Origin of the sequence: Methylobacterium sp. Leaf111, assembly GCF_001423285.1 — a bacterium.
Taxonomy (GTDB): Bacteria; Pseudomonadota; Alphaproteobacteria; order Rhizobiales; family Beijerinckiaceae; genus Methylobacterium.
Genome location: NZ_LMNE01000034.1, coordinates 1 through 113,265 on the forward strand (window position 1 = coordinate 1; position 113,265 = coordinate 113,265).

Below are 113,265 nucleotides of genomic sequence, written 5' to 3' on the forward strand. Positions count from 1 at the left end.
TGGGATTGCCCCGTTTCTGTGGACGGTTAGGGGGCTTAGCTGAGCCGGGTCTCAGGTGACGGGTGCGGCCGGGTCTCCTGCTCGTATACGACGGGCGAGCGGTATCCGAGCGCCGAGTGCCGGCGCAGCGGGTTATAGAAGCCCTCGATGTAGCTGAAGCAGGCCATTCGTGCCTCGGCCTGCGAACGGAAGCGGCGGCGGGCGAGCAACTTGCATTCGAGGGTCGAGAAGAAGCTCTCGGCCATGGYGTTGTCGTAGGCGTCGCCGACCGAACCCATCGAGGGTCGCACGCCCGCCTCCTGGCAGCGGCTGCCGAAGGCCAGCGACGTGTACTGCGATCCTTGGTCCGAGTGATGGATCACGTCGCGGGGCCTGCGCTGTGTCACGGCCATCTCCAAAGCGTCCAGAACCAACTCCGAACGCAGGTGATTGGCCATGGCCCAGCCGACGATCCGGCGGCTGAAGGCGTCAAGCACGATGCTGAGGTAGAGGAAGCCCGCAGCAGTCGGCACGTAGGTGATATCCGCTACCCAGAGCCGGTTCGGGGCAGCGGCGGCAAAGTTACGGTCGACCAGGTCGGGAGCCGGGCGCGCCTCTCGATCTCGCCGCGTCGTGACAGGGCCACCACGCCGATGACTGGCTCCGACAAGGCCAGCCTCGCGCATCAACCGGGCTATGCGTTTGCGAGAGTGCCGCTCGCCCTGTTCGCGCAGGTCGGCGTGGACGCGTGGCGCGCCATAAGTCTCGTGCGAGCCGAGATGGACGGTGCGGATTCGCTTGAGCAGGGCTGCGTCCGCTGTCCGACGCGCCGAGGGCTGCCGGCCAGCCCAGGCATAGTATCCCGCCTTCGACACGCCGAGCATGCGTGCCATGGCAGCGATCGGGAAGTCGGCCTGGTTCGCGTTCATGAACCGGAAGACCCCGACGGCAGAACCCCGGTCTCCCGAGCAAACCAGGCCGTCGCGCGAGAGAGGATATCGCGCTCCAGCTTCAGCTGCCGGTTCTCGCGCCGTAGCCGGACGAGTTCATCGCGCTCAACCGCTGTCAGGCCGGGGTCGGCAGGTGGTGGCTTCGCATCACGCCGTCCTTCGCTGCGGTCGGCCTCGGCCACCCAGTTGCGGATGGCCTGTGCGGAGGGCTCGAACTCGCGAGCCAGATCGTTCGGATCACGGCCGGCGCGGACCAACTCGACCATCTGTCGGCGGAACTCGGCGGGGTATGGGGGACGGCTCTTGGGCATCGGATAAACACCTCACGCGAAAGCGTTGTCGGTGTCCACCAAACCGGGGCAATCCCANCGGCGGAACTCGGCGGGGTATGGGGGACGGCTCTTGGGCATCGGATAAACACCTCACGCGAAAGCGTTGTCGGTGTCCACCAAACCGGGGCAATCCCACTTCCGCTACCACGATCTGCGACATACGTTCGCGTCATGGTGGGTGCAGGATGGAGGCGATCTTTATCGGCTCAGCCGCATCCTTGGCCATACGACGCTCCAGATGACTGCGCGATACGGCCACCTTCGAACCGACGATCTTCACGATGAGCTTGAGCCTGTCCATCGTAAGCGGACACAGGAGTACCAGACTGGGGCCCCTCGCTTGTCACTCATCCCAGAGGAGAAGCATCCCTTGTGATCCTCAAAGCCGTTGTCTTGAAACGGTTTAGCATCATCCAAGATGCTTCAGAGGGTTGGTGCGGACGGCGGGACTCGAACCCGCACAGCCAAAGGCCGCAAGATTTTAAGTCTCGTGCGTCTACCGGTTTCGCCACGTCCGCATGCCGGCATCAGCGGTAGCGGGGCGGCCTCCGCAGATCAAGGCGTCCAGCCGTAGAGCCAGGCGTAGCGACGGTTCATTCCGTCCGGCCCGAGGCGGCCCATCACGACATTACGGATCGTGCCGACGAGAGCCCCCGCATGATAGGTCCGGCCATTGGCACGGGCGGCCCGGCGAACGCGGCGCACCCGCGCACGCCGCACCGCATCGTAGCGGGCCAGGGCGGCACCGAGATCGGCGCCGTCCGCGCCCAGTTCCCTGGCGAGGATCGCCGCATCCTCGATGGCGAGGGCGGCCCCCTGTGCGAGAAAGGGCAGGATCGGATGGGCGGCATCCCCGATCAGGGCCAGCCGTCCGCGTGCCATCGGACGGGCGGCACCCCGATCCTCCAGCGACCAGACCAGCCAGGAATCCGGTACGGCCAGGAGGGCCGCGAGGGGCGGCGCCGCGTCGCGAAAGCGGGCGCGCAGCACGGCGGGCTCACCGAGTTGGCCCCAGCCCTCGCTGCCCTTCCGCTCCGGAATCACGGCGACGACGTTGACGTGCTGGCCACCCCGGATCGGGTAATGCACCACGTGGCGCGCCGGCCCAAGCCACAGGCCCGTGGCCTCGCCCGAAAGTTCGTTTGGCAGGGCTTCCCGCGGAACGATGGCCCGCCACGCCGCGGCACGCCCGGACCTCAGGTCCTTGCCGTCGAGGTGGCCGCGCAGGCGGGAGCGTACACCGTCGGCCCCGATAACGAGGTCGGCGGAAAACCGCTCGGTCCGCGTGCCCGTGCCGCTTTCCAGGGTCAGGTCGACACCGTCCGGTCGCTCCGCCAGACCGGTCACGTCCCGTCCCATCAGGAGGCGGATACCCGGCCGGCCGCGCACAGCGTCGAGGAGCAGGGTCTGCAGGTCGGCCCGGTGGATGACGTAGTAGGGCGCGCCGAAGCGCTCGCGCAGATGGGCTCCTAGAGCGACGCCGCCTATGACCGTCCCACTCGTCAGGGCCCGCACCACCACTGCCGGCGGCTCGCTCGCCGCGCGTCGCAGGGCGGCGCCGAGGCCGAGGCCGATCAACACTCGACTGGCATTCGGCGAGAGCTGGATCCCGGCCCCGACTTCGCTGAATCCGGTGCGGCGCTCGACGAGGGTGACGGCATGGCCGGCGGAATCGAGGGTGAGCGCAGCCGTCAGGCCGCCGATGCCCGCGCCGACGATGGCGATGTTCAGGGCCGGCACGGAGCCGCCTCGCCTGATCAGGCGGCGGCCGAGGTCCGGTCGTCCCAGACGCAGATCGCCGGATCGGCGTTGCCAGCGGCCAGGGTCGGCCGGTAGCGGAACAGCGTCGAGCAGTACTGGCAGATGGTCTCGTCGTCCGTGCCCATGTCGAGGAAGATGTGCGGATGATCGAAGGGGGGCTTGGCCCCGATGCACATGAACTCCTTGGACCCGACGTGAATGACCGCCACGCCGGGCTCGTTGTGGAAATGCGGGACCGCCTTGTCAGCCATCGCCTCGTCCTGCCTGCCAGCCCGCCGAAGCCTCGTCCTCGAGGAAGGATCGTGCTCGTGCGGGCATCCGTGTTGTCGGGGTCTGCCGGGACCCGTCTCTAGCCTCTCCCTCGGCGCAATCCTAGTGCGCAGCGCGCGAAGGGTTGGCCTCGCGCGCGCGTCACCGTACATAGGGGCAGGCCCCGCCCCGGTTCCCCTCCGCGAAACGTCCCCATGACCCAGAACGAACAGGCCATGTCCGAGAGCGGACGCCGCGCGCCCCAGCCGCCGATTCATGGACCGGAGGCCTTCGAGGGCATGCGCAAGGCCGGCCGTCTGACCGCGGAAGCCCTGGATCTGCTGATGGAGGTCACCGCTCCCGGCATCACGACGGACCATCTCGACAAGCTCGCCTACACCTTCGCCATGGACCACGGCGCCTATCCGGCCTCGCTGCTCTACCGCGGCTATCCGAAATCGATCTGCACCTCGATCAACCATGTGGTCTGCCACGGCATCCCGAACGACAAGCCCCTGCGCGAGGGCGACATCGTCAACCTCGACATCTGCCTCATCGTCGACGGATGGCACGGCGACTCGAGCCGGATGGCCTATGTCGGAGAGGTGCCGCGCAAAGCCCAGCGCCTGTGCGAGATCACCCACGAGTGCCTGATGCGCGGCATCGCGGCGATCAAGCCGGGGGGCTCCACCACGGATATCGGCCGGGCGATCCAGGCTTATGCCGAGGCGGAGCGCTGCTCCGTCGTGCGGGATTTCTGCGGCCACGGCCTCGGGCGCACCTACCACGATGCCCCAACCATCCTGCACTACGTCGAGCCGAGCTACGACGTGAAGTTCCAGCCCGGCCAGTTCTTCACCGTCGAGCCCATGATCAATCTCGGCCGGCCAGCGGTGAAGGTTCTCTCTGACGGCTGGACCGCGGTCACCCGCGACCGCTCACTCTCGGCGCAGTTCGAGCACACCGTGGCGGTGACGGAGACGGGGGCGGAAATCTTCACCCTCTCGCTCAAGGGTCTGCACCAGCCCGCGCCGACCGCCGGTTGATTTCGGGCTCATGACCACCCGGCCGCCGGCCGCGCCCGACCCGTCGGACGGCGAGCCGCATTACCTCGGCCATCGCGACCGCCTGCGCGCCCGGTTCGCCCAGGGTGGGGCTGAGGCCCTTCCGGATTACGAGCTTCTCGAACTCGCCCTGTTCCGGGCCATTCCCCGCCGGGACGTGAAGCCCCTGGCCAAGGCCCTGATCCGACGCTTCGGCAGCTTTGCCGAGGTGGTGAGCGCTGAGCCGGCGCGACTTGCTGAAATTGAAGGCATCGGCCCCGGGGTCATCGCCGACCTGAAGCTCATCGAAGCGGCAGGGCATCGGCTGGCGCGCGGGGCGATCGCCGACCGCCCTCTGCTCTCGTCGTGGAGCGCCGTGCTGGAATATTGCCGCGCCACCATGGCTTTCGCGGCGCGCGAGCAGTTCCGCGTGCTGTTCCTCGACCGGCGCAACCACCTGATCGCCGACGAGGTCCAGGGGCGGGGAACCGTCGACCACACGCCAGTCTATCCGCGCGAGGTGGCGCGCCCTGCCCTCGAGCTCTCGGCCACCGCCATCATCCTGGCACATAACCATCCCTCGGGCGACCCCACTCCCTCGGCCGTCGACATCCGGATGACCCGCGAGCTCATCGGGGTGCTAGACCCCCTCGGCATCCTGATCCACGATCACATCATCCTGGGTCGGGAGGGTCACGCCAGCTTCAAGGGCTTGAAGTTGATCTGAACGTGCTACCCTACACGCAAGGGCGGTGGGCGCGGACTCCGATCCCAGGTTGCTGGCGCGCCTCTTGCCTAGACAAGAACGGTGTTCAAGGGGGAGACGCGAATGGCGCTCGCTGCATTCGACGAGATGACCGGGCTGCCCGATGGGGCGCTGAGCAACCCCGCCGTGCGCGAAGCCTACGACAGCCTGAAGCACTGGCTCGACACCACGCCGCCCGAGCATTTCAACACCCGCCGCAGCCAGGCCGAGATGCTGTTCCGGCGCATCGGCATCACTTTCGCGGTCTACGGCGCGAACGAGTCCACCGAACGGCTGATACCCTTCGACATAATCCCGCGGGTCATCACGAAGCCCGAATGGGGTTTCCTGGAGCGAGGCCTCAAGCAGCGCGTCACCGCCATCAACGCCTTCCTGAAGGACATCTACGGGGCGCAGGAATGCATCAAGGCCGGCGTGATCCCGGCCGACCTCGTCTACCGCAACCCGCATTACCGCATGGAAATGCGCGCTTTCCGGGTGCCGCACGACCTCTACGTCCACATCGCCGGCATCGACATCGTCCGCACCGGGGAGAACGACTTCTTCGTGCTGGAGGACAATGCCCGGACCCCGTCCGGCGTCTCCTACATGCTCGAGAACCGCGAGGTCATGCTGCGGCTGTTCCCGGAGCTGTTCTCCCGCCACCGCGTCGCACCGGTGGAGAACTATCCCGACGCCCTGCTGGCGACCCTGCGCAGCCTCGCGCCGTCCACGGCGACCCGCGACCCCACCGTCGCGCTGCTGACGCCGGGTCGTTACAACTCGGCCTTCTACGAACACTCGTTCCTGGCCGACAAGCTCGGCGTCGACCTCGTCGAGGCCTCCGACCTCTTCACCAAGGACGACGTCGTCTACATGCGGACGACCGAGGGGCCCCGCCGGGTCGACGTGCTGTACCGCCGTCTCGACGACGATTTCCTCGATCCGCTAGTCTTCCGCCCGGACTCGGTGCTTGGAGTCCCCGGCATCATGAACGCCTACGAGCGCGGGACCGTGACCCTGGCCAACGCCGTCGGCACCGGCATTGCCGACGACAAGGCGGTCTACAGCTACATGCCGGAGATCGTGAAGTTCTTCACCGGCGAGGAGCCGATCTTGCACAACGTGCCGACCTACCGCTGCCGCGAGAAAGAGGCTTTCGCCTATGTGATGGACAATCTCAGCGAGCTCGTGGTGAAGGAGGTCAACGGCTCCGGCGGCTACGGCATGCTGGTCGGCCCACACGCCACCAAGCGCGAGATCGAGGAGTTCGGACGCAAGCTGAAGCATGCGCCGGACGGCTTCATCGCCCAGCCGACCTTGGCCCTCTCCACCTGCCCGACGTTCGTCGCATCCGGGGTCGCACCCCGGCACGTGGATCTGCGCCCCTTCGTGCTGTGCGGCTCGGACGAGATCCGCATCGTCCCCGGCGGCCTCACCCGGGTCGCCCTGAAGGAGGGGTCGCTCGTCGTAAATTCAAGCCAGGGCGGCGGCACCAAGGACACCTGGGTCCTCGACGCCTGAGCCATCGCGCGGCATCCGGCGGGGCCTTCCGTCCCGGGTGCCTTTCCAAGTCCGTGCCGGCTCCGGCATAGTCCTTTTCGCCCTGCGGCCTGCGTTTCCGACGCCAGCCAACGTCCCGATGGAACCCCATGCTGTCCCGGACCGCCGACAACCTGTACTGGCTCTCGCGCTACGCCGAGCGAGCGGAGTTCGTCGCCCGCATCCTCGATGCCGCCCTGCGCCTGGCCGCCCTGCCGTCAAGCTACGGCGGCGGCGAGACCAACGAGTGGGCCTCCGCCCTGGCCTCGGCGGGTGATCCGGACGTGTTCAAGCCGCTCTACGCCAGCGTCACGGAAGCGACCGTCTGCGATTTTCTTGCCTTCAGCCCGCACAATCCTTCCTCGATCCGCTCCTGCATCGAGACCGCGCGCGAGAATGCCCGCAGCGTCCGCACGGCGCTGACCACCGAAATGTGGGACGCCATCAACGGCGCCTGGCTCGAACTGCGCAACTACGAGGGACGCGACCTCAACCGCGACGAGTTCACCCGCTTCCTGGACTGGGTGAAGAGCGTCTCCCTCGCCTTCGACGGTTCGGCCTACCGCACGATGCTGCGCAACGACGCCTACTGGTTTACACGCCTCGGAACGGCGATCGAACGGGCGGACAACACCGCCCGCATCCTGGACGTGAAGTACCGCATCCTGCTCCCCGCCACGGAGAAGATCGGCGGCAGCCTCGATTATTTCCAGTGGACCACGATCCTGCGCGAGGTCTCGGCCTTCAACGCCTATCACTGGGTCTACCGCGAGAGCGTGAAGCCACTCCTGGTGGCCGATCTTCTCATCCTGAACCGGCAGATGCCGCGCTCCTTCACCAACTGCTACGGCATGCTGGTGGAGCACCTCGACCTCATCGCCGACGCCTACGGGCGGCGCGGCGCGAGCCAGCGCCTGGCCAGCAATACCCTGGCACGCCTGGAAGGCGAGAACATCAACCGCATCTTCTCATCCGGCCTACATGAGTTCGTGACGGAGTTCATCGTCGAGAACAATCGCCTCGGCGCAGCGGTCATCGAGCAATATCTGGTATAGGGCCGGCCCCGGCCCGACGCCGCGCAAAGGTCGCCGCATGCGAATCCGCGTCTTCCACGAGACCAACTATACCTATGAGCAGCCCGCCCGCGGGCTGATTCAGGTCCTGCGTCTGCGTCCTCGCGACCATGACGGCCAGTATGTCCGGCGCTGGCGCATCGAGCCCTCCGTCGACGGCCGCGTGAGCGAGCGCGAGGATGGCTTCGGCAACGTGGTGCACTGGTTCACGGCGGACGAGCCGGCCGAGGCCCTGTCGATCCGGGTCACCGGAGAGGTCGACACCCTGGAGATGCACGGCATCGTGCGCGGCACCATCGAGCGCCTGCCGGACGTGTTCTACCTGCGGGATTCGGATCTCGCCCTGGCCAACGACGCCATTCAGGCCTTCGCCCAGGAGATCGCGGCGGCCGGCGACCCGGCCCCCCTACCGTGTCTGCACCGGCTGCTCGCCGCCGTGCACCAGCGGGTCACCTTCGTCCCCGGCCCGGCCAGCGCCAGCACGAACGCCGCGCAGGCCTTCGTCCAGGAGAAGGGCGTCTGCCAGGACATCACCCATCTCTTCATCGCGGCGGCCCGCCACCTCGAGATTCCCACCCGCTACGTCTCGGGCTACTACCATCACGCCGACCGGGATGCGGATCAAGGCTCGGGCCATGCCTGGGCCGAATCGCTGGTGCCGGGGCTCGGCTGGATCGGCTTCGACGCCGCCCACGGTATCGCCACCACCGAGGCGCATATCCGCGTGGCTGTCGCCCTCGACTATCTCGGGGCGGCTCCGATTCGCGGCAGCCGCATGGGCGGCGGGACAGAAACACTCGACGTGACGCTTCGCGTCGAGCAAGCACAGGCTTCCGTCCAGTCCTGATCGCGGATGGACGCGCGAGAAAGACCGCTCCATGACCTACTGCGTCGGTGTCCTCGTCGAGGAGGGGCTGGTGATGATCGCCGATACCCGGACCAATGCCGGGCTCGACGACATCTCGACCTACCGCAAGCTCCACCACTTCAACGTGCCGGGCGAGCGCGTGATGATGCTGGCCTCCGCCGGAAATCTCTCGATCACCCAGTCGGTCCTCAGCCTTCTGGCCGAGGGAGTCGAGGGCGATGCCGGCGAGCCGAAGATGAAGCTCGTCGAGGCGCCGACGATGTTCCAGGCAGCCCAGCTCGTGGGCCGCGCCATTCGGCGAGTCCGCGAGATCGAGAAGGCGGGGTTCGAGGCGGCCAACCTGCGCTTCTCGGTCTCGCTGTTGTTCGGCGGACAGATCGGCTCCGACCCGATGAAGCTCTACCTGATCTACTCGGCCGGCAACTTCATCGAGTGCAGCGGCGACGCGCCCTTTCTGCAGATCGGGGAACACAAGTACGGTAAGCCGATCCTGGACCGGGCGGTGAAGTACGAGACCGACCTCTACGACGCCCTCAAGGTCGGCCTCGTCTCGATGGATTCGACGATGCGCTCGAACCTTGGCGTCGGCCTGCCCATCGACATCGCGGTCGCCCGTCGCAACGCCCTCGACCTCGAGGTAAACCACCGGATCGAAGCCGGCGAGAGCTACTTCCACGATCTGCGGGAGCGCTGGTCGGCGGCGCTGCGTGCCGCCCATCGGGCGATCCCCCGGCCGCCCTACGGCCCGGCCACGGCGAAGTGATCACGCCCTCGCGCGGCCGAGGAGCCTGAGCGCGCCCTCCGCGAGCTCAACGGTCAGGCGACCCGCCTCAGTCTCGCGGGCAAGGGGCGCCCCCTGCCCGGCCCAGAGGGGCGAGAAGTCGCCGGAGCCGCGTCGCTCGGCCTCGATCCGCAGGGGCTGGAGCCCGATGGCGGCGGTGGGGAAGACCGGCACCTCCGCGTGCCAGGGCCCGAGTTCGCGCATGACGCGGTTCACGAGTCCCCGGGCCGGCTTGCCCGTCAGGACGTTGGTGATCGTGGTGTCCTCGTCGCGGGCGCGGCGCAGGGCCTCCTGGTGCGGCCCCGAGAGACCGGCCTCGGTGCAGCGCAGGTAGGCCGTTCCCAGCTGAACGGCGGAGGCGCCCAGCATGAAGGCGGCGGCGATCCCGCGGACATCGGCGATGCCCCCGGCCGCGATGACGGGCACGTCCACCGCGTCGACCACCTGGGGCACCAGAGCCATCGTGCCGACCTGCGTCGCGGGATCGCCGCCGAGGAACAGGCCGCGATGCCCGCCGGCCTCCGCTCCCTGCGCGATGATCGCATCGACCCCGCGCTCGGCGAGCCAGCGCGCTTCGCGCACCGTGGTTGCGGACGAGAGAATGATGCAGCCGAACGCCCGGACGCGGTCGAGGAGCGCCGCTTCCGGCAGGCCGAAATGGAAGCTGACCACCGCCGGCCGGACGTCGGCGACGGCCGCGAGCATCGCAGCGTCGAAGGGCGACCGCTGTGCCATGACGATCAGAGCCGACGGATCAAGGCCGAGTTCCGCATAGTAGGGCGCGAGCCGGCTGCGCCAGGCGGACTCGCGCGCTGCATCCGGCACGTCCGGCACGTGACAGAAGAAGTTCAGGTTGAACGGCGCGTCCGTTCGCGCCCGAATCGCCGCCGCCTCGTTGCGTACCGTGTCCGGGTTCATCGCCGCGCAGGCGAGGGAGCCGAGGCCCCCGGCCGCGCTGACGCTGGCGGCAAGGGCCGGCTTCGGTCCGATCATCGGCGCCTGGATGATCGGATGCTGCACCGTTACGCGCTCGAGAAAGCGGTTCTTTCCCCACATGCGCGGCCTCCTTGCCTGTCACCGCTCGTCGGATGTCGCGCCGAGGCGGGCGAGATAGGCGCGCGCCTCGGCCACCGGGTCCGCGCCGTGCATCAGCGCGCCCATCACCGCGACGCCGGCAGCGCCCGCAGCGCGGCACGCGTCCACGCTGTCGACCGTGATTCCCCCGAGGGCGATGACCGGTATGCCGAACCCGGCGGCGGTTTCCAGGGCCGCCGCTCCGAGGGCGGGACCGTAGCCGGGCTTGCTCTGCGTCGGAAAGATCGGGCTGAGGGTAGCGTAGTCGGCGCCGGACCGCGCGGCCACCGCGATCTCCTCCAGTGTGTGCGCCGAAACCCCGATGCGACCGCCGGATAGGCGCCGGCGGGCTTCGGCGATCTCGGCCGAGGTGGTTCCACCGGGCAGATGGACTCCGTCGGCCCCGAGCTCGGCGGCGAGCGCCACATCGGCGCCGATGGTCAGTGAACCGCCCTCGGCCTGAACCAGGCGCGCGATATCCCGGGCGAGCGCGCGCCGTGCATCTGGCGCCAGGTCGCGCTCCCGAAACCAGACCCAGCGGGCGCCGGCCCGCAGGAGGCGTTCGAGGGTGGCGCGGAGGTTCCGGACGGCGACCTCCGGTACGTCGGTCGCCGACCTGTCCGTCACCACCAGCAGCCGCGCGGGCAGGCCGCTCATCGCCGTGCGCCGGTAGCGGGCGCGTCGGACGCAACCCAGCTCACGAGCCCACGAGACCGAGTTGCGGGCTCGACGGCTCGGCCCGGCCCCGCTTCGGGATGCGGCCGGCAAGATACGCGTCGCGGCCGGCCTGGACGGCGTTGCGCATGGCACGAGCCATCCGCACGGGATCGTCGGCTTTGGCGACCGCGGTGTTGAGGAGGCAGCCGGCGGCGCCGAGCTCCATGGCGATGACCGCGTCGGAGGCGGTGCCAATGCCGGCATCGACGATCACCGGCACCGGCGAGCGCCGACAGATCAGCTCCAGGTTGGCCGGGTTGGCCACACCCATGCCGGAGCCGATCAGCGAGCCCATGGGCATCACGGCGGCGCAGCCGAGATCGGTGAGACGCTGGCAGACCACCGGATCGTCGTTGCAATAGGGCAGCACGGTGAAGCCGTCGTCGACGAGGTGGCGGCAGGCCTCCAGCAGCTCGGCCACGTCGGGATACAGCGTTTCGCGATCGCCGATGACCTCGACCTTGATCCAGTTCGTGTCGAGGGCCTCGCGGGCGAGTTCGGCGGTCATGATCGCGTCGCGCGCCGTCTCGCAGCCGGCGGTGTTGGGCAGGAAGCGGTGCCCCTTGAGCCGGCGCAGCGTATCCGAGCCGTGCCCCTGGAGCGAAACCCGCCGGATCGAGGCCGTGACCACCTCGGCGCCGGAGGCCGCCACCGCATCGAACAGAATGCTCTGGGTGGGGTAGCCGGCGGTACCGATGAAAAGACGCGAGCCCAGGCTCACACCGCCGATCACCAGCGAGTCAGTGTCGTTCGCGATCTCGGTCATTCCCACCTTCCTGTCATGATGTCTCCCCTTTCGATCATCCGCCCTGCATCGCGCGGACGATCTCGACGCGGTCGCCGTCGCTGAGGGCGGTGAGCGCCCAGTCCCGGCGGCGAACCACGGACCCGTTGAGCGCGATGGCGATGCCCTGAGGGCTCTCGATGCCGGTCTCCTCGGCCTCCTCCCGGAACAGGGCGTCGAGGTCGGCAGCCGTGCTCTCGCGGGCCTCTCCGTTGACCGTGAGCTTCATGCGAACACCCTCTGCGGTGCCGACGCGAAGCGGGCTCGACCAAAATCCCGGGCGTAATCCGGCAGCGTTCCCTCGGCGACCAGGGCCGCGACCGCATCGGCGGTGGCGGGGGCCAGCAGGTAGCCATTGCGGTGATGACCGGTGGCGACGACGAGGCCGGGCGCCAGGGCATCGATGATCGGCGCATCGTCGTCCGAGGTCGGCCGGAAGCCGCTCCAGATCGCCTCCACTGCCATCTCCTCGATGCCGGGCAGGACGCGGCGGGCGCCCTCCAGCAGGGCGTAGAGGCCGCCGGCCGTGACGCCGGGGACGAAGCCGCAATCCTCCACCGTCGCGCCGACGATGAGATGGCCGTCGCTCTTCGGCGCCATGTGAACCTGCTCGGTCCAGACCATGTGGGCGAGGGTGCCGGTGCGGGCGGTGGTCCGCAAGGCGAGGGACTGGCCGCGCAGGGGCCGGACCGGCAGGGCGAGATGATCGGGCAGGAGTCCCGTCTCCCCACTCCAGGCGCCGGAGGCGAGCACGACGGTGTCGGCCCGGCTGATGCCCTGGGCCGTACGGACGCCAGTGACCCGGTCGGCACTCCAATCCAGCGCCTCGACCGCGCAGCCCTCCACGATGGCGACTCCTGCGGCGAGGCAGGCCCGCACGAGGGCGGCCATTACCCGGCTCGGATCGACCTGATGGTCGTGCGGGCAGTACAGGCCGGCGGTGACGGCGGGGCGCAGGCGCGGCTCGCGGGCCCGGGCCTCGGGACCGGTCAGCCAGCGAGCGTCGAGGCCGGAGCGCTTCTGCAGATCGTGCCGGAAGCGCAGGCGCTCGACCTCGTCGCGGCCGATGGCCAGCACCAGGGTGCCCTCCTCTCGGTAGTCGATGTCGAGGCCGGCCGCGGCCTGAAGGGCATCGCGGAAACCCGGCCAGCGCGACAGGCTCTCCAGGGCCAGGGGCAGCAGCGGGTCGGAGCCGGGCTCGTGCTCGGCAGCGGGAGCCAGCATACCGGTGGCGGCGAGGCTCGCCCCGGCGCCGACGGTGTCGCGCTCCACCACGGTCACCGATCGCCCGGCCTGCGTCAGGCGCCAAGCGATCGACAGCCCGATCAGGCCGGCGCCGACGACGACCACGTCACTGCGTGCCGGGGCAACGGCGGCCGGCGGCGCAACGCCATGCGTCCGTCGCAGGTTGAGGAAGGCGTTCGGGGTCACGTCCAACACAATCTCCGCAACAGGCGTCGAGATTGGTGGGGCTGCAGCTTCGCGTCGTGAAGCGTGCCGGGCTCGAGGAGAAACCCGCGGTCCAATCCCTACGCCGGTATGAACCGGGTCAGGTTCGAAGGATTTCCGCGCCGCCATCCGCGAGCGGACGGCCATCGGTTTCTCAGCCCCTTGCCGGGGATCTCCCTGGAACACCCCTGATGTGGGCCGTCCGCGCATCGGGGTCAATCCCCGAGCGGGTCTCAGGCAGCGGGCGGGCGCGCCGGCCGATAGACACCCATGGGTTCGGCGAACCCATCGAGCGCATGTTCGCCGAGAGGCTCCGGCATGTCCCAGAGGAAGTCGACGAAGGGCTTCGTCATCAGGATCGGTTCGCCCAGCGTCCGGTTCAGCCGGGCGACGCGGCTCGCCAGGTTCACGTCGCGTCCAATCACAGTGAAGTCCAGTCGGGCGCCGGAGCCGACATTGCCGTAGGCAGCCTCGCCGTGATGTAGGGCGATGCCGGCGGCCACAGGATTGGCGAAGCGGCCGAGCGCATTAGCCTCCGCGAGGGCCGCCATGGCGCTCTGCGAGGCGGTGAGCGCCCCCTTGGCGGCACCGCCCAAATCGTCTCCGGGCTCACGAAAAATCGCCAGCAGGCCGTCGCCGAGATATTTCAGGACCTCGCCGCCCTCGCGCTCGATGGCCGGCACCAGGCAGTCGAAGAAGATGTTCAGGAGGTCGACAGCCTCTTCCGGCGTCATGTCGGCGGAGATGCGCGTGTAATCGCGCATGTCGGCAAACAGGATCGCCGAGCGGATGCGCTGGACGTGACCGCGACGGATGGAGCCGCCGAGGATCGCCTTGTGCGGCTCGTCGCCGACATAGATCCGCAGGACGTGATCCAGCTGCTTGTTGACGCTGCGCATCTCCATGACCGCCGCCAGTGTCGGCATGACGAAGCGGAGAATCGCCACGTCCTCGTCGCGGAACCCCGCTTCGGATCGGGTGGCGAAGGAGATGCCGTTGCGCGTGCCGTTGGTGAAGAACAGCGGCGCGACGATGTAGTGCCGGTAGCCCTCGGCCTTCAGGTCCGGAATGACAGCGAAGGCCTCATCCGGGGTCTCGGCGAGATCGAGGATCAGCCACGCGCCGGTTTCGTGAACACGGAAGAACGGGCTTGCCCGATAGGCCTTGTCCGACGCTTCCCCATGCGGGAACAGACGGACCGTGGAGCCCGTCTCGCGGGTCCAGAACCGCCCGACGCCGGAATACTCGGAATGCAGGGCGTCGATGGCCGTGGTGGCGCGGTCCACCGGCACATCCAGCGCGATCAGGCGTTCGGCGAGGCCGGAGAGCAGGTCTTCCGCTTTCGGCATGCGGGCCCCCTCGCTCAGCAGCCAGTCGCGCAGGGCCACGCATTGCTGGAGGGCGCCGAAGGGGACGTCGGCCGCCTCCGAGCCATCGGCTTCGGCGGTGGGGGAAGGCTGGGGCGGGCCTTGATCGAGCATATGGCCAAGGTGGGTTGGAAGATGGCTTCCGGCAACGGCCACCGCTCTGGTTTCGTGCGTATCGTGCCGGCGTCACCGCTTCAACAGTGCAGACTGGGCCGGACGCCGGAGCCGACGCCGTTCGGCGCGCTTCATGCGCATCGATGGCCGGGAAGTCGAAACGAAAGAGCCGACCCCGAGAGGAGCCGGCTCATTCGCAGGGGTCGTTGGCCGGGGCGAGCCGGCGCAAACGAAGATGTCAGTTGTCGAGGAAGCTGCGCAGCTTGCGCGAGCGGCTCGGGTGCTTGAGCTTGCGCAGAGCCTTCGCCTCGATCTGACGGATGCGCTCGCGGGTTACCGAGAACTGCTGGCCGACCTCCTCGAGGGTGTGGTCGGTGTTCATGCCGATGCCGAAACGCATGCGCAGCACCCGCTCCTCGCGGGGCGTGAGCGAGGCGAGCACGCGCGTCGTGGTCTCCCGCAAGTTGGATTGGATCGCCGCGTCGATGGGCAGGACGACGTTCTTGTCCTCGATGAAGTCGCCGAGGTGGCTGTCCTCCTCGTCGCCGATCGGAGTCTCGAGCGAGATCGGCTCCTTGGCGATCTTGAGAACCTTGCGCACCTTCTCCAGCGGCATGGCCAGCTTTTCAGCCAGTTCCTCCGGGGTCGGCTCGCGACCGATCTCGTGCAGCATCTGGCGCGAGGTCCGGACGATCTTATTGATCGTCTCGATCATGTGCACCGGGATGCGGATGGTGCGGGCCTGATCGGCGATCGAGCGGGTGATCGCCTGCCTGATCCACCAGGTGGCGTAAGTCGAGAACTTGTAGCCACGCCGGTACTCGAACTTGTCGACGGCCTTCATCAGGCCGATGTTGCCCTCCTGGATCAGATCCAGGAACTGCAGGCCGCGATTGGTGTACTTCTTGGCGATGGAGATCACCAGGCGCAGGTTGGCCTCGATCATCTCCTTCTTGGCCTGGCGGGCTTCGCGTTCGCCCTTCTGGACCATGTTAACGATCTTGCGATACTCGCCGATCTCGAGGCCCGTCTCCGACGCGAGGGTCAGGATCTGCTCGCGCAGCCGGGCGACCTCGCTCGATCCCTTTTCGACGAGGTTCTTCCAGCCACGGCCGCCGAGGCTGCCGACGCGCTCCATCCAGTTCGGGTCGAGCTCCCAGCCCTGGTAGTGGCGCAGGAACTCGTCGCGGGCGACGCCGTGGCTCTCGGCGTAGCGCATCAGGCGGCCCTCATGGGAGATGAGACGCTTGTTGATGTCGTAGAGCTGCTCGACCAGGGCCTCGATGCGGTTGGCATTGAGGGAGAGCGACTTCACGTCGGTGACGACGGCGTCCTTGAGCTCCTCCTGCTTGCGCTCCTGCGCATCGGTGCGGGTGCCGCCCGAGGCCTTGAGCTCGGCGTGCTCGATCTGCAGCTTGCGCAGCTTGCGATAATTGTTCGCTATGTTGTCGAACGTCTCGAGGACGCGCGGCTTGATCTCCGTCTCCATGGCCGCCAGGGAGACGTTGTTCTCCATGTCATCCTCGTCGTCGCCCTCGGGCGGCGTCGGCGCGTCGCCCTCGGCGTCCTCGCTCTCCTCCGTGCCGTCGGCGATCTGCATCGCGTTCTTGGCGTCGGGGCCCGCATAGGTCGCTTCGAGGTCGATGATCTCGCGCAGGAGCACCCGGCCGTCGACGAGTTCGTCGCGCCAGATGATGATGGCCTGGAAGGTCAGCGGGCTCTCGCAGAGCCCGGCGATCATCGCCTCACGACCGGCCTCGATGCGCTTGGCGATGGCGATCTCGCCCTCGCGGGACAGGAGCTCCACGGAGCCCATCTCGCGCAAGTACATGCGCACAGGATCGTCCGTGCGGTCGGTGGGCTCCTTGGTCGTCTCGGCGCGCAGGGCGACGGGCTTGGTGGGGGCGATCTCAGCGACCTCGGTCCCCTCCGCCCCGTCCTCGTCGTCGGCCTCGCCGTTGCCCTTGGCCTCCGTCGTCTCCTCGGTCTCCTCCGCCTCGACGACGTTGATGCCCATCTCCGAGAGCTGCGACAGCACGTCCTCGATCTGGTCGGGGTCGGACTGACCGTCGGGCAGAACCTCGTTGATCTCCTCGTAGGTGATGTAGCCGCGCTTCTTGGCGAGCTTCACCATCCGCTTGACGGAGGCATCCGTCAGATCGAGGAGCGGCCCGTCGGTCTGTTGCTCCGGAGCAGCATCCGTCTCGTCCCGTTCCGTTGCCTTCGTCGCCATGGTCCGCCTATGGTTGTCGTGTCAGCATCGCGCGGGAGCATGTCGCTCACTCCGCGTCGTCGACGCTGAAATGCATGTGATGTGCGGTCCGCCGAAGTGACAGCCGCGTCGAAGTCAGATCCCGGTATGCAAGCGAGACGCTTGACCGATTGTTAACCATGAGCCGCCAATGGCGGCCGAATTCGTTCGCGGTGCGCGTCTCAGGGTGTCGACGCCTCATCCGGCACCACCTCGTCCGCCTCCGCACCAGCGATGACGGCCATACGGGCCTTTACGTCGCACAGCCAAGCGAAGTTCGCCTCCGTCTCGTCCTCGACCAGGGCCCGCTCAGCCAAGCGGAGTTCGCTATTTAGCGCTCCAGACTTGCGGTGCAAGATCACGGCCTGACGCAATGCGTCTTCGAGACGCACAGGATCGGCATGCGCGTCAAGGGTCCATCGATCGCCCGGGCGCACATGACTGGCGAGCCGGGAGGCGGCTTCCGTGAGCCCCGCCCGCTTCAATCGGCTCTCCAGAACCTCGACGCCGGGCTGATCCGCGTCGGCGTGGCTGTCGAGCAGGAGGGAGCGCAACGCCTGCGCATCCGGGTCGCCCAGTTCGAGCTCGGCGAGATCCTCCGCCTCGATCCCGAGCAGTTCGGGGTGGACGAGGAGGCTGGAGACGATCATCGCCTCGCGGTCGCGAAACGCCACCGGGCCGGAGGCGCTGGTCTCGCCGGCATAGAGCGGATTGAACTTGGTGGTGATTCGCGGCGAGGGTGGCGGATCGCCCGGACGGGGCTGGCGCTGGAAGGCGGGTCGCGCGGAGGCCGCCCGCGGCTCCCAGGGGCCGCGGCGCCCGGAGGCGGCCTGCGGAGAGAGCGCGCGCAGGCGGCCCTCGATCTCGTCCCGGTAGAATCCCCGCACGGTCTCGTCGCGGATGGAGGCGACCATCTCGCGCAGCGATTTGGCGAGACCGGCTCGCCGCTCGGGCGTATCGAGCGGCGCCCCGTCGGTGGCGCGCGACCACAGCACTTCGACGAGGGGCCGGGCCGCGTCGAGCACCCGGTCGATGGCCGATTTTCCCTCGGCGCGCAGGAGGTCGTCGGGGTCCTGGCCCTCGGGCAGCATGGCGAAGCGCAGGGACTTGCCCGGCGTCAGGCCGGGCAGCGCCACATCGAGGGCCTTGAAGGCCGCACGCTGGCCGGCGCCATCGCCGTCGAAGCATAGGATCGGTTCGTCGGCGTTGCGCCAGAGAAGGCCGATCTGCTCCTCGGTGAGCGCCGTGCCAAGGCCCGCCACCGCGTTGGGATGGCCCGCCAGGGTCATGGCGATGACGTCGACGTAGCCCTCGACGGCGATGATGACGCCGCGATCGTGCGCAGGCTTGCGGGCCTGGTGCAGATTGTAGAGGAGCTGCCCCTTGTGGAAGAGCGGCGTCTCCGGCGAGTTCATGTACTTCGCCTTGGCGTCCTTCTGCATCGCCCGGCCGCCGAAGGCGATGACGCGCCCGCGCGAATCGGCGATCGGAAACATCACCCGGTCGCGAAATTTGTCATAGGGAACGCGGATGTCCTCGCCGGCCACGAGCAAACCGAGCTCGACCATCAGATCGCGGTCGACATCCTTGGCGGCGAGGTGGTCGCGCAGAGCGTAGCGGTCACCGGGCGCGTAGCCGAGACGGAAGCGGCTCCGGGTCTCCGGGCCGAGCTGGCGCCGGTCGAGATAGGCGCGTGCCTCCGCACCGGCGCGGCCGCGCAGCTGCTCCTCGAAGAACGCGGCGGCCATCTCCATGACGTCGAAGGCCCCGGCGCGCTTGGTCTCCTGCTCGCGGGCATCGGCGCTCGGCGCCGGCAGGGTCACGCCGGCCTCCGCCGCCAAACGCTCCACCGCCTCCGGAAAGCTCAAGCCCTCCGTCTCCATCAGGAAGGTGAAGACGTCTCCGTGCTTGCCCGAGGAAAAGCAGTGATAAAACTGCTTCTGGTCGTTCACGTAGAACGAGGGCGACTTCTCGGCATTGAACGGCGACAGACCGCGCCACTCGCGGCCCGCTTTCTTCAGCCGGACGCGCCGCCCCACGATATCGGATGCGGGCAGGCGCGCACGGATCTCTTCAAGGATGTGGGGCGGGTAACGCACGGCAAGAACCGGACCTCTGCGGCCGCTCATCTTAGCGACCCGGGCTTAAAGAGTCCCCAACGCCGATGCGGGGCGCTGGGACGCCCTCAGGCCTTTGCGTTCAGCGCCTCTTTCACGAGGCCGCTCGCCTTGGCGAAGTCCATGCGGCCGGCATAGGCGCCCTTCAGGGCGGCGATGACCTTGCCCATGTCCTTGGGCCCGGCGGCGCCCACTTCGGCCACGGCCTTGTCGATGGCCGCCCGGGTCTCGGCCTCGTCCATCTGCTGCGGCAGGAAGCCGGCGATGATCGCGACCTCGTTGCGCTCGTTCTCGGCGAGCTCGGGCCGGCCACCCTGGTCGTAGACCGCGGCCGATTCGTTGCGCTGCTTGATCATCTTCTGCAGGAGCGCGAGGATTTCCTCCTCGGAGGCCGGCTCCTTGCCGAGGCCGCGCGCCTCGATGTCCTTGTCCTTGAGGGCGGCCTGGATCATCCGGACGGTGGCGAGCTTCGCCTTGTCGCCGGCCTTCATGGCCTCCTTCATCTCGGTGGTGAGACGGGCGCGCAGCATGGTGTGACTCCTAGAAAATGCGGGACCCCGGAACGGCGGGATTCCGGACGGCGGATCGATGGCGTGGTCTGCGAATTGCTGCGCGAACCGGGGTTCTTGAGACGCGCCGACGCGAGGGCCACATTGACCCTAACGCGGCGCGCTCGCTATGAGCGCCGCACGACAAGCCGCCCGCATGCGCCGCTCACGGCGCCGGGATCGGCCGGACATAAGCGAGATCACGCCGATGCTGCAAGATGAAGGCGTCCACACGCCTGCCGTGCCCGCGCCCCCCGCTCCCTGGGCCGAGCCCCTGGCCACCGCGCTCCTGGTCCTGGCGGACGGGACCGTGCTGGAGGGATTCGGAATCGGCCAGACCGGACTCGCCGACGGCGAGGTCTGCTTCAACACCGCGATGACCGGTTACCAGGAAATCCTGACCGACCCGTCCTATGCTGGCCAGATCGTCACCTTCACCTTCCCGCATATCGGCAACACCGGTACCAACGACGAGGACTTGGAGAGCCTCGATGCGGCGCCGGCCTCCGGCGTGCGCGGCACCGTGATCGCGTCCGCCGTGACCAAGCCATCGAACTGGCGCTCGTCGAGCCACCTCGACGCTTGGCTCAAGGCCCGCGGCATCGTCGGCATCACCGGCGTCGACACCCGGGCGCTCACCGCCCTGATCCGCGACAACGGCATGCCGAACGCCGTCATCGCCAACGATCCGGAGGGCCGGTTCGACCGCGAGGCCCTGAAGGCCCGCGCCGCGGCTCTTGCGCCGATGGAAGGTCTCGACCTCGTGCCGCCGGTGACGAGCCGTGAGCGCTCGGAATGGTCGCAGACCATCTGGGACGTGAAGGCCGGCTACGGCGACCGCAAGCCCGGCACCGGCCTCAAGGTCGTGGCGATCGACTACGGCGTGAAGCGCAATATCCTGCGGCTTCTGGCCGAGGCCGGCTGCGACGTCACCGTGGTGCCCGCCACCACTACCGCCGACGAGATCATGGCGATGGAGCCCGATGGCGTGTTTCTCTCGAACGGCCCGGGCGATCCAGCCGCCACCGGCGAATACGCGGTCCCGGTGATCCGGGCACTGCTCGCCAAGAAGGTGCCGACCTTCGGCATCTGCCTCGGGCACCAGCTCATGGGGCTGGCGCTGGGCGGCCGCACCGTGAAGATGGCGCAGGGCCACCACGGGGCGAACCATCCGGTGAAGGACAAGACCACCGGAAAGGTCGAGATCGTCTCGATGAATCATGGCTTCGCGGTCGATCCGGCGAGCCTGCCCGAGACGGCGCTGGAGACCCACGTCTCCCTGTTCGACGGCTCCAATTGCGGCCTAACCCTCACCGACCGGCCGGCCTTCTCGGTTCAGCACCACCCGGAGGCCTCGCCCGGCCCACGGGACAGCCACTACCTGTTCGGGCGCTTCGTCGCCCTGATGAAGGCCGGCAAGCCCGAGACCCTGGTCACCACCGCCGACTGATTCGTATGGCCGGACGGAGGCGATGCCCCTTCCGGCCACCGCGGCGGCGGCAGGCCAGCCCTGCACGCAGGCGATACCAACCGCGAAAAGGTTCCCGCCGCGTCACAAAAAATCCGGCATTCCGGGGCATCCCGGCATCGTTAACGGCCCGCTAAGGACGGCGTTCGAAGATCGTCGCCGGGTCGGTTCCGACGCTTGCCGGGGATTTCCACATGACGTTCGACGACGCGCGCGACGACTTCTCGCGCCTGCATCGCCTCTTCACGTTCCATCTCGGCGTGGCCGTCAGCCTCGCGTGGATGACCGCCCTCTACTCGGCCTGCTATGCGCCGTGGGTCCGCAACATCCGCGCCTTGATCGACCCGGCCGCGAGCCTCGACCGCGTCGAGAGCACCTGGTCCTTCCTGTTCGCGCTACCGGTGGTGATGACGCTGGCCTGGATTGGCCTGTATTTCGGCCGCGAGATGCTCCGCCGGAGCCAGACCCTCTCCAATGCGGCACTCGAATTCGCCGCCGCCGCCGTGGTCGCCTTCGGGGTGTTCTACCTGTCCATCGACCGCGCCGTCTCGGCTCTCTACCTGGGCTTCTGAGACGCTTCAGCGCTTCACCTTCGGCCCGCGCCCTTCCAATGGCGGCGGGCTGCGTGTAAGTGCCAGGATCAACGACAATCAACGCCGCTAGCGCCCCCAGGCCCGTGCCGCTTCTCCGGCACCGCGCATGGCCGGGCGCGCGTGCCTGCAGCCAAGGCGCCCGATGCCGAAACGCACCGACATTTCCTCGATCCTGATCATCGGTGCGGGGCCGATCGTCATCGGTCAGGCCTGCGAGTTCGATTATTCCGGGACCCAGGCCTGCAAGGCCCTCCGCGAGGAGGGCTACCGGATCGTGCTGGTGAATTCGAACCCGGCCACGATCATGACCGACCCGGACATGGCGGACGCGACCTACGTCGAGCCGATCACGCCCGAGATTGTCGCCAAGATCATCGAGAAAGAACGCCACGCCATTCCGGGCGGCTTCGCCCTGCTCCCGACCATGGGCGGCCAGACGGCGCTGAATTGCGCCCTGTCCCTCAAGAAGATGGGCGTTCTGGAGAAGTTCGACGTCCAGATGATCGGCGCCACCACCGAGGCGATCGACAAGGCGGAGGACCGCCACCTCTTCCGCGACGCGATGACCAAGATCGGCCTGGAGACGCCGAAATCGGCCCTGGCCAACGCTTCGGCGGCCAAGAAGGCCGACCGCGAGAAGTACCTGGCCGAGGTCGCCCGCATCGAGGCGGCGAACGAGGGCGAGGCCCGCGCCGCCGCCCTCGCCGCCTTCGAGAAGACCTGGCACCGGGGCGAGTCCGAGCGGCGCAAGCGCTACGGCGAGCACGCCATCGGGCAGGCGCTGATCGCGCTGGCCGAAGTCGGCCTGCCGGCGATCATCCGCCCCTCCTTCACCATGGGCGGCACCGGCGGCGGCATCGCCTACAACCGCGAGGAATTCCTGGACATCGTCGAGCGCGGCATCGACGCCTCGCCGACGAACGAGGTCCTGATCGAGGAGAGCGTCCTCGGCTGGAAGGAATACGAGATGGAAGTCGTTCGCGATAAGAACGACAACTGCATCATCGTCTGCTCGATCGAGAACATCGACCCGATGGGCGTCCATACCGGCGATTCCATCACCGTCGCGCCGGCCCTCACGCTCACGGACAAGGAATACCAGGTGATGCGCGACGCATCCCTGGCGGTCCTGCGCGAGATCGGCGTCGAGACCGGCGGCTCGAACGTCCAGTTCGCGATCGACCCCGCCACCGGCCGGATGATCGTCATCGAGATGAATCCGCGCGTCTCGCGCTCCTCCGCCCTGGCCTCGAAGGCCACCGGCTTCCCGATCGCCAAGGTCGCGGCCAAGCTCGCCGTCGGCTATACCCTCGACGAGATCGCCAACGACATCACCGGCGGCGCGACACCGGCCTCGTTCGAGCCGTCGATCGACTACGTCGTCACGAAGATTCCCCGCTTCGCCTTCGAGAAGTTCCCCGGCGCCGAGCCGACGCTGACCACCGCCATGAAGTCGGTGGGCGAGGCCATGGCGATCGGCCGCTGCTTCGCGGAATCGCTCCAGAAGGCCCTGCGTTCCCTCGAGACCGGCCTCACCGGTCTCGACGAAATCGAGATCGAGGGACTCGGCAAGGGCGACGACCACAACGCCATCAAGGCCGCCCTGGGAACCCCGACGCCCGATCGCCTCCTGAAGGTCGGCCAAGCCCTGCGCCTCGGCGTCAGCCACGAGGAGGTCCATGCCTCCTGCAAAATTGATCCGTGGTTCTTGGAGCAACTCCAGGCGATCATCGACCTGGAGAACCGGGTCAAGGCGCACGGCATCCCGAACACCCCCGGGGCGCTGCGCCAGCTCAAGGCCGCCGGCTTCTCCGATGCCCGCCTGGCCGTACTCGCCAGGACCGACGAGGACAGCGTGCGGGCGGCGCGCCGGGCCCTGGGCGTGCGCCCGGTGTTCAAGCGCATCGACACCTGCGCGGCCGAGTTCCAGGCGCCCACCGCCTACATGTACTCGACCTACGTGGCGCCCTTCGCGGGCGCGGTGGTGGACGAGGCACGTCCGACAGACGCCAAGAAGGTGATCATCCTCGGCGGCGGCCCGAACCGGATCGGACAGGGCATCGAGTTCGACTACTGCTGCTGCCACGCCTGCTTCGCGCTCTCGGAAGCCGGCTACGAGACCATCATGGTCAACTGCAACCCGGAGACGGTTTCGACCGATTACGACACCTCCGACCGGCTCTACTTCGAGCCCCTGACCCAGGAGGACGTGCTCGAGATCATCGAGACCGAGCGCCAGGCCGGGACGCTCCACGGCGTCATCGTGCAGTTCGGCGGGCAGACCCCGCTGAAGCTGGCCCGCGCCCTGGAAGCCGCCGGCGTGCCGATCCTCGGCACCTCGCCGGATGCCATCGACCTCGCCGAGGACCGCGACCAGTTCAAGCGCCTCCTCGACAAGCTCGGCATGAAGCAGCCCAAGAACGGCATCGCCTACTCAGTGGAGCAGAGCCGGCTCGTCGCCTCGGATCTCGGCCTGCCCTTCGTGGTGCGTCCGAGCTACGTCCTGGGCGGCCGTGCCATGGCGATCATCCGCGACGAGGCGCAGTTCGCGGACTATCTCCTCGACACCCTGCCGAGCCTGATCCCGTCGGACGTCAAGGCGCGCTACCCCAACGACAAGACGGGGCAGATCAACACGGTGCTGGGCAAGAACCCGCTTCTATTCGACCGCTACCTGTCGGACGCCACCGAGATCGACGTCGACGCCATCTGCGACGGCAAGGACGTCTTCATCGCCGGCATCATGGAGCACATCGAGGAGGCGGGCATCCACTCGGGCGATTCCGCCTGCTCGCTGCCCTCCCGCTCGCTCTCGCCGGAGATCATCGCCGAGCTGGAGCGGCAGACCCGGGCCATGGCCCTGGCGCTGAAGGTCGGCGGCCTGATGAACGTCCAGTACGCCATCAAGGACGGCACGATCTACGTGCTCGAAGTGAACCCCCGCGCCTCGCGGACGGTGCCCTTCGTCGCCAAGGTGATCGGCGATCCGATCGCCAAGATCGCCGCCCGCGTGATGGCCGGCGAGTCGTTGGCGAGCTTCGACCTGAAGGCGAAGGTCCTCAATCACATCGCCGTCAAGGAAGCGGTGTTCCCGTTCGCCCGCTTCCCCGGCGTCGATGTGCTGCTCGGGCCGGAGATGCGCTCCACGGGCGAGGTCATCGGTCTCGATTCGAGCTTCGGCGTCGCCTTCGCCAAGAGCCAGCTCGGTTCGGGCACCCTGGTGCCCAAGGGCGGCGCGGTCTTCGTCTCGGTCCGCGACGCCGACAAGGAGCGCATCCTGCCGGCGATTCGGCTTTTGTCTGAGTTGGGCTTCTCGATCATCGCCACCGGCGGCACGCAGCGCTACCTGGCCGATCAGGGCGTGCCGACCGAGCGCGTGAACAAGGTCCTGGAGGGCCGGCCGCACGTCGTCGACTCGATCAAGAACGGCGACATCCAGCTCGTCTTCAACACCACCGAGGGGGCGGGCGCCCTGTCGGACTCGCGGTCCCTCCGGCGCGCGGCCCTCTTGCATAAAGTGCCGTACTACACCACTCTTGCAGGAGCGATGGCTGCGGCCGAGGGCATCAAGGCCTATCTCGGAGGCGATCTCAAGGTCCGCGCCTTGCAGGAATACTTCGCGGCCTGAAGTCTCGCGCGGCTTCCGTGTTGAACGGAAGCCGTGTTGTTGGCGGTTCAGGAGTAACTTACTCTGGCCCGGAAGGAGCGGCGTGCTCCTGGCCGGGCTTATTCATTGTGGCGCGAGACGATGACGATAGACAAGGTTCCGATGACGGTGCGCGGTTACGCAGCGCTGGAGGAGGAGTTGAAGCACCGCCAGCAGGTGGAGCGCCAGCGGATCATCCAGGCCATCGCCGAGGCCCGCGCCCTGGGCGACCTGTCGGAGAATGCCGAGTACCATGCCGCCAAGGAGGCGCAGTCCCACAATGAGGGCCGCGTCCTGGAGCTCGAAAGCATGATCTCGCGCGCCGAGGTGATCGACGTGTCGAAGCTTTCCGGGACGAAGATCAAGTTCGGGGCCACGGTGAAGCTCCTCGACGAGGACACCGAGGAAGAGAAGACTTATCAGCTCGTCGGCGAGCCCGAGGCGGACGTGCGCTCCGGCCTGGTCTCCATCACCTCCCCGATCGCCCGCGCGCTGATCGGCAAGGGCGTCGGCGACACCGTCGAAGTGACGACGCCGGGCGGCGGAAAGTCCTACGAGGTCGTCGCCGTCCAGTACGGCGGCTGAGCCGCCCATGCGGTTGGGCCCCTTCCGGGCAGCGGCTCCGCTGCTCGGTCTCGTCGCACTGCTCGGATCGGCCTGGGCCGAGGACCTGCCGAGCCTAGGCGGCGAGCGCCTGGCCGGCGTCGACGTCGATGTCCGACCACTGCTTGCCCTCGGCGGCGGCGTTCCGGCCCTGGCGCTGCGTGAGGATCTGCTTTCCGCCCTGAAAGCTGAATTCGCCGACCGGCTCGGCGGCCGCGGGCCCTTGCTACTGGTGCGGATCACGGGCCTCTCGATCAATCCCTATGCCGGTGGCGACGGCGGACGTGGCCGCCTCGGCGGTGGCACGCAGAGCGATTATCTTGATGGCGAGGCCCTGCTCATCGGGCGTCGGGGCGAGATCCTCGCGCGTCATCCCCAGCTCTCCGCGGTCCCGTCGAGTTCGGGCGGGGCCTGGTACGACCCGGCTTCCGAGCGCCGCCGGGTGACCGCCATCGCCCAGCACTATGCGGGCTGGCTCCGGCGCGCCCTGCCCCAGGATTGAGTGGACGGCATGGCGGATGACGCCGCTCGAGGATTGACCTGGATCACCTGATGTCGGCAGCGTCCGCGATGCCCTCCACCACCGGCGCCGCTGCGCCGCTTCCCGACCTCGCTCAGGCCAGGACCTGGATCGTCACCGACGGCAAGGCGGGCGACGAGAACCAATGCGTCGGCCTCGCCGAAACCCTCGGCCTGCCGTTCGAGATCCGTCGGATCGCGCCCCGCCCCCCCTTCGGCTGGATGGCACCCTGGGGACCGACCGACCCGCGGGACCGGCCGGGCAACGCACGCGGCGCCTTGTCCGGGCCCCTCCCCGATCTGCTGATCGCGTCCGGGCGCCGGTCCGTCCCGTACCTCCGCGCCGTGCGCACGGCGTCCGAGGGCCGCACCTTCACGGCCTTCCTGAAGGATCCCCGCATCGGCCACGACGCGGCGAACTTCGTCTGGGTGCCCGATTACGACGACCTGCGCGGCCCCAACGTCTTCACCACCCTGACACCGCCGCACCAGGTCACACCGGAGCGCCTCGCCGAGGCCCGCGCGCACCCGGACCCGCGCCTGTCCACCCTGCCCTGGCCCCGCATCGCGGTGCTGATCGGCGGCGACAGCCGACATTTGAGCTATCGCCCGGCGGATATGCGCAGGCTCCTGCGCGACCTCGACAAGCTCACCGAGGGCGGCTGTTCCCTCATGGTCACCGTGTCCCGGCGCACGCCGCAGAACCTGCGGGACGCTCTGCGGACCATGGTGGCGACGAAAGGCGGTTTCTTCTGGGACGGTGGCAGCCCGAATCCCTATGTTTCGATGCTGGCGATCGCCGATTCGATCGTCGTCACCTCAGATTCGGCCAACATGGTCGGGGAGGCTGTAAGCACCGGGGCTCCCGTCCTCCTGTTCGACCTGCCCAAGACCTATATCCGCCACAGGCGACTCTTCGCGGGACTCGCGATGGCCGGGGCCCTGAAGCCCTTCGTCGGCCGCCTGGAGGAATTGCACTACCAGCCCCTGGATGCGACCCCCGTCATCGCAGGCGCGATGGCCAAGGCCTATGCCGAGCACCGGGCGCGATGGGCCTGAAGGAGACGAGAGCGATGGCGCACACCCATTCCAAACTCATCATCATCGGCTCCGGCCCCGCCGGCTACTCCGCCGCAATCTACGCCGCCCGTGCCATGGTGGAGCCGCTGATGATCTCGGGCTTCCAGCCCGGCGGCCAGCTCATGATCACCACCGATGTCGAGAACTATCCGGGCTTTGCCGAGGCGATCCAAGGTCCCTGGCTGATGGAGCAGATGCGCTCCCAAGCCGAGCATGTCGGGACCAAGATCGTGTCCGAGTACATCACCAAGGTGGATTTCCAGGTCCGGCCGTTCCGGCTGGAGGCCGATTCCGGCGAAACCTACTCGGCCGACGCAGTCATCATCGCCACGGGGGCCCAGGCCAAGTGGCTCGGCCTGCCGTCGGAGGCCAAATACCAGGGCTTCGGCGTCTCGGCCTGCGCCACTTGCGACGGCTTTTTCTTCCGGGGCAAGGAGGTCGTGGTGGTCGGCGGCGGCAACACCGCCGTGGAGGAGGCGCTCTACCTCGCCAACCTCGCCGCCAAGGTCATCGTGGTCCACCGCCGGGGCGAGTTCCGCGCCGAGCGCATCCTGCAGGAGCGCCTGTCCAAGCACCCCAACGTCGAAGTGGTGTGGCACCACGCGGTCGAGGAGATCTGCGGGAGCGAGAAGCCGCCGTCGGTGACCCATGTCCGCCTCAAGGACACCCGCACCGGCGAAATCACGGAGCGCCGAACGGATGGCGTGTTCATCGCCATCGGCCACCAGCCGGCGACCGCGATCTTCGAGGGTCAACTGGCCATGCGCGACGGCGGCTACATCGAGACGGCGCCGGGCACGACGCATACGGCGATCCCCGGGATCTATGCCGCGGGCGACGTCACCGACGACGTCTACCGTCAGGCGATCACCGCCGCCGGCATGGGCTGCATGGCTGCCCTGGACGCCGAGAAGTACCTGGCCGCCCTCGAAGTCGGCGAAACACCCCAGCAAGCCGCCGCAGAATAGGAAGATTCTGGCGGACGACGGCGCCATGCGTCTTGCGCGCGACGTCAAGACAATCGCAAGGTCGACCCACTAACCTAAGCGCTGACGGCATGAGCCGTCGGCGTCACCCGCATGACTCGAACCTATCCGTCCACGTCCCGCGTGGGCCGGAGGGTCCGGGTCGCTCGGGCCAGGCACGGATAGCCGACTCGCACGCCGCGAGACGGGAAGCTTGGTCAGCCGGCGTCGGGTTGCGTACGGGAGTGGACGCCTTGGACTGGGACAAGATCCGCATCTTCCTCAACGTGGCGGAAGCCGGCAGCTTCACGCGCGCGGGCGACGACATCGGCCTGAGCCAGTCGGCCGTCAGCCGTCAGATCAGCGCCCTCGAACGCGAGTTGAAGGCGCCGCTGTTCCACCGCCACGCCCGCGGCCTGATCCTGACCGAACAGGGCGACCTCTTGTTCCGCGCGGCGCGGGACATGAAGCTGCGCCTGGAGAACACCAAGGCGCGCCTCGTCGAAACGAGCGAGCGGCCGACCGGCGACCTCAAGGTCACCACCACCGTCGGCCTCGGCACGGCCTGGCTGGCCCAGCGTGTCGCCGAATTCCTCGACCTCTACCCGGACGTGCGCGTCGAACTCATCCTCACCAACGAGGAACTCGACCTGGCCATGCGCGAGGCCGACGTGGCGATCCGGATGCGGCGCCCGGCCCAGCCGGACCTGATCCAGCGGCGCCTGTTCACGGTCCACTACCACGCCTTCGCCTCGCAGGATTACGTGAAGCGCTTCGGCGAGCCGAAATCCATCGCCGACCTCGACAATCACCGCCTGGTCTCGTTCGGCGGCAACGAGCCGTCCTACCTGCTGGCGACGCACTGGCTCTCCACCGTCGGCCGCGAGGGACAGGAGCGCCGGACAATCCACTTTACGGTGAACAACATCACGGCCCTGCAGCAGGCCATCGACACCGGCGCCGGCATCGGCATCCTCCCGGACTACGCGGCGGAGGGTCAGGCGGGCCTGGTTCAGGTCATGCGCGAGACCGAGATGCCGCACATGGAAAGCTATCTCGTCTATGCAGAGGAGATGCGGTCCGTCGCCCGTGTCCAAGCGTTCCGCGACTTCCTCGTGGCCAAGGCCCAGCGCTGGACGTACTAGAAGCGACACGGGACGCCTGAGCGGACGGGGCAGCGACCTGCCCCGCCGCAGGGCCCGTCAGACGAACAGGCGCTCCTTCTCCAGCCCCTTGTAGAGGCCGGCCACCTGTTCGCCGTAGCCGTTGTAGATCAGGGTCGGCACGCGCTGGTCGGTGCCCAGGACCCGTTCCGTGGCCTGGCTCCAGCGGGGATGCGACACCGCCGGATTGACGTTGGCCCAGAAGCCGTACTCGGCCGATTGCAGCCCTTCCCAGAAGGTCTTCGGACGCTCGGCCACGAAAGAGATCTTGGTGATCGATTTCACCGACTTGAAGCCGTATTTCCACGGTACAACGAGGCGGATCGGCGCGCCGAACTGGTTGGCGAGCGGCTTACCGTAGACGCCCGTGGCGACGAAGGCGAGGTCGTTGCCCGCCTCTTCCAGGGTCAGCCCCTCGGTGTAGGGCCAGGGATACAGGAACGACTTCTGGCCCGGTGCCATCGACCGGTCGAGGAAGGTCTGCATCTGGATGTACTTCGCGCCTGAGGTGGGCTTCGCCAGCGCCACGAGCTTCGCGAGGGGGAATCCGGTCCAGGGCACCGACATGGACCAGGCCTCGACGCAGCGGTGCCGGTAAAGGCGCTCCTCCAGCGGCATCTTGCGGATGAGGTCGTCGATTCCGAGGGTCATCGGCTTCTCGACGAGGCCGTCGATGGCCACCGTCCAGGGCCGCGTCTTCAGGGCGTTGGCGGCCGGCAGGACCGACTTCGAGGTGCCGTATTCGTAGAAATTGTTGTAGTCGGCGCTGAACTTCTCCGGGGTCAGCGGGCGGTCGAGGGTATAGGCCTCATTGCGCTTAGCCGGATAGAGATCGGCGGTCGGGTCGGACGCCGCCCGGGCGCTCTCCGTCCCGATCAGCGAGGCGGCCGCCAGGCCCGCGGCCCCTCCAAGCAGGCGCCGGCGATCGAGGAACACGCTCTCCGGCGTCGCGAGATGTTCGGGCATCTCCCATGCGTGGGTGCGTCTGATGTTCATGTCGTTCCCTCCGTTCAGCGCGAATCGCGGCGCGCCGGCCTGTTGTCCTGACATTGGCCGGACGCGGCGAGCGCGCAAGCCGTCTCGATGTCACCCTTCGCCAGCAGGTGGCCGCGGGTTACGGGCGGAACGCGATCACGGAGGGGGCGGATCGTCGCGAAGGGCCCGACGCAGCACCTTGCCAACGTTAGTCTTGGGCAGGGCGTCGTGGAAGACGACCCGGCGGGGAACCTTGTAACCGGTGAGCTGCGAGCGGGCGAAGGTCCGCAGTGCGTCGGTAGTCATCGCGTCGTCCTTGCGCACCACATGCGCGACGACCATCTCGCCGGTCTCGTCGTTGACCGCGCCGACCACGGCGCATTCGAGCACGCCCGGATGGCTCGCGAGCACGTCCTCGATCTCGTTCGGGTAGACGTTGAAGCCCGAGACCAGGATCATGTCCTTCATCCGATCGACGATGCGGACCTGTCCATCGGGGTTCAACACCGCCACGTCGCCGGTGCGGAAGTAGCCATCGGCGGTGGTGGCGTGGGCCGTCTCGTCCGGGCGCTTCCAGTAGCCGGCCATGACCTGGGGACCGCGCACGCAGAGTTCGCCGGGCTCGCCGATATCCACCTCGCGGCCGTCGAGCCCTCGGATCGAGACGTCGGTCGAGGGCAAGGGATACCCGATGGTGCCGCTCCACGCGGAGAGATCCGGCGGGTTGACGCAGACCACCGGGGAGGTCTCGGACAGGCCGTAGCCCTCCACGATGGCGCGACCGGTGATCGCCTTCCACTTCTCGGCGACCGCCGCCTGCACCGCCATCCCGCCCGCGATGACGAAATCCAACTTCGAGAAGTCGACCTCGCGGATCTTCGGATGGTTGATGAGCAGATTGAACAGGGTGTTCACCCCTGAGAAGTGGGTGAAGGGCGTCCCCTTGAGGGTCTTGATGAAGCCGTCGGCATCGCGCGGGTTGGCGATCAGCAGGCAACAGCCACCAACCTTCATGAAGAAGAAGAAGCAGCAGGTCAGGGCGAAGATATGATACAGTGGCAGCGCCGTGACCATGACGCGCGCTGCGCCGTCCTCGGCCGAGACGCGGAACCAGATCCGACTCTGCTCGACATTGGCCATGATGTTGCGATGAGTCAGCATCGCGGCCTTGGCGACCCCCGTGGTCCCGCCGGTATATTGCAGGAACGCCAAGTCGTCCGGCACGACGGGAACCCGGACCTTCGGCTTGCCGGTGCCCGCGCGGATCATCGCGTCGAAGCGGACCGCGAGTCCTTCGGGCAAGCGATAGGCCGGAACGGCTTTCTTCACATGGCGCGAGACCAGGGTGATCAGCCGCCCCTTCATGCCGAGGCCGTCGCCGGGACCGGCCAGGACCACGCGGTCGAGGGCGAGGTCCGGCAGGGCCTGCACCACGGTATGGGCGAAATTCTCCAGGACGAAGAGGATGCGCGCGCCCGAATCGTTCAGCTGCGCCGTCAACTCGCGCGGCGTGTAGAGGGGATTGACGTTGACGACGATACAGCCGGCGAGGAGCACGCCGAAGATCGTCGCCGGATAGGCGGCGACGTTCGGCATCATGATGGCGACGCGATCCCCCTTGGTCAGGCCCTGCGCCGCCAGCCACGCGGCGACGGCCTCCGCCGACGCCCCGAGGGCCGCGTAGGAGATGCGGGCTCCGAAGCTCTCCAGCGCGGGCCGCGCGGCCGAGCGCGCCGTGCACTCCTCGAACAGGTCGACCAGCGTTCCGAGGCCGTCGACATCGAGCTCAGCGGGAATGCCCGGCGGATACGCGGACAGCCACGGGCGCACAGCGCTCCGGGTTTCGGCCATGTCGATCCTCCCTGCGATGCGACCCGGCGGCTTCCTGCCTCCTTAGTTCACACCTAAACTATCCTCAGGCATTCCGGCGGCGGGATCAAGCGTCGGCGCGGGACAGGCGCAAACGATCCTGCCGCGTCGTCAGCCCGTTGCAACTCAGGTGCGGCAGAAACGCGATGCAGGCCAGGGTACCGGCTAACAGGGCATCCCCGATCGTCATCGATCGGCGCGGCCAGATGCCGAACCCCGCCGCGTGGGCGAAGCCCAGCATGGCCAGGGCGAACCAGAGGGCGAGGTACCGGAGCAGGACGTCGACCGCGGCCCGCATCCAGCGCCGGGGCTGGGATCGACCCGCAGGACCGTTGCCGATCAGCAGGGCGCCGACCCCCAGGACGCTTCCGAACACCGTCGCGGCGAGGGCTGATCCGAGGGCGTAGGCCGCCGGCATCGGCTGCTGCGTGATGAAGGCGGTGCCGCCGCTGGCGAAGGCGAGGCGCAGGGCCACGCCGCCGAAGGTGGGATAGAGGCAGGCTGCCAGGAACAGGGCCACGGCCAGCGCCCCGCCGATGAGGCGGCGGGGCCAGCCGGCCGATCCCGGCCGCAGGATCCGCAGGCCGAGGCAGGCGAGCCCGTAGACGATGGCCACCGCGAAGAGTGGGTAGCGATCGAGGAAGAAGCCGTAGAAGCGGGCGTCGAGCTCGGGCGGCATGGCCACCCGCTGGTCGAACCCCGTGGCGAAAGTAAGCGCGATCGCCAGGAGCGCTGCCGCTAGCGGAGTCACGGCCGGCAGCACGCGGTTCAGGCCTCGTAGTTGTCGCGCACCAAACGGTCGAGCAGGCGCACGCCCCAGCCCGCCCCCCAGCTCCTGTTGATCTCGCTCGCCGACGAGGACATCGCCACGCCGGCGATGTCGAGATGCGCCCAGGGCACGTCGTTGACGTAGCGCTTCAGGAAGGACGCCGCGGTCGCCGCGCCACCATGGCGGCCGCCGGAGTTCTTCATGTCGGCGAACTTCGAGTCGATCGCCTTGTCGTAAGCCGGAATCAGGGGCATCCGCCACACGGCCTCGCCCGTCGCCTCGCCGGCGGCCGTGATCTTGGCCGAGAGCGCGTCGTCGTTGGAGAACATCCCGGCAATGTCCTGGCCGAGGGCGACGATGATCGCCCCCGTCAGGGTCGCGAGGTCGATCATGAACTTCGGCTTGTAGGCGCTCTGGATGTGCCAGAGCACGTCGGCGAGGACGAGGCGGCCCTCGGCGTCGGTGTTGATGATCTCGATGGTCTGGCCCGACATCGAGGTGATGATGTCGCTCGGGCGCATGGCGTTGCCATCCGGCATGTTCTCAACGATGCCGATGGCGCCGACGACGTTCACCTTCGCCTTCCGACTGGCGAGCGCGTGCATCGTGCCGACGACGCAGGCGGCTCCGCCCATGTCACCCTTCATGTCCTCCATGCCGCCGGCAGACTTGATCGAGACGCCGCCGGAATCGAAACAGACGCCCTTGCCGATGAAGGCCAGGGGCGCCTCGGCCGGGTCGGCGGCGCCGTTCCAGCGCATCACCACGACGCGGGCCTCCTTCGTCGAGCCCTGCGCCACGGCGAGGAGGGCGCGCATGCCGAGCGCCTCCAGCTTGCCAGGGCCGAGAACCTCGACCTCGACGCCGAGCTGCGTCAGTGCCTCGGCCCGGCGGGCGAACTCCTCCGGATAGAGGACGTTCGGCGGCTCGTTGATCAGCTCGCGCGCCAGGATGACGCCGTCGGAGACCGCCTCCGAGACCTTCGCGGCCGCCTCGGCGGCGGCGCCATCGGCCACCATCAGGGTCAGCGCGGTGGCCCTGGCATCCTCGCCCTCGGGCTTCTTCTTGGTCTTGTAACGGTCGAAGCTGTAGTGGCGCAGGCGGGCCCCGAGGGCGAAATCGGCAGCGTTCTCGGCCGTGACATCGAGACCGGCGAGAATCAGGGCGGCCTGGGCGTTCCGGCCCGAGACCTTGCTGGCGGTGAAGCCACCGAGCGCAGGCCAGTCGATCTTGGCGCGGTCCTTCTCCGAGCCGAGGCCGATCACCACCAGGCGGTCGGCGTCGAGGCCGGCGGGTGCGGGCAGTGCCAGGGCCGACAGGGACTTGCCCTTGAAGCGCTCGCTGGCGGCGGCACGGGCGACGAGATCGGCCACGCCGCCGCCGATCGCCTGGGCCACGGCCGGAGCCAGGGCGAGATCGTCGCCGACGAAGAGGACGACCTCGCCCCGGCCCACCGGGCCGAGGGGCCCGAACGCGATCGTAATTCCGTCCGCCATGACGCTAGCTTTCCGAGGATTGGGCTCGAACGAACCGTGCGTTCGAAGTGGTGCGTGCAGGATGTGCGGAGCGGCACGGCATCGGACGTGCCACTCCCGGCGCTTCTGTGTACCTGTTGAGGCACAGAACGCAACGCGACCGGACGGCCGTGAAAGCGCCCGAATCGGCGCGCCCGGATCGGAGTCGACGGCCGGGGGGCGGGACGGATACAAACGGGTGGGGCCGAGGCCTCGCCGGGCGATGCGGGGGGCGATCCGCGAGACGCCGATCCACGAGAACCCATGACGCAGATCGAGCGCTACATCTTCAAAATCGCGCTCGGGGCCTTCTTCGCCTGCCTCGTCGGCCTGACCGGTACGATCTGGGTGACGCAGGCCCTGCGCGAGCTCGACCTCATCACCGCCAAGGGTCAGACCCTGGTCATCTTCTTCCTCATCACCGGTCTTTCGCTGCCGACCCTGATCACCGTGATCGCTCCAGTGGCGCTGTTCATCGCCGTCGTCTACGCGCTGAACAAGCTCAACGGTGATTCCGAGCTCATCGTCATGTCGGCGGCCGGGATGCGACCGCGGCAGATCCTGCGCCCCTTCCTCAGCCTCGGCCTCGCGGTCAGCCTCGCGGTGGCCTTCCTGACGATCCAGGTGATGCCATCGTCGTTCCAGGAACTGCGCGACGTGCTGACCCGGGTGCGCGGCGACTTTATTGCCAACGTGGTCAAGGAGGGGCAGTTCACCAGCCTCGACAGCGGCATCACCTTCCATTTCCGCGAGCGCGGCCCGGGGGGCGCCCTGCTCGGCCTGTTCATCCAGGACAAGCGCGAGGCGGGCAAGTCGGTGGTCTACCTCGCCGAGCGCGGACAGGCGTTGGACTATGGCGGCCAGAGCTATCTCGCCCTGGAGAAGGGCAGCATCCACCGCCAGCAGAAAGATTCCCGCGACGCCTCGATCATCACCTTCGAGCGCTACACCGTCGACCTCGCCGCGTTCACGCCGCCCGACGCCGAGCTGGTCTACAAGCCGCGCGAACGCGCCACGGCGCAGCTGCTGTTCCCCGACACCAGCGAGACCTACTACAAGCAGCAGAAGGGTCGTTTCCGGGCCGAGCTGCACGACCGGCTCTCGTCCTGGCTCTACCCGCTGGCCCTGACCTTCATCGCCTTCGCGGCTCTCGGCGACCCGCGCACCACCCGCCAGGGGCGCGGCCTCGCGGTGGCCGGCGCCGTCCTCGCGGTGGTGGTTGTGCGCATCGGCGGCTTCGCGGCTTCCAGCGCGGCGGCGCGCAGTCCGGGCGCGGTGGTGGCCGTCTACGCCGTGCCCCTCCTCGCCATCCTGATCTCGGCGGTGATCATCTTCAACGGCGCGGCGGTGCGGGACTGGAACGCCCGGGTGGGCCGGGCCGCGACCGGGCTCGTCGGCCGCTTCGGCCGGCGCCCGCGCCTCGGCGTGCAGTGAGGCGGAGCTGACGCCATGCTGATCGGCGCCACCCTTGGCCGCTACTTCGCGATGCGCTTCGTGCGCACGATCCTGGGGGTGTTCCTCACGGTCTTCACGCTGGTCTACACCCTCGATTTCGTCGAACTCCTGCGACGCGCCGGGGACGCCGAAGGCGCGTCCACAGGTTTGATGGCGCAGCTCTCGCTTTATCGAACCCCGGCAGTGGCCGAGGGCGTACTGCCCTTCGCCATCCTGTTCGGCTCGATGGCCGCCCTGCTCCAGCTCTCGCGCAAGCTCGAACTGGTGGTGGCCCGGGCCGCCGGCATCTCGGCCTGGCAGTTCCTGCAGCCGGGCGTGTTCGTGGCGCTGGCCATCGGGGCCTTCACGGTGGGGGTCTACAATCCGATTTCGGCGCTGATGAAGCAGCGCTCCACCGAGATCGAGGCGAAGATCTTCGCCCGCTCGACCAAGGCCAACTCGGGTAAGGATCTCTGGATCCGCCAGCGCAGCCTCGACGGGCAGGCCATCATCCGCGCCGACACCGCGGTGGAGGGCACCACCACGCTGGCCGGCGTCTCGGTCTTCGCCTTCGACGAGGCCGGCATCTTCACCGCGCAGATCGAGGCGGCCAAGGCCAGCCTGCACGACGGCTACTGGGAGCTGAGCCAGGCCCGGGTGATGGCCAAGGGCCAGCCGGCCGAGACCTTCGACACCTACCTGATCGCCTCGACCCTGGTGCCCTCGCAGGTGCGCCAGCGCTTCACGCCGCCCGAATCCGTGCCTTTCTGGCAACTGCCGGAGACCATCTCACGCTCCGAGCGGGCCGGCCTCGACGCCACGCGGTACCGCCTCCAGTACGACGTCCTGCTGGCGCGGCCCGTCCTGTTCCTGGCCATGGTGCTGGTGGCGGCCAGCGTTTCCTTAAGGTTCTTCCGCTTTGGTGGTGTCGGCAAACTGGTGCTGAGCGGCGTCGCGGCGGGGTTCGTGCTGTACGTCGCCCGACAGGTGCTGGAAGGCCTCGGTGCCTCGGGAATCGTGACGCCGGCTGTGGCGGCGTGGTTCCCGGCCGTGGTAGGGAGTCTCCTTGGTACGCTCACGCTTCTCTATCAGGAGGACGGCTGATGTCGGACTCGGTGGTGGCGAAGGGGCGCAGGCCTTGGCAGGAGTTGGGACTGGCGTTGCGTAAGGTCGCCGACATCACGTTGGCCACGGGGTTCGTGGCGCTGCTCACGGCCGTCGCCCCCGCGGCGACCGGCGGGCCGGCGCTCGCCCAGGGGGCCCCGCGGGCAAGTGCCCCGAAGGCGGACGCCGGCAAGCCGGACTCGGGAAAGCCGGCCGAGCGCCTTCTCGTGGAGGCCGCCGAGCTCGTCTACGACAACGACCGCAACACGGTGACGGCCCGCGGCAACGCCGAGCTGCATTACGGCCCACGTACCTTGCAGGCCGACCGGGTGATCTACGACCGCAAGGCGAGCCGGGTCTTCGCCGAGGGCAACGTGCGCCTGACGGAAGCGTCGGGCGCGGTGGTCACCGGCGCCAAGATGGAGCTCACCGACGACTTCAAGAACGGCTTCATCGACGCCCTCCGGGTGCAGCAGAGCGTCCAGCTCAACGGGCAGACCGTCCGCACCCGCTTCTCGGCGCCCCGCGCCGAGCGGATCGAGGGCGACAGCACCAGCTTCGACTACGGCACCTACACGGCCTGCGAACCCTGCAAGAACAATCCGGAGACGCCGCCGCTCTGGCAGATCCGCGCCACCAAGATCGTCCACAACAATCAGACCCACACCGTCGCGTTCGAGGAATCGACCCTTGAGATCGGCGGCATCCCGGTCGCCTACCTGCCGTATTTCGAGACCGCCGACCCGACGGTGAAGCGCAAGACTGGCTTCCTGACGCCGCGCTTCCTCACTTCGACGGCCCTGGGCTCCGGCCTTGCGACCCCGTTCTTCGTCAACCTGGCGCCGAACTACGACCTGACGCTGTCGCCGGCCTTCCTGAGCAACCAGGGCGTCCTCGGCCAGGCGGAGTTCCGGCACCGGCTGGAGACGGGCTCCTACAACCTGCGCCTCTCCGGCATCTTCCAGACCACGCCGAGCGCCTTCCTGCCCGGCCCCCTCGGGGCGGGAGACCGCGACTTCCGCGGCTCGGTGGAGTCCAAGGGCCAGTTCTACATCAACGACCGCTGGCGCACGGGCTGGGACGTCGTCGGCGTCACCGACAAGTGGTTCCTCGACAACTACCGCATCCGCAACCAGAGCATCACCACGGACTATTTCCGTGAGGCCGTGTCGACCGCCTACCTGATCGGTCAGGGCGATCGCTCGTGGTTCGAGGCGCGGGGCTACTACTTCAAGGGCCTGTCGAGCTTTGACTGGCAGAAGGAGCAGCCCTTCGTCGCGCCGGTGATCGACTACGACAAGCGCATCAACGGACCCGGCTTCCTGGGCGGCGAGGTGCGGTTCGAGGCCAACATCACCAGCCTGACCCGCCAGGCGACGGATTTCCAGGCCGTTCAGAGCCCGACGGCCTATCTCCAGACGCCGACCATCAACGGCCGGACCTACTACCTCTACGAGACCTGCACGTCCTTCTCGCGCGGCCAGTGCGTGATCCGGGGCCTCGCCGGCACGAACACCCGCGCCTCGGCCCAGCTGTCCTGGCGCCGCAGCTTCATCGACGACGTCGGCCAGGTCTTCACGCCCTTCGCCTACCTGCGCACGGACGCGTTCTTCGTCGACCCGCGCACCTCCGGCTACCAGAACGCCCTGTCCGCCAACATCGCGACGCAGGACGCGGATTTCTCGGGGCGCGTCCTGCCCGCCGTCGGCATCGACTACCGCTACCCGTTCGTCAGCAATTTCGGACCGCTGGGCGTGCACACGATCGAGCCGATCGCGCAGGTCATCGCGCGACCGAGCGAGACGCGGATCGGCCGGCTGCCGAACGAGGACGCACAGAGCCTGATCTTCGACGACACCTCGCTGTTCGAGTGGGACAAGTTCTCAGGCTACGACCGGGTCGAGGGCGGCATGCGCACCAATCTGGGCGCGCAGTACTCCGTCGTGACTCCCGCCGGTTGGTACGCGAACGTGATGTTCGGCGAATCGATCCAGATCGCCGGCGTGAACTCGTTCCGCCGCGGCGACATCGCCAATGTCGGCCTCGATTCCGGCCTCGACAGCCGGGCCTCGGACTTCGTCGGCCGGTTCCAGCTGTCGCCCAACCAGCACATCACCTTCATCACCCGCGGGCGCTTCGATCACGCCGATCTCGGCGTGAACCGGGTCGAGACCGGCGTGATTGCCCGCCTCGCTCCCTTCGCGCCGATCGATCTTTCGGCGTTCTACTCCTATTACAAGGCCCAGCCCGCCCTCGGCTTCGCCAACCGTCGCGAGGGCGTCACCGCCTCGGCCACCTATCACGTGACGCCGAACTGGTTCGTCACGGGCTCGGCCCTGGTGGACCTGTCGCACTACCTCGACGTGCGCGACAACTTCCAGACCGCCTACGCCTCCTACCTCGCGAACCCCGTCGGGGACGCGCCCGTCTACCGCAACCCGGGACGCGCCTATCTCTCGGGCATGAGCATCGGCGGGGGATACCAGGACGAGTGCACGACGGTGTCGGTCAACTACATCGTCTCGCCGGTGGCGGCGGCCCTCGGCACCAGCGAGCGCAACCGGACCGTCCTGCTCCGGCTTGAACTGAAGACCCTGGGCGAGGCGGACTTCCGCCAGAACCTGAACACGGCCATCACGGCCGACGGCATCTCGACGGTCCGCTGAGGCGGCTTGGCCCCTGGAACGACACGGAGTGTTGCGGTGAGCAGCCTGCACGGGCCGATCGCCCTCACCCTCGGAGATCCGGCCGGCATCGGACCGGAACTCGCCCTCATGGCCTGGCGCCTGCGAGACGCCGGGCCCGGGCTGCCGCCCTTCTTCCTGATCGGCGACCCCGCCTTCATCGAGCGGCGGGCAAGCGAACTGAACTTGCGAGTTCCCATCGCGGATGTCGGCCCGGATCTCGCCACCGAAGTCTTCGGGCGCGCCCTGCCGGTGATGGCCCTTCCCAGCGGCGCCGCCATTCATGCCGTGGCGGGCCGGCCGGATTCCGCCAATGCCGGTGCGACGCTGGAATCGATCACCACGGCGGTGACCCTCGTCCGTGCCGGGGCGGCGACCGCCCTCGTCACCAACCCGATCGCCAAGTACGTCCTGACGCAGGTCGGCTTCGCGCATCCGGGCCATACCGAGTTCCTGGCCGCCTGCGCGGTGGAGCCCGGCGAGATCCCGCCGCTTCCTGTGATGATGCTGTGGAGCGAAACCCTGGCGGTGGTGCCGGTGACCATTCACGTCGCCCTTCGGCTGGTGCCCGACCTTCTGACGCAGGATCTCGTCCTGCGCACCGCCCGCATCGTGGCGGAGGACCTGCGCCGGCGCTTCGGTCTCGCCCGGCCGCGCCTCGTCCTGTCCGGCCTCAACCCGCATGCGGGCGAGAACGGCACCATGGGCACGGAGGATCGTGACGTGTTGGAGCCGGCGGTGCTGCAATTGCAGAGCGAGGGCATCGACATCCGCGGGCCGTTACCCGCCGACACCCTGTTCCATGCGCGGGCCCGGGAGACCTACGACGTGGCCCTGACACCGACCCACGACCAGGCCTTGATCCCGATCAAGACCCTGGCCTTCGACGAGGGCGTGAACGTCACCCTCGGCCTGCCCTTCATCCGGACATCGCCGGATCACGGCACCGCCTTCGACATCGCCGGCAAGGGCATCGCCCGACCCGACAGCCTGATGGCGGCGCTCCGCCTCGCCGCCCGTCTCGTGAAGGCCGGCGCGTGAGCGAGGACGGAAGCACCAGCACCGATGGCCTACCGCCCCTGCGGGAGGTGGTGCGCCGGCACGGCCTGGAGCCCAAGAAGGCGCTCGGGCAGAACTTCCTGTTCGACCTCAACCTCACGGGACGGATCGCCCGCTCGGCCGGCCCGCTCGACGGCGTGACCGTGGTCGAGATCGGCCCCGGCCCCGGCGGCCTCACCCGTGCGCTCCTGGCGGAGGGCGCCGCCCGGGTCATCGCCATCGAGCGCGATCCCCGCGCGCTTCCGGCGCTGGCCGAGATCGCGGCGCACTATCCGGGGCGCCTCGACGTGGTCGATGCCGATGCCCTGAGCTTCGACCCGGTGCCGCTGATCGGCACGGGGCCGGTACGGATCGTCGCCAACCTGCCCTACAACATCGGCACGCCCCTGCTGGTGGGCTGGCTCGCCAGCGCAGCCTGGCCGCCCTGGTGGGATGGCCTGACACTGATGTTCCAGCGCGAGGTGGCCGAGCGCATCGTCGCCGACCAGGACGACCGCGCCAATTACGGCCGCCTCGGCGTCCTCTGCGGCTGGCGGACCGAGGCCCACATCCTCTTCGACGTGGCGCCCTCGGCCTTCGTGCCACCACCGAAGGTGACGTCCTCCATCGTGCGGCTGACGCCCCGGCGCGAGCCGCTGGCCTGTTCGGTTCAGGCCCTGGAGGCGATCACCCGGGCGGCCTTCGGGCAGCGGCGCAAGATGCTGCGTCAGAGCCTCAAGGCGGCAGTGCCCGATCCGGCCCGGCTTCTGGACGCGGCCGGCATCCCCGAGACGGCACGGGCGGAGGAAGTGCCGGTCTCGGCCTTCGTGGCGATGGCGCAGGCTTACAGGCCCGCCTGATCGCCGCCTCCTAAAACGCGGAAGGGCCCGCGCGGACATCTCCGCGCGGGCCCTTCGTTTTCAGCGGTTCATCGCCGATGTCGGTCGTTCAGCGACCCTGCTGGATCGCCGAGAGGATCCACCGGCCGCCGCGCTCGCGCACGAAGGTCCACAGTTCGACCGCCTCGGGCTCGCCGGTCTCGACGACCCGCTGGGTCTTACGGTCGAGAGTCACATCCTTGATGGCGTAGCGCATCGCCACCGTGGCGTACTCGGCGTTGCCCTCGCACCAGGACTCGGAGAGGTCGCCCTGCAGCAGCTTCACGTCCGAGATCCGATTGACGACACCGCGTGCCTCGTTGGCGCGCAACTCCTCGAGGAAGTAGCCGGCCATCTCCGGGGTGGCGAGGTTGCGGAGCGCGGCCGCATCCTCACGGCCATAGGCAGCTTGCACGTCGTTGAGGGCGATCTCGAAGCTCTCGAAGTCGCCCGGTCCGATCTGGACCGGACGCGCCTGTGCGGGCTGGACCGGTGCGGGACCGCGCTGGGCGTTGCCGTAGCCGCCGCCCGTCGGGGTGCCCCCCAGGGGTGCGCCACCCAATGGGCCCGGATTCGCGCCGGCGCCGTCGAGACTGGAGCGGGACAGGCCGGCCGCGGCCGGCTGGCCCTGACGCCGGCGGAACCAGCGCACGGCGAAGGAGACGAGCAGGACCACGAGGCCGACCTGGAGGATCAAGCCGAGGAACGAGGCGATGCCGCCGAGGCCGCCGAAGAAGCCGCCGCCCAGGAGCGCGCCGAGCAGGCCTGCGCCGAGCAGGCCGGCCATGAAGCCGCCGCCGAAGCGCCGTCCGGGCTGGGCTGCGGTGTTCATGCCGGGATTGCCCATGGCGGGGCCAGGCTGGGTCTGCGAGCGCTGGATCGGGGCCGGGGCGCCGGGCGCCGTGGTGGTGGCCGAAGGCGGCGCGTAGGTGCGCGAGCCGCGCGAGCCCATGCCACCGCTGCTGCCGCTACCGGGACGCGCCTCGACGACGGGCGCTGCGAGAACCAGCGTCGCAGCGAGCGCGAGGATGGATGCCGCGCGCTTCCGGCGAGTGGTGGAGGTGAGCATGAAAACGCCTCTGGTGAACAACTGGGAAGTCCGGCGATGACGCCGCTCCTGATATGGTGACGTTCGCGCCGGAGTTTTAGTCCGTTGTTCTTGCCAGAATCCTGTTGGATTCCCCTCAGAGCGCGGCAGGGAACACCATCCGGACCGTGGCGCCCTCACCGGGCTTCGAGTCGATCGAAACCGTGCCGTTCTGGCGCTTCACGAGGCCGTGGACGATGGCGAGCCCGGCACCCCGACCGGCCTCGCGGCTGGTGACGAAGGGCGCGAGGGCGCGGGCCGCCATCTCGGGGGACATGCCCTGGCCCTCGTCGGTCACAGTGATGCCGACGGCGCCGTCGCCGGGCCGCTGCAGGGCCCGGTCCCCCGGGGGCACCGCGAAGGTCGCGATCACGATGCGCCCGGGCGCCGGCATGGCCTCGCAGGCATTGGCCACGATGTGGTTGAGGGCGAGCTCGATCTGGGTCGGGTTGCTGAGGCCGCAGGCGAGCCCCGCCGTGGTCCGGGTCTCCAGGGTGATCCGGGCCGGCAGCGTCGGGCCGGTCCGGGCGCCGAACGCTTCGATCAGCCCGTTCAGGTCGACCGGGCGGACATCGGGCGCGATGCGGCGCGAGAAGGCCAGGAGCTGGCGGGTCAGAGTGGTGGCGCGCTCGGCCGCGTCCGTGGAGCGGACGATGGCGCGCTGAATGAAGGGCTCGTCGCGGTCCCCCAGACGACGCTTCAGCCCGTCGATGTAGCCGATGAGGATCTGGAGGAAGTTGTTGAATTCATGGGCCACGCTGTTGGTGAGCAGGCCCAGCGCCTCGCGCTGACGGGAGAGTGCGAGGGCTCCCTCGGCGTCGTGGCGGCGGGTGACGTCCACGACCTGCGCCAGCCGGTAGGGGGTTTCCGGAACCGGGACGAGGTAGACCTGCACCCAGAATGCCGCACCGCCGCCCGGGCGCGCCAGCACCTCGACGCCCTCGGGCGCCCCACCGGAGAGAGCCGCCGCGAAGGTGGCGCCGGAGTCCCGGTCACTGGCGAGCCCGAGCCAGTCGCGCAGGTCGCCGTCGGAGGACGCATCGGCGGGCCGGCGGACGAGGTCGCGGAGGGCGCGGTTGGCGAGGAGGATGCGGCCGCCGGGCGCGGCCGGCGCCAGCAGCGCGGCCGGCACGGCCGAGGCGGTCAGCAGTCGGGCGAGGCCGGCCTCCGGCGCGCTTTCCGCAGGGTGATCGTCCGTCCGGGGCGATGCCATGGCCTGTCCGCCGATCCGGGGCACGCGGCCCCTCCGGCCGCAAGGCATAGCCCCAACCGGGAGAACGGCAAAGCTGCGCCGGAGACGCTACTGGCGCACCCACATCACCCGGCCGATCCAAGCGATGTCGCTGACGTTGACGACCCGGTCCTCGTGGTCCGGGTTCAGCGAGGCGAGCTCGATGGTGCGTGCGGTCTTGCGCTTCAGTTCCTTGGCCAGCACCTCGCCGGCCGCGAGCCGCACCACCACCCGGTCGCCCTTGCGGACCCCGGCGGTCGGCGAGACGATGAGCACGTCGCCGTCGCGATAGAGGGGCGCCATCGAATCGCCCTGCACCTCCAGGGCGAAGGCGCGATCGTCGGCCAGGTCCGGAAACTCGATCTCCTCCCAGCCGGGACCGCCGGTGGGCATGCCCTCGTCGGTGAAGAGGCGCCCGGCGCCGGCCTGGGTCATGCCGATCAGCGGGATCATGGTGCGCGGCGGTCCATCGCGCGCTTCGATCAGACGGAGAAATTCGTCGAGGCTCGCCCCGGTGGCAGCCAGCACCTTCGAGACCGATTCGGTGGAGGGCCAGCGCTTGCGGCCATCGGGGCCGATGCGCTTCGAGCGATTGAAGCTCGTCGCGTCCAGTCCGGCCCGCCGAGCGAGACCGGACGCGGAGAATCCGTGACGTTCCGCTAGGCGGTCGATTGCGGTCCAAATCTGTTCATGAGACAGCATCGAAAGCTCAAAGCGTATTACGGGTAAGACGTCCAGCCTAGAGTTAGGAAAGTAGAACTATTCTACTCGGATGGCAATGGTGCGAAGGCTGCCGATTCAGCCGGTCGCTTCATCCTGGGGTCCTGGCAACTCATGATGTCAACTTAGTCCGTGAGGTTGCAGTTTCGGACGTCGCGGCGGCGTTTGATCGGCCCTGCGAAACCCGGTACGGAGCGGGCATGGCGCTCATCTACAAGATCTCCCCCCGGGCCCTCTGGCGCAGGGCCGAGGATATCGGCCGCTTCGAGGGCGCCCCGATCGACCGCACCGACGGCTACATCCATTTCTCCACCGCCGCTCAGGTGGGGGAGACCGCGGCCCGCCACTTCGCCGGCGTCGAGGACCTCGTTCTGGTCGCCGTGGAGGCCGAAGATCTCGGGCCGGCCCTGCGATACGAACCGTCGCGGGGGGGCGATCTGTTCCCGCACCTCTACGCCGTCCTGGACCTGAAGGCCGTCCGGTCCGTGACCGACCTGCCCCTCGGGGCCGACGGGCGCCACGTCTTCCCGCGCGATCTCGGCGCAGCCCCCCTCGCCGGCGCGGGCCCCCGTGCCGAAGGACGCCCGGCATGATCGGCGCCCTCTTCCCCCTGGCCAAGCCCCTGCTGCACCGCCTCGATGCCGAGACGGCGCACAATCTCACGCTGCGCGGCCTCGCCGCCCTGCCCCCGCGCCGGCCGCCGGCCGACGATGCACGCCTTGCCGTCGAGGCCCTGGGCCGCCGGTTTCCGAATCCGGTCGGTCTCGCGGCGGGCTTCGACAAGGGCGCCGAGGTGCCCGATGCCCTCCTCGGACTCGGCTTCGGCTTCGTCGAGGTCGGCGGCGTCGTTCCGAAGGCGCAGCCGGGCAATCCCCGCCCCCGGGTCTTCCGGCTGGCACAGGACCAAGCGGTCATCAACCGCTTCGGCCTGAACAGCGAGGGCCTCGAGGTGGTGCGAGGCCGCCTCGCCGCCCGCCAGGGCCGGCCGGGGCGCATCGGCGTCAATATCGGCGCCAACAAGGATTCGACCAACCGCCTCGCCGACTACGTGACCTGCACCCGCGCCCTGGCGCCGCTGGTGGATTTCGTCACCGTCAACGTCTCCTCGCCGAACACCCCCGGCCTGCGGGACCTCCAGGGCGAAGCCTTCCTGGACGAGTTGCTCGCCCGGGTGGTCGAGGCCCGCGACACGACCCATCCGGCCTCCGCCATCCTGCTGAAGATCGCGCCCGACATCACCCTCGACGCCCTCGACGCGATGACGGCCACCGCCCTGCGGCGCGGCGTCCAGGGTCTGGTCGTGTCCAACACCACCATCGCCCGGCCCGGGACCCTTCGCGAGGCGAGCCTCGCCCGCGAGACCGGCGGCCTCTCGGGCCGGCCGCTCTTCGCGGCGGCAACTCGTCTCCTCGCCGAGACCTATCTGCGGGTCGGCGGAAAGCTTCCCCTGGTCGGCGTCGGCGGCATCGACTCGGCGGAGGCCGCCTGGACCAAGATCCGGGCCGGCGCCAGCCTGCTCCAGCTCTATTCGAGCCTCGTCTATGCCGGTCCCGGGCTGATCCCGAAGATCAAGGTCGGGCTGGTGGAGCGCATGAAGGCCGAGGGCGTGCCCCAGCTCGCCCCCGTGGTCGGGCGCGACGCCGCCGCCCTGGCAAAGCTGCCGGGCTGACGCCGCAGCGCCGGGCCAGCGCCCTTACGCTCTCTTCACGTCACCGGATCGCGCGACGGAGTGCCCCGCTTCCAGGGAGAACCCGGACCAGAGCGCGTCCCTCGCAGCATGGTGCTCAGCCATATCACCACACCGCGGGATCAAACACCGAGGCGGCCAAGGTCGGGAATGCCCCTGGGCCTAACGATCCAACAGGCAACCGTTCCGGAGGTCGCTTGTTGAACAGCAATGTCGAGGAAACGCGATCCCGAAACATCGTTGGTGCTTGTGGTCGAGGACGATGACCTCGTCCGCATGATGGCGGTCGACATGCTGGAGGATGCCGGCTTCTCGGTGGTCGAGGCACGTCAAGCCGATGAAGCCTGGTTCATCCTTCACGAGCGTTCGGACATCGGCGTGCTCTTCACGGACGTCGATATGCCCGGGTCTATGTGCGGAGTGACCCTGGCCGAGCGCGTCCACCACGCCTGGCCCGACATCCGGCTCGTCGTGACCTCGGGACGCAACCGGTTCGTGAATCGGGATATGCCGGATCACGGGTTGTTCGTCGCCAAACCCTACAGCTCCTCCCAGGTCGTCGACGCCATCCACCACGCGGCCTGACGTCTGGATGGCGTTTACCAGAATGAGGATACCAGACCGAACGGCGCCCCTTCAGTCTCGGGTGATCTCCAGCAGCGGCGCCTCGGCCGTGAACACGACGCCGCGCGGGCGGTAATCGATCTCCGCCGTCCCTCCGATCTCCTGGGCCAGGGCGCGTTCGATCATGCGGGAGCCGAAGCCGGTCCGCGTCGGTCGCGAGACCCGGGGTCCACCGACCTCCTGCCACTGAAACCAGAGCCGGTCGGGACTGGACCCGTCCACGATATCCCAGCTCACGATCACCCGACCGTCGTCCCGCGAGAGGGAACCGTACTTGACGGAATTCGTCGCGAGTTCGTGGATGGCGAGCGCGAAGGCCAGGGCGACGCGCGGTGCGAGGCGCAGGATCGGTCCACCGATCTTGAAGCGATGACCCTGCTCGACGCCGAACGGGTGCAGCGCCGCAATGACGACCTCCGTCAGAGTCGCCCAATCGCCACTGCCCCGGGCCAGCATTTCCGTCGCGGCCGACAAGGAACGTAGGCGGGACTCCATCGCGACCTGCGCCTCCTCCAAGGAAGCGGCACCCCGCAGCGTCTGGCGGGAGATGGATTGGACGGTCGCCAGGGTGTTCTGGATGCGGTGGTTGAGCTCGCCCGCAAGGAGGTCGCGGTGCTCTTCGGCCCGCTTGCGGTCCGTGATGTCCAGGCTGATCCCGGCGATGCTCAGAGGTGTGCCATCCGCGCGGTACGAGGCCTGGCCGCGAAACTGCAGCCAGCGTGTCTCGCCTCGCGGAGTGATGATACGGATCTCGACGTCGTAGTCCGAGTGGCCGGCAATCGCAGCGTCCCGGGCCGCGAGCTTCCTGGGGAGATCCTCCGGATGGATGGCCTTGAGCATCTCCTCGTAGGTCAGCGGTTCGTTCTGCGGGCGACCAAGGTTCTCCTTGAACCCATCCGACGAGACCAGGCGCATGACGCCGAGATCGAGCGTCCAGGCTCCGAGGCGTCCGGCCTTCAGGGTAAATCGGAGGCGCTCCTCGCTCTCGATGAGTTCGAGGGAGCGGCGGGCCGACTCCGCCTCCAGGGCGTCGCGGTCCTTCTGGAGGACGACAAGCCGCTCCTTTTCGAGGGTCACGTCATACTGCGAGGCGAAGAAGTAAGTCAGTTCGCCGTCGGGCGCGAAGACAGGCGAGACGAGGAGGCGGTTCCAGAAAGCGATGCCGTCCTTGCGGTGGTTCTTCAGGTCGATCTCGATGGTGACGCGCCGGTCGATGGCGTCCCTGACCCGCTTGACGTCCTCGGGGTTCGTCTCGGGGCCCTGCAGGAAACGGCAGTTGCGTCCGATGATCTCCGAGCGTTCGTAGCCGGTGAGCTTCACGAACGCGTCGTTCACGTACACGATGGGATTGTCGGGCAACCGCGGATCGGTGATCACCATCGGCATGCGCGTCGCGCGCACGGCAGCGGCGAAGGGATCGGAGCCGACGACGGAGCTGGTGATCTCGGCGTCGATGCGCGCGCCGTCTTCGTAGTCGTTCAAGTGTCGGCCGTCCCGGTGATCAGAAGCGTTCTAGTGAACGATCCTGATCAGGCCAGGGGTGTGATTGTCACACCGCCCATCGCCGCTGCGCGTTCGGTCCCGACGCTCGTGAACATCGGGAAGCGCGAGCCCAGCCGCCGATCTCGAAGACCTTCGCGGGCATCAAGACCTGAACCTCGTCGGCGTTCGGTCTTCCGCTCCAACGACCGGCGAGATCTCGGGCTGCGCCTCAGCCGCTGAACAGCGACCGAGGCCTCCCACGGCGTTCGATTCAAGTAAGGCCAGAGTGGTGATCGGCGCCCCAAGAATGACGGTGGGATACCGTTAGCTGGCGAGACGCTGCGCCTGACGCTTGGCGGCATCGAAGGCCTGGAGGTCGAGCGCGAGGTTGATGATCTGCGTGCTCTTCAGGCGTGTGGGCTCGATGGCGCTGCCGATGCCATGCTGCAGGTAGACCTCTTCCACCTCCGGCGTCCGCATGGCGCCTCCCATGGTCCAGTTGGGAAAGGAGCGGCTCGGACTGTTGCGCGCATCCATGATGGTCGCCGTCGTGTGGCGCGGATCCCGTGCAATACGAGTATAAGTCGCGCTTACCTGCGCCTGCTCACCCTCCAGGATCTGGATGAACCAGGTCTTGTCGAAGATCAGGAACCCGGTGATCCCGTCTCGGCTGTTGTTGCGCTGTGAGGCTGTGACGATCTCCCGCAAATTCGTCAACATCGCCCGGTCGTTGCCGAGGACGACGTTGCGGCTGTAATAAACAAGCTGGTGGATCATCGCAGTTTTTCGCTTCTGCCATCAGGCGTTGTATGAGTAGATCTTTTTCTCTCTCGACCAGATGGATTGATAACGTAGCCCGGTGAAGATCGTCTTTAATCTGATTTGCTTGTTTGGCAGCTAAGTTAATCAAATGACAAGGTAGGAATTTGCGAAGCCGCTCGATTTTTCACTCTGCCGGATCCTTTCGAGATCCCGTCGCCACGATCCGCATCATCGCATCCGGCAGGGGACGCTGAAGCTTGAGCGCAATCTCGGTCGGGGCCGCGAGCCAGGTGCTCCACGCCTCCGGCGTCGTCAGCAGCACCGGCATGGCCTTCGGGTGGACCGGGCCGACGATACCGTTGGCCTCGCAGGTCAGGAAGGAGAACAGGTGGTGCTCCTCCTCGATGCGGTCGGGGTTCTCGGCCTTCGTGCCGCGCACCCCCGTCCAGGGGCGCCAGATGCCGGCGAACGCAAACAGCGGCCGGTCCTCGCCGAGAGCGAACCAGGTCGGTGTCTTTCGCGGCTTGGTGTCGGCGTACTCGCTGAACGAGGAGACCGGTACCAGGCAGCGGTACTCCGGCCTGAGCCAGGGCCGCCAGTGCGGGCTCTTCACGTTGCGCACGTTGGTCACAGGATGCTCGCCGAACGACTTCGGGCCCGGGATGCCCCAGCGCAACATCTCCAGGACGCGTTCGCCGTCCTCGGTCACGCGCACGATGGGCGCGCGCTGATCGGGGAAGATGCCCGGCAGCGGCGGCAGGTTGCCGGTGCGATCGACCGACACGCCGAAGGAAGCGCGGATCTCGGCCTGGGGCGTGACCAGGCTGTAGAGGTTGCACATGGCTCAGGTCCTCGACGGCAGCCCCGCGGGTTCAGGGCCACCCGTGGTGTCGAGCTTGGCCCGGCACGTGATGCCGTAGACGTTGGGGGTCCGGCTTCCAACCTCGCGCTGGAAGCGGCAGGTTTGCGTGAGAGCCAGGTACACGTCCAGCACCGAGGCATGCGCGCCGAAGCGCTGGCGCAGTCGCTCGATCACATAGGATCCGCGCCGTCCGCAGGGACTGTACAGGAGGACGATGCGTTCGGCGCGGACATCGCACAGGCGCTCCACGTCAGGTGCCCCGACCGGGTCCGGCACCGCGAACGTAGCCATAGGAGATCCGCCGTTCGGCCGTGGCCAGCTTCGCCTCCAAGCTCAGGATGTCCTCGATGGCCTGCAGCAGGGCCCGGCGGGCATCGCCACCGGCCGCTTCTGCGTAGGCCAGAGCGATCATCTCGGCCTCGCTCATGGACGCCATCTCGGCGATCTGCGTTGCGGTCATGGGTCTTGTCCCCCCTTCAGTACAAAGCAGGAACATTCTGGACGGGCGCGGGTCAAACGCTTTGTGGACGACCTGTGCAGACCGGGGACAGAGGGCAGAAACGCCTTGCCAAGGGGAGCGTCACGCTGCGCTTCGAAAAGCTGTCAAGCATAGCAAGAGACCCGCCGCGGCCAGGGCCAGGCGGGTCTCGAAGGCATATCCGTAGGGCTCGGCCTTTACAGGCTCAAGGAGGCGTTGGCGGAGCCGACGATGGTGCAGACGATGCCACCCGCGAAGGCAGCGATCATCGCGGTGGAGAAACCTTTCAGCAGCATGGGAGTCTCCGTCGCGAGCCCAATCAGCAGCGGTTTCCGCCCGAGGTCTGGCCATACTGCTGGGTGGGGAAGTTCTGCTGGTTGGCGTTGCCCTCGGCGGCCGAGCTCATCGGGCAACCGAGATAGGCCGGAGGACGGCGCACATCGGTGATCGAGCCCGTGGTCTCGTCGTCGTAGGGTGCGAACGACGTGTAGCGAGAGGGGCTGTCATAGGCCATGGCGGACGAGATCGGAGCAACGCCAAGGACAAGGGCGGTGGCGAGGGCGGCGATACGGGTCTTCATTAAAGCTTACGAGCTCCTTCACAGTACGAACCAATGTCCTGGTTCGTTTCTCTCTGTCTGAAACCAATATGGGGAGCTAATTTCATTCTTGACGTGCCAGGGGACACGCACTGCACCGGATTAAAACTGAGCGTCGCAAATCCGGCCTCGGCTGGTCAGGCACGGGGCACCGAAGAGACATCCCAAGGCGTTGCATTTGATAGAGGTATACCAGAGACATTGCCTGAGCGGACGTTTCCGATCCAGGATCCAGGCTGCCCCACTTGGCCACCTGTGATCCGATCCGGGCTACGATCTCGCAAATGCCAACCCCATATCCCGGTCGAGAGCGGAGACGATGTCGTGTTCACAGTGAAGGGGACTGATCCGAGTGGCAGGGTGATGACCTTCGCCTGCGGCACGGACGAACAGGCGATGGAGAAGACGTGGGAGCTGCGGCGGCGAGGCTTTCGGGACGTCGTGGTCGTCGATCCCAAAGGCAAGGAGCTCGGCGATGGGGCGTTCGAGCGCTCCCTGGAGATCGACTGGGAATGAGCCGCGTGGCAGGCGGGTTACCCGGTGCGTGGCTCTAGCGCGTGCAGTCAGGCGCGACGCCACCGCATCGCGGCGAGCGTGCCCTCGATCTGCCCTCGCATTCAAAGGTTCGCCGTCGAACGCTCCCCCCGGCTGCCGAGGGCATGAAGGGTTGCGATGGTCTCGTTCCGATGCGCCTCGCCCCGGGCGATCACGTCATCGCGTACCTCGACCGTCTCCGCGGGCAACCCGTTCGCATGCCCTCCCCGTTCAGGCATCTCGGCTTTGGCCGCCGTCGGCACGACATGGAACGCCTGGAAGGCCTTTTGGCTTGCGCGGGAACGATCGGCTTCACGAGCCTCGATCAGTCGAACCGGTGGTCGAATGGTGCGGTCCCCCCCGACAGTCAGCCCGTGCGCCGCCCCTGTTCGGCCTCTGCGCGCCAGGCATCGCACTCGCGCTCGGCCTGCGCCAGTCGGAGACGCAGGGCCTCGTTCGCGGCGTGCTGCTCACCCGCGTCGACCGCCAGCTCGACGCATTGGTCCTGAACCTCCGCGAGTTGCCGGCGCAGCTCCGCATTCTCGATGACCACGGCAAGGAAATCGGCGCTGCGCTGGTCGCTCATTCCGTCCCCTATCACACCCATCCTGGGGCGGCGGGTCTATCTCAGCTCGCTGAACGCCACCACCCGGGACAGCGCGGCCCCCGGCCGCGGATCCCTGCCGCGCGATGCACGATGGCCTTGTACCGATCCACGGACTCCCTCAGGAGATCGCCCAGGCGAGCACCAGCATGCCGCCGAGGAACATCTCATAGGTGGCCATCACGGCGACGACTTCGCGATGCTGCCGGAGGACGGAATGGGAAGCGAGGAGCATGACACGGGACCAGAAGCTGGAATGCCCCCTCTTCTGATCCAAGACCCCTCCTGAGGCGAGACCTTCGGCCTGCGGAACGAACGAGAAACATCGCTCGTGGTGCAGCGGTTACAGAGCCGCCGAACGACGGCCTTGCCCCTTGCTGAAGGGAGGCGCCAAGAGCTTTGCGGTCGAGGCCGGCATCAGAGCCGCGCTGGTGCTGCGAAGCGCTTCCCGAGATTGATCAAACGGATCCGGCAAGGGCTCGATATACGCCCAGCCCATGGCGTTGCGCCGCTCGATCAGATCCATCACCGCGTCGACGGCTCGACGAAGACGCACCCGGGTCATCGTGGCTTCGCTGTCCAGGGCTGGGTTGAGCGCTTCGAAGACGAGGTCTTCCTTGAACGCGGTCTCGATGAGGATTTCCTCTATTTCATGACGAACTGGATCAAGGAATTCGATGCCATAGCCGTCCGCTTCTCGCCGGGCGATGCGACACGCACGGGGTAGGCTGCTCAAGCCGATCGCAAGATCGAAATTTGCCGGGATGGGCGCGTTCTTCGGCGTACGCACGAAGCTTCCGTGAGTGGAGATATCTGTGATGAGGCAAGGAATAGGGTTACTTGAGAGCGGAACGAAGATCCTCGCCTCCAGATTGCATTGCTGTCTTTTGAATCGCCGCCGATCAGGCATCTACTATACCATTTTGTTGCATTAATACATCAAACTCGAGCCAATATCCCGATTGCCGGGTTAACAACCAATGAAATTACCCGGGAAAAGAATTTTGTGTCTCTGCGGAACTTCCTGTGAGACATTGGGTACATGCAAATCTAGTACGGGCCCTGAAGAGATCACCTAAAGCGTTGCGCCTGAACAAGGTATACCAGCGCCGGCGCTGGTGCTCGGGTCGATGGGGGTTCATGAGGCTGCGCTGGCCGAAGGCCGAAGGGTCCCGAGTCGCGTTGTTCGTCGTGTCGCGGTCGCCGGTGGCCAGGATCACGCGTGTGGTTCGTACGGTACCCAGAGCATCGTCGGCCCCACTCGCCGGACAGACGAAGCGCCCTGCCCCGTCACGCCAGGAGCCCTCCCCTCCGTCCCACCAGTGCCCATCCGTCAGATGGAAGACGCGCCGTCCATGCGGACGGGCGCAGACCTCGCAACGTCCCTTGGCTCGCTCGAAGCGGATCACGGCCGAGAGATGCGGCCAGTCGGTGGGGTAGACGAAGCGGTGCTCGCGCCGGATCCGCTACGTCTGCCTCGCTGCGGGGGCGGGCCTGGAGGAACTCGCTGAAGAGCGTGTCCCGGCTAACCCCGAGGCGCGTGGCAATGGCCGCGATCGAGAGAGTCGATGGTGCGCATCATCTGGACGAGCGAGCGTCCAGACGACGAGCACGTCGGTGGGGCGGAGTGAGGCGAGGGCCGCCTCGAACTCGGGGCCCTTGATCCCGGCCTTATCGAACGTCTTCTCCTCGAGCAGGCACTCGCAGCCGGCTCGTGTCAGCGCATCACGCTGCAGGTCGAGGGTCGAGACGAGGGCATATCGGAATAGTGATTCCGGTACGTTTCATCCGCAATGGAAATCCAATCCTATCTTTCCCGACAGAGATGGGGCGTCTCAAGGGTGCGTAGATCGGGCCCGGCAAGGGTAATCGGAAAACAATCGGATCTTCGACATCCCGGCCATTCAAGCGAATGTCTAGTGCTTTCTGGGGTTCATCATCGAGGTTCCATCGCAACCAATCACCCTGCGATCAGTTTCTTGTGATCAGCACCTCCGAACGCGTCTGCGCCGTTCCCGGCTGATCCAAGGACATCGACATGCGGGCTTTAAAGGCGATGACGATCGCCGCGCTGGTTCTGAACCCAGCCCTTGCACGCGCTCAAGGCGCATTGAGTCAGCCCACGCCCGATAGCAGCGGCGGAACCGGTAGGCCTGCGAACCTTTGCACGGAACTCGTTGCCTTCGTGAAACAGCCCGAGGCCGCGACAAAGGCCGCGGAGGCACCGCCACAGCTCGCTACGGCGGTGACGGCCAAGAAGAGTGACGATACGTCAGCGAAGCCCTCAGCTCCGGGCACGCCCCAGAACACCTCGGGTCAGAGCGGGCAGATCACGTCCTCCGGACCGGGTGCGGCTGGTCCCCAGGGTGAGGCGCAGAACAAGGCCGCTCCGGCAGGCTCCACGGCCACGGCATCGGGACCTGCGAAGGTCGCGTCTGCGACGGTCCCGGCTGCGCCCGCGGCTCCCAAACCTTCCGCCGAGAACGTGCAGCAGATCGAGAGCGCGGCGGGCACGAACGACATCCAGGGTTGCCGAGCCGCTGCTCAGACCATGCGGCGGGCCGGCGTCGTGATGCCAGGGCCACTCCTGGCTCTCGCCGCGATGGCACCCCGGCTCCTGGAAACCGCCCCTCGTCCCTGAGAACGCTCGACTCCCATCGCACGCGCACCGTCTCCTCGATCAGGGAGCCACTTTCACCACAGAGGATCACACTATGACGCGCCGCTCGACCACGCCCTGGCTGGTTCCCGCTCTCATCGGGTCTGCTGCTGCTCTTGGTGCATCCGCGCTGTTTGCGGTCGTGAGCGCCCGCGAAGCCGAGCGGCGCACGCGGCCCATCGGCGACTTCATGACCGTGGATGGTGTGCGCTTGCACTACATCGTCCGAGGCCACGGTCAGCCCTTGGTGCTGATCCACGGCAACGGCACGATGATCCAGGACTTCCTGGTCAGCGGAATCGTGGACGAACTTGCCAAGCGCTACCGGGTCATCATCTTCGACCGGCCGGGCTATGGCTACAGCAGCCGGCCCCGCGGGATCTGGACCCCGCGGGCTCATGCGACGTTGTACGAAAAGGCTCTGGAGCGGCTTGGCGTCTCGAACGCGGTGGTCCTTGGGCACTCCTGGGGCGGCCTTGTCGCCATCGCGCTGGCGCTGCAGGCGCCAAGCCTCGTGCGGAGCCTCGTCTTGGCTTCGGGCTACTACTACCCGACGCTGCGGGCCGATGTGATCCTGGCTTCACCCCCGGCGATCCCCGGCATTGGGGACGTCCTGCGCTACACCGTATCGCCACTCGTTGGTCGGGCTCTCATGCCGGGCATGATCAAGGGGATGTTCGCGCCGGCTCGCGTGCCGGAGCGGTTTGATCGGGAGTTCCCCAAGGAGATGATGCTGCGACCTCTGCAGCTCCGAGCATCCGCTGAGGATGCTGCGTTGATGACCCCGGTGACGGTCGAACTGCAGGCGCACTACCGCGAACTCAAATTGCCCGTCGTCATCATCGCCGGGGCCGACGATCAGATCGCAGATGTCGAACGTCAATCCGAGCGATTGCACCACGCCTTGCCTCAGAGCGAATTCATCGTCGTCCCGGGCATGGGCCACATGATCCATCATCTCGCGCCAAAGCAGGTCGTTCAGGCCATCGACCGCGCGTTCGAGATGGCACGCGGCGACCGTGTGTAATCGGAAAGGGCGGGACGAATTCGCATGGCACACTACATCGCAATCGAGAGAGCTACGGGCCGCGTCTACGGCGACACGGCACGCTTTGGTCAAGCCGGGAACGTAGCTTCCCCGGATGATGCGGTCTTTCTCTTTGACCGCCATCATGGCCGTGCGGCTCGCGGATTTGGTCACGTCGGGCCAACGAGCACGGCGGCAAGCTATGACGTCTATGAGATCCAGCCATCCGGCTCTCATGCTCCGACGGCCAGCGAGGCTGGAGCACAGGCCCTCGTGAAGGATCACGGATCGTGGGTGGTCGCGCTCGTCAGCTACAATTCCTGACGGGCCTGGGACCGCGCAATCGATCTCGTCACGGAAAAGGCCAGAAACGCACTGGCTCCGACGGAAAGAGCTGCGATCACCAACAAATCGACGTCCGGCTCAAGCCAATTCAAGCCGGCCCCGATGTGCCAGGCATGAAGCCAGAAGCCACTGATAGGAAGTGTAAGCACCGCTGTCGTCACAAGGTAGATGCGCCACCTGAACATCCGGCGAGCCTACGCCTGATCACGTGGAAGCGCTATTCCCGCAACATGTTACGTCTGTCCCACGCATGGCGAAGCCGGTCAGCGCGACAGGCGAGCAAGGCTCCCGCTCCCATCGGACCAACCGGCTTCAGTCGTACCGTATTGCGGCGGGCCGTGTCGGCCAGCAGCGTGATCGGCTCGGACCGAGGCAAACACCCCATCTCCGATCTGATAGATGCAGTTTCGGTCAAGGTGGTTAAAGCTTCCTTACCTGTCACCGGAAGACCGCGGACCGAAACGGTGGGCCTTCGCGTTTTAGGCCGGCCTGAAGGTCGGCTGACAGCCGCCTCGGCGACGTCTGATGTCGGAACGACCGCTGTTTCCCGACATCGTTGCCGTCCGGTGTGCGTATGACCCCATCGTGAAGCGGGCCATCCGCATTCGACCCACCCCTGCCCTTCCGCGTCCTTGAGGCGATGCTGGGAAGCAGGCGTTCGACACCCCATCCGGGATCGGAATCCTCGAACGCAGGAACCGCGTGGATGGCCGCCATCGGCCTTCCGACCATCGGGGAAGATAACGGGCATGCAGTTCGACGGCGTCTCATCTTGTCGCCTCCTGCCCCTCGCGACCGGGCCTGCGGAATTCCAGCGGGAAGTTGTTCAGGACGCGCCAGAGTTCGTAGCCGACCGTCACCGTCTCCATCTGGATCCAGCCGCGCACCTTGGCGCCCAGGGGAATGAACGCGACGTCCGGCCAGGCGATCTTGCCGGGTGCCGGCTCCACCAGGACCCGGAACAGGCCGTTCGGCTGAGCCGAGGGGTCGATCATCCGAACCTGCCCATCGAACAGGCCGTGGGCCACCGATGGCCAGCCGCTGAACTGAATGGCCGGCCAGCCCTCGAAGGCGAGGCGCACGGGCTGCCCGGGCCGGATCAGGGCCACGTCGCGGCCATCGACCATCAGTTCCACCACGCGCGTGGAGGCGTGCGGAGCCAGGGTGGCGAGGATGTCCCCGGCATTGACCAAGGTCGCTCCGGCCGCCGCGTTGATATGCAGGATCCGCCCATCGCGTGGTGCGCGCACCAGCTGCGCCGCCTGACGGTTCGCCGTCACATCCAGGCGACTCAGCTTCCCCCTGACCTCGGCCAGCCGCACGCGGCGCTCCGCGACACGGATCTGCGCAGCCTCGAAGTTGCGCCGCGTCACGAAGCCCTTGTCCGCGGCCTCCCGGGTCTGGCTGACCTCGCTCTCGGCCACCCGCACCGCTTGTTCGGCTGCCGCGATCTCGGCCTCGATCTGCTCCCGCTCGGCCCCGAGCCGCTGAAGCAGGAAGGGGTCGTTGTCGGCAAGCCGTGCGATCGGATCGCCCGCCCGGACCCTTTGGCCATCCTCCACGTACCAGTGCTCGACCCGCCCTTGGACGAGGGCCGTGATCGTCTGCACGCGGTCGGCCGGGTTGGGCGCGATCACGCGGCCCGTTCCGGCCGAGGTCTGGACCCAGGGCACGGTGAGGAGGATCAGCGCCGCCAGGACGAGGCCGATACCGAGCATCCAGGCGAGCGCGAAGGCGGCACGGGGCGGGCGGATCGCGGTCAGCGTCGGGAAGTGATGCAGGTGTTCAGGCCGCGACAGCACGGGACGTCTCCTTGTCGTTGGCGCGGGCGAGCAGGCCCGCGGGATCCGCGAACCGGACCTGGTCGCGCCTGCAGAGCCAGAGATAGCCGTCGTAGGTCTGTGTCTCGGGACGTTGGGTGAAGTGCAGAACCGTCGTGCCCGCCTGGCGCAGGGCCACCAGAGCCGCCGCGACGTGTTCGGGCGCCACGAGGTCGTAAAGGGTACTCAGGATCAGGAGCTTGGGGGGCCGCGCCACCGCCGCGGCCAGCTTCAGGGCCATGATCTCGCGGGTCGAGAGCGGCCAGCCCGAGGACGAGAGCGGCGTGTCGAGGCCCTGCGGCAGCTGCAGGATGCGCTCCGACAGACCGAGGCGGTCGAGGCAATCCTGGGTCGTGGCGCCCCCCTGGTCGTCCGCGAGGGCGAGGTAGGCGCGGATCGTGGTCTCGACGAGCGTCGGACGGTCGAGAACCAGGATCTCGGAGCGCAGGCGGTACATCTCGAAGGAGGCGATGTCGGCCCCGCCGATCATCACCAACCCGCGCCGCGGCCGCACCGAGCGCTTGAGCAGCGCGGCCACCGCTTGCTCGACCTGCGCCTCCGCGGTGACGGCGACCTGCTCGCCGCTGCCGACGGCGAAGTCCAGGCGCCCGCCCTCGACCTCGACGTCGCGTAGGCGAAGGGAGCCGGTCGCCGGCACCGCCCCCGTCCGCGCGAGGTCGTTCTCCTGCTCGATGTCGTAGAACAGCGACAGTTCGTGCAGCGCGGCCACGAGGTCGTAGAAGCTCTCCAAGTAGGAGCCGAGCTGCGAGATGCCGTAGAATACTCCCGACAGGACGAGTTCGGCCGCCACGAGCTGCCCGATCGAGAGCTGGCCCTGCAGGATCAGCCATCCGCCCAGCGCCAGCAGGGCCGCGCTGGCAACGGCGTAGACCGTAAGGCAGCCGAGGGTCTGCGCGAAGGTGTGGCCGAAGTGGCGGCGGTGCGCCCGCACATAGGCGGCCGTCACGGCTTCCGAGCGCTGCAGGGCGAAGCCGAGGTGGCGGCTGCTCTTGTAGAACCCGTTCGAGCCGCCCACGCTCTCCAGCCAGCGGGCGGTGTCGTGCTTGGCGTGGCTGAGCCGCACACCCGAGCGGATCGCCGGGCCGGCCCAGACCAGCCACAGGAACAGCAGCGCGCCGACGAGGACCCCGTTAAAGGCCAGGAAGAAAGGGTGGTAGAAGCTCGTCAGGATCAGGCCGAGGGTCGATTGGAGGACGATGGCAAAGCCGCCGATCAGAAGGTGCGGCACCGCCCTCTGGACCGTCATGAGGTCGAAGAACCGATTGAACAGGTCGCCCCGCTGGGCGTCGTCGAAGAACGGATTGCGGGCGTGGACCGCGCGCAGGGTGATCTCCGCCACGATGCGGCCGAAGACGCGCCGCTCGAACAGCGCCATGAGGTAGACCCGGGCGGCGCTAAGCGCCGCCGCGACCGCCAGCAGGAGCAGGAGAAGTCCGGACAGCACGAACAGGGGCGCCGGCAACGCGGTGTTCGCGACCGAATTGATCAGCAACTGGACCGAGATGGGCGTGGCAAGGCCCAGGAGGGCGATGGCGGCCCCGTAGACGACCGCCATCCAGACGTATCCGGCCTCCGGCTTCAGGAGGCGTCCGATCAGCTTGCGGGCCTTTGCCAAGGTCAGCGGTGTGTGCGGCGGCGCGATCATGGCTCACATCGTTCCAGGGTGGCGCACGCAGCCGCTCGCGATCCGCGACCGGCCAGTGCTCGGATTTCGGATGAGGACGGCGCAGCCTTTGCCCCGGCTGCGCGTCCGCGCGGACTCGACCGATCCGCTCTGCAACGGGCGGTCGGCTGGGCGCCTGACGGGCGCCTCGCACTCCAGGCAGCCGCGGGAAAAGCGGTCCTGCCGGATGCAGGGCTATGCGGGGGTCTTGGAACGCATGTGCGGCGGGCGCCCGCGTAGCGGTTCGCCAGAGCCTGTCGGCTTTGGCGAACCGAGGGGGTCTGGCCGGCGGCCCGCGGGGTCAGCGTCGTCCACCGGCCCATGGGCCGGTGGCAGGGGCGTCAGCAGCGATAACCACCCGAGACCTGGCCGTACTGCTGGACCGGAAAGTTCTGCTGATTGGCGTTCCCTTCCTGAGCCGAACTCCGCCGGCAACCGTATGCGCTGTAGCCCTGATCCGTCGGCAGCGTGATTGCGCCGGTGACCAGACCGTCCCAGGTGGTGGGGGGAAGGGGGCGCTGCTGCGGACCGACCCGGTAGTCGCCCATCGCCACCGAGGTCGCCCCGGCGACACCGAGGGCGACCACGAGCGTCGCAGCAAAGGTCTTCATCACGGCTTTCATGGCTCATCTCCATTGCTTGGGCTTGGGACACGCGAACCGGTGGGTTCGCGTGATTGGGCTGGGTCTCGAAGCGGCCTCTGTCCGCCGCATCGATCCCGTGCTGCCACAACAGAGATTTGGATAAGCCCAGGCAATCGACAATGTCTCCGTCACAATGCGAAGCATTGCGTTTTCAAATGGAGCGATCACCGCCGCTTACGATACGGTAGAAGTCATTGTATTCAAAATACCCACTAGCATACACTTCAGTCTTCATGTGCGATCCGTCACACGGGAGCCGAATTCGGTCAATCTGCTCAGCGAGACTTTGTCCCAGCTTCTTGTACGGCGAATGAAGGCCTCGACATCAAAGGGATGCCGATGCCATCGCTCCCCTTCGATCTCGATCTTCTGCGCACCTTCGTGGCCATCGTCGACAATGGCAGCTTCACCCGCGCCGCCCGGCGCATGGAGCTGACCCAGTCGACGGTCTCCCTGCAGATCAAGCGGCTGGAGGAGGGCCTTGGACAACGCCTGTTCGACCGGGATGGTCGGGAATTGCAGTTGACGCCCGAAGGCGAGGTTCTGCTGACGTATGCGCGGCAGATGCTGAAGCTCGGGAGCGAGGTCCTTTCTCGCATCGTCGAACCGGATGTGCGGGGCGTGGTTCGGCTGGGTACACCCGAGGATTTCGCCACCGTGCACCTATCGGACATCCTGGCCCGCTTCGCGCGCGCCCACCCGCAGGTCGCGCTGGAGGTGTGCTGCGACTTCACCGTGAACCTGCTCGACGATTTCTCGAAGGGCCGCTACGACCTGATGCTGTTCAAGCGCGAGCCTCAGGGGTCCGGCGGCGGCACGAAGGTCTGGCGGGAAATCCTCGACTGGGCCGCATCGCCCCGCCTCCTCACGGAAGCCAGCGATCCAGTGCCGCTCGTCCTTCCGCCTTCGCCCGACGTGTACCGCCGGCGCGCCTTGTCCGCGCTGGATGCGAGTGGACGCCCCTGGCGCGTGGTCTACACGAGTCAGAGCCTGGCGGGCCTTCAAGCGGCGGTTCAGGCGGGACTCGGTGTCACCGTGCTGCCGACCGAGATGATCCCGGCGGGACTGGTCTCGGTCGGCAATCGCCTACGATTGCCGAAGCTGCCGGACACCGAGATCGTCCTCTACCGGGCGCCCGGCCCCCTCTCACCGGCTGCAGAACTCCTGTCCTCCACGATCATCGCTGCGCTGGAGCGGCACGCGACCTGCCAGGAAACAGTCGCTTTGTAGCGTCGCCGTTCCGGCAACACTGTCGTCCTGCGAACACCGCAGGTGGTCCGAGACGTCCCGAAACAGGGCTGCACCGTCTCGTCGATGGGAACCACATCACCGTGTCCGGCGCTTTGCCGGCCATCTATGCCGCCCGCACCGTTGCGAGAAATTGACGGACCTGGGCGTTCAAGTGCTCGGACTGGCGTGACAGCTCGGAGGCGGCGCCCAGTACCTGGCTCGCAGCCGCGCCCGTCTCTTCGGCGGCGCCGGCTACCCCCGAAATGTTACTCGTGACTTCGCTCGTCCCCATCGCGGCCTGCGCGACGTTGCGCACGATCTCCTGGGTGGCCGCCCCCTGCTCCTCCACCGCCGCCGCGATCGTCGTTGCAACCCCGCTGATGTCCTGAATACGTGCGGTGATGCTGCCGATTGCCGAGACGGCGCGCGCTGTCGAGCCCTGGATCTGGGCGATGTGCCCGCCGATCTCCTGCGTGGCCCGCGCCGTCTGGTTGGCCAGCTCCTTGACCTCGGCGGCCACGACCGCGAAGCCCCGGCCCGCCTCCCCGGCCCGCGCCGCCTCGATGGTGGCGTTCAGCGCCAGCAGGTTGGTCTGGCCGGCGATCGAGGTGATCATCGTGACCACGTCGCCGATGCGCGCCACGGCCGTGTTGAGCTGCTGGACCAGCTCAGCCGTCTCGGCGGCCTCTCGAACCGCGCTCTGCGCCATCGTGGCGGACGTGCTGACCTGGCGACCGATCTCCTGCACCGAGGAGCCGAGCGCCTCGGCCGCGGCCGCCACGGTGTTGACGTTGGAAGCGGCTTCTTCCGCCGCGGCAGCGACACTGGTCGTCTGGTTGGCGGTCTGGGTGGCGGTGCCGGCCATGCTCTGGGCGGTGGCCTGCAGCTCGGTGGCCGAACTCGTCACCATGCCGATGATGCCGCCCACCGCCCCTTCGAAGCTGTCGGCCATCGCCCGCATCGCCGCCTGGCGCTGCGCCTCCGCCCCCGCCCGCGCCAGGACCGTCTCCGCCTCGAGGGCCCGCATCCTGATCAGACCGTCCTTGAACACCTGGACGGCGTCCGCGATGGTGCCGATCTCGGTCCGGGCGCCCTGGTGCGGGATAGTCACGGAGAGGTCGCCGCCTGCCAGCGCCTGCATGGGCCGGACCACGGCGCCGATGCCGTGCGTGACGCCGTGGATGATGAGCGTTGCAGAGACGGTGGAGATGAGGAGACACAGTGCTATGGCGATGAGCCCCCAGGTATGGGTCGTCTCGAAGACGGTCTTGCTCTCGGCCTGAGCTGCACTGGCGCCCTCGTTGTTCATGGCAACGAGCTTGTCGAGGGCTGCGGAGGCTGCACGGCGGGGGATGATGCCCTGACTCTCATAGAGCGCGTAGGCCTGAGCCTTCTGACCGGCACGCGAGAGCTGAAGAATGGACTGGCGCACGCCCTCGAAATTCCGGGCTTCACGCGTGAACGTCTCGTAGAGCGCACGCTCGTCAGACGTGTCGATCATCGGCTCGAAAGCGGACTTCTTCTCGTCGAGCTTTTTGCCAAAGCGCTCCATATCGGTCTCGATGCTTGCGACGAGTGCCGGGTCGACGGCTTGCGTGTGACGCAGGACGAGAGCGCTGGTCCGTGCAGTGAGCGTATCAATCTCGCCGAGGAGGCGCATGCTCGGCAGCCAGTTGGTTTCGATGTTGAGCGCCTGCTGCCGCATGCGGTGCGTGCCAATCACCCCCAGCAATCCTAACCCGACAGCAAGCAGTGTCAGCAGCGAGAAAGCGGCGATCAGCTTGGCGCGGATAGACAGGTTTCTGACAGACACGATGAGTTCCCGACGCTACCGAGCGGAGAAGTCCGATGCAGTGGCAGCGCAGCATCACGGGAAAGTGTTAAGCGGATACTCTCTGGTGTCCCAAATACCAGCCAGCGCCTTCAGCCTCGACACGCGGGAAGGCGCACTCTCGCTGGCCGATCTTGCTTTCGTCCGAATCCGGCGTCCGCCTGAGGACACCGCAGCGCATCGGGATAGGCACCGCAACTTGGGAGCGTAAGAGCTTTAGCCCATTGCCAATAACAAATGCACTGGCTGCAAATTATGTCATGGCGCGTATTCATAGTCTTAGATTTTCAATAAATTCATATCCGATTAGATTCCGTCATATTTTTCCGACGAAGTCTCCAAAGTTTATCAACTCGTGTCGATGGCGCGACCCTTCTCATGGAGGGCCATGACCGCTACTCTCAATCTGTTGGGCAAGATGTCGTGTAAATCCACCGGAAACACCCGATTCAGCGTTCCACAAAGACCGAATATTTTCAGTTCCGCCCGTGCCGGAACGCCCGCACGGGACTGGTTGCAGGACCACATATCCATCTGACTAAGAACCACTCCAACCAAGCACTGGAATAGTTGATTGAGAATAATTAAACGCAGACAAGCATGATCTGTAAAATTTAAGGATATCCCCAAAGGTCGACGCGGCGCCTGCTCCCCAATTCTAGGCTTGCTCGCTCGAAACGCTTCCAACGGCATTGCAATTCTTGCACGAGAAACCAGCGGATCGGCGACAACGCGGCCGATGGGACCCATGTCTTCATTCGGGCTGGGCCGGGGCGGGAACCGGTCGCTTTCCAAAGGACCCCGGTCGTGACACTCACACCCCATGAGCAGCTTGAACACACTGATCGGGACGGTCGCCCTCCGACGTCCATCAACAATCACCGACTACGGTGTCACGCTGCTGCTGGTGGGCGCCATGACGTTCATTCGGTTCCTGGCTCCAGCCTATGTCGCCCCGTTCCTCCTGTACATTCCGGTCCTCCTGGTCGTGAGCTTGGCTTTCGGCTGGCGCGCAGGAGCGTTGGCACTGTTCTTATCGACCCTGATTGCGACGTGGTTCTACACGCGGGATGGAGTCCTCGGAGGCGTGGATGTCGCCCTGCTGGGGCAATACCTCCTGGTCGGCGCGACCATGGTGTGGATCTGCCATGCCCTGCGCCGGTCCGTGGCGCAGAACGAAGCCACGCTGGAGCGGCTCAACACTGCGAACCACGTTCTCGTCGACAGAGAGGCGGCGTTGACCAGCGCCAATGCCGCCGCAGAAGCCGCCAAGGAGGCGGCCGAGCTGGCCAACACGGCGAAGAGCGATTTCCTGGCGAACATGAGCCATGAACTCCGCACCCCTCTGTCCGCCATCATCGGCTACAGCGAGATGATGGGAGAGGAGATCTCCGATGGCTGCGCGGCGTCGGACCTCGTGGCGGATATCGGCAAGGTCGAGCGCAACGCCCGTCACCTGCTTGGGCTCATCAACGACGTGCTGGACCTCTCCAAGGTCGAAAGCGGCAAGATGGAGGTCTACGCCGAGGATTTCGCGGTGGGGGACATGCTGCGCGACGTTGCGGGTTCGGTCGCGACGCTGGTCAACAAGAAGGGCAACGCCCTGGAGACGAAGCTCGCGCCTGGGCTGGGCCGAATGCATTCCGACCTGACCAAGACCCGGCAGGTGCTCTTCAACTTCCTGAGCAACGCGGCCAAGTTCACGGAAAGCGGGACCATCACCCTGGCGGCCTCCCGCATGACCGACGCCTCGGGGGTCGACCGGCTTTCGTTCTCGGTCTCGGATTCCGGGATCGGGATGACGGCCGAACAGGTGTCGCGCCTGTTTCGGCGTTTCGAGCAGGCCGATGCGTCCACGACTCGCAACTTCGGGGGGACCGGGCTTGGCCTCTCGCTGACCCGTGCCTTCGCCGACATGCTCGCGGGAACCATCACGGTGTCCAGCGTCCCCGGCCGGGGCAGCACCTTTACCTTCACCGTGCCGGCGACGTTCGTTCCTCCGGTCGACGCGCAAGCCTTACCCGATCCGGACGTCATCGCCGTCGACGTGGCGGAAGGCGATGTCATCCTCGTCATCGACGACGATAGCGACCAGCTCGCCCTCACCACGCGGTTCCTGCATCGCGAGGGGTTCAAGGTCCAGACGGCCACGAACGGCAGGAGCGGGCTCGAGATCGCCCGACGGTTGCGGCCACGGGCCATCCTGTTGGACGTGATGATGCCGGGCGTGGACGGTTGGTCGGTGCTGAGCCAGATCAAGGCGGACGAAATGCTGGCGCAGATCCCGGTCGTGATGGTGACGTCCGTCGACCAGCGCAATCTCGCGGCCTCCCTCGGCGCTTCGGACTACATGCTGAAGCCGGTCGACTGGACGCGGTTCGGCAAGATCGTGAACCAGTTCAGGCTGGCGGAGCCGGACCGGCGCGGCACCGTGCTCTTGGTCGAGGACGAGGCCGTCACGCGCCTGGCGATGCGCGCCAGCTTGGAGGACGAAGGCTGGTCGGTCTTGGAGGCCTCGAATGGTAAGGAGGGCCTGCAGCAGGCGACGGAGACCAGGCCGGACGTCGTGATCGTCGACCTGAACATGCCGATCATGGACGGCTTCGGCTTCCTGCAAGGCGTTCGCGCCATTCCCGGCTGCTCGGATATCCCGGTGATCGTCCTGACAGGGCGAGAATTCTCGGCGGATGACCGGAGCAAGCTTCGCGGCGCGAGTCAGATCCTCAATCGCGGCGACTTCGCCTCGGCAAGTTTGGCCGAAAGGCTGATCGGTCTCAGAACCTGAGAAGGGTTGGAGCCGGCTCGGCGTCCGCTCTGGAGCTTTGGTTCTGCGAGCCGGAACCGCGGGGTTAGAATGGCGGCGGCCATAGGCCGCCGGAAAGCGAGATCCGGAAGGTGCCGGGCGCGGGTGGGCGGTCACCCAAGGAGGCGTGCGGCTGGAGGTGGTTGGAGGCGCTCTGCCGGATCCCGATGAGGATCTGCGCCGCCTTCAGCGGTTAGACGATCTCTTGGCGGAGGCACTCGTCTCTGGGCTTGCCATCGAAGCTCGCACAGTCGGCGGCCTCCCGTGGCGAGCCTGGGCCAATGCTTAGCTCAGGCATACCAGCGCCGACGCTGATGCTCGGACTGAGCGTGGCTCCTGCGACTGCGTTCGTAGAGGGCCGTGAGGTTCTTCGTGGCGGTGTACGCCGTGTCCTGATTCGGTGCCCGGCGGCCAGGACGAGGCGGGGGGCAGAACCTGCCCGAGGATATCGTCCGCGTCGATTGTGAGGCTGATGAAGCGCCCTGCCCCACCGGGATCGAGGACGCGCTGTCGCATTTGGCAGTGGCAGACTGCCGGAGGCTGGACGACTTAAAATTGCTTTGTTTTCCTCACTCGAGGGCTAGCGTCACTTAAACCAGAAATTGCAGGACTGAATCACGCTACGGCCGACCTGACATTTTCGTATAGTGCCTGTATTTTACTATCTTGTATTGATCAATATTATTGGTTTTATCTTGACGTATCCGGATGCTCGGATGTCGTCATATAAAGGTCTCGTTAGGAAATCCGTGAAAACATAACATCGATCAATAACCGTTGTGCATGACGGATGCCTTCTCATGCGTTTTGAATACAATTTCCAGGCGTGGATTGGGCGTGCTTTGCGTGCTCAGGCAGGAAGCGCTGCTGTTGAATTCGCCCTGGTCGTCCCCGCCCTCTTGGCGCTCTTTGCGGGTATCGTGGCATTCGGGATCTATCTCGGGGCCTCGCACAACCTGAAGCATATCGCGTCGGAGGCGGCCCGGGCTTCGATCGCCGGCGTGAGCGATCAGGAGCGCGCCGCTCTCGCCCGGCAGAGAGTGGCGGCGGCCCTGACGGAGGGGGCCATGTTCAAGCCCGGCACCGTGATGGTGACGGTTGGCCCGAACCCCCAGGATGCTTCCCTCTTCACCGTCACCCTGACGTTCGATGCGAAGTCGCTCGGGTTCTCGGGGCTCTCCGGCTTGATCCCACTCCCGCCAGACCTCATCCAGAGCACGGTCAGCGTGCGCCGGGGCGGCCTGTGATCGGCCGTTTCGCGCCCGACGCGCGTGGGGCTGTCGCGGTCTTCACCGCGCTGGCCTTCACCACACTCCTCGCGGCGACGGCCGTTGGGGTGGATTACGGCTCCATGGTCGTCGCCCGGCGCAAGGCGCAAGGGGCGGTCGACCTGGCCGCCACCCTGGCGGCCTCCGATCCGCAGCGGGCCGACCTGCTGGCGCGCCAATCGCTCGCCGACAATGGCTTCGGGGCCGCTGCGGTGATCACGGTCCAGCCGGGTGTGTATGTGGGCGATTCCAAGGTTCCAGTGGCGGATCGCTTCGTCGCCAACGCCGCCTCGCCCAGTGCCGTCCGGGTCGATCTTCGGACGCAGACGCCGACCTTCTTCGCTCCGGCTCTCGGCTTCAAGCGCGACGTGCAGATCGATGTGCGTGGGACCGCCGCCTCGGCGCGGTTCGCCTCCTTCAGCATCGGCTCCGGGCTGCTTCGTCTGGATGCCGGGGTGCTCAACGGCGTTCTCGGCGCGTTGCTGGGGAAGCCGCTCAACCTGTCGGTCGGGGATTACGAGGCGCTGGCGGCGGCCCAGGTCGACGGCTTCCGCGTGCTCGATACCCTCCAGCCCGGCCTCAATCTCAAAGTCGACAACTACAACGACGTCGTCGCCGCGAATGCGACGCTGGGACAGGTGCTCTCGGCGCTCCAGTCGGTCGCGGCCACGACCGCAGGCAACGCTGCGGCAGCAGCCGCCCTCGGGCAGTTGAACAACGTCGTTCGAGGTGCCGGCGGATCCGTCCGCCTCGGGCGAATCATCGATCTCGGAGATGCCGCGAACCTCGCGCCGAGTACAGGGGTCAAGGGTCCATCGATCGGCCTGATGGATACCCTGTCGGCCGCCATCCTGGTGGCGAACGGCGATCGCCAGGTCTCCGCGGATCTCGGCGCGAGCATACCGGGCTTGCTGCGGACCCAGGTCACGCTGGGGATCGGCGAGAAGCGCCAGAGCTCCGGCTACGTCCAGCCCGGCAGTTCGAAGGCCACGGTGCAGACGGCGCAGACCCGCCTCCTCATCGAGGCCAGCCTGGCCCTGCCGCTCAATCTCGGCCTCCTCCAACTGCCTCTCTACGTGCAGGTCGCCAAGGCGCAGGGGCGGCTGCGCTCGGTGACCTGCCCCTGGTCGGACCGGCAGAGCCGACAGGTCGTCCTGGAAGCCCAGACCGGCGTCGCAGACCTCGCGGTGGCCGACATCCCCAAGGCGCTCCTCGACCCCAATGCGCGCGTGCCCGACCTCAATCAGACGGCGACGCTCCTGCGGGTCGCTCCCGCCCTGACGGTGACCGGCCAGAGCCGAGTCACGGTCGGAAACGCCTACACGCAGCTCGTAACGTTCAGTGACGACGACATCACCCGCCACACCGTCCGGACAGTGTCCTCAGGCGGGTCCTTCCAATCCCTCACCGGCCGTCTGATCAACGATCTCGACCTTCAGGTGAACGGTCTCGGCGTCCTGGCGCCCGGGGTGATCAAGAGCACGGTCGCCACGGGTCTCGCGGCGGTGACGCCCGCGCTGGACAAGGTCTTGGACAACACGCTCCGGGTCCTCGGCATCCGCCTGGGCTACGCCGACCTCACCGTGGAAGGCACACGCTGCGACCAGGCCGTGCTCGTCCAGTGAGTGTCCCGCTCGTCTTGGGATGTCAAAACCTGACGCAGAAGATCATGGATTACGACCTGTTGGAGACATACAGAGGCTCGGCGGATCTTCGTGATCGCTCGCTCGAATTCAGTGCGGAGATTTTTGCGGCCGAAATTCGGGGGGCTGTGCGCGCCAGCGATAGCCTTGGTGCTATCGAGCGTCCCAGGGGACTTGCTGAAGCCGCGGCATCGTTCTTCGCGCCTGAAAGAGCGGGCGACTCGTGGACCTCATCCTGCCCCCACGGGTGATCCACCCACTCGTCCGCGTCCGGACCGGTGTTCGCAACGGTCGGATCGCCGCCGCCGACGCTTGCCCCATTCGGCGTCGCACCGGTCCAGGGATGTCCGATGGTGAGGAAGCTGATCCTATCGATCAGGGGGCAAGCGCAGCGTTCGACGCCACGATCACGATGGTCGAGGCGGAGGACGCGTTTGCGGACAGGCCTGTTCGGCTCCCTTCCTCGATGAGAGAACGTTGCCGAACCTGCGGATCATCCGATGCCGGGCGGTCAGAACGCCAGCTTCATTCCCGCGATGATGGTACGGGGCGCTCCGGCGAACACCGACCCCGTGGTTCCTGCGAGGACGCTCGCACCGTTCTGCAGGCCCGTGGTCGCGCTGATGGAATTCGCGAGGTTCTGCGCCGAAGCGACGTAGACGGTATCGAAGACGTTGCGCACCTCGGCATAGGCGGTGAAGCGCTTGGCATAGCCGCTCGTGAGCTCCGTGGCGTAATGGATGTTGGCGTTGACGATCGTATAGCCCGGCGCCCTGAGCTGGTTGGCGTTGTCGATGAAGAAGTCGTCCTGGAACACGGTCTCGACGAACGCTCCGAGGCCGGCGAGCGGTCCGGCCGGGACATCGTATCCGATGCGGGCGAGCAATTGGTTGGCCGGGACACCGGGGATCGTTTTGCCGGAGCGGTCGAATTGGCGGCTGAGAGATCCGGCGCTCAGCCGTTCGACGTAGCGCGTGTAGATCTGGTCGTCGAACGTGTAGGCGGCGACCGCGCGCCACCCGGGTGCGAACGCCCAATCGGCCGCCACTTCGATGCCGCGATGCTCGGAGGCCGGCGCGTTGAAGGTGTAGCTCATCAGGCCGGCGCCGGGAGATTGCGACACGAGCTCGTTCCGGAAGAACTCGTAGAAGCCGGTCACGCTGAGGCGCAGGGTCTCGCTCGGGCTCCAGTCGACGCCAAGGTCGAAGCCGAGGTTTTCCTGCGTGCGAAGTTGGATGTTGTTGCCGGGGAGGCCGGCTGCGGTGATGAAGAGATTGCTCGCGGCCGGGGTCGTGTAGCCGGTCGCGACCCGGCCCCGAACCGCCCATTCCGGGGTCGGCCGATAGACCAGGGCGAGTTCGGGCGCGACGTTGAGGAAGCTGCGGTTGGCATCGGCGACGGTCGTGGTCACGCCTGAGGCCGAATAGGCGTAGGCGACGTTGCGTCCCGTGATCGCGGTGTTCTCCGCGCTGACGCCGACGACGCCGGTCCATTGGTCGGAGAGCGCCACCTCGGTACGGGCCCGCCCGCCGAGGTTGGATTGGACGGCCTCTTGGTTCCCAATGAGCGCACCGAGCAGCGGACCACCGCCGGGCGCGCGATTGAAGGTCGTGATGTGGTTGTCGATGGTGTTGTAGGCCAGCGCCACGTAGCCCACCGCGGGCAGCCCGAACAGATCGTAGCGCCGGGTCAGGTCCGTGAGGAAGTTCCAGGATGGATAGGAGCCGCGCGAGGAGGTCGTATAGAAGGGCTGGTTGAAGTTGCGCTCGTCGAAGCCGAGCTGGGTGCGCCAGGTCGTCTGCGCGTCGATGTCGTGCTCCCAGCGCAGGGCGACGATGGTGCGCCGGTCGTCGCGCCCGAACCCTGCCTCATCGGCGGTGACGCCCACCGTCCGGCCGAAGGCCCCATTCACGAAGAGGTTCGTCAGGGTACACCCCGGCGCCGCCAGCGCCGCCGTGCCGCAACCACGCTGGTAGGGATTGATCTGATACTGGTTCAGGGAGGACCGGGCCGGCAGATTCGCACTGAGCGTGTTGTTGATCACCTTCAGGGTGAAGCGGTTGTCCGGCGTCGGCGTGTAGCTGGCCAGCAGGTTGACCGTCTGCGTGTCGTAGGAACCGTGATCCTGGTAGCCGTTGGCACGGACATCGCTCGCGAACAGGCTGATCTCGACGGGGCCGCTGACGCCGCCGACCGTGAAGTAATTGCTGAGGTAGCCGAAGCTGCCCGCATCGGTGCCGATCTCGAAGCCGTCGATCTCGCGGCCCGTCCGGGTGCGGAAGGCGAGCGCGCCGCCGGTGGCGTAGTTGCCGAAGAGCGCCGATTGCGGACCGCGGAACACGTCGATGCGGCCGTAGGCGCGCGGATCGACGAGGTCGAAGCGTGAGGCGCCGTCCGGCTGGGTCAGGATGAAGCCGTCCTCCAGCACGACCGTATTCTTGATCACGCCGGTGGAGCGGGCATTGTTGCCCCGGATGGAGATCACCACGTCGCGCCCGCCATTGCCCTGGCGCACGGTCACGCCGGGGCTGTTGGCCAGAACCGACCCGATGCTGGTGGCCGGACGGTTCTCGATGATGCCGTCTCGCCCGAGGCTGGTGACGACCTCGCCGACGGGGCGGTCGATGGGTGTCGGTGCGGCGGCGGGCGAGAGGGCAGTCCGACCCCGCCCCTGTCCGGCGCCACCGCCCTGGCCCTCGACGGAGAGCTCTTCCAGGGTCACGGCCTGACCGGCGGTCTGGGCCTGCGCCATCGCGATCGCGAGCGGGCTTGCGCCGAGAAAGATCGCCAGGGCGCGCATGGGCCGGCGGGCGCTTGGGTACGGGAACATGGGGAAAGCTCGACGGATCGGGGAGGACGCTGCGCAGGCACGCTGCGATGAGGAAGGGTGGTTCGGCGATCAGACGAGGTGAGGCGGAGCCCGGGGCTGCCCCAGGCAACGGGACGGAGGCCGTGTGCGCGTGGGAGGGGGGATCGGCCACGATACCGGATGCCAGTGCACGCTCCGTATGGCGGCCGGGCCCGATGGCAGCGTGGGGAGGGCGACCCCTGCACAGCACAACTGGCACAGGGCGCATCCCGGGTGTGCCGGGGCGGGCACCCCCACGTTCGAACGGACCTCCTCGCCCCCATCGACCGCAGGGCCGCAGAGAATGGGATTGCGCAGCGGATCGGACATCGCCGCGAGCATGCGCAGGGCCGCCGCCGGCGCGAGCGCCTGTGTCCAGAGCGCGAGCGCGATCAGGACGACGCCGAGGATGCCGCGGCGGCCGATCAGCAGGGGAAGGATGGGGTGCACGGGAACGCCGCCCGTTTCGGCTGCCTCAGGTCCTCGCCTGGGTTCGCAGCGCCTGCAGGCCGAGGTCGAGCAGCAGCATGCCGAGGATGACGAGCCCGGTCAGGGGGAACAGGGCCCCGAGGACGAGGACGATCAGGGTCACGCCGGCCGCGACACGCCGGTCGCGTGGCCACGGTGGTACGCCGAGGCGACCGGCGGGGCGCCGCTTCCACCACATCGTCGCGGCGGTCACGGCGAGCAGGATGGTCGCCAGGCAGAAGGCCAGCATCGCGAACTGATTGGCTCGACCCCAGTGCTCGCCCTTGTGGAGGCCGATGCCGTACTGGATGGCGCGGGCGACCCCGCCAAGGTCCGCGAACCGGACGTCGACCAGCGGCGTGCCGGTGTACTGGTCGAGGGAGATCATCCGCTGCCCCGTCACGTCCTTCGGGTAGGCGGCCGCGGCGTAGACGCCGGTCTCCCCCGACGGCAGGGAGACCTCGAAGCCGCGCGGCATCCTGAGGGCTCGCAGGATGTCGACGGCGCGCGCGAGCCCGATGGTGGGGGTGGCGGCCGGCTGCGAGGTCGGAAGCGGAGCGTCCTCCATGGCCCATCCGGTGGTGGTGAGCATCTCCCGCATGGGCACGGTCGACACGGGCTTGTTGGCCCAGAGGGCGCTGGGCTGCCCGACGCCGGCCGCGTTGGACCAGGTGCGCAGATGCTGGCCCCACCAGGCCGACCAGGGCAGCCCGGTCAGGGCGAGGAAGAAGATTCCGGCCCCGGCGACCAAGCCGGTGACGGCGTGCAGGTCGCGCCACCACACGCGCCTGCGCGGCGTGCCGCGGAGGCGCACGACCCCGCCGCCCTGCTGGCGCGGCCACCAGAGATAGAAGCCCGTCAGAACCAGGATGATCGTGAACCCGGCCACGACCTCGATGAGTCCGTTGGCCACCGGTCCGAAGTAGGCGAGGCTGTGCAGGCCTCGCACCACCATCATGAACTCGTCGTCCCGGGCGACCCGGTCCAGCACCGAGCCGTCGTATGGGTTGAGATAGACCAGGATCCTGCGGGATCCCTCGGCCATCGTCACGACCGCGGAGGCGGACGGATCGGCGGGCTCGGTCAACGAGACCGGTACGGCGGTCGGCACGGCCTCGGAGGCGTTGAACAGCAGGACGTCCACACCCACGGGCGAGCTCGCCTGCACGGCGACCCTTGTCCGGTACGCGAACAGGGTCGCGTTGACCTCGTCCTTGAACAGGTAGAGCGAGCCGGTGACCGAGAGCAGGATCAGGACGGGCAGGCAGAGCAGGCCGGCGTAGAAGTGCCAGCGCCAGACGGCGCGATAGACGGCATCCTGCATCGGGCGGGCAGAAACGACGGCGCGGAAGGCCGTCGCGTCACCCTGGAGGGACTGAGACATGGTTGGGGGTCCGGCACGGAGCGATCTGGGACAAACGGATCGATCAGGCGGTCGGCGGACCTCGGGGACTGACGGATGGATCGGGCGGCGCCCGTGCGGTTCCCGGGTCTCCGGTCCGCCAGGCGCGGAGCACCGCATCGCCGGGCGACCAGCGCACGGCGACGAAGGCGAGAACCAGAACGGGCACCATGACGGCTTGCACCAGGGTGCAGCACGAATGACGACAGGGCAGTGCCGCGTCCGCCGGAGCGTCCGTTCCGGCGTGTTCGGCACAGATGATGGTGTTGAAGCTCAGCTGGGGCACGGGCGCCATGGAGCCCAGCAACGCCTGCAGGCAAAGCGCGTAGAGGACGGTCAGGGCGATGACCGCACGGCAGAATCCCCAATCTGGCCGCCAAGTACGCATGACAGCCGCGTAAGCTGTGGTTCCACGCTTCGTCAACATGGCAAAGTCATCTCACAGACTTTCACCCGGCATGTGATCTAGAACCGCCCCGCCAGGGTCAGGCGTACCGCCGTCGGCTCGACGGGGTGGAAGTGCCGGTCCGCGACGCCGTCCGCCGCCTCGCCGGGCAAACGGGAGGTGTAGAAGTAGGTGATCTGATCGGCCTGGGCGTTGGTCAGGTTCAACACGTCGAGGGACAGGCTGATTCCGTTGTCGAAGTTGTAGCCGACCCGCCCGTTGACCAGCGCCGTCGGGCGCGAGCGCACCGAATTGTCCTCGATCAGCGGCCGCGGCCCGAAGTAGCGCAGGCGCATCGCTCCGAACCAGCCCGGCCCCTCGCCGAAGGTGAAACCGGCCGAGGCAATGGTGGTGGGCGCCTCCGGGACCCGGTTGCCGACGGGGTCGTGATCCGCGAAGCGGGCATTCGTCACCGTCAGGTCCCCCTCCAGGGAAAGCCAGGGCGTCACTGCGTAGCGGTTGGTCCATTCGACGCCGAAGCGGCGGGTGGGACGGCTCGGCTCGGTGGTGCCGCTGTCGCCCTGGAACAGGTTCTCGGAGGCGAAGTCGAGCTGGAACAGCGTCACCGCCGTCTCCAGCCCGGCGAGGCTGCGGTTGCGCAGGCCGATCTCCGAGCCCGTCGAAGGCACGAGGAAGGGCGAGCGGCTGATGTTGAAGAGCGGGCTCGCCGGATCCACCGTCGCGGTGACGCCGCGGGCATCGTTCGAGTGGAAGCCGCCCCCGTAATTCACGAACACCTCGGTGTCGAACCAGGGTCCCAGCACGAGGCCGAGCTTCGGGTTGACGATCCCGTCCCGGGCCGTGCCGGAATTGGCCGGCGTGTCCGAGCGGACATCGGCGGAGAACCCGTCGGCGCGCACGCCGACGCTGGTGCGCAGCCAGTCGGTCCAGCGCATCCGGCTCTCGACGTAGAGGGCCGCGCTCGCCTCCAGCACCCGGTCATCGAGCACGGTCGAGCGGGTTTGCCGCGCCGTGGTGTTGAACAGGCCGACCCGGATGGCGTCGGTGCGGGTCTGGAGGCCGATCTCGTTCTCCACGGCCAAGCCGAACAGGGTGCCCTCGACGGTGTGGCTGACCTCGCCGCCGCCGAGCACCCGGCTGTCGCGCTGGCGGAACTGGTCGCCGTTCACCGGATCGTTGAGGAAGTAGGTGAAGTCGTTGAACAGGTTCATGCCGTAGCGGATGACGTAGCCGCTCGCCCGGGTGATGCCGGCGTCGCTCGTCCGGCTCCAGCGGCCCGAGAGGGAGAAGCGGCCGGTGTCGCCACCGTCCGTGGGATTCAGGGAGCCGAAGCGGCCGATGATCCCCTCCGCCACGGCGCGCTCCGGGATCTGGTTGGTGGCGTTCCACTTGGCCCAGTAGGCCATGCCGGTCAGCGCGAAGCCGTCGAGGGCCGTGCCCTGGCTGTAGCGGACGACGGCGTTCAGCTTGGCGAGGCGGTCGGGCACGTCCCAGGGGCCGTCATAGGTCTGGGCCTCGCCGGCCACGAGCAGGTGGCCTTCGCCGAGGGGCGCGGAGGCGATGCTGAGGGCGCGCTTGTAGCCGAAGCTGCCGAGCGACGTCAGCGCGAGGTTGCGCGCGACCGTGTCGAGATAGTCGATCCGCACCGAGCCGGCAGAGGCGAAGTCGCCGTCGCGGACGAAGTAGGGTCCCTTGTGGAATTCGACCGCGCCGACGAGTTCCGGGATCAGGAAATTCAGGTCGGCATAGCCCTGGCCGTGAGCGTGGGTGCGCATGTTCACCGGCATGCCGTCCACGTGAAGCGCGATGTCGGTGCCGTGGTCGAGGTTGAACCCGCGCAGGAAGAACTGGTTGGCCTTCCCCTCCCCGGAATGCTGGGTGACGATGAGGCCGGGCACGCTCTCGAGCGCCTCGCCGGGCCGGGTGATCGGCCGGCTGTTGAGTGCCGCCCCCGAGATCACGCCGGCGCTCGCCGCATCGACGCTGCGGAGGCCGCCGCCGATGCCGGTGACGCCGCCGACGAATCCCGCATGGGCGGCTGGCCCGCGGCCACCGCTGGCCGGGGCCTCGGCGGTCACGGACAATTCGGCGAGGTCCGCCTGCGCAGTCTCGGCGAACGCGTCCGGAATCCCGGCGCCGTAGGGCAGGAAACCGGCGCAGGCGCCGAGGAGCCAGGATCGGGCGGTGGGCCGTGAACGGGGAAACGATCGAGAACGGGAGGACGACATGGGACCTCGGGCGACGTCTGTGGCACGTCACCGCGAACGAGGCCGGCCCGGATGCCGCACGGCATCCGCCCCGACACCCACCAGGACACCCCGCCCGATGCGTTTCGCGTGTGACCACGACTGACGGCAGGTCTCCTGGCTCGCGGGTCACCGCCCTCTCATCGTCTTCCCAGATGTCGAGACACCCAGTGACGTGCTGATGAGGAACTCGCCGCTTACAGTTGCGGGGGCAGCCGCGGCGTTGGAGCAAAATTCCTCACCGCGTTCCCTTTTGATCCTCCGGGGAGGAACCGTCCGACGCCAGGAAGCCCGACACGCGGCGACGGCGTCAATGGCCACGCGGGGTTTTCGGGCGGGTGTGCCCGGCAGGCGACAGGCGTCGGGCGTCAGGGTCGGTCATCCGGTTTCCGCGCCGGCGCGCGCCGGCGGCCCGTGCCGGCCAGGACGGCGCCACCGGCCGCGAGGCCGAGGAGGATCCATTTCAGGGGAAGGCGCTCCGCGCCCTCGCTGCGCTGGGGCGCGGTCACCATGTGGCCCGGCGGAAGCTCCACGCCGGGCTTGCCGTAGGCCTGCGCGTCGGCGATCTGCTCGGCCGACACGGCCCATTCGGCGCCGATCTGCCGGTCATGCGCCATCAACGCGAGGCCGACCGCGAGGCCGACGGCCGCCGCCGCGAAGATCCTCACCGGCGTCCGCATCTCCCCCGCTCCCGTCTTCCCCGCTTTCCAGCGGCCGATCCGGCCCGAGGGTTAGGCGATCGACCCGCCGTCCGCCAGGGACCGGGGCCGGAGAGGAAGGTCCCGATTGTCCGCATTGCGGCCTTGAACGGTTTTAACCCGGTCTTCATCGGCTCTGCAAAAAACGCATGGGACCCCTAACGGCATGACTGGCCTGCGTTTTCGCGCGATTGAGCGCGCACTGTGCATCGCGATATCGCTGGGGCGAGACTGCTCCGCTTCGCGGCCGATCGTCGGCCATGCGAGCCCTGCCCCTCAGGACCCCGTCATGGATCATCCGGTCGCGACCCCGAAGCGCTCCTCCGCGGCTGGCGGCTGGGGGGCCCTGAAAAGTTGCGGCAAGCACCTGCTGGGAAGCCGGGCGCCCCTGTCGGGTGCGCGCGCGATGCTGAAAGCCAACCAGCCCGACGGCTTCGACTGTCCCGGCTGCGCCTGGGGCGATCCGGCGCACGGGTCCTCGTTCGAGTTCTGCGAGAACGGCGTGAAGGCGGTGTCCTGGGAGGCCACCGACAAGCGCACGCCGCCGAAGTTCTTCGCCAAGCACACCGTGAGCGCGCTGCGCGGCTGGACCGACTACGCCCTGGAGGGCGAGGGCCGCCTGACGCATCCGATGCGCTACGACGCGGCCAGCGACCGCTACGTCGCCACGACCTGGGACGCCGCCTTCGCGGAAATCGGCGCCACCCTGCGCGGGCTCGACCACCCGGACCAGGCCGAGTTCTACACCTCGGGCCGCGCCTCGAACGAAGCCGCCTACGTCTACCAGCTCTTCGCCCGGCACTACGGCACCAACAACTTCCCCGACTGCTCCAACATGTGCCACGAGGCCAGCGGCATCGCCCTCCAGGCGGCCATCGGCGTCGGCAAGGGCACCGTGCTGCTGGAGGATTTCGAGAAAGCCGACGCGATCTTCGTCGTTGGGCAGAACCCCGGCACCAACCATCCGCGCATGCTCGGCGACCTGCGGCGGGCGGCCCAGCGCGGCGCGAAGGTCGTGGTGTTCAATCCCGTGCGCGAGCGCGGGCTGGAGCGCTTCGCCGACCCGCAGAACACCGTGGAGATGCTGCGCGGCGCCAGCGCGCCGGTGGSGAGCCACTACTACCAGCCACGCCTCGGCGGCGACATGGCGGCGTTCCGGGGCATCGCCAAGGCGGTGTTCGCGGCCGACGATGCGGCCCTGGCCGCCGGCCAGCCGTCGCTGCTCGACCGGACCTTCCTGCGCAACCACACCGCGGACTACGAGGCCTACCGGGCCGCCGTGGACGCCACCCCCTGGGAATCCATCGAGGACCAGTCCGGCCTGGCCCGGGCCGACCTCGAGGTCGCGGCCGGGGTCTATCTCGCCGCCGACAAGGTGATCTGCACCTGGGCCATGGGCGTGACCCAGCACCGCCACTCGGTGGCCACCGTCCGGGAACTCGCCAACGTGATGCTGCTGCGCGGCCATGTCGGTCGCCCCGGCACCGGCCTGTGCCCGGTGCGCGGCCATTCCAACGTGCAGGGCGACCGCACCGTCGGCATCAACGAGAAGCCGCCGGCCGCCCTCCTCGACGCCCTGGAGCGGGAATTCGGCTTCACCGCCCCGCGCGCGCACGGCCACAACGTGCTCGCCGCCATCCGAGCCATGCTCGACGGCTCGTCGAAGGCCTTCATCGGCCTCGGGGGCAACTTCGCCCGCGCCACGCCGGACACCACCCTTGTGGCCAAGGCCCTGGCCTCCTGCGAACTCACCGTCCACATCGCGACGAAGCTCAACCACTCGCACCTCGTGCCGGGCCGCGTCGCCTACCTGCTGCCCTGCCTCGGCCGCACCGAGATCGACCGGAACGCGAAGGGCAAGACCCAGATCGTCACGGTCGAGGATTCCATGAGCATGGTCCACGGCTCGGGCGGCATCAACAAGCCGGCCTCGGCCGAGCTGCGCTCCGAGATCGGCATCATCGCCGGCATGGCGGCGGCGACGGTCGGCTCCGCGCGGGTCGACTGGGCGGCCCTCGCCGACGATTACGACCGCATCCGCGACCTGATCGAGCGTACGATCCCGGGCTTCACCGGCTACAACCTGCGCGTCCGGCGCCCGCGCGGCTTCATGCTGAAGAACCTCGCCGCCGAGCGCAGCTTCGAGACGCCGACCGGCCGGGCCAACTTCTCCGCCGATCCCCTGCCCGAGGCGACGGAGCACCAGCGGGCGAAGCGCGCGAGCGACACCTTCGTGCTCCAGACCTTCCGCAGCCACGACCAGTACAACACCACGATCTACGGCCTCGACGACCGCTACCGCGGCGTCTACGGCGAGCGCCGCGTGGTCTTTGCACACCCGGACGACCTGGCCGAGATCCGGGCCCGAACGGGCGACCGGGTCGACATCGTCGGCACCCATGACGACGGCGTGACCCGGGTGGCCGAGGATTTCCGCCTTGTGCCCTTCGACATGCCGCGCGGATCGCTCGCCGGCTACTACCCGGAGCTCAACGTCCTCGTGCCGCTCTCCACCTTCGGCGAGGGCAGCGACACGCCGACCTCGAAGTCGGTGCTGGTGCGCCTGCGCGCGCCGGCCGCCGCATGAGCGAACCGCCGGCCGACGCGGAGACCTTCCTGGCGGCCACCGACGCGGTGGTCGCCCTCCAGCCCGGACTCTCGACCCTGGAGGCCGGCATTCTCGCCGCCCTCCACCTCGACCTCGCCCGAGACAGCCGCAGCTTCGCCCGCGTCTTCGACCTGGAGCACGCCCTGGTGCTGCGCGCCGTCGAGACGCTGGCGAGCGAGGCGGGACTCCTCGCCCTGACCGACCGGAACGCGCGGACCCAGCGCACGCGCTACGTTGCCAGCCCGGCGGGGGATGCGGTGCTGGCGCAGCTGCATGGTTAAGTTGTTCGAGGGTCAGCGGACCGAGGGGGCGATCACCTCGGTGCAGTCACGGGTTTCCGTCCGGATACCCGTCTCGATGAACGGCGAGCGAAGAAGCTGCGCCTTCTCCTCATCGAGCAGAATCGCACGCGGATAGGTGATATAGCCCTGCATCATCAAGGCCTCGGCACGACACTGGGCAGTTTGGCAGACTGGTGACCGGTCCGGATGCATCAATCCGATCGTGTGCAGAAACTCATGCCCGATACCGCCGATCCAGCGGCACCTTCCCGCAATTTCAGCTCCATTCGCCCTGTCGCAGGCAGGAACAATACGCTCGCCAGACAAGCCGCGAAGGTCGTTGGCCGAGACAACGGCGACGCCACTGCCACCAGCGCCGGATTGTCCGCAGGCATGGTCAGCATCGACGTAGACCAAAAAGCGTGAGGCGGGATCGTTGAACCGGACAACGCCCATACGCAAGAGTTCATCCACCGTATTGCGATAGAATGCGCTGTAGCCGGTGTGTCGGTCGGTGGAGCGAAACCAAGCTGCGTTCTTCTCGGACCGGACGATGCGCACCGCCGGATCTGCAAGGCGAAAGGTCGGGCCCCTGAGCGCATCGCTCAGCCAAGCTTGAAAATGCCTGACTCCGAACTCGGCAGCACGCCGGTAACTCTCGGACTCCTGACGGTCGGCTGGCAGCAGATAGATGACCTGCACGCTCGGCGCCGCGCTCACGGCGCCGCCCGAGAGGGCGGCGCCAATGAGACCAAACACAACGAAGGCCACCTGGAATCCACGCATCGTCATGGCTCCGAGCGTGGCAGCCATTTCTTACGAAGTATCTCCACTCAACCCTAAACTGTGATTCTTGCCCGTTCAGCGCTTGATCGCCACCGGCCCGTTCATGCCGGGCCAGTCCGAGTAGCCGTTGGCGCCGCCGCCGTACCAGTATTGTTTCGGGGCCTCGGCGAGCGGCGCGCCGGCCTCCAGGCGCTGCACGAGGTCCGGGTTGGCGATGTAGGGGCGGCCGAAGCTGAACAGGTCGGCGCGGCCGTCCGCGAGGTCCTTCTCGGCCAGTTCCAGGGTGTACTGGTTGTTGCCGATATAGGCGCCCTTGAAGCGCTCGCGGATCTGGCCGAAGTTTACCGAGTCCGGCACGTCGCGGGTCTGCTGCGTCACGCCCTCGATGGTGTGGACGTAGAGCAGGCCGAAGGCGTTCAGGGCCTCCACGTAGGCGCCGAAGGTCGCCTTCGGGTCGCTGTCGAGGGGGGTCTTGCCGGGCTCGGTGGTGGCGGGCGACAGGCGGATGCCGACCCGGTGGCCCCCGCCCCAGACCTCGGTCACGGCCTTCACCACGGCCAGCGGGAAGCGCAGGCGGTTCTCGATCGAGCCGCCGTACTGGTCGGTGCGGTGGTTGGTGGAATCGCGCACGAACTGCTCGAGCAGGTAGTTGTTGGCCGAGTGGATCTCGACGCCGTCGAAGCCGGCGCGCTTGGCGTTCTCGGCGGCCCGGCGGTAATCCGCGACGATGCCCGGGATCTCGTCCGTCTCCAGCGCCCGCGGCGTCACGTGCGGCTGCATGCCGGATTCCGTGAAGGCCGTGCCCTCGGGCTTGAGCGCCGAGGGGGCCACCGGCAGCTGTCCGCCCGGCTGCACGTCGGGATGCGAGATCCGGCCCGTGTGCCAGAGCTGGAGGAAGATCAGGCCCCCATTGGCGTGCACGCCCGCGGTGACGGGCTTCCAGGCCTCGACCTGCGCGTCGCTCCAGATCCCCGGCGTGTAGGCGTAGCCCACCGCCTGGGGCGAGATGTTGGTGGCCTCGCTGATGATGAGGCCGGCATTGGCGCGCTGGGCGTAGTAATCCACCGCGAAGTCCGGCGGGACGCCCTCGGTGGAGGAGCGGCTGCGGGTGAGCGGCGCCATCACGACGCGGTTCTTCAGGGTGAGGTCGCCCAGGGTGAAGGGCTGAAGGATCGGGCTCATGCGGTCGGCTGTGTCCTGGATGGGACCGGGCGCGCAGGCGCGCCGGGCTTCAGGCGGGACAAGCAGCGGCGCTGGAGGGTGTTCCCGCGCAGGAGCTGGACGCAATCCTGCCCCGCTGCGTTGATCACTCCGACGCGATGCGCTCAGCGCTCCACCCTCCCGCCATTGGCGGCTACGAGCGCAAGCATCGTCTGGCCGAGAACGTGTTGGCGGACGTCGAGGTTGGTGATGTCGACGTTGTACAGATCCGGGGTTCGACGCCCAAGCAGGCCCGTACCGCCGCGATCGAACAGGCGCCGGGGCGGAAGGGGCGTATGCAGGCCCAGGCGAACCCAGCACCCATTCCTCCTCGGAACGATCCGCGCGGTCGCCACGTCCGTCCAGCGAAGGATCTGTCCCGAACGCCGATCGGTGACGCCATCGAAATCGAGAATCAGGGTCAGTCCGCCACGGGTAAGATCCTCCATCCCGAAGAGGGCCTTCGGCATGAAGCAAAGCAACAGGAACGCCAGGGCGCACAGGACCAGCACCGATCCGCCGGGATCGGCCGCGACCGTCAAGGCTTGCCAGAGCAGCATTACGAACAACGCCAGAGTGGGCATCATGAAGCACCACGCGATGGCCGTGATCGCGACCTGCGCGAACGTGCGGGCCCCGGCTGTCAGCGGAAGCGATACCGAAATCGGCGGGATGTTGTAGGTCCGCGAGAAGGTGATCTCACCCGGGATCTCGATGTTCAACGAAGTCCGCCCGTCGTTGGCCGCGCCAGAGACGGGCGATCCGCAAATGGATGATCGAGGATCATCGAGGCCGGACGCGGCTTCAATACCCCTTGGCGGCGATCGCTTCGCGCCAGTTCACCGCCCGGCGGGCCATGCCGATGTGCTGGCGCTCGTACATGCGGCCCTCGATCTTGATCGCGCCGCGCTTGGCGTTCTCCGCGCGGTCGAAGGCCTCGATGACGAGGCGGGCGCGGCGGACCTCCTCGTCGGAGGGGGCAAAGCAGGTGTTGGCCGGCTCGAGCTGGTTGGGGTGGATCAGGGTCTTGCCGTCGAAGCCGAGGTCGCGGGCCTGCTGGCACTCGGCCCGGCAGCCCGCCACGTCCTCGATGTCGTTCCAGACGCCGTCGAGGATGGTCAGGCCCTCGGCGCGGGCGGCCGCCAGGGTGAACATCATCCAGGGCAGCATCGGCACGCGGCCGGGCACGAGCTGGGCCCAGGTGTCCTTGGCGAGATCGTTGGTGCCCAGCACGAAGCAGGTCAGGCGGGTGCGCCGGTCGCGCTGCGCCTTGGCGATCTCCTGGATGTTGAGGATCGCCGCCGGGGTCTCGATCATCGCCCAGACGGCGATGCTCTCGGGGGCGTCGAGGGCTTCGAGGTGGTTGGCGATGCTCTCCAGCACGGCCGGTGAGGACACCTTCGGCATCAGGATCGCGTCGGGGCGGGCCTGGATCGCCGCCTTGAGGTCGGCCTCGCCCCAGGGGGTCTGGGGGGCGTTGACGCGGATGATGATCTCGCGCTCGCCGTAGCCGCCGCCCTTCACCGCAGCGCAGACCTGCTCGCGCGCGACGTCCTTGGCGTCGGGCGCCACCGCATCCTCCAGGTCGAGGATCAGCGAATCCGCCGACAGGGTCTTGGCCTTGTCGAGCGCCCTCTGGTTCGAACCGGGCATATACAGCACGCTGCGGCGCAAGCGGAGGTCGGACATCTGGCGTTCCCGTGATTTTCGCTGAAGCTTAGTGCAACACGTCAGGCGAGACACCCCGATACCGCCGGATTGACGTGGCATTCCAGCGATTTTGTTGCAACGCACGCGGCGAACGCGGTCCGCCCCTGTCCGGCGACACGGATTTCGGGCCGGGCCTTGGAGGGTCGGATACGGATGAGCGAGCCCTACCAAGTGACCCCGGACGGCCTGCGCCTCGCCCTGCGCCTGACACCGCGGGCGGGCCGCGACGGGCTGGACGGTCTGGTGGCGGATGCGGAAGGGCGCGTCGCCCTGCAGGTGCGCGTGGCCGCGCCGCCCGTCGCGGGCGCCGCCAACGCGGCGCTGCTCGCCTATCTGGCCAAGGCCCTGAAGCTCCGCCGGTCCGATATCCGGATCGTCTCCGGCGAAACCGCCCGCCTCAAGATCGTCGCCCTGTCCGGCGACGGCGCGGCGCTCGCCGCCCGGCTGGCCGCATGGACCGAAGGTGCCACCCTGCGCCGGTAGGGCGATGACGCCCTCAGTGGCGGAGCGGGGCGGTGAGGCTGAACACCACCGTATAGTCGGGATTCTCGACCACCGGGTCATCGGGGGAGAGTTGATACGAACCGGGATCGGCCGGCTCGATGGCTTCGAGGATCGGCACCATCGTGAAGGCCGCTGCGCCGTCGAAGGGCCGGATCGTGATTCCGGCCTCGGCATCCACGGTCTCGACCCGGCCGAAGACCTGCTCGCGGCGGATCAGGGTTCCGTCGTGATCCAGGTAAGTGATGCCGACGAAGAGCGTCGCGCCGATCAGCTGATCGGCGAACCCGTCGTCCCACTCGATGCCGGATTCGTCGTGTCCGTGGTCGCTCATGCGGACAGGGATGGCGAAAAACCGACCGTCCGGCAACCCGCCCCTCAGAACAGGCGGCTGCCGTTCGGCACGGCCTGGTCGGGGCGGACCAGCACCACGGCGCCGTTCGGATCGGCGAAGCCCAGGGTGAGCACCTCCGACAGGAACTTGCCGATCTGGCGCGGCGGGAAGTTCACCACGGCGGCGACCTGCCGGCCGGGCAGGTCCTCGGCCCGGTAATGCTCGGTGATCTGGGCGCTCGACCGCTTGGTGCCGATCGCCGGACCGAAATCGATGACGAGCTTCAGGGCCGGCTTGCGCGCCTCGGGGAACGGCTCGGCCGAGACGACGGTCCCGACGCGGATATCCTCCGCCAGGAAGGCGTCGAAGGGGATGGGCGGGGCGGCCGGTGCATCGGCGGGGTGGGTGACGTGCATGGACGCTCAGGCGGTGCGGAGCTGGCGGCGCTTGCCGGTGGACGACACCTGCATCAGCGCGACCATGACCAGGATGGTGCCGAGATAGACCAGGACCTGCATGCCGCTCGGGCGGTCCGTGTAGCCCACGAGGGCGTGGAGCACGCGTCCGACGAGGCTGTCCTCCCGCAGGACGGCGGAGGTGTTCCACAGGGGCCGGTCGAGCACGGTGATCAGGCCCGCATTGGTGAGGAACTGCGCCGCCTGCGCCGCGAGGCCCGCCGCCAGCAGGACGATGAGGCCGCTCGTCACCGAGAAGATGTAGCGGGTCGGGATCGCGGCGAGGCCGAAATAGCTCACCGAAGAGGTCGCGGCGCCGACGGCGACGCCGGCCAGGGCGCCGAACTGGATGTCCGGCCCGGAGGTGCCGGACGCCACGAGGCCGTAGAGGAACAGCACGAGCTCCGCACCCTCGCGCAGGATCGCGGCGCCGACCACTAGGGCGAGGCCGGCGGCCGTGCTCTGGCCGGTGCGCACCGCCTCGCCGGCGGCCCGCAGCTCGCCCGCGAGTTCGCGCCCGTGCTTGGCCATCCAGGTGTTGTGCCAGATCAGCATCAGCACCGCGACGATGAGGACGCCGGCGTTGAGAATTTCCTGTCCCGCGCCCTCGAAGGCGTCGGAGATGCGTTCGGCGAAGAGCGCCACCAAGCCCGCGCCCGCGAGGCCGCCGAGGACGCCCAAGGCGATCCAGCGTCCGCGCCCGGCGATGCCGCGGGTGGCGGCGAGCACGATGCCGATGATGAGGCCCGCCTCGATAACCTCGCGGAAGGCGATGACGAAGGCTCCGATCATGCGGAGGATTCCTTTTCGCGTGTTCGCAGGAGCGGCCGCGCCGGCCGCCCTACCAGATCCAGAACAGCAGCACCCAGCCGGAGACCGAGAGGGTGCAGGCGGCGGCGATGCCGAGGGTCGCGCCGATGCGGCGCAGGCCCCGCGCCGAGAGGCCGGCCACAGACCAGGCGAGCCAGACGCTCCACAGGCTGGTGCCCAGCAACAGCGCGGCGCGCATCTCCGAGACGTAGGGAATGAGGATGCCGTCGCCGCGCAGGAAGGTGACGGTCAGCGCCGAGAGGCCGAGGAACACGCCGCAGCCCGCCACCGGGATCAGCGCCTGGGTAAGGTGGTGGAAGCGGGCCCGCGACCAGCCGAGGGACAGGGTGGCCAGGGCCACGAGGCCCGAGAGGGAGACGCCGAGGACGATCGCGGCGGCGGCGATGTAGCCCAGCAGGAGCCCGCCATCGAGGAGGCTGAGCACGTCGTTGTGCTCGGGATAGTTCGTCAGGATGTACCACGGCAGCGTGGTCTCGAGGGGCCAGGTCGTGCCGCGCTCGATCAGCCAGGTGGCCAGCGCCTGCTTGACGTCGATGAACCAGGGACTCGACGACCACTGGAAGGCGCCGACGGCCAGGCCCATCATGCCGAACAGGATCAGCACGGTCTGGTCGAGGCTCGGCTCGGTGCCGGCGACGTGGACGATCTCGTGGGTGGGCGAGCGCCGGGCGAGGCGCACGGCCCCGCGATAGCCGGAGCAGCGCCCGCACATGTGGCAGGCGCCCGCGCCGGTCATCGTCTTCACCGGCACCAGCGGCGCGCAGTTGAAGGTGTCCCCGCGCGGCTTCGGCGAGGCCGCCCAGCCCGCGTGATCGACCTGAAAGCTCACCGGCGCGAGCTTGGCCAGCACCGCGAAGACCCCGTTGACGGGGCAGAGGTAGCGGCACCAGACCCGCTTGTTGCGGCCGTAGAGCAGCCCGACGACGATCGCCGCCACGGTGGAGCCGCCGAGCACCGCCAGCACGGGCTTGGGGTAGCCGTAGACGCTGACCATCTGGCCGTAGACGGTGGTCCCCGCGAAGGCGATGAACGGCCAGCCGCCCCAGGTGATCCAGCGCGGCACGGCGCGGCCCAGGCTCCAGCGGCTGGCGAACTCGGTCAGCGCCCCCTCGGGGCAGAGGATGCCGCACCAGGCCCGGCCGACCACCACCATGCTCACCAGCACGAAGGGCCACCAGATGCCCCAGAACGCGAACTGGGCGAAGACGGTCAGGTTGTTCCACAGGTGCGCGCTGCGGTCGGGCAGCGGCAGGAAGGCCGGCACCGCGACCAGCACGAGATAGACCGCGATCACACCCCACTGGATGGTGCGGATGGTACCGCCGTGGCGCTGCATCCACTGCCCGAGATCCGCGAGCTTCGCGTCGATCCAGGCGTCTCGGGCGTCGCGCGGCGTGCGGACGTCTTGCGGCTTGAGGGACGTCGAGGCTGCCATTCCGGTTCGGTTCGCCTGGGCTGTCAGGCCCGCTTCACTTCGCCACCAGGGTGGCCTTGGAGTTGGGGTGGAAATCGTCGAACACGTCGTAGCGGCCGGGATCGACGGTGCGGAACACGATGGAGGAGGTCGCCCCCGCGGCCAGCGCCTTCTCGCGCTTCAGTTCCACGCTCTCGAACTCCACCGGGCTGGTGCCCGTGTTGGTGATCTCGAGCTTGAAGCGGGTGTTGGCCGGGACCTCGATGACGTCCGGGGTGATGGTCCCGTCCTTCATCTCGACCTTGATGACCGGCAGATCCTCGGCGCGCGCCGGACCGGCGGCGGCCAGTAGACCGGCCGCGAGGGCGGCGGTCAGGGTTCGGGAGAGAACGGCCATGGGGCTCAGTAGGCTCCCTTCTTGCCGATACCCGCGAAGGTGAAGTCCTGGATCAGGTCGAAGGGCTTGAACCACTCGGCAACGCCGGTCTCCTTGTCGACGTGGCGACCAAAATGGCTGTGCGGGCCGGGCGGCGCGACGGTAAGCTTGAGGCGGTAGCGGCCGGGGCCGGAGAGCTTGACGTTGTCGCCGTAATGCGGGCCGTCATTGGCGACCATCGGCATCAGCGAACCGGTCACCTTCGGCCCGGTGGCGGCCTCGCCCTCCAGCTTGGTGATCTCGAAGCTGACCGTCAGGGACGGCACCCAGTCGCCCTCGGCGAAGCCGTTGCGGTTGTCCTTCGCCGCGTGGATGTCGGCCTCCAGATGGATGTCGGACGCGGCTGCGGCGCGCATCATGTCCGGCGGATCCATCTCGATCGGCTGGAGGTAGACGGCCCCCACCTCGATCCCGTTCTGGGTCACGTGCGGGCCGATGGGCGTCTCCTTCGCCTGGGCCCCGCTCCCGAGGGAGACGGCGCCGGCGACGAGAACGACCAGGGCGAGGGAGGAGCGGAGATTCTTGCGCATCGTGTCTAGCGCGTAGACCAGACGATAAACCAAGCAAAGAGGCTTTTTCGTCACGTTCCTTAATAAGAACAATTCTAAACTAAAGCTCTACCTGAGCGTCCAAGTAAACCCTGATGCAGTCGCGGTCGCTGATCTTGCGCGTGACTGACGCTGCCAATGCCGGCACGCCGCTGTGCCGGACCCGCGTCACGCAGGCGTGAAGTCAACCGCGTGCTTCTCCCGAGGGATCGCGCCCGCCGGAGAGAAGGTCCGCCGCGTCAGGCCCGGATAGGCCAGCGCCTGGCTGATTCCGCGCCCGGCCAGCAGGATCAGGAACGAGAGCCAGAGGCCGCCATTGCCGAGGCCGGCCGCGTGGGCGGCGAGGAGGGCGAGGCCGTAGGCCGCGCTCGCCACGAGCATGAGGTTGCGCATCGCCCGGGTCCAGGTGGCGCCGATGTAGATGCCGTCGAAGGCGAAAGGCAGCGCCGCCAGGAAGGGCGCCAGGGCCGCCGGCAGCAGGTAGAGCCGGGCCATGGCCCGCACCTCCGGGCTCGTGGTCACCGCGTCGATGAAGGCGTTGCCGGCGAGGAGGAACCCGCCCGCGATGGCGCCGCCGAAGGCGAGGCACCAGAGCAGGCTCAAGGTGGCGGCGCGGCGGAAGCGGGCCTCGTCCCGGGCGCCCACCGCCTGGCCGCACAGGGTCTCGGCGGCGGTGGCGAAGCCGTCGAGGAAGAAGCCGCCGATCATGAAGAGATTCCACAGGACGGCGTTGGCTGCCAGCACCACGTCGCCCGAGCGGGCGCCGAGCGCCGAGAACAGGGTGATGCAGCCCACCAGCAGCAGGGTCCGGATCATCACGTCGGCGTTGACGCTGAGCATCCGGGCGAGCGCCAGGGGATCGCGCACCACCCGGAACGGCACCGCGAAGGGGCGCGAGCCGAGCCGCGCCAGCAGGAGCAGGCCGAGGCCGGCGCCGGCCGCCTCCGCGATCAGGGTGGCGAGCCCGGCCCCGGCGACGCTCATGTCCGCGCCGAGGACCAGGGCCAGGGTGAGGACGATGTTGGTGAGGTTGATGGCGACCTGCAGCATCAGCCCGAGATCGGTGCGCCCGCGCCCCAGCACCGAGCCGAGGATGGCGTAGTTCGCCAGGGTGAAGGGGGCCGCGAAGATGCGGATGTGGAAATAGGCCGCCAGCGCGGCGATCACCGCGGGGCTCGCGCCGCTCAAGGAAAAGGCCGCCCGGCCGATCGGCCCCTGCAGCCCCACGATCACCAGCCCGACCACGACGGCCGCCGCGAGGGCGCGGGCCAGCGTCCGGTCGACCTCGGCGCGGTCGTTTGCCCCCACCGCCTGCGCGGTCAAACCGGCGGTGGCCATGCGCAGCGAACCGAACGACCAGAAGATCGCATCGAAGATCACCGCGCCCAGGGCCATGGCGCCGAGGAGCGCGGCATCGCCGAGCCGGCCGATCACGGTGGCGCCGACGAAGCCGAGAAGCGGCGTCGTCACGTTGGCGAGCGTCATCGGCAGCGCGAGCGCGAGGACGCGCCGGCTCGTCGCCGGGCTGGTCGAGGGCGTCATATCGATAGGGTCCTGCAGCGGCCTTCCGGGCGACGGTCGATCCGTTCAGTGGCAGCCGCAGCCGCTGCCGCAGCTTCCGCCGCCCTCGCTCGGGGTGGGGGTCGGCTTCGCGGCCCGGCGCACGGGATCGCGGCTCAGGCCCCGATCCTCCAGCTCGGACAGGTAGGTCGCCCAGCGGTTCCGGTACTCGCGCCCGAGATCGTAGAGGTAGCCCCATCCGAACAGGCCGGTGTCGTGCATGTCGTCGAAGGTCAGCTTGACGGCGTAGTTGCCAATCGGCTCGACCTTGAGGATCGCCACGTCGCGCTTCGCCCCGATCACCTTGCGCTCGGAGGGCGAGTGCCCCTGGACCTCGGCCGAGGGGCTCGAGACGCGGAGATACTCCGCCGGCAGGGCGAAGCGGCCGCCATCCTCGAAGGCGACGTTGAGGGTGCGCTTGTCACCCGAGAGGCGGATCTCGGTGGGCCAGCGCTCGGATGCGGCCGGGGCCGCGTGCGGATCGACAGCCTGTTGAGTCATGGTGGCTTCCTTCCGGCCGCGTCGGCCGCACGGGTTGCATGGCCCCTGCGACCGACGCAAACTTGCCCGCGAGGGTGCGAGACCTCATATGACGTGCCATGTTAGGTTCGTCACGCGACCGCGCCAACGTTTCCTCACCCCAACAGAGCACAGAATCCCGCATGTGGGGTCCCCGCGCCACCGACGACGCTGCCCCGATCGCGCCTGCGCCGCTGATCGACCCGTTCCAGCGGGCGATCACCTACCTGCGCATCTCGGTCACCGATCGCTGCGACCTGCGCTGCGTCTACTGCATGTCCGACGACATGCAGTTCCTGCCCAAGCGCGACCTGCTCTCCCTGGAAGAACTGGACCGGCTCTGCGCCGTGTTCATCCAGCGCGGCGTGCGCAAGCTGCGCATCACCGGCGGCGAGCCGCTGGTCCGCCGCGACATCATGCACCTGTTCCGGCGCCTGTCCCGACACCTCGACACGGGCGCCCTCGAAGAACTGACGATGACCACCAACGGCACGCAGCTCGGCCGCTTCGCGCCCGAACTCGCCGAACTCGGCGTGCGCCGCGTCAACGTCTCCCTCGACACCCTCGACCCGGACAAGTTCCGCGCCGTGACCCGCCGGGGCGACCTGAAGGTGGTGCTCGACGGGATCGAGACGGCGCGCAAGGCGGGCATCAAGGTCAAGATCAACGCGGTGGCGCTGAAGGGCGTTAACGAGGACGAGATCGCCGACATGATCGCCTGGGCCCACGGCGACGGCATGGACATGACTCTCATCGAGGTCATGCCGCTCGGCGAGATCGAGGGCGACCGCACCGACCAGTTCCTGCCCCTCTCGGTGGCCCGCGCCCGGCTCGAGCAGCGCTACACGATGACGCCCCTGCCCGACCGCACCGGCGGCCCGGCCCGCTATGTCCGCATCGCCGAGACCGGTGGGCGCCTGGGCTTCATCACGCCGCTGACCCACAATTTCTGCGAGAGCTGCAACCGGGTGCGCCTGACCTGCACGGGCAAGCTCTACATGTGCCTCGGCCAGGAGGATGCGGCCGATCTCCGCGCGGTCCTGCGCGCCTCGCCCGACGATGCCCTGGTGACCCAGGCGGTGATCGACGCCATCGCGCGCAAGCCCAAGGGCCACGACTTCGTCATCGAGCGGGCCCGCCCGGCCGCCGTGCCGCGCCACATGAGCGTCACCGGCGGATAAGTCTTCGCGATGGTTTGACGCTCGGGAGCATCGCTCCTAGACCCCGCTCGTATCCAGGATACGAGCGGAGATGATGATGGCGAAGGTCGCGTTTCTGGGCCTCGGCGTGATGGGCGGCCCGATGGCCCGCCACCTCGCCGCCAAGGGGCACGAGGTCACCGTCTACAACCGCACCGCCGCCAAGGCCGAGGCCTGGGTCGCCGCCCATGGCGGCGCCTTCGCGGCTACCCCGCGCGAGGCCGCCAAGGGCCAGGCCATCGTCTTCGCCTGCGTGGGCAACGACGACGACCTGCGCAGCGTCACCCTCGGCGCGAACGGCGCCTTCGCCGGCATGGAGAAGGGCGCGGTCTTCGTCGACCACACCACCGCCTCGGCCGAGGTCGCCCGCGAGCTCGCCGACGCCGCCGGGGCCGCCGGCCTCGGCTTCATCGACGCCCCCGTCTCGGGCGGGCAGGCCGGCGCCGAGAACGCGGCCCTCACCGTGATGTGCGGCGGCGAGGCCGAGACCTATGCGGCGGTCGAGCCCGCGATCCTGTGCTTTGCCCGCGCCAGCCGCCTGATGGGCCCGGCCGGCTCCGGCCAGCTCACCAAGATGGTCAACCAGATCGCCATCGCGGGGCTGGTCCAGGGCCTGTCCGAGGCCGTGCACTTCGCCAAGCGCGCGAACCTCGACGTCGAGGCCGTGCTGGAGGTGATCTCCAAGGGCGCCGCCGGCTCCTGGCAGATGGAGAACCGCGGCAAGACCATGAACGCGGGCAAGTTCGACTTCGGCTTCGCCGTGGACTGGATGCGCAAGGACCTCGGCATCCTCCTGGCCGAGGCCCGGCGCAACGGGGCGCAGCTGCCGGTCACCGCCCTGGTCGACCAGTTCTACGCCGACGTGCAGGGCATGGGCGGCAACCGCTGGGACACCTCGTCCCTCATCGCCCGCCTGGAGAAGTGAGCGCCGCCTGGGCCCGCTCGAGGGCCTCCTCGGGCGGCGTCCAGAGCCAGTCCGGCCCCATCTGGTGCCGGAACCAGGTGAACTGGCGCTTGGCGTAGCGCCGCGTGTCGCCCTGCCCGCGCCGGAGCGCCTCCGCCCGCGACAGCGTCCCGTCGAGATGGGCGATCAGGCCCGGCACCCCGTGGGCGCGCATGATCGGCAGCAGCGGGTCGAGGCGCCGGTCGCGCAGGGCCTCGACCTCGCCCAGCGCCCCGTGCGCGATCATCGCCTCGAAGCGCGCGTCGATGGCCCGGCGCAGGGCCTCGCGCTCGGGGGCCAGGAACAGCTTCACGAGCGGCAGGCCGGACAGCGGCCCGGGGGTGCGGGCCCCGTGGAATTCCGCGATGGGCCGGCCGGTCGCCGCGAACACCTCGAGGGCGCGCATCACCCGCGCCCGGTCGCTGGGGCGCAGGGCCGCCGCCCCGGCCGGGTCGCGCTCGGCCAGATCGGCGTGAAGCGCTTCCGTCGCCCGGCCCTCGGCCCGCGCCCGCAGGGCCGACCGGACGTCGTCCGGCACCGGCGGCAGCTCCGAGAGCCCCTCCTCCAGAGCGCGGAAATACAGGCCGGTGCCGCCGACGAAGATCGGCAGGCGCTTCTCCGCGCGCAGCGTGCCGATCAGCGGCGCCGACTCACGGGCGAAGTGCCCGGCCGAGTAGTTCACCGCGCCGTCCACGTGGCCGTAGAGGCGGTGGGGCGCCTCGGCCTCCTCGGACGCGCTCGGCCGGGCGGAGAGCCGGCGCAGGTCGGCATAGACCTGCATCGAGTCGGTGTTGATCACCACTCCGTCGAAATCGCGGGCGAGCGCCAGCGCCAGGCCCGACTTGCCCGAGGCAGTCGGCCCTGCGATGAGGATCGCCGCCGGCAAAACCTGCGCGTGCGTGCGTTGCGTGACCGGCGACACTGGCGTGGAAAACTCCCGGATGACCCTCGTCGCGATCCTGATAGCAAACGAGAGCCGCCCCGCCATCACCGATGCGGTGCTGGCCGAGACCCGGGCGGTGCTGCGCACCGAACACCAGCCCCGCATCCTGCATGGCGAGGTCGCCGCCGAGGTGCTGGTCCCCGGCGCGTCCGCCGATGCGCCGGCGCTGGCCCGGCGCCTGCGCGCGGCCCTGGCCCACGAGCCGATCGATGTGGCGGTGATCGAGGCCGGTCCGCACCGGCGCAAGCGCCTGTTCCTGGCCGACATGGACTCGACCATGATCGAGCAGGAATGCATCGACGAGCTGGCCGACACGATCGGCCTGAAGGACCGGGTCGCCGCCATCACCGAGCGGGCGATGCGGGGCGAGATCGCCTTCGGCCCGGCCCTGCGCGAGCGCGTCGCCCTCCTGCGGGACGTGCCCGTGGACACGATCGACGCGCTGATCGAAGCGCGCATCACCCTGACGCCGGGCGGCCGCACCCTGGTGCGGACCATGAAGGCCCACGGCACCCACACCTGCCTGATCTCCGGGGGCTTCACCCTGTTCACCGGGCCGGTCTCAGCCCGGATCGGCTTCGACGAGGCCCACGCCACCACGCTGGGCATCCAGGACGGCCGGCTCACCGGGGAGGTGATCGAGCCGATCGTCGACAAGGAGACGAAGCGCGCGACCCTGGTCGCCCTGCGCAGCCGCTTCGGCCTCGACGCCGCGGAGACCCTGGCGGTGGGCGACGGAGCCAACGACCTCGACATGCTCGCCGAGGCCGGCCTCGGCGTCGCCTTCCGGGCCAAGCCCAAGGTGGCGGCCGCCGCGCAGGTGCGCATCGACCACGGCGACCTCACGGCGTTGCTCTACCTGCAGGGGTATTCGTCGGCCGAATTCGTGGGCTGAGCGGCGCCGCCATGCCGGGGCACCTCGGGCGGCCCCGGAATGACATGGTGCTGAGCGCGGGTTTCCGGCCTGACCACAGCCGACACCGCGCCGTCATTCCGGGGCGCCGCAGGCGAGCCCGGACCCGAAGGGGCGCGCCAACGGCGTTCAATCCAGAACCGCCGACCCTGCAAGACCTTGCGCCACCTGTGTTTCTGGATCCCGGGCTCCGCTGCGCGGCCCCGGGATGACAGGGAGCGACGGGACATGCTTCGGCCGGTGAATCGGCCGGCTGCGAATCAGAGTAGCCCCACCTGCCAAAACAAAACCGCCGCCCTCTCGGGCGGCGGCTGGGTGTGTCCGAATGGCGTCTGGGAATCAGTCGATCCCCAGCGCCACGAAGCGGACGTCGCCGCTCGCGCTGGCGACCAGGAGCAGGACGGACTTGCGGCCATCCTTCTTGAGTTGGTCGATGCGCTTGCTGACGTCGGCGGGTGCGTTCACCGCTTCCTGCCCGACCTCGACGATGACCTCGCCCGGCTTGATCTGCTTGTCGGCCGCCGTGGAGTTCGGATCGACGCGGGTGACGAGGACGCCCTTGAGGCTGTCCTTGAGGCTGTAGCGCTTGCGGGCCTCGTCGGTGATGCCCGACAGGTTGAGGCCGAGCACCTGGCGCACGGCGCTCTCGGCCTCCGGCTGCTTGACGCTGGCGAGGGTCGGCTTCTCGGTGTCCTCGAGACGGCCGAGGGTGACCGACTTCGTGGTCTCGGCGCCCTTGCGGATCACGAGCACGTCCACGACCTTGCCGACCGGGGTCGAGGCGACGATCCGGGGCAGGTCGCTGGACGACTTCACCGCCGTGCCGTTGAACCTGACGATGACGTCGCCGATCTCGAGGCCCGCGGCCTTGGCCGGGCCCTTCTCGTCGACGCCGGCGACCAGGGCGCCCTTGACCCCGTCCTTCATGTCGAGGGCTTCCGCCGTGGTCTCGTCCACGTTCTGGATGCGCACGCCGAGCCAGCCGCGGCGGACCTCGCCGAACTCGCGCAGCTGGTCGATGACCTGGGACGCGTTGTTCGAGGGCACCGCGAAGCCGATACCGACCGAGCCGCCGGTGGGCGACAGGATCGCCGTGTTGATGCCGATGACCTCGCCGTTCATGTTGAACAGCGGGCCGCCGGAATTGCCCTTGTTGATGGCAGCATCCGTCTGGATGTAGTTGTCGTAGGGGCCGGACTCGATGTTGCGGCCCCGGGCCGAGACGATGCCGGCCGAGACCGAGCCGCCGAGGCCGAAGGGGTTGCCGATGGCGATGACCCAGTCGCCCGGACGCATCTTCTCGGAGTCGCCGAAGGGCACGGCCTTGAGGGGCTTGTTGGCCTCCGGCTTCACCCGCAGCACCGCGAGGTCGATCTTGGCATCCTTGCCGATGATCTCCGCCTTCAGCTTGGTGCCGTTGTGCAGGATGACCTGGATGTCGTTGGCGTCGCCGATGACGTGGTTGTTCGTCACCACGATGCCGGACGCATCGATGATGAAGCCCGAGCCCAGCGAGTTCGACTTGCGCTGCTGCGGCTTCGGGCGGTCGGCCTCGCTGCGGTCGCCGCCGCCGCGCTGGCCGCGCTTGTTGAAGAACTCCTCGAACAGGTCCTCGAAGGGCGTGCCCTGTGGGAGCTGCGGGCCGGAGCGGGCGTTGGGCCGGGCGTCGACCGTGGTCGAGGCCGAGATGTTCACGACCGCGTCGGTGACCTGATCGGCGAGGTCGGCGAGGGATTCGGGGCCCTTGGCGAAGGCCGGGGCCGGGGCGCCGGTCACGGCGAGGGCGGTCGCCAGCGCGGCGGCGGCGAGGGCAGAGCGCAGGCTGCGCTGAAGCGCTCGGGAACGGGGCGCCCGGACGGCGCTCGCGACGGGAACCATAATCGACCTCATCTGTCTCAAGACGTCCTTAGATCGTCTCCGCCGTCCGCCGATCAAGAGTCCGGCGGCGAACCGGGGTCCGCCGCCGGAGCGTCATGGTGACCGCTCAGCGCAGCGTGCCGGTGGAGCCGGGCTCCGCCGGGGCGCGCGTGCGGGCGGCCGGCGTCGCCGGGGTCCGGCCCTGCGGATCGCTGAAGTAGCGGAAGAAGTCCGACGAGGGGCTGATCACGAGCCGCGTGTCGGAGCCCTTCAAGCCGGTCTCGTAGGCCTGCATGGAGCGGTAGAAGCTGAAGAAGTCCGCGTCCCTGCCGTAGGCTTCCGCCAGGATGCGGTTCTTGTCGGCGTCGCCCTGTCCGCGCAGGGTCTCGGCCGTCTGGTTGGCCTCCGAGAGCAGCACGGTCACGTCGCGGTCGGCCTTGGCCTTGATCGTGACCGCGGCCTGCTCGCCGGTGGCCCGGATGTCGGCCGCCTCGCGCTGGCGCTCCGTCGTCATGCGCTTGTAGACCGCCGAGCTGTTCTGGGCCGGCAGATCGACGCGGGTCATGCGAAGGTCGACGATCTCGACGCCGAGCTCCTTGGCCTGCCGGTTCACGTCGGCCTGGATCTGGTTCATCAGCTCGGCGCGCTGGGTCCGGACGATGGCGTCGCGGGTCGAGCGGGCGAGCAGGTTGCGCAGGGCCGAGTTGGTGAAGCTCGCCAGCAGGGTGTTGGCGCGGGCGATGTTGTTGGCCGACTGGTAGAACTTCAGCGGATCGATGATCCGGTAGCGCGCGAACGCGTCCACCTCGAGGTTCTGACGGTCGGTGGTCAGCAGGGTCTGGACCGGGAGATCAAGGTCGAGCACCCGCTTGTCGAACAGGACGACGTTCTCGAAGAACGGCAGCTTGAAGTAGAGGCCAGGCTTGTCGGTGCCGGTCTGGTTCAGGACGGCGCGGACGCCGCCGAAGCGGAGCACCAGGGCCTGCTGCATCTGGCCGACGGTGAAGACCGAGGCGTAGAGGCCGACGGCCACGGCGGCCGCCACGATCATGAGGCCGGTGCGGAGGGCTTGGTTGTTCATCGGGCCACTCCACCGGCAGCGTTGCGGGGACCGAACTCGGTCAGCGGCAGCACCGGCAGCACGCCGGCAGCGCTGGCGCCGGTGCCGGCACCGGCTCCGTTCTGGTCGATGATCACCTTGTTGACCGAGCCCAGGACCCGCTCCATCGTTTCGAGGAAGATGCGCTCGCGGCTGATGACCGGGGCGACCTTGTAGGAATCGTAGACCTGGGTGAAGCGGGCGGCCTGACCGGTCGCGTCGGCGGTGGACTGCGTCTTGTAGGCTTCCGCCGCCTGGATGATCTTCTGCGCCTCACCCTTGGCGAGGGGCACCTTCTGGCTCTCGTAGGTGCGCGCATCGTTCTTGGCGCGCTCGGCGTCCTGCTGCGCCGCGTTCACGTCGAAGAAGGCGGGCCGCACCTCCGGCGGAGGCTGCACGCTGACGAGCTGCACGAGCTCGATGCGCACGCCGGCGCCGTACTCGTCGAGGGCCTTCTGGGTGATCTCGCGGACCTCCTGGGCAACGCTCGACTGCTCGTTCGTCAGGATCGGCTGGATGTTGCGGCGGCCGACGACCTCGCGCATCGCGCTCTCGGCGATGGCCTTGATCGTCCCTTCCGGGTTCTCGAGGTTGAAGACGAAGTCGGACGCTTTCAGGGGATTGATGCGCCACTGCACCTCGAAGTCGAGGTCGACGATGTTCTCGTCGCCCGTGAGCATCAGGCTCTCCTCGGGCTTGTCGACGGTGCGGCTCTGGTTGCCGAGCCCGGCGCGGTAGCCGATCTGCACGCTGTTGACCTGGCCGACATTCGGCTTGGTCACGGCGCCGATGGGAGCCGGAAAGTTGTAGTTCAGGCCCTGGCCGGTGGTGCTGAGATAACGGCCGAACACCGTCTCGATGCCCACCTGCTGCGGCGCCACGGTGTAGAACCCGGTGGCGAGCCAGACGGCGACCACGATGCCGCCGGCGATCAGGAGGCCGCGGCCTCCACCGAACGATCCACCCGGGAGCACCCCGCGCAGGCGGTCCTGGCTGCGCCGGAGGAGATCCTCGAGGTCGGGCGGGGTCTTGCCACCGCCGCCGCCACCGCCGCCCCACGGGCCACCCCCGCCGCCATTGCCGCCGCCGCCTCGGCCCCAGGGCCCTCCCCCGTTGCCGCTACCGCCGCCGCTCTGATTGCTCCAAGGCATGCTCGCCGATCTCTCCTGTTCCAGCAGCGTCTGCGCCGCGCACGAAGCCCACCCGCGCTCCCCGTCCCGGCCTCCTCAGGAGGCGGGCCGAATCTCCCCCGCGTGGACAAGAGTGTTGATCTCGTCGTGACCCGACCCCGGCACCTGCGTGGGCGCACCGGATCCTGTCAAGATTGCCACTTGGGCATCGGGCCGCCGAAAGACAACCGCACGGGAACCCAATGCGCAATGGGTCGCGCCGGATTGGTTTACGGCGCTTCTCCGCGCCCCGGCCCTCACCCGGCCCGTTCCAGGTCGACGAAGCTGAAGCCGCAGGCGTCGTGCTCGCCCGGCGGATGGGCTTCGCGCCGGGTCTCCCGATAGAGCGCACGGTCGAACGGCGGGAACACGGTGTCCCCCTCCGGCGCCAGATCGACCTCCGTGAGGTGGATGCGGTCGGCGTGGGGCAGAGCGAGGGCGTAGATCTCGCCGCCGCCGGCCACCATCAGCTCGTCGGCCCCCTCGGCCGCCGCCAGGGCGCCGGCCCAGTCCTGCGCCACCGCGACCTCGGGCACCGCGAAGGCGGGATCGCGGGTGAGCACGATGGTGCGCCGCCCGGGCAGCGGCCGGCCGATCGACGCGAAGGTCTTGCGCCCCATCAGCAGGGGCTTGCCCATGGTCAGGGCCTTGAACCGGCGCAGGTCGCTGCGCAGGCGCCAGATCAGGTCGTTGTCGCGGCCGATGACGCCGTTGCGGGCGACCGCCGCGATGATCGTGATGCGGGGGGCCGGCATCAGACCGCCACCGGCGCGCGGATCGCCGGATGGGGTTCGTAGCCCTCGACCGCGATGTCCTCGAAGCGGAAGTCGAACAGCGAGGTCACGGCCGGGTCGAGCACGAGGCGCGGCAGCGGGCGGTGCGCCCGCGTCAGCTGCAGCCGGGCCTGCTCGAGGTGGTTCACGTAGAGGTGGGCGTCCCCCAGGGTGTGGACGAAGTCGCCGGGCTGCAGTCCCGTGACCTGCGCGATCATCGCGGTCAGGAGGGCGTAGCTCGCGATGTTGAAGGGCAGGCCGAGGAACACGTCCGCCGAGCGCTGGTAGAGCTGGCACGACAGCCGCCCCTCGGCGACGTAGAACTGGAACAGGCAGTGGCAGGGCGCCAGCGCCATCCGGTCGAGATCGGCCGGGTTCCAGGCCGAGACGATGAGGCGCCGGGAATCCGGGTTGCGGCGGATCTCGTCGAGCACCCAGGCGATCTGGTCGACGCTGCCGCCGTCGGGCTTGGCCCAGGAGCGCCACTGCCGGCCGTAGACCGGCCCGAGGTCGCCGTTCGCATCGGCCCACTCGTCCCAGATGCTCACGCCGTTGGCCTGGAGGGCGCGTACGTTGGTGTCGCCCGTGAGGAACCACAGCAGCTCGTGGATGATCGAGCGCAGGTGGAGCTGCTTGGTCGTCACCAGCGGAAAGCCCTCGCCGAGGTCGAAGCGCATCTGGTGCCCGAACACCGAGAGGGTGCCGGTGCCGGTCCGGTCGTCCTTGCGCACCCCGTCCTGCAGGATGCGTTCGAGAAGCTGGTGATAGGCGTGCATCGCGGCTCCGAGGCGGGGGCTCCCGGAATAGCCCGAAGCGCCGGGGCTGGCGAGGTGGCGGACCGGGGCGTCAACAGGTCGTGCCGCCCCCGGACCGCGCTCCGGCCTCAGCCGATCGCGGGCCCGAGCACGTAGGCGATCATGGCGAGGTTGCTCCAGGCGTGGAGCAGGATGCCCGGCCAGAGCCGGCCGCTGCGCCAGCGGACCCAGCCGAGGATCAGCGCCAGGGGGATCAGCGAGACCGGCCGGGCGAACCCCGCGGGCGTGAGATGCGCCCCGGCGAACAGGAGCGCCGTCGCCAGGATCGTGCCCCGCGCCGTAAAGACTTCCCGCGCCCGGGCGAACAGGGCCCCGCGCATCAACAGTTCCTCCGCCACCGGGGCCAGGACGAGCACGTAGGCGAACCACAGAGCCGCCGCGGCCGGGGTGAGGCCGGGCGACAGGGCCGTGTGCCGGCCGATCGGCATCCGGAACAGATCGGCGATGCCGGTCACCCAGGTGATGTGGATCACCGGCCAGGCCAGCAGGATCACGGCGAAGCGGCGCGCCGTCAGGCCGGGCGCGCCGGGCCCCCAGGGCGCCGCCGCCGGCGCCACCAGGGCCAGGGTCCGGCGCCAGGCGGCGCCGTCGCGCCAGCGCACCGCGACGACGACGAGGAGGGCCAGGACCCCCTGCCGCACCACGTCCACCGCCAGTTCCCGCATGGCGAGCTGGCGCGGATGCAGGCGGGGACGGTCTCCGCCCAGGAGCGCGATGCCGTCGATCCAGTCGCCGCCGACCCGCACGATCACCAGGGCGAGGAGGGTCGCCACCGCCAGCGCCAGGAAGGCCGCGAAGGCCAGCCCGACGAGCGCCGTCGCCGCGCCGAGGCCGGCACGGACCCGGGACGGCCGGAGGAGCGCGGAGGCGGACCAGGCCGCCGGCGCCTCGGGCATCGGCGCACCATCATCGGGCTTCAAATGCGGCGGCACTCCCACTATAATCAAGGCGTTGGCCGAAAGGCTCGGCGAGGACGGGGATCCGGCGGCGCCGGAACGGCTTCGAGGCCCGAACGGTAACCCGGCAGCCCCTTTCCGGACCACGGGCTTTTGGACGCAAGGGCCCGAGGCTCGACAGGCCCCGGGTTTTGGCGGAAGCTCGCTCCGGTGCGGAGATCTCGGTCGGAGCCGCGACGGGCGACCGCCGCGTCGCGGAACGGTGGTTCTGGGTAGCGGACGGACTTGGTAGCGGACGTCCGGATGGCCGCGACGGCCGTTCAGGCAGGGTTCTGGGAGGGTCGGGCACCGGCATTCCCATTCGATTTTCATCCGACCCGGAGCGCCATCGCGGCGTGTGACGGCGGGCAGTGACCGGGCATAAGCGACCGCAGATGGCAGACGACCTGATCCGCTACGATCTTCTGGTGCAGGACGCGCTGCGCGGCGTGGTGCGCAAGGTGCTGACCGACGCGGCCCGCGAGGGTCTCGCGGGCGAGCACCACTTCTACGTCTCGTTCCGCACCGAGGCGCCGGGCGTGCGCATGTCGCAGCGCCTGCGCGAGAAGTACCCGCAGGACATGACGATCGTGCTCCAGCACCAGTTCTGGGACCTCGGCGTCACCGAGCACACCTTCGAGGTCGGGCTGTCCTTCTCGGGGGTGCCCGAGCGCCTGCTGGTGCCCTTCGACGCCCTGACGGGCTTCTTCGACCCCTCCGTCCAGTTCGGCCTCAAGTTCGACCTCAGCGAGGGCACGGAGACGGCCGCCGCCGAGGAGGATTCGGAGGAGGCGCCGGCTGCGGCCGGAAAGACCCCGCCCCGGGGTGCCGCGTCCGAGCCCACCGAGATCAAGCCGAAGGGCACGGGCCTCGCCACCATCGGCAGCGCCGTCCCCAAGATCGGCGCCGGCACCACCCCGGTGCCCGCCGCGGCCCAGGCCGCCAAGGGCGCCGCCAAGGAAGCCGGCAAGTCGGAGGACGGGACCGAAGCCAAGCCCCCGGCGAAGAAGGCCGAGGACGGCACCGAGACCAGCGCCGAAGTCGTCAGCCTCGACGCCTTCCGCAAGAAGAGCTGAGCGAAGCGGCGCCGACGCGGGCGCTCAACGAAAAAACCGCATCGTCATTCCGGGGCGCCAAAGGCGAGCCCGGAATCCAGAGCCGCCGACGGCGTCAATCCTGGCACCGCCTGTGCGTCTGGATCCCGGGCTCCGCTGCGCGGCCCCGGGATGACGCGGTGTTGCGCGCGGGTATATCCTCCGATCCCGGTTGGACTGAGACGACGGCCCTTCGGACAGCGAAACGCGTCTCTTTCCCCTTCGCGGGGAGAGGCGAGGCCTGGGGGTCGCTCCGCCAGTCCCCGCCCGTCGAGGGTCGCCCAACCACCCCCACCTCCAACTCCTCCCAGCAAGGGGGGAGCAGGGTTATGTCGAGCTTCCAACCCTCACCCCCGGGGGTTCACCGTCATGTGCAGCCCGTGCTCCGGGCGCAGGGTGACGCGGTGGAGCGGGACCACCGGGGCGTGGTCGTCGGCCAGGGTGAAACGGGCGGCGCGGGCGATGTGGGCCAGCACCACCACCGCCTCCTGCAGCGAGAAGTTCTGGCCGATGCAGACGCGGGGGCCGGCCCCGAACGGCAGGTAGGCGAAGCGCGGGATCGCGGCCCGGGCCTCGGGCAGGAAGCGCTCGGGCATGAAGGCGTCCGGCTCCTGCCACAGGGTCCGGTGGCGGTGGAGCACGTAGGGCGCCACCATCACCAGGGAGCCCTTGGGAATCTTGATGCGGCCGATCCGGTCCTCGGCGATGGCCTGCCGGCTCAGGAACGGCACCGGCGGGAAGAGCCGCATGGTCTCCTCCATCACGGCCCTGGTGTAGGGCAGCGCATCGGCGTCGAAGTCCTGGTCCGCCGGCACGGCATCGACCTCCGCCTCGATCCGCGCCTGGGCGGCGGGGTCCTGCGACAGGCAGTAGAGGGCCCAGGTCAGGGCGTTGGCGGTGGTCTCGTGGCCGGCCGCGATGAAGGTGACGATGTTGGCTTTCACCTCGAGGTCGGTGAGGCCCTTCCCCGTTTCCGGGTCCTGCGCCTTCAGGAGAAGCGTCAGCAGGTCGGCCGGCGCGGTCCCCTGCGCGATCAGGGCGCGGCGACGGTCGATCAGTTCGTCCACCACCTCGGCGAAGAAGCGGATGGCGGGCCGCGCGCGCAGGCGACCGATGCGGGGCACGAATCCCGGCACCCCGAACACGTCGAGGGGATCGATCGGCCCGACGGATTCGAGGAAGCGGGTGATCGCCCGGCCCAGGGCGTCGGGGTCGCTGGCGAGGCCGTGGGTGAAGATCGTCCGCTCCAGCACGTCGAGGGTGACGCGGGTCATCTCCAGGGCGACGTCGATGCGGGTGCCGTCGCGGCGGGCCAGGCGGCGGGCGATGCGGGCGCCGGCGGCGTTCATGGCTCCGTTGAAGCCGAGCACGTGCCGGGCGGAGAAGATCGGCGCCAGGGTCCGGCGCTGCAGCTTCCATTCCTCGCCCTCGGCGGTGAGCAGCCCGTTGCCGAGGCCGGGGGCAAGGACCCGCCGCTGCAGGTCGTCCTTGCGGTAGTTGGCGGCGTTCTCGACGTAGAGGTAGCGGATCAGGGCCGGGTCGCTCACCACGGTGACGCGCCCGAGGGCGCCGTCGGCGGCCACCACCGGCTTCTCGAAATGCACGTCGAGCCAGGTCGTCAGCGGGTTGGCGCGGGCGGCCTTCAGAAAGCCGAACAGGCCCGGCTGCTCGCGCAGGGGTTTCGGGACCGCCGGGCGGAAGCGGACCGGCACGGGGGCATCGACAGGGGCTTCGACGCGGGCGGCGGCACTCGACATAAACGACAACTCCGGGCCCGGGCTGAGGGCTGACAAGCCATGACAATTCAGCGCCGGGCACACGGCCCTCTCGCGATGCGGCATCGCGGTTTGCTGGCGTGCAGTTTAAGTAGGGTCCGGATTGACCAGACGAAGAGGCCACGATGTCGCCCACCGAGACGCCCGCCACCCGCACCGAGTCCGACACCTTCGGCCCGATCGAGGTCCCGGCGCATCGCTACTGGGGCGCGCAGACGCAGCGCTCGATCCAGAACTTCAAGATCGGCACCGAGAAGATGCCCGCGCCTCTCGTCCACGCCCTCGGCATGGTCAAGCAGGCCGCCGCCCTGGTGAACCAGGACCTCGGCGCCCTCGACCCGAAGGTGGCCCAGGCCATCGCGGCTTCGGCGGCCGAGGTGGTCTCCGGCGAGCACGACCAGGAATTCCCCCTGGCGGTGTGGCAGACGGGCTCCGGCACCCAGTCGAACATGAACGCCAACGAGGTGATCGCCAGCCTCGCCAACGAGCTGCTCGGCGGCAAGCGCGGCGGCAAGTCTCCGGTCCACCCGAACGACCACGTCAATCGCGGCCAGTCCTCGAACGACGTCTTCCCGACGGCGATGCACATCGCGGTCTCGCGCGAGATCAACGACCGGCTGCTGCCGGCCCTGCAGCACCTGCACGACGCGCTCCAGGCGAAGTCCGAGGCGTTCGCCGCCATCGTGAAGATCGGCCGCACCCACCTGCAGGACGCCACCCCGGTCTCCCTCGGCCAGGAATTCTCCGGCTACGTGGCGCAGGTGGCGCTCGGCACCGAGCGCGTGAAGGCGACGCTGCCCGGCGTGCTGGCGCTGGCACAGGGCGGCACGGCGGTGGGCACCGGCCTCAACGCCCATCCGGACTTCGCCGAAAAATTCGCCGCGAAGGTCGCGGAGCTGACCGGCCTGCCCTTCACCTCCGCCGCCAACAAGTTCGAGGCCCTGGCCACCCACGATGCCCTGGTCTTCACCCAGGGCGCGCTCACGGCGCTGGCCTCCGGCCTGTTCAAGATCGCCCAGGACATCCGCTTCCTCGGCTCGGGCCCGCGCTCGGGCCTCGGCGAGCTCTCGCTGCCAGAGAACGAGCCCGGCTCGTCGATCATGCCCGGCAAGGTCAACCCGACCCAGTGCGAGGCGCTGACGATGGTCTGCGCCCAGGTGATCGGCAACGGCACCACGGTGAGCTTCGCCGGCAGCCAGGGCAATTTCGAGCTGAACGTGTTCAAGCCCGTCATCGCCAACGCGGTGCTGCAGTCGATCCGCATCCTCGCCGACGCGGCGGTGAGCTTCACCGACAACTGCGTCGTCGGCATCAAGGCCAACGAGGACAAGATCGCCGACCTGATGAGCCGCTCGCTCATGCTGGTGACCGCGCTCGCCCCCTCGATCGGCTACGACAAGGCCGCCGAGATCGCCAAGACCGCGCACAAGAACGGCACCACCCTCAAGGAGGAGGCCCTGCGCCTCGGCTACGTCACGGCCGAGGAGTTCGAGCGCGTGGTGCGCCCCGAGACGATGCTGGCGCCCGGCGCCGCCTAGAGGAGCCCACCGGCATGGCGGAGATCATCAACCTGCGTCAGGCCCGGAAGGACCGGGCGCGGGTGGAGCGGGAGGCGAAGGCCGCGGACAACCGCATCGCCTTCGGCCGCCCGAAGAAGGCCAGGACCCTGGCGGAGGCCAAGAAGGCCATCGAGGTCTCGCGCCACGAGGGCCACAAGCTCGTGGGGCCCGAGTCGGAGGGGTGATGGGGGACGCGGCACGTGACCCTCTCCCCTCTGCGGGAGAGGGTGCCTGCGGAGCAGGCGGGAGAGGGAGCGACCTTTCTGGATATGGCGCTCCCCTCTCCCGGTCGCTCCGCGACCACCCTCCCCCGCAGAGGGGGGAGGGTCGGGTGCCGGAATGACCACCGGCATCACCAAGCGCTCCGTGATGATCGCCGGCCACCGGACCAGCGTGTCCCTGGAGGACCCGTTCTGGGACGCCCTGCGGGAGATCGCAGGCGCGCGCGGCCAGTCCGTCCAGGCCCTGATCGGCGCCGTCGATGCCGGTCGGGAGGGCCAGAACCTCTCATCCGCCCTCCGGGTGTTCGTGCTGGCGAGCGTGCGTGATCGTGCCTGACGGCCGCGACGGGCTCGGGCGGCGAATGTCCTGCAGGCTGTAGGAGGCCGGCGCGCCGAAGGTCCGGCGGAAGGCGTTGGCGAAGTGCGCCTGGTCGGCGAACGCCGCCTCATGGGCGGCCCCGGTGAAGTTGGCGCCGCGGACGACGGCCGCGATGGCGCGGCGCATGCGCAGCCAGCCGCGATAGCGCCGGAACGGGACACCCATGGTCGCGCTGAAGAGGTGCTGCATCCGCGACGAGGACAGGGATGCCGCCGTGGCCAGCCGTCCCGCGCTCATCCACGCTTCCGGCCGGGCCCGCAGGTCGACGAGGACCTTCGCGATCCGGGGATCGACCGGCCGATCGAACCGCCGTGCCGCGAAGCCGGAAAGGTCGGCGATGGCCTCGCCCGCCCAATCGCAGGCGTCGCGTCGCTCGAAGAGCGACCGCAACGGGCCGACCTCCCCGCCCCTGCCCACCAGGGCGCTGCCGACCGCCTCGGCCGGACCCATCAGGCCCGTCAGGGCCCACGCCCCGGCATCGGGCTCGCGATAGAGGACGCCGAGGGGAGCGCCGCCGCAATCCAGCTCGTGCGGCATCCCCGCCGGGACGAAGGCCGTGCGACAGGTGATCCACGCCCCCGGCGCGAAGCGGATGCGGAAGGCGTCGTAGAGCCCCGCGAGATAGACCGGGGCGCCGTGCTGGTGGCTGGCATTGTACGCGAGCGGCCCCGCGAAGAGCGTGTGCGCCCCCTCGACATGCCAGATCGGGAGGGGCGACGCGCCGGACGGCGCAGCACGTTCGTTCAAGCTGGCCCCCTCCCACCGCGATAGACCGTTCGCGACCGGTCCCGCACACATCCTGACGGAACCGGCCCTCTCGGGAAACGTCCAGCGATGACCGAACTCACCCGCCGTCATCTCGCCGCGACCCTGGTCGCCGGCCTCGCCCTTCCGAGGGCCGCACGGGCGGGCATACCGACGCAAGCCCCGCCCCCGAGCCCGCCCGCCGGCCTGCGGCGGATCCGCCTCGGTGCCTTCACCGTCACCGCCCTGTGCGACGCCGACGCGGTCATCGACGGCCCCTGGCCGATCGTGGGCGAGGACCGTCCGAAGGCGGAGGTCGAGGCCCTGATGCGGGAGAATCGACTTCCGCCGGACCGCTTCGAGCCCGGCTTCACGCCGATCCTGGTCCAGACCGGCCGCGAGACCGTCCTGTTCGACACCGGGAACGGGGCGGTGGGCTTCATCCCGCGCCCGGCCGGCGGGCAGCTGGCGGAGCGGGTGCGGCAGGCCGGCCTGTCGCCGGACGCGATCGACCTCGTGGTCCTGACGCATTGCCACACCGACCATATCGGCGGACTCTTGGAGGATGGGCGCCCGCTCTTCCCCAAGGCCAGCTACGTCATGGGCGACCGGGAATTCGCCTTCTGGAAGGACGACGATCGCCTGGTAGGCCCGCCGGACGGCAACGCGTACAAGTCGGCCCGCGTCTTCCGCAGCCACCTGCTTCCCCTCGCCGAGCACATCCGCTTCGTGTCGCCGGGCCAGACGGTGGTGCCGGGCATCGACGCCGTGGCGGCCTTCGGCCACACGCCGGGCCACCTCGCCTTCAACGTGGAAAGCGAGGGCCAGCGCCTGCTGGTCTGGGGCGACTGCGCCCATCACGAGGTTGCCTCGCTGGCCCGGCCCGACTGGCACGCCCTGTTCGACATGGACAAGGCGGCCGGCGCCGCGACCCGACGGACGATCTACGACATGGCCGCCACCGACCGCGTCCTCGTCGCCGGCTACCACACCGCCTTCCCGTCGCTCGGATACGTCGTCCGCGACGGGCTCGGGTACCGCTGGATCCCGATGGCGGACCGGAGCGAGCGCTGACGCGCCTCTACTCCGCCGCCGCCATCGTCCGGTCCGGCAGCCCCTCCAGGGCCGCCGGCTTCGGGCCGCCGGTCGCCCAGTCCAAGAGCTCCGCCGTGTGGACGATCGGGATCGCCGTGCCCTTCCCGATCTGGGTGGCGCAGCCGATGTTGCCGGTGGCGATGACGTCGGGGCGCATCCGCTCGATGTTGGCGACCTTGCGGTCCCGCAGGCGGTTGGCGATCTCGGGCTGGAGGATGTTGTAGGTGCCGGCCGAGCCGCAGCAGATGTGGCCCTCGGGCACGTCCTTCACGGTGAAGCCCGCCGTCTTCAGGAGATTCTTCGGCTCGGTGCGGATGCCCTGGCCGTGCTGCATCGAGCAGGCCGAGTGGTAGGCGACCACGAGGTCGGTCTCGACGATCGGCGGCATCAACCCGATGGTGGCCATGTACTCGGTGACGTCCTTGGCGATGGCGGACACGCGCTTCGCCTTCTCCGCGTAGGCCGGGTCCTCGCGGAACATGAAGCCGTAATCCTTGATCGTCGTGCCGCAGCCGGAGGCGGTGACGAGAATCGCGTCGAGTCCGGCGCCGTCCATCTCGGCGATCCAGGCGTCGATGGTGCGCTGGGCCTGGGCATGCGACGAATCCGCCTTGCCCATGTGGTGGGTCAGGGCGCCGCAGCAGCCCTCCCCCGCGGCCTGCACCACCTCGACCCCGTGACGGGTCAGGAGCCGGATCGCCGCCTCGTTGAAATCGGGACGCAGCACGCTCTGGGCGCACCCGCGCAGCAAAGCCACGCGACCTCGACGCGACGGTGCGGTATACCCATGCAACGCCGCGCTCGCCTCCAGGGCCCGCGTCTCGGCCGGGAAGGTGCCGGGCCGGTCGGTGGGATTGCGGTTCGGCAGATGGGCCGGGGCGAGGTCGAGCATCGCCGCGAGGCGGTTGCCGACCCGCGGCAGCCGCGCCACCAGGGGCCGGAAGGGAGCACCGATCTTCGCCCCCAGCAGCGCCAGGCGGAAGCGGTTCGGGTAGGGCAGCACGAAGGCCAGCACGCTGCGGAGCAGCCGGTCGCTCAACGGACGCCGATAGGTTTCCTCGATATAGGTCCGCGCATGGTCGACGAGGTGCATGTAATGCACGCCCGAGGGGCAGGTCGTCATGCAGGACAGGCAGGACAGGCAGCGGTCGACATGCTTGACGACTTCCGGCACCGCCGGTTTTCCGCCTTCCAGCATGTCCTTGATCAGGTAGATCCGCCCGCGCGGGGAATCGAGTTCATCGCCGAGCAGGAGATAGGTCGGGCAGGTCGCGGTGCAGAACCCGCAATGCACGCAGGTCCGGAGGATCTTCTCGGACGCCGCCATGGCCGGATCGGCGAGCTGCGTCAGGCTGAAATTGGTCTGCACGGTGCGTCCTCGGGTCCACCCTCGTGCCGTCCATCGGGTCCGGCCCGCGTCGGCATCGTCGTTCTTGGTCCCTGCTGTTTAGAGGGTCTCGCGCCGGTTGCCGAGCCTTGGAATCGCTCCGAACAGCGCGCGCGTTGCGACCTCGCCCCGCACCGCCCCTCGCTCACAGACCGGCGTACATCCGCCCCGGATTGAACAGGCCATGGGGATCATGCGCCGCCTTGATGCCCGCGGTGATCCGCATGAGGGGCTCGGCCAATGGCTCGAAGACCGGCACGGCCGCCCGGACGGCATCGGGTGCCCGCACCAGGGTCGCATGCCCACCCTGTGCGCGCACGGCCGCCCGGACGACCTCGGCGCCGGCATCGCCCCCGGCATCCGTGGCGAGCCAGACCAGCCCACCGCCCCAGTCGTAGAACCAGCGGGCGTCGCGCTGGGCGCCGATCGCGGCGGTGACGGCGGGGCCGCGGGTCGGCGCAGTGGAGATGCGCCAGACCGCGGCACTCCGCGGCTCGGCGAAGCTCGCAGCGTCGCGGATGCGGGCCCAAAGCGCTGTCCCCGCCTCGCCCTCGACGATCTCGGGCTGGCCGAAGCGCTTGAGCAGGCGACGCAATTCGCCAAGACGATAATCGATCGACTCCGAGAAACCCTCGATCCGCATCAGCGTCCGCGCCGCCTCGCCTTCGATCCCGGCCGGCAGGTGAGCGGCTCCGGTCAGCTCGAAGGGCGAGCCCAGGGCCGCGCTCAAGGCCGCGATGGCGCGGGCATCGTCGAGGTCCGGGAACGCGAGTGTGGCGACCCGTTCCTGAACGGGGAGCACCTTGAACGTCACTTCCGTCAGCAGACCCAGGGTGCCCCAGGAGCCGGCCATCAGCTTCACCAGGTCGAGCCCGGTGACGTTCTTCATCACCCGCCCGCCCGACTTGATCGCCTGGCCCCGTCCGTTGATGAAGCGCACGCCGATCAGGCTGTCGCGGGCGGCGCCCGCGTTGATCCGGCGCGGTCCAGAATTGTTGGCGGCCGCCACGGCGCCGAAGGTCGGTTCGCCGGTCGTGCCCATCAGGGAGCGGTGGTCCATGGGCTCGAAGGGCAGCATCTGACCGCGCGCCGCGAGGAGGGCCTGAACCTCGGCCAGGGGCGTCCCGGCCCGGGCGGCGACGACCATCTCGGCGGGCTCATAGAGCGTGATGCCGGTCAGAGCCACGCTGGAGAGCGTCGCTTCGTCCTGGGCCGGTCGGCCGATCCCGGCCTTGGTCGCTCCGCCAACGAGACGAAGCCGCTCCGGGCTCCCGACCGCCCCGCGGACGATCTCGGCCGCAGCGCCCTCGTCGTGAGGCTCATATGTACGCATCGAATCCCACCCGATCCGGGGCACTCTGCGGCACCCTCGATCCTGTTCCTGTGGAGCCACCTTAGAGGAGGTTCACGCCGATGGCATCCGGTCAGGAACGGCTATTCGGCCGGTGCGGTCTCGGGTGGTGAACGGGTCAACCGCGCCGCCACGTGACCGCGCAGGCCCGCGATGTCGAAGAGCCAGACGAGCGCACCGTAGATCGCCATGCCGAGAGGCACGGAAAGCAGCAGCGCCCGTGTCGGCTCGATATGGCGCAGGGGTAACAGGCAGAGTGCCATGGCGAGGGAGGCGATGCTGGCAGCCAGGATCTCCCACCAAGGTAGGTGCAGGCGCTGGGGTCCCGTGAGCGCACGCCAGGCCAGGATGAGGGTGGCGGCCCCGAGGCCGGCGGTCTGTGCGATCGCGACGCCCTCGGGACCGTACCGGGACGGCAGGAGCCACAGCCCGAGCCCGTTGAGGGCGAGCCCAACCAGAGCGGCGGCGATGACCGGGCGCGTGCGCCGACGAATCTGGAAGATCGGATTGAGGGCGAAGTTGGTCATCGCGAGGCAGAAGAAGCCCGGAACCATCAGCCCCGCATAAGCGGCGAAGGGGCCGCGGTAGGCCTCCGGCACCACCAGCGCCTCGAGGGCCGGGAGCACGGCCCAGAACCCGACCGCGCAGGGCAGAAGCAGCGCAACCACCACGCCGATATTGAGCCCGACCTGGCGCTCGGCCGCAGCACGCCCCTGTTCCTCCTCGACCCGGACCGCGAGCTGGAAGAGCAGCAGATCGAGGGCGGTCCCGAGGGTGCCGATGCTCCGGGTGGTGACATCGGCGGCGAGGGCGAAGTAGCCCGCCTCGGCGAGGCCCGCATGGGACGCGATGCTGCCCCGATTGAGGAACGGCAGCAGCTGGTAGATCGCGTTGGCGGCGATGAGGGGAAGGCCGTAGGCGACGAAGAGCCGCCAGGCTTCCCGCAGCTTCAGCCGTACGCGTGGAACGATCGGATCGCGTAGCGGTCGATACAGCAGCAGGATCGCGAAGGCTTGGCTGATCCCGGCCGCCGTCAGAACCCAGACGGGCTGGGGGAAGAACCAAGCGGCACCCGCCATCAGCACGAAGGCGAGGCCGTTCTTCACCGCGACGAGATTGAAGTACAGCCGGCCGTCGAAGCGCGCCCGGGCGAGCGCCGCGTGATAATCGAACACGCCGATGCCCAATGCGGCGACCGCGGCGCCCGCTGTGATCGCCAAGCGGCTTCCCGCGTTGGGCTCGAGCGTGAAACCCAGTCCCGCGCAGATCAAGGCCGCCACGAAGAGACTGAGCGTGAGGGCCATGTAGGCCCGGTCCAAACCCTGCCGAATCCAAGGCTCGTCGATGCGGACCCGGGCTGAATAGAATCGTGTCGCGGACAGACGCAGCCACTCGAACAGGACGGTGTTGGCCACGATCGCACCGGCAGTCGCCAGAGCGAACAGACCGAACTCCGCTGGTCCCAGCAGCTTGGCGATGAGGAGGCCGAGGACGAAGTTCAGGCCGGCATTGAGGACGAAGGCAGCGATCACGGCCATGGCGCGACGGGTCATCCTCGGAGGCCGGCTGGACGGGGCATCGCCGCGCAAGCTCTAGCGCAGGAGGCCTGACAGTCCGTCGACCGGTTACAACCAACCCCGGATGCGGAAGAATACGATCGGAATGATGGCGCTTACGAGGATGAGCGCGAGGCCGAAGGGATAGCCGTAGGCCCATTCGAGTTCGGGCATGTGCTTGAAGTTCATCCCGTACATCGAGGCGATCAGGGTCGGCGGAATGCCGACCACCGATGCCACGGTGAGAACGCGGAAGGTGTTGTTCTGCTCAATGCTGATCAAGCCGAGGGTCGCGTCGAGAAGGAACTGAACGTTCTCGGAGAGCCGGATCTCGAACTCGTCGAGGGAGGCAATGTCGCGCCGCACGGCCTCGAAGCGCGGCACCTGTTCCTCGCCGAGGATATGCTCGCACTCGTTGGCCACGAAGGGCACGATCCGCTCCAGGCCGAGGAGGCTCGACCGGATCTTGCCGAGGGTCTTCCCGCGGCGTCCGATGCCGCGCAGGATTCGGCGCAGCGCTAGGTCGCGCCGGCGCGGC

Annotated in this window: 105 protein-coding genes, 1 tRNA gene, 1 pseudogene and 2 riboswitches (1 of these 109 only partly in view); of the genes and pseudogenes, 41 read left to right on the forward strand and 66 right to left on the reverse strand. The window is 68.4% G+C overall.

The window, feature by feature from the left end; translation table 11 throughout:
* Positions 1-35: 35 nt before the first annotated feature.
* Positions 36-1,240, reverse strand: a protein-coding gene (locus ASF41_RS15125; RefSeq protein ID WP_156653327.1) for an IS3 family transposase whose coding sequence is annotated in 2 segments (ribosomal slippage) — positions 36-961 and positions 961-1,240 — 1,206 coding nt in all. Because the reading frame shifts where the segments join, the coding sequence is not laid out codon by codon here.
* Positions 1,241-1,439: 199 nt separating this feature from the next.
* Between ASF41_RS15125 and ASF41_RS24010 the strand changes: the two genes are divergently transcribed.
* Positions 1,440-1,637, forward strand: coding sequence for a hypothetical protein (locus ASF41_RS24010; protein WP_244479678.1), 198 nt, complete (start codon positions 1,440-1,442; stop codon positions 1,635-1,637).
* Positions 1,638-1,693: 56 nt separating this feature from the next.
* On the opposite strand, the gene ASF41_RS15130 is transcribed toward ASF41_RS24010, so the two are convergent.
* The 3 genes from ASF41_RS15130 to ASF41_RS15140 form a co-directional block, all read right to left on the reverse strand.
* Positions 1,694-1,779, reverse strand: a tRNA-Leu gene (locus ASF41_RS15130).
* Positions 1,780-1,816: 37 nt separating this feature from the next.
* Positions 1,817-3,001: an FAD-dependent monooxygenase gene (locus ASF41_RS15135; RefSeq protein ID WP_056494585.1), complete on the reverse strand. Its 1,185-nt coding sequence runs from the start codon at positions 2,999-3,001 to the stop codon at positions 1,817-1,819.
* Positions 3,002-3,018: 17 nt separating this feature from the next.
* Entirely contained in the window at positions 3,019-3,273 is a 255-nt protein-coding gene (locus tag ASF41_RS15140) for a zinc-finger domain-containing protein (RefSeq protein ID WP_055956304.1), read from the reverse strand.
* A gap of 213 nt (positions 3,274-3,486) precedes the next feature.
* On the opposite strand from ASF41_RS15140, the gene map reads away from it, so the two are divergent.
* The 6 genes from map to ASF41_RS15170 all read left to right on the forward strand — a co-directional run bounded on the left by map (position 3,487) and on the right by ASF41_RS15170 (position 9,305).
* Complete coding sequence (map, locus tag ASF41_RS15145; protein ID WP_056494589.1) at positions 3,487-4,317, forward strand: type I methionyl aminopeptidase; 831 nt, start codon at positions 3,487-3,489, stop codon at positions 4,315-4,317.
* A gap of 10 nt (positions 4,318-4,327) precedes the next feature.
* Positions 4,328-5,041 carry a DNA repair protein RadC gene (gene radC / locus ASF41_RS15150; protein WP_056494592.1) on the forward strand — a complete coding sequence of 238 codons (714 nt, stop codon included), beginning with the start codon at positions 4,328-4,330 and terminating at the stop codon, positions 5,039-5,041.
* 102 nt (positions 5,042-5,143) lie between these two features.
* Complete coding sequence (locus ASF41_RS15155; protein ID WP_056218853.1) at positions 5,144-6,583, forward strand: circularly permuted type 2 ATP-grasp protein; 1,440 nt, start codon at positions 5,144-5,146, stop codon at positions 6,581-6,583.
* Positions 6,584-6,711: 128 nt separating this feature from the next.
* Positions 6,712-7,656: an alpha-E domain-containing protein gene (locus ASF41_RS15160; RefSeq protein WP_056494596.1), complete on the forward strand. Its 945-nt coding sequence runs from the start codon at positions 6,712-6,714 to the stop codon at positions 7,654-7,656.
* Between the two features lie 37 nt (positions 7,657-7,693).
* Complete coding sequence (locus ASF41_RS15165) at positions 7,694-8,521, forward strand: transglutaminase family protein (RefSeq protein ID WP_056273412.1); 828 nt, start codon at positions 7,694-7,696, stop codon at positions 8,519-8,521.
* A gap of 31 nt (positions 8,522-8,552) precedes the next feature.
* Positions 8,553-9,305, forward strand: coding sequence for a hypothetical protein (locus tag ASF41_RS15170; RefSeq protein ID WP_056218845.1), 753 nt, complete (start codon positions 8,553-8,555; stop codon positions 9,303-9,305).
* On the opposite strand, the gene ASF41_RS15175 is transcribed toward ASF41_RS15170, so the two are convergent.
* The 9 genes from ASF41_RS15175 to ASF41_RS15215 form a co-directional block, all read right to left on the reverse strand.
* Positions 9,306-10,379, reverse strand: a complete 1,074-nt coding sequence (locus ASF41_RS15175; protein ID WP_056494599.1) for a nitronate monooxygenase family protein — start codon at positions 10,377-10,379, stop codon at positions 9,306-9,308.
* An 18-nt stretch (positions 10,380-10,397) separates the two neighbouring features.
* The gene (locus ASF41_RS15180; RefSeq protein WP_056494602.1) at positions 10,398-11,054 is read right to left on the reverse strand and encodes a thiamine phosphate synthase; all 657 of its coding nucleotides are present in this window, start codon (positions 11,052-11,054) and stop codon (positions 10,398-10,400) included.
* Positions 11,055-11,094: 40 nt separating this feature from the next.
* Complete coding sequence (locus ASF41_RS15185) at positions 11,095-11,880, reverse strand: thiazole synthase (RefSeq protein ID WP_056494605.1); 786 nt, start codon at positions 11,878-11,880, stop codon at positions 11,095-11,097.
* 34 nt (positions 11,881-11,914) lie between these two features.
* Positions 11,915-12,127: a sulfur carrier protein ThiS gene (thiS, locus tag ASF41_RS15190; RefSeq protein ID WP_056218832.1), complete on the reverse strand. Its 213-nt coding sequence runs from the start codon at positions 12,125-12,127 to the stop codon at positions 11,915-11,917.
* Positions 12,124-13,329 (reverse strand): glycine oxidase ThiO, encoded by a 1,206-nt coding sequence (thiO, locus tag ASF41_RS15195; protein WP_407067295.1) that lies wholly within the window; start codon positions 13,327-13,329, stop codon positions 12,124-12,126. The genes thiS and thiO overlap by 4 nt, the downstream gene beginning before the upstream one ends.
* Before the next feature lie 77 nt (positions 13,330-13,406).
* Positions 13,407-13,535, reverse strand: a riboswitch (TPP riboswitch).
* 45 nt (positions 13,536-13,580) lie between these two features.
* On the reverse strand, positions 13,581-14,828 hold the full coding sequence (locus tag ASF41_RS15200; protein WP_056218825.1) for an adenylate/guanylate cyclase domain-containing protein: 1,248 nt from the start codon (positions 14,826-14,828) through the stop codon (positions 13,581-13,583).
* A gap of 238 nt (positions 14,829-15,066) precedes the next feature.
* Positions 15,067-17,061: an RNA polymerase sigma factor RpoD gene (gene rpoD / locus ASF41_RS15205; protein WP_056218821.1), complete on the reverse strand. Its 1,995-nt coding sequence runs from the start codon at positions 17,059-17,061 to the stop codon at positions 15,067-15,069.
* Positions 17,062-17,261: 200 nt separating this feature from the next.
* Positions 17,262-19,178 carry a DNA primase gene (gene dnaG, locus ASF41_RS15210; protein WP_056494608.1) on the reverse strand — a complete coding sequence of 639 codons (1,917 nt, stop codon included), beginning with the start codon at positions 19,176-19,178 and terminating at the stop codon, positions 17,262-17,264.
* An 86-nt stretch (positions 19,179-19,264) separates the two neighbouring features.
* Positions 19,265-19,726 (reverse strand): GatB/YqeY domain-containing protein, encoded by a 462-nt coding sequence (locus ASF41_RS15215; RefSeq protein WP_056218815.1) that lies wholly within the window; start codon positions 19,724-19,726, stop codon positions 19,265-19,267.
* Positions 19,727-19,952: 226 nt separating this feature from the next.
* On the opposite strand from ASF41_RS15215, the gene carA reads away from it, so the two are divergent.
* From carA to ASF41_RS15255, 8 genes are all read left to right on the forward strand, one after another.
* Complete coding sequence (gene carA / locus ASF41_RS15220; protein ID WP_056494611.1) at positions 19,953-21,194, forward strand: glutamine-hydrolyzing carbamoyl-phosphate synthase small subunit; 1,242 nt, start codon at positions 19,953-19,955, stop codon at positions 21,192-21,194.
* 212 nt (positions 21,195-21,406) lie between these two features.
* Complete coding sequence (locus ASF41_RS15225; protein ID WP_056218810.1) at positions 21,407-21,784, forward strand: hypothetical protein; 378 nt, start codon at positions 21,407-21,409, stop codon at positions 21,782-21,784.
* Positions 21,785-21,947: 163 nt separating this feature from the next.
* On the forward strand, positions 21,948-25,433 hold the full coding sequence (gene carB / locus ASF41_RS15230) for a carbamoyl-phosphate synthase large subunit (protein WP_056494619.1): 3,486 nt from the start codon (positions 21,948-21,950) through the stop codon (positions 25,431-25,433).
* Positions 25,434-25,559: 126 nt separating this feature from the next.
* Positions 25,560-26,036: a transcription elongation factor GreA gene (gene greA, locus ASF41_RS15235; RefSeq protein ID WP_181017364.1), complete on the forward strand. Its 477-nt coding sequence runs from the start codon at positions 25,560-25,562 to the stop codon at positions 26,034-26,036.
* A 7-nt stretch (positions 26,037-26,043) separates the two neighbouring features.
* A complete protein-coding gene (locus tag ASF41_RS15240) occupies positions 26,044-26,556 on the forward strand; it encodes a hypothetical protein (RefSeq protein ID WP_056494622.1) in 513 nt (170 codons plus the stop codon).
* 50 nt (positions 26,557-26,606) lie between these two features.
* On the forward strand, positions 26,607-27,632 hold the full coding sequence (locus ASF41_RS15245; RefSeq protein ID WP_056494626.1) for a mitochondrial fission ELM1 family protein: 1,026 nt from the start codon (positions 26,607-26,609) through the stop codon (positions 27,630-27,632).
* Between the two features lie 14 nt (positions 27,633-27,646).
* A complete protein-coding gene (gene trxB, locus ASF41_RS15250) occupies positions 27,647-28,621 on the forward strand; it encodes a thioredoxin-disulfide reductase (RefSeq protein WP_056495023.1) in 975 nt (324 codons plus the stop codon).
* A gap of 251 nt (positions 28,622-28,872) precedes the next feature.
* Complete coding sequence (locus tag ASF41_RS15255; protein WP_055956592.1) at positions 28,873-29,763, forward strand: LysR family transcriptional regulator; 891 nt, start codon at positions 28,873-28,875, stop codon at positions 29,761-29,763.
* 57 nt (positions 29,764-29,820) lie between these two features.
* Here ASF41_RS15255 and msrP read toward each other — a convergent pair whose 3' ends face one another.
* The 4 genes from msrP to ASF41_RS15275 all read right to left on the reverse strand — a co-directional run bounded on the left by msrP (position 29,821) and on the right by ASF41_RS15275 (position 34,890).
* The gene (msrP, locus tag ASF41_RS15260) at positions 29,821-30,777 is read right to left on the reverse strand and encodes a protein-methionine-sulfoxide reductase catalytic subunit MsrP (RefSeq protein ID WP_056273437.1); all 957 of its coding nucleotides are present in this window, start codon (positions 30,775-30,777) and stop codon (positions 29,821-29,823) included.
* A gap of 135 nt (positions 30,778-30,912) precedes the next feature.
* The gene (locus ASF41_RS15265; RefSeq protein WP_056494630.1) at positions 30,913-32,607 is read right to left on the reverse strand and encodes an AMP-binding protein; all 1,695 of its coding nucleotides are present in this window, start codon (positions 32,605-32,607) and stop codon (positions 30,913-30,915) included.
* A gap of 85 nt (positions 32,608-32,692) precedes the next feature.
* Complete coding sequence (locus ASF41_RS15270; RefSeq protein WP_200941281.1) at positions 32,693-33,388, reverse strand: hypothetical protein; 696 nt, start codon at positions 33,386-33,388, stop codon at positions 32,693-32,695.
* 5 nt (positions 33,389-33,393) lie between these two features.
* Complete coding sequence (locus tag ASF41_RS15275) at positions 33,394-34,890, reverse strand: leucyl aminopeptidase (RefSeq protein ID WP_056494633.1); 1,497 nt, start codon at positions 34,888-34,890, stop codon at positions 33,394-33,396.
* A gap of 282 nt (positions 34,891-35,172) precedes the next feature.
* Here ASF41_RS15275 and lptF point away from each other — a divergent pair, with 282 nt between their 5' ends.
* From lptF to rsmA, 5 genes are all read left to right on the forward strand, one after another.
* Positions 35,173-36,342, forward strand: coding sequence for an LPS export ABC transporter permease LptF (gene lptF, locus ASF41_RS15280; protein WP_056218783.1), 1,170 nt, complete (start codon positions 35,173-35,175; stop codon positions 36,340-36,342).
* A gap of 15 nt (positions 36,343-36,357) precedes the next feature.
* Positions 36,358-37,446, forward strand: coding sequence for an LPS export ABC transporter permease LptG (gene lptG, locus ASF41_RS15285; protein WP_056218780.1), 1,089 nt, complete (start codon positions 36,358-36,360; stop codon positions 37,444-37,446).
* Between the two features lie 56 nt (positions 37,447-37,502).
* A complete protein-coding gene (locus tag ASF41_RS15290) occupies positions 37,503-40,112 on the forward strand; it encodes an LPS-assembly protein LptD (protein ID WP_407067296.1) in 2,610 nt (869 codons plus the stop codon).
* A gap of 108 nt (positions 40,113-40,220) precedes the next feature.
* The gene (pdxA, locus tag ASF41_RS15295) at positions 40,221-41,171 is read left to right on the forward strand and encodes a 4-hydroxythreonine-4-phosphate dehydrogenase PdxA (protein ID WP_407067297.1); all 951 of its coding nucleotides are present in this window, start codon (positions 40,221-40,223) and stop codon (positions 41,169-41,171) included.
* Positions 41,168-42,028: a 16S rRNA (adenine(1518)-N(6)/adenine(1519)-N(6))-dimethyltransferase RsmA gene (rsmA, locus tag ASF41_RS15300; protein WP_056494642.1), complete on the forward strand. Its 861-nt coding sequence runs from the start codon at positions 41,168-41,170 to the stop codon at positions 42,026-42,028. Before pdxA ends, rsmA begins: the two co-directional genes overlap by 4 nt.
* Before the next feature lie 88 nt (positions 42,029-42,116).
* Here the strand turns inward: rsmA and ASF41_RS15305 are convergent, their stop codons facing one another.
* The 3 genes from ASF41_RS15305 to ASF41_RS15315 all read right to left on the reverse strand — a co-directional run bounded on the left by ASF41_RS15305 (position 42,117) and on the right by ASF41_RS15315 (position 45,066).
* Positions 42,117-43,115: a TIM44-like domain-containing protein gene (locus ASF41_RS15305; protein WP_056494645.1), complete on the reverse strand. Its 999-nt coding sequence runs from the start codon at positions 43,113-43,115 to the stop codon at positions 42,117-42,119.
* 115 nt (positions 43,116-43,230) lie between these two features.
* Positions 43,231-44,346, reverse strand: coding sequence for an ATP-binding protein (locus ASF41_RS15310; protein WP_056494648.1), 1,116 nt, complete (start codon positions 44,344-44,346; stop codon positions 43,231-43,233).
* An 87-nt stretch (positions 44,347-44,433) separates the two neighbouring features.
* Entirely contained in the window at positions 44,434-45,066 is a 633-nt protein-coding gene (locus ASF41_RS15315) for a helix-turn-helix transcriptional regulator (RefSeq protein ID WP_056273458.1), read from the reverse strand.
* 218 nt (positions 45,067-45,284) lie between these two features.
* Between ASF41_RS15315 and ASF41_RS15320 the strand changes: the two genes are divergently transcribed.
* The 3 genes from ASF41_RS15320 to ASF41_RS15330 all read left to right on the forward strand — a co-directional run bounded on the left by ASF41_RS15320 (position 45,285) and on the right by ASF41_RS15330 (position 47,356).
* Positions 45,285-45,677 (forward strand): DUF952 domain-containing protein, encoded by a 393-nt coding sequence (locus ASF41_RS15320; protein ID WP_056494651.1) that lies wholly within the window; start codon positions 45,285-45,287, stop codon positions 45,675-45,677.
* The gene (locus tag ASF41_RS15325) at positions 45,674-46,753 is read left to right on the forward strand and encodes a quinone-dependent dihydroorotate dehydrogenase (RefSeq protein WP_056494655.1); all 1,080 of its coding nucleotides are present in this window, start codon (positions 45,674-45,676) and stop codon (positions 46,751-46,753) included. Before ASF41_RS15320 ends, ASF41_RS15325 begins: the two co-directional genes overlap by 4 nt.
* Before the next feature lie 228 nt (positions 46,754-46,981).
* Entirely contained in the window at positions 46,982-47,356 is a 375-nt protein-coding gene (locus tag ASF41_RS15330; protein ID WP_056494658.1) for a response regulator, read from the forward strand.
* 51 nt (positions 47,357-47,407) lie between these two features.
* On the opposite strand, the gene ASF41_RS15335 is transcribed toward ASF41_RS15330, so the two are convergent.
* The 6 genes from ASF41_RS15335 to ASF41_RS15360 form a co-directional block, all read right to left on the reverse strand.
* A complete protein-coding gene (locus ASF41_RS15335) occupies positions 47,408-48,877 on the reverse strand; it encodes a PAS domain S-box protein (RefSeq protein ID WP_056494661.1) in 1,470 nt (489 codons plus the stop codon).
* Positions 48,878-49,201: 324 nt separating this feature from the next.
* On the reverse strand, positions 49,202-49,654 hold the full coding sequence (locus ASF41_RS15340) for a BLUF domain-containing protein (protein ID WP_056218743.1): 453 nt from the start codon (positions 49,652-49,654) through the stop codon (positions 49,202-49,204).
* 169 nt (positions 49,655-49,823) lie between these two features.
* A complete protein-coding gene (locus ASF41_RS15345) occupies positions 49,824-50,480 on the reverse strand; it encodes an SOS response-associated peptidase (RefSeq protein WP_056494664.1) in 657 nt (218 codons plus the stop codon).
* Between the two features lie 3 nt (positions 50,481-50,483).
* Complete coding sequence (locus ASF41_RS15350) at positions 50,484-50,792, reverse strand: hypothetical protein (protein WP_244479673.1); 309 nt, start codon at positions 50,790-50,792, stop codon at positions 50,484-50,486.
* Positions 50,752-50,961 carry a hypothetical protein gene (locus ASF41_RS15355; RefSeq protein ID WP_056218733.1) on the reverse strand — a complete coding sequence of 70 codons (210 nt, stop codon included), beginning with the start codon at positions 50,959-50,961 and terminating at the stop codon, positions 50,752-50,754. Before ASF41_RS15355 ends, ASF41_RS15350 begins: the two co-directional genes overlap by 41 nt.
* Before the next feature lie 337 nt (positions 50,962-51,298).
* Entirely contained in the window at positions 51,299-51,559 is a 261-nt protein-coding gene (locus ASF41_RS15360) for a hypothetical protein (protein WP_056494670.1), read from the reverse strand.
* A 342-nt stretch (positions 51,560-51,901) separates the two neighbouring features.
* On the opposite strand from ASF41_RS15360, the gene ASF41_RS15365 reads away from it, so the two are divergent.
* Positions 51,902-52,093: a hypothetical protein gene (locus ASF41_RS15365; RefSeq protein ID WP_056494673.1), complete on the forward strand. Its 192-nt coding sequence runs from the start codon at positions 51,902-51,904 to the stop codon at positions 52,091-52,093.
* Between the two features lie 385 nt (positions 52,094-52,478).
* Here the strand turns inward: ASF41_RS15365 and ASF41_RS15370 are convergent, their stop codons facing one another.
* From ASF41_RS15370 to ASF41_RS26680, 5 genes and pseudogenes are all read right to left on the reverse strand, one after another.
* Positions 52,479-52,697: a hypothetical protein gene (locus ASF41_RS15370; protein ID WP_056218723.1), complete on the reverse strand. Its 219-nt coding sequence runs from the start codon at positions 52,695-52,697 to the stop codon at positions 52,479-52,481.
* 139 nt (positions 52,698-52,836) lie between these two features.
* Positions 52,837-52,992, reverse strand: a complete 156-nt coding sequence (locus ASF41_RS25800; RefSeq protein ID WP_210166990.1) for a hypothetical protein — start codon at positions 52,990-52,992, stop codon at positions 52,837-52,839.
* A gap of 66 nt (positions 52,993-53,058) precedes the next feature.
* Entirely contained in the window at positions 53,059-53,625 is a 567-nt protein-coding gene (locus ASF41_RS24015; RefSeq protein WP_082487656.1) for a PilZ domain-containing protein, read from the reverse strand.
* A 76-nt stretch (positions 53,626-53,701) separates the two neighbouring features.
* On the reverse strand, positions 53,702-54,178 hold the full coding sequence (locus ASF41_RS26175) for a hypothetical protein (RefSeq protein ID WP_244479680.1): 477 nt from the start codon (positions 54,176-54,178) through the stop codon (positions 53,702-53,704).
* Between the two features lie 95 nt (positions 54,179-54,273).
* Positions 54,274-54,451, reverse strand: a pseudogene (locus ASF41_RS26680) (recombinase family protein); the annotation flags it as partial.
* 978 nt (positions 54,452-55,429) lie between these two features.
* On the opposite strand from ASF41_RS26680, the gene ASF41_RS15380 reads away from it, so the two are divergent.
* On the forward strand, positions 55,430-56,401 hold the full coding sequence (locus ASF41_RS15380) for an alpha/beta fold hydrolase (RefSeq protein WP_056494679.1): 972 nt from the start codon (positions 55,430-55,432) through the stop codon (positions 56,399-56,401).
* Between the two features lie 24 nt (positions 56,402-56,425).
* Entirely contained in the window at positions 56,426-56,725 is a 300-nt protein-coding gene (locus ASF41_RS25035) for a hypothetical protein (RefSeq protein WP_156389575.1), read from the forward strand.
* Between the two features lie 788 nt (positions 56,726-57,513).
* Here ASF41_RS25035 and ASF41_RS15390 read toward each other — a convergent pair.
* The 3 genes from ASF41_RS15390 to ASF41_RS15400 form a co-directional block, all read right to left on the reverse strand.
* A complete protein-coding gene (locus tag ASF41_RS15390) occupies positions 57,514-58,548 on the reverse strand; it encodes an efflux RND transporter periplasmic adaptor subunit (protein ID WP_056494685.1) in 1,035 nt (344 codons plus the stop codon).
* A complete protein-coding gene (locus ASF41_RS15395; protein WP_056494687.1) occupies positions 58,532-60,232 on the reverse strand; it encodes an ABC transporter ATP-binding protein in 1,701 nt (566 codons plus the stop codon). Before ASF41_RS15395 ends, ASF41_RS15390 begins: the two co-directional genes overlap by 17 nt.
* Before the next feature lie 359 nt (positions 60,233-60,591).
* Positions 60,592-60,873: a hypothetical protein gene (locus tag ASF41_RS15400; protein WP_056494690.1), complete on the reverse strand. Its 282-nt coding sequence runs from the start codon at positions 60,871-60,873 to the stop codon at positions 60,592-60,594.
* A gap of 360 nt (positions 60,874-61,233) precedes the next feature.
* Between ASF41_RS15400 and ASF41_RS15405 the strand changes: the two genes are divergently transcribed.
* Positions 61,234-62,124, forward strand: a complete 891-nt coding sequence (locus ASF41_RS15405; RefSeq protein WP_244472736.1) for a LysR substrate-binding domain-containing protein — start codon at positions 61,234-61,236, stop codon at positions 62,122-62,124.
* Between the two features lie 124 nt (positions 62,125-62,248).
* Here the strand turns inward: ASF41_RS15405 and ASF41_RS15410 are convergent, their stop codons facing one another.
* Both ASF41_RS15410 and ASF41_RS25040 read right to left on the reverse strand, forming a co-directional pair.
* Positions 62,249-63,937, reverse strand: a complete 1,689-nt coding sequence (locus ASF41_RS15410) for a methyl-accepting chemotaxis protein (RefSeq protein WP_056494693.1) — start codon at positions 63,935-63,937, stop codon at positions 62,249-62,251.
* A gap of 366 nt (positions 63,938-64,303) precedes the next feature.
* Entirely contained in the window at positions 64,304-64,705 is a 402-nt protein-coding gene (locus ASF41_RS25040) for a hypothetical protein (protein ID WP_156653328.1), read from the reverse strand.
* A 73-nt stretch (positions 64,706-64,778) separates the two neighbouring features.
* Here ASF41_RS25040 and ASF41_RS15415 point away from each other — a divergent pair, with 73 nt between their 5' ends.
* The 3 genes from ASF41_RS15415 to ASF41_RS15425 all read left to right on the forward strand — a co-directional run bounded on the left by ASF41_RS15415 (position 64,779) and on the right by ASF41_RS15425 (position 69,651).
* The gene (locus tag ASF41_RS15415; protein WP_056494696.1) at positions 64,779-66,740 is read left to right on the forward strand and encodes a response regulator; all 1,962 of its coding nucleotides are present in this window, start codon (positions 64,779-64,781) and stop codon (positions 66,738-66,740) included.
* 818 nt (positions 66,741-67,558) lie between these two features.
* The gene (locus ASF41_RS15420) at positions 67,559-68,005 is read left to right on the forward strand and encodes a TadE/TadG family type IV pilus assembly protein (RefSeq protein ID WP_056211573.1); all 447 of its coding nucleotides are present in this window, start codon (positions 67,559-67,561) and stop codon (positions 68,003-68,005) included.
* Positions 68,002-69,651 carry a TadG family pilus assembly protein gene (locus ASF41_RS15425; protein WP_056494700.1) on the forward strand — a complete coding sequence of 550 codons (1,650 nt, stop codon included), beginning with the start codon at positions 68,002-68,004 and terminating at the stop codon, positions 69,649-69,651. Before ASF41_RS15420 ends, ASF41_RS15425 begins: the two co-directional genes overlap by 4 nt.
* Positions 69,652-70,180: 529 nt before the next feature.
* Here the strand turns inward: ASF41_RS15425 and ASF41_RS15430 are convergent.
* From ASF41_RS15430 to ASF41_RS15450, 5 genes are all read right to left on the reverse strand, one after another.
* On the reverse strand, positions 70,181-72,499 hold the full coding sequence (locus ASF41_RS15430; RefSeq protein WP_056494702.1) for a TonB-dependent receptor domain-containing protein: 2,319 nt from the start codon (positions 72,497-72,499) through the stop codon (positions 70,181-70,183).
* Between the two features lie 493 nt (positions 72,500-72,992).
* Positions 72,993-74,369: a PepSY domain-containing protein gene (locus tag ASF41_RS15435; RefSeq protein ID WP_056494705.1), complete on the reverse strand. Its 1,377-nt coding sequence runs from the start codon at positions 74,367-74,369 to the stop codon at positions 72,993-72,995.
* Between the two features lie 43 nt (positions 74,370-74,412).
* Positions 74,413-74,814 carry a hypothetical protein gene (locus ASF41_RS15440; RefSeq protein ID WP_210166991.1) on the reverse strand — a complete coding sequence of 134 codons (402 nt, stop codon included), beginning with the start codon at positions 74,812-74,814 and terminating at the stop codon, positions 74,413-74,415.
* Between the two features lie 38 nt (positions 74,815-74,852).
* On the reverse strand, positions 74,853-77,021 hold the full coding sequence (locus ASF41_RS15445; protein WP_082504571.1) for a TonB-dependent receptor: 2,169 nt from the start codon (positions 77,019-77,021) through the stop codon (positions 74,853-74,855).
* Positions 77,022-77,128: 107 nt separating this feature from the next.
* A riboswitch (cobalamin riboswitch) is annotated at positions 77,129-77,331 on the reverse strand.
* Between the two features lie 76 nt (positions 77,332-77,407).
* A complete protein-coding gene (locus tag ASF41_RS15450; protein WP_056494711.1) occupies positions 77,408-77,719 on the reverse strand; it encodes a hypothetical protein in 312 nt (103 codons plus the stop codon).
* Between the two features lie 307 nt (positions 77,720-78,026).
* Between ASF41_RS15450 and ASF41_RS15455 the strand changes: the two genes are divergently transcribed.
* Together ASF41_RS15455 and ASF41_RS15460 are read left to right on the forward strand one after the other, a co-directional pair.
* Entirely contained in the window at positions 78,027-80,324 is a 2,298-nt protein-coding gene (locus ASF41_RS15455) for an FdhF/YdeP family oxidoreductase (protein ID WP_056494713.1), read from the forward strand.
* On the forward strand, positions 80,321-80,626 hold the full coding sequence (locus ASF41_RS15460; protein WP_056211561.1) for a hypothetical protein: 306 nt from the start codon (positions 80,321-80,323) through the stop codon (positions 80,624-80,626). Before ASF41_RS15455 ends, ASF41_RS15460 begins: the two co-directional genes overlap by 4 nt.
* Positions 80,627-80,638: 12 nt before the next feature.
* Here ASF41_RS15460 and ASF41_RS15465 read toward each other — a convergent pair whose 3' ends face one another.
* From ASF41_RS15465 to ASF41_RS15480, 4 genes are all read right to left on the reverse strand, one after another.
* A complete protein-coding gene (locus ASF41_RS15465; RefSeq protein WP_056494716.1) occupies positions 80,639-81,439 on the reverse strand; it encodes a hypothetical protein in 801 nt (266 codons plus the stop codon).
* 48 nt (positions 81,440-81,487) lie between these two features.
* Positions 81,488-82,594 (reverse strand): alkene reductase, encoded by a 1,107-nt coding sequence (locus ASF41_RS15470; protein WP_056494722.1) that lies wholly within the window; start codon positions 82,592-82,594, stop codon positions 81,488-81,490.
* 143 nt (positions 82,595-82,737) lie between these two features.
* Positions 82,738-83,334: a hypothetical protein gene (locus ASF41_RS15475; protein ID WP_056494725.1), complete on the reverse strand. Its 597-nt coding sequence runs from the start codon at positions 83,332-83,334 to the stop codon at positions 82,738-82,740.
* A gap of 82 nt (positions 83,335-83,416) precedes the next feature.
* Positions 83,417-84,301 carry a CoA ester lyase gene (locus tag ASF41_RS15480; protein WP_056211552.1) on the reverse strand — a complete coding sequence of 295 codons (885 nt, stop codon included), beginning with the start codon at positions 84,299-84,301 and terminating at the stop codon, positions 83,417-83,419.
* A gap of 174 nt (positions 84,302-84,475) precedes the next feature.
* On the opposite strand from ASF41_RS15480, the gene ASF41_RS15485 reads away from it, so the two are divergent.
* Positions 84,476-84,805, forward strand: a complete 330-nt coding sequence (locus tag ASF41_RS15485) for a DUF167 family protein (protein ID WP_056494728.1) — start codon at positions 84,476-84,478, stop codon at positions 84,803-84,805.
* Positions 84,806-84,818: 13 nt separating this feature from the next.
* Here the strand turns inward: ASF41_RS15485 and ASF41_RS15490 are convergent, their stop codons facing one another.
* From ASF41_RS15490 to ASF41_RS15525, 8 genes are all read right to left on the reverse strand, one after another.
* On the reverse strand, positions 84,819-85,157 hold the full coding sequence (locus ASF41_RS15490; RefSeq protein ID WP_056211547.1) for a hypothetical protein: 339 nt from the start codon (positions 85,155-85,157) through the stop codon (positions 84,819-84,821).
* Between the two features lie 44 nt (positions 85,158-85,201).
* Positions 85,202-85,573 carry a tRNA-binding protein gene (locus tag ASF41_RS15495; protein WP_056494730.1) on the reverse strand — a complete coding sequence of 124 codons (372 nt, stop codon included), beginning with the start codon at positions 85,571-85,573 and terminating at the stop codon, positions 85,202-85,204.
* Between the two features lie 6 nt (positions 85,574-85,579).
* Complete coding sequence (locus ASF41_RS15500; RefSeq protein WP_056494733.1) at positions 85,580-86,404, reverse strand: FTR1 family protein; 825 nt, start codon at positions 86,402-86,404, stop codon at positions 85,580-85,582.
* 49 nt (positions 86,405-86,453) lie between these two features.
* Entirely contained in the window at positions 86,454-87,878 is a 1,425-nt protein-coding gene (locus tag ASF41_RS15505; protein WP_056379526.1) for a 4Fe-4S binding protein, read from the reverse strand.
* A 34-nt stretch (positions 87,879-87,912) separates the two neighbouring features.
* On the reverse strand, positions 87,913-88,254 hold the full coding sequence (locus tag ASF41_RS15510; protein ID WP_056211540.1) for a cupredoxin domain-containing protein: 342 nt from the start codon (positions 88,252-88,254) through the stop codon (positions 87,913-87,915).
* Positions 88,255-88,259: 5 nt separating this feature from the next.
* Positions 88,260-88,823, reverse strand: a complete 564-nt coding sequence (locus ASF41_RS15515) for an iron transporter (RefSeq protein WP_056211538.1) — start codon at positions 88,821-88,823, stop codon at positions 88,260-88,262.
* A gap of 186 nt (positions 88,824-89,009) precedes the next feature.
* Complete coding sequence (locus ASF41_RS15520; protein ID WP_056494734.1) at positions 89,010-90,383, reverse strand: MATE family efflux transporter; 1,374 nt, start codon at positions 90,381-90,383, stop codon at positions 89,010-89,012.
* A 45-nt stretch (positions 90,384-90,428) separates the two neighbouring features.
* Positions 90,429-90,902: a gamma-butyrobetaine hydroxylase-like domain-containing protein gene (locus ASF41_RS15525; protein WP_056211534.1), complete on the reverse strand. Its 474-nt coding sequence runs from the start codon at positions 90,900-90,902 to the stop codon at positions 90,429-90,431.
* Between the two features lie 161 nt (positions 90,903-91,063).
* On the opposite strand from ASF41_RS15525, the gene moaA reads away from it, so the two are divergent.
* Together moaA and ASF41_RS15535 are read left to right on the forward strand one after the other, a co-directional pair.
* A complete protein-coding gene (gene moaA / locus ASF41_RS15530) occupies positions 91,064-92,101 on the forward strand; it encodes a GTP 3',8-cyclase MoaA (protein ID WP_056273558.1) in 1,038 nt (345 codons plus the stop codon).
* 58 nt (positions 92,102-92,159) lie between these two features.
* The gene (locus tag ASF41_RS15535) at positions 92,160-93,044 is read left to right on the forward strand and encodes an NAD(P)-dependent oxidoreductase (RefSeq protein WP_280138150.1); all 885 of its coding nucleotides are present in this window, start codon (positions 92,160-92,162) and stop codon (positions 93,042-93,044) included.
* Here ASF41_RS15535 and miaA read toward each other — a convergent pair.
* Positions 93,022-93,984 (reverse strand): tRNA (adenosine(37)-N6)-dimethylallyltransferase MiaA, encoded by a 963-nt coding sequence (gene miaA, locus ASF41_RS15540; protein WP_056494737.1) that lies wholly within the window; start codon positions 93,982-93,984, stop codon positions 93,022-93,024. The genes ASF41_RS15535 and miaA overlap by 23 nt on opposite strands.
* Before the next feature lie 19 nt (positions 93,985-94,003).
* Between miaA and serB the strand changes: the two genes are divergently transcribed.
* Positions 94,004-94,900 carry a phosphoserine phosphatase SerB gene (serB, locus tag ASF41_RS15545; RefSeq protein WP_056494742.1) on the forward strand — a complete coding sequence of 299 codons (897 nt, stop codon included), beginning with the start codon at positions 94,004-94,006 and terminating at the stop codon, positions 94,898-94,900.
* Positions 94,901-95,257: 357 nt separating this feature from the next.
* Here the strand turns inward: serB and ASF41_RS15550 are convergent, their stop codons facing one another.
* From ASF41_RS15550 to ASF41_RS15575, 6 genes are all read right to left on the reverse strand, one after another.
* Positions 95,258-96,796: a DegQ family serine endoprotease gene (locus ASF41_RS15550; protein ID WP_056273565.1), complete on the reverse strand. Its 1,539-nt coding sequence runs from the start codon at positions 96,794-96,796 to the stop codon at positions 95,258-95,260.
* Between the two features lie 106 nt (positions 96,797-96,902).
* Complete coding sequence (hflC, locus tag ASF41_RS15555) at positions 96,903-97,856, reverse strand: protease modulator HflC (RefSeq protein ID WP_056211525.1); 954 nt, start codon at positions 97,854-97,856, stop codon at positions 96,903-96,905.
* Positions 97,853-99,025: an FtsH protease activity modulator HflK gene (hflK, locus tag ASF41_RS15560; protein ID WP_056211523.1), complete on the reverse strand. Its 1,173-nt coding sequence runs from the start codon at positions 99,023-99,025 to the stop codon at positions 97,853-97,855. Before hflK ends, hflC begins: the two co-directional genes overlap by 4 nt.
* A gap of 275 nt (positions 99,026-99,300) precedes the next feature.
* Positions 99,301-99,798, reverse strand: a complete 498-nt coding sequence (locus ASF41_RS15565) for a dihydrofolate reductase (protein WP_056494745.1) — start codon at positions 99,796-99,798, stop codon at positions 99,301-99,303.
* Positions 99,798-100,592, reverse strand: a complete 795-nt coding sequence (locus tag ASF41_RS15570; protein WP_056494748.1) for a thymidylate synthase — start codon at positions 100,590-100,592, stop codon at positions 99,798-99,800. The genes ASF41_RS15565 and ASF41_RS15570 overlap by 1 nt, the downstream gene beginning before the upstream one ends.
* A 107-nt stretch (positions 100,593-100,699) precedes the next feature.
* Positions 100,700-101,527 (reverse strand): CPBP family intramembrane glutamic endopeptidase, encoded by an 828-nt coding sequence (locus ASF41_RS15575; RefSeq protein WP_082504577.1) that lies wholly within the window; start codon positions 101,525-101,527, stop codon positions 100,700-100,702.
* Between the two features lie 434 nt (positions 101,528-101,961).
* On the opposite strand from ASF41_RS15575, the gene ASF41_RS15580 reads away from it, so the two are divergent.
* The gene (locus tag ASF41_RS15580) at positions 101,962-102,642 is read left to right on the forward strand and encodes an SspB family protein (protein ID WP_056494751.1); all 681 of its coding nucleotides are present in this window, start codon (positions 101,962-101,964) and stop codon (positions 102,640-102,642) included.
* Between the two features lie 365 nt (positions 102,643-103,007).
* On the opposite strand, the gene ASF41_RS15585 is transcribed toward ASF41_RS15580, so the two are convergent.
* Positions 103,008-104,417, reverse strand: coding sequence for a cytochrome P450 (locus tag ASF41_RS15585; protein ID WP_056211514.1), 1,410 nt, complete (start codon positions 104,415-104,417; stop codon positions 103,008-103,010).
* A gap of 143 nt (positions 104,418-104,560) precedes the next feature.
* On the opposite strand from ASF41_RS15585, the gene fumC reads away from it, so the two are divergent.
* From fumC to ASF41_RS15600, 3 genes are all read left to right on the forward strand, one after another.
* On the forward strand, positions 104,561-105,973 hold the full coding sequence (gene fumC, locus ASF41_RS15590; RefSeq protein WP_056211512.1) for a class II fumarate hydratase: 1,413 nt from the start codon (positions 104,561-104,563) through the stop codon (positions 105,971-105,973).
* 14 nt (positions 105,974-105,987) lie between these two features.
* Positions 105,988-106,179: a DUF4169 family protein gene (locus tag ASF41_RS15595; protein WP_056273581.1), complete on the forward strand. Its 192-nt coding sequence runs from the start codon at positions 105,988-105,990 to the stop codon at positions 106,177-106,179.
* Positions 106,180-106,333: 154 nt separating this feature from the next.
* Positions 106,334-106,552: a ribbon-helix-helix domain-containing protein gene (locus ASF41_RS15600; protein WP_056211508.1), complete on the forward strand. Its 219-nt coding sequence runs from the start codon at positions 106,334-106,336 to the stop codon at positions 106,550-106,552.
* Here the strand turns inward: ASF41_RS15600 and ASF41_RS15605 are convergent.
* The gene (locus ASF41_RS15605; protein ID WP_156653329.1) at positions 106,502-107,341 is read right to left on the reverse strand and encodes an AraC family transcriptional regulator; all 840 of its coding nucleotides are present in this window, start codon (positions 107,339-107,341) and stop codon (positions 106,502-106,504) included. The two genes, ASF41_RS15600 and ASF41_RS15605, sit on opposite strands and share 51 nt — an antisense overlap.
* An 87-nt stretch (positions 107,342-107,428) precedes the next feature.
* Here ASF41_RS15605 and ASF41_RS15610 point away from each other — a divergent pair, with 87 nt between their 5' ends.
* Positions 107,429-108,412, forward strand: coding sequence for an MBL fold metallo-hydrolase (locus ASF41_RS15610; RefSeq protein WP_082504579.1), 984 nt, complete (start codon positions 107,429-107,431; stop codon positions 108,410-108,412).
* A 7-nt stretch (positions 108,413-108,419) separates the two neighbouring features.
* Here the strand turns inward: ASF41_RS15610 and ASF41_RS15615 are convergent, their stop codons facing one another.
* From ASF41_RS15615 to ASF41_RS15630, 4 genes are all read right to left on the reverse strand, one after another.
* Complete coding sequence (locus ASF41_RS15615; protein ID WP_056211501.1) at positions 108,420-109,802, reverse strand: heterodisulfide reductase-related iron-sulfur binding cluster; 1,383 nt, start codon at positions 109,800-109,802, stop codon at positions 108,420-108,422.
* A 163-nt stretch (positions 109,803-109,965) separates the two neighbouring features.
* A complete protein-coding gene (locus tag ASF41_RS15620) occupies positions 109,966-111,153 on the reverse strand; it encodes an FAD-binding protein (RefSeq protein ID WP_056494758.1) in 1,188 nt (395 codons plus the stop codon).
* Between the two features lie 101 nt (positions 111,154-111,254).
* A complete protein-coding gene (locus tag ASF41_RS15625) occupies positions 111,255-112,709 on the reverse strand; it encodes a lipopolysaccharide biosynthesis protein (protein WP_056211496.1) in 1,455 nt (484 codons plus the stop codon).
* Positions 112,710-112,796: 87 nt separating this feature from the next.
* Positions 112,797-113,265: the 3' portion of a magnesium transporter CorA family protein gene (locus tag ASF41_RS15630; RefSeq protein WP_056494761.1), read on the reverse strand. Its footprint extends 542 nt past the window's final position; only the last 469 of its 1,011 coding nucleotides appear in the window; its start codon lies beyond the right edge, outside the window; it ends in the stop codon at positions 112,797-112,799.

Excerpts from the sequence above, each read along its gene's own strand:
- ASF41_RS15140 (WP_055956304.1), bottom strand. The coding sequence starts at position 3,273 with ATGGCTGACAAGGCGGTCCCGCATTTCCACAACGAGCCCGGCGTGGCG.
- map (WP_056494589.1), top strand. The coding sequence starts at position 3,487 with ATGACCCAGAACGAACAGGCCATGTCCGAGAGCGGACGCCGCGCGCCC.
- radC (WP_056494592.1), top strand. The coding sequence starts at position 4,328 with ATGACCACCCGGCCGCCGGCCGCGCCCGACCCGTCGGACGGCGAGCCG.
- ASF41_RS15155 (WP_056218853.1), top strand. The coding sequence starts at position 5,144 with ATGGCGCTCGCTGCATTCGACGAGATGACCGGGCTGCCCGATGGGGCG.
- ASF41_RS15160 (WP_056494596.1), top strand. The coding sequence starts at position 6,712 with ATGCTGTCCCGGACCGCCGACAACCTGTACTGGCTCTCGCGCTACGCC.
- ASF41_RS15165 (WP_056273412.1), top strand. The coding sequence starts at position 7,694 with ATGCGAATCCGCGTCTTCCACGAGACCAACTATACCTATGAGCAGCCC.
- ASF41_RS15170 (WP_056218845.1), top strand. The coding sequence starts at position 8,553 with ATGACCTACTGCGTCGGTGTCCTCGTCGAGGAGGGGCTGGTGATGATC.
- ASF41_RS15175 (WP_056494599.1), bottom strand. The coding sequence starts at position 10,379 with ATGTGGGGAAAGAACCGCTTTCTCGAGCGCGTAACGGTGCAGCATCCG.
- ASF41_RS15180 (WP_056494602.1), bottom strand. The coding sequence starts at position 11,054 with ATGAGCGGCCTGCCCGCGCGGCTGCTGGTGGTGACGGACAGGTCGGCG.
- ASF41_RS15185 (WP_056494605.1), bottom strand. The coding sequence starts at position 11,880 with ATGACCGAGATCGCGAACGACACTGACTCGCTGGTGATCGGCGGTGTG.
- thiS (WP_056218832.1), bottom strand. The coding sequence starts at position 12,127 with ATGAAGCTCACGGTCAACGGAGAGGCCCGCGAGAGCACGGCTGCCGAC.
- ASF41_RS15200 (WP_056218825.1), bottom strand. The coding sequence starts at position 14,828 with ATGCTCGATCAAGGCCCGCCCCAGCCTTCCCCCACCGCCGAAGCCGAT.
- rpoD (WP_056218821.1), bottom strand. The coding sequence starts at position 17,061 with ATGGCGACGAAGGCAACGGAACGGGACGAGACGGATGCTGCTCCGGAG.
- ASF41_RS15215 (WP_056218815.1), bottom strand. The coding sequence starts at position 19,726 with ATGCTGCGCGCCCGTCTCACCACCGAGATGAAGGAGGCCATGAAGGCC.
- carA (WP_056494611.1), top strand. The coding sequence starts at position 19,953 with ATGCTGCAAGATGAAGGCGTCCACACGCCTGCCGTGCCCGCGCCCCCC.
- ASF41_RS15225 (WP_056218810.1), top strand. The coding sequence starts at position 21,407 with ATGACGTTCGACGACGCGCGCGACGACTTCTCGCGCCTGCATCGCCTC.
- carB (WP_056494619.1), top strand. The coding sequence starts at position 21,948 with ATGCCGAAACGCACCGACATTTCCTCGATCCTGATCATCGGTGCGGGG.
- ASF41_RS15240 (WP_056494622.1), top strand. The coding sequence starts at position 26,044 with ATGCGGTTGGGCCCCTTCCGGGCAGCGGCTCCGCTGCTCGGTCTCGTC.
- ASF41_RS15245 (WP_056494626.1), top strand. The coding sequence starts at position 26,607 with ATGTCGGCAGCGTCCGCGATGCCCTCCACCACCGGCGCCGCTGCGCCG.
- trxB (WP_056495023.1), top strand. The coding sequence starts at position 27,647 with ATGGCGCACACCCATTCCAAACTCATCATCATCGGCTCCGGCCCCGCC.
- msrP (WP_056273437.1), bottom strand. The coding sequence starts at position 30,777 with ATGAACATCAGACGCACCCACGCATGGGAGATGCCCGAACATCTCGCG.
- ASF41_RS15265 (WP_056494630.1), bottom strand. The coding sequence starts at position 32,607 with ATGGCCGAAACCCGGAGCGCTGTGCGCCCGTGGCTGTCCGCGTATCCG.
- ASF41_RS15275 (WP_056494633.1), bottom strand. The coding sequence starts at position 34,890 with ATGGCGGACGGAATTACGATCGCGTTCGGGCCCCTCGGCCCGGTGGGC.
- lptF (WP_056218783.1), top strand. The coding sequence starts at position 35,173 with ATGACGCAGATCGAGCGCTACATCTTCAAAATCGCGCTCGGGGCCTTC.
- lptG (WP_056218780.1), top strand. The coding sequence starts at position 36,358 with ATGCTGATCGGCGCCACCCTTGGCCGCTACTTCGCGATGCGCTTCGTG.
- pdxA (WP_407067297.1), top strand. The coding sequence starts at position 40,221 with ATGGCCTGGCGCCTGCGAGACGCCGGGCCCGGGCTGCCGCCCTTCTTC.
- ASF41_RS15305 (WP_056494645.1), bottom strand. The coding sequence starts at position 43,115 with ATGCTCACCTCCACCACTCGCCGGAAGCGCGCGGCATCCATCCTCGCG.
- ASF41_RS15310 (WP_056494648.1), bottom strand. The coding sequence starts at position 44,346 with ATGGCATCGCCCCGGACGGACGATCACCCTGCGGAAAGCGCGCCGGAG.
- ASF41_RS15315 (WP_056273458.1), bottom strand. The coding sequence starts at position 45,066 with ATGCTGTCTCATGAACAGATTTGGACCGCAATCGACCGCCTAGCGGAA.
- ASF41_RS15320 (WP_056494651.1), top strand. The coding sequence starts at position 45,285 with ATGGCGCTCATCTACAAGATCTCCCCCCGGGCCCTCTGGCGCAGGGCC.
- ASF41_RS15325 (WP_056494655.1), top strand. The coding sequence starts at position 45,674 with ATGATCGGCGCCCTCTTCCCCCTGGCCAAGCCCCTGCTGCACCGCCTC.
- ASF41_RS15330 (WP_056494658.1), top strand. The coding sequence starts at position 46,982 with ATGTCGAGGAAACGCGATCCCGAAACATCGTTGGTGCTTGTGGTCGAG.
- ASF41_RS15340 (WP_056218743.1), bottom strand. The coding sequence starts at position 49,654 with ATGATCCACCAGCTTGTTTATTACAGCCGCAACGTCGTCCTCGGCAAC.
- ASF41_RS15345 (WP_056494664.1), bottom strand. The coding sequence starts at position 50,480 with ATGTGCAACCTCTACAGCCTGGTCACGCCCCAGGCCGAGATCCGCGCT.
- ASF41_RS15350 (WP_244479673.1), bottom strand. The coding sequence starts at position 50,792 with ATGGCTACGTTCGCGGTGCCGGACCCGGTCGGGGCACCTGACGTGGAG.
- ASF41_RS15355 (WP_056218733.1), bottom strand. The coding sequence starts at position 50,961 with ATGACCGCAACGCAGATCGCCGAGATGGCGTCCATGAGCGAGGCCGAG.
- ASF41_RS15360 (WP_056494670.1), bottom strand. The coding sequence starts at position 51,559 with ATGAAGACCCGTATCGCCGCCCTCGCCACCGCCCTTGTCCTTGGCGTT.
- ASF41_RS15370 (WP_056218723.1), bottom strand. The coding sequence starts at position 52,697 with ATGAGCGACCAGCGCAGCGCCGATTTCCTTGCCGTGGTCATCGAGAAT.
- ASF41_RS24015 (WP_082487656.1), bottom strand. The coding sequence starts at position 53,625 with ATGCCTGATCGGCGGCGATTCAAAAGACAGCAATGCAATCTGGAGGCG.
- ASF41_RS15380 (WP_056494679.1), top strand. The coding sequence starts at position 55,430 with ATGACGCGCCGCTCGACCACGCCCTGGCTGGTTCCCGCTCTCATCGGG.
- ASF41_RS25035 (WP_156389575.1), top strand. The coding sequence starts at position 56,426 with ATGGCACACTACATCGCAATCGAGAGAGCTACGGGCCGCGTCTACGGC.
- ASF41_RS15395 (WP_056494687.1), bottom strand. The coding sequence starts at position 60,232 with ATGATCGCGCCGCCGCACACACCGCTGACCTTGGCAAAGGCCCGCAAG.
- ASF41_RS15400 (WP_056494690.1), bottom strand. The coding sequence starts at position 60,873 with ATGAAAGCCGTGATGAAGACCTTTGCTGCGACGCTCGTGGTCGCCCTC.
- ASF41_RS15405 (WP_244472736.1), top strand. The coding sequence starts at position 61,234 with ATGCCATCGCTCCCCTTCGATCTCGATCTTCTGCGCACCTTCGTGGCC.
- ASF41_RS25040 (WP_156653328.1), bottom strand. The coding sequence starts at position 64,705 with ATGGGTCCCATCGGCCGCGTTGTCGCCGATCCGCTGGTTTCTCGTGCA.
- ASF41_RS15415 (WP_056494696.1), top strand. The coding sequence starts at position 64,779 with ATGAGCAGCTTGAACACACTGATCGGGACGGTCGCCCTCCGACGTCCA.
- ASF41_RS15420 (WP_056211573.1), top strand. The coding sequence starts at position 67,559 with ATGCGTTTTGAATACAATTTCCAGGCGTGGATTGGGCGTGCTTTGCGT.
- ASF41_RS15430 (WP_056494702.1), bottom strand. The coding sequence starts at position 72,499 with ATGTTCCCGTACCCAAGCGCCCGCCGGCCCATGCGCGCCCTGGCGATC.
- ASF41_RS15435 (WP_056494705.1), bottom strand. The coding sequence starts at position 74,369 with ATGTCTCAGTCCCTCCAGGGTGACGCGACGGCCTTCCGCGCCGTCGTT.
- ASF41_RS15440 (WP_210166991.1), bottom strand. The coding sequence starts at position 74,814 with ATGTTGACGAAGCGTGGAACCACAGCTTACGCGGCTGTCATGCGTACT.
- ASF41_RS15445 (WP_082504571.1), bottom strand. The coding sequence starts at position 77,021 with ATGTCGTCCTCCCGTTCTCGATCGTTTCCCCGTTCACGGCCCACCGCC.
- ASF41_RS15450 (WP_056494711.1), bottom strand. The coding sequence starts at position 77,719 with ATGCGGACGCCGGTGAGGATCTTCGCGGCGGCGGCCGTCGGCCTCGCG.
- ASF41_RS15460 (WP_056211561.1), top strand. The coding sequence starts at position 80,321 with ATGAGCGAACCGCCGGCCGACGCGGAGACCTTCCTGGCGGCCACCGAC.
- ASF41_RS15465 (WP_056494716.1), bottom strand. The coding sequence starts at position 81,439 with ATGGCTGCCACGCTCGGAGCCATGACGATGCGTGGATTCCAGGTGGCC.
- ASF41_RS15470 (WP_056494722.1), bottom strand. The coding sequence starts at position 82,594 with ATGAGCCCGATCCTTCAGCCCTTCACCCTGGGCGACCTCACCCTGAAG.
- ASF41_RS15480 (WP_056211552.1), bottom strand. The coding sequence starts at position 84,301 with ATGTCCGACCTCCGCTTGCGCCGCAGCGTGCTGTATATGCCCGGTTCG.
- ASF41_RS15485 (WP_056494728.1), top strand. The coding sequence starts at position 84,476 with ATGAGCGAGCCCTACCAAGTGACCCCGGACGGCCTGCGCCTCGCCCTG.
- ASF41_RS15490 (WP_056211547.1), bottom strand. The coding sequence starts at position 85,157 with ATGAGCGACCACGGACACGACGAATCCGGCATCGAGTGGGACGACGGG.
- ASF41_RS15495 (WP_056494730.1), bottom strand. The coding sequence starts at position 85,573 with ATGCACGTCACCCACCCCGCCGATGCACCGGCCGCCCCGCCCATCCCC.
- ASF41_RS15500 (WP_056494733.1), bottom strand. The coding sequence starts at position 86,404 with ATGATCGGAGCCTTCGTCATCGCCTTCCGCGAGGTTATCGAGGCGGGC.
- ASF41_RS15505 (WP_056379526.1), bottom strand. The coding sequence starts at position 87,878 with ATGGCAGCCTCGACGTCCCTCAAGCCGCAAGACGTCCGCACGCCGCGC.
- ASF41_RS15510 (WP_056211540.1), bottom strand. The coding sequence starts at position 88,254 with ATGGCCGTTCTCTCCCGAACCCTGACCGCCGCCCTCGCGGCCGGTCTA.
- ASF41_RS15515 (WP_056211538.1), bottom strand. The coding sequence starts at position 88,823 with ATGCGCAAGAATCTCCGCTCCTCCCTCGCCCTGGTCGTTCTCGTCGCC.
- ASF41_RS15520 (WP_056494734.1), bottom strand. The coding sequence starts at position 90,383 with ATGACGCCCTCGACCAGCCCGGCGACGAGCCGGCGCGTCCTCGCGCTC.
- ASF41_RS15525 (WP_056211534.1), bottom strand. The coding sequence starts at position 90,902 with ATGACTCAACAGGCTGTCGATCCGCACGCGGCCCCGGCCGCATCCGAG.
- moaA (WP_056273558.1), top strand. The coding sequence starts at position 91,064 with ATGTGGGGTCCCCGCGCCACCGACGACGCTGCCCCGATCGCGCCTGCG.
- serB (WP_056494742.1), top strand. The coding sequence starts at position 94,004 with ATGACCCTCGTCGCGATCCTGATAGCAAACGAGAGCCGCCCCGCCATC.
- ASF41_RS15550 (WP_056273565.1), bottom strand. The coding sequence starts at position 96,796 with ATGGTTCCCGTCGCGAGCGCCGTCCGGGCGCCCCGTTCCCGAGCGCTT.
- hflC (WP_056211525.1), bottom strand. The coding sequence starts at position 97,856 with ATGAACAACCAAGCCCTCCGCACCGGCCTCATGATCGTGGCGGCCGCC.
- hflK (WP_056211523.1), bottom strand. The coding sequence starts at position 99,025 with ATGCCTTGGAGCAATCAGAGCGGCGGCGGTAGCGGCAACGGGGGAGGG.
- ASF41_RS15565 (WP_056494745.1), bottom strand. The coding sequence starts at position 99,798 with ATGCCGGCCCCCCGCATCACGATCATCGCGGCGGTCGCCCGCAACGGC.
- ASF41_RS15570 (WP_056494748.1), bottom strand. The coding sequence starts at position 100,592 with ATGCACGCCTATCACCAGCTTCTCGAACGCATCCTGCAGGACGGGGTG.
- ASF41_RS15575 (WP_082504577.1), bottom strand. The coding sequence starts at position 101,527 with ATGCCCGAGGCGCCGGCGGCCTGGTCCGCCTCCGCGCTCCTCCGGCCG.
- ASF41_RS15580 (WP_056494751.1), top strand. The coding sequence starts at position 101,962 with ATGGCAGACGACCTGATCCGCTACGATCTTCTGGTGCAGGACGCGCTG.
- ASF41_RS15585 (WP_056211514.1), bottom strand. The coding sequence starts at position 104,417 with ATGTCGAGTGCCGCCGCCCGCGTCGAAGCCCCTGTCGATGCCCCCGTG.
- fumC (WP_056211512.1), top strand. The coding sequence starts at position 104,561 with ATGTCGCCCACCGAGACGCCCGCCACCCGCACCGAGTCCGACACCTTC.
- ASF41_RS15595 (WP_056273581.1), top strand. The coding sequence starts at position 105,988 with ATGGCGGAGATCATCAACCTGCGTCAGGCCCGGAAGGACCGGGCGCGG.
- ASF41_RS15600 (WP_056211508.1), top strand. The coding sequence starts at position 106,334 with ATGACCACCGGCATCACCAAGCGCTCCGTGATGATCGCCGGCCACCGG.
- ASF41_RS15610 (WP_082504579.1), top strand. The coding sequence starts at position 107,429 with ATGACCGAACTCACCCGCCGTCATCTCGCCGCGACCCTGGTCGCCGGC.
- ASF41_RS15620 (WP_056494758.1), bottom strand. The coding sequence starts at position 111,153 with ATGCGTACATATGAGCCTCACGACGAGGGCGCTGCGGCCGAGATCGTC.
- ASF41_RS15625 (WP_056211496.1), bottom strand. The coding sequence starts at position 112,709 with ATGGCCGTGATCGCTGCCTTCGTCCTCAATGCCGGCCTGAACTTCGTC.